The sequence below is a fragment of the Paraburkholderia sp. MM5496-R1 genome (assembly GCF_050436205.1).
In the GTDB taxonomy this organism is placed as follows: Bacteria; Pseudomonadota; Gammaproteobacteria; order Burkholderiales; family Burkholderiaceae; genus Paraburkholderia; species Paraburkholderia tuberum.
Genome location: NZ_JBNDLT010000002.1, coordinates 971,356 through 1,086,297, shown reverse-complemented (window position 1 = coordinate 1,086,297; position 114,942 = coordinate 971,356). Strand labels below are relative to the sequence as shown.

96 protein-coding genes and 9 pseudogenes (1 of these 105 only partly in view) are annotated in these 114,942 nt (G+C 64.1%); 64 read left to right on the top strand and 41 right to left on the bottom strand.

Annotation, left to right across the window (positions count from 1 at the left end; genetic code table 11):
* Positions 1-19: 19 nt before the first annotated feature.
* The 4 genes from OKW38_RS11965 to OKW38_RS11950 form a co-directional block, all read right to left on the bottom strand.
* Positions 20-1,588 (bottom strand): DHA2 family efflux MFS transporter permease subunit, encoded by a 1,569-nt coding sequence (locus OKW38_RS11965; RefSeq protein ID WP_429361624.1) that lies wholly within the window; start codon positions 1,586-1,588, stop codon positions 20-22.
* Between the two features lie 34 nt (positions 1,589-1,622).
* Complete coding sequence (locus tag OKW38_RS11960; protein ID WP_090804128.1) at positions 1,623-2,864, bottom strand: EmrA/EmrK family multidrug efflux transporter periplasmic adaptor subunit; 1,242 nt, start codon at positions 2,862-2,864, stop codon at positions 1,623-1,625.
* 83 nt (positions 2,865-2,947) lie between these two features.
* Positions 2,948-4,468, bottom strand: coding sequence for an efflux transporter outer membrane subunit (locus tag OKW38_RS11955; protein ID WP_429361622.1), 1,521 nt, complete (start codon positions 4,466-4,468; stop codon positions 2,948-2,950).
* Positions 4,469-4,520: 52 nt separating this feature from the next.
* Positions 4,521-5,036, bottom strand: a complete 516-nt coding sequence (locus OKW38_RS11950) for a MarR family winged helix-turn-helix transcriptional regulator (protein WP_090804131.1) — start codon at positions 5,034-5,036, stop codon at positions 4,521-4,523.
* Between the two features lie 326 nt (positions 5,037-5,362).
* On the opposite strand from OKW38_RS11950, the gene typA reads away from it, so the two are divergent.
* The 6 genes from typA (at position 5,363) to OKW38_RS11920 (ending at position 15,200) form a co-directional block, all read left to right on the top strand.
* A complete protein-coding gene (gene typA, locus OKW38_RS11945) occupies positions 5,363-7,192 on the top strand; it encodes a translational GTPase TypA (RefSeq protein WP_090804133.1) in 1,830 nt (609 codons plus the stop codon).
* A gap of 405 nt (positions 7,193-7,597) precedes the next feature.
* Positions 7,598-10,459 (top strand): 2-oxoglutarate dehydrogenase E1 component, encoded by a 2,862-nt coding sequence (locus tag OKW38_RS11940; RefSeq protein WP_429361620.1) that lies wholly within the window; start codon positions 7,598-7,600, stop codon positions 10,457-10,459.
* A 141-nt stretch (positions 10,460-10,600) separates the two neighbouring features.
* Positions 10,601-11,875: a 2-oxoglutarate dehydrogenase complex dihydrolipoyllysine-residue succinyltransferase gene (odhB, locus tag OKW38_RS11935; protein WP_184029896.1), complete on the top strand. Its 1,275-nt coding sequence runs from the start codon at positions 10,601-10,603 to the stop codon at positions 11,873-11,875.
* Positions 11,876-12,013: 138 nt separating this feature from the next.
* Positions 12,014-13,456 (top strand): dihydrolipoyl dehydrogenase, encoded by a 1,443-nt coding sequence (lpdA, locus tag OKW38_RS11930; RefSeq protein ID WP_090804138.1) that lies wholly within the window; start codon positions 12,014-12,016, stop codon positions 13,454-13,456.
* Between the two features lie 88 nt (positions 13,457-13,544).
* Positions 13,545-14,642, top strand: coding sequence for a cell division protein ZapE (gene zapE, locus OKW38_RS11925; RefSeq protein WP_429361618.1), 1,098 nt, complete (start codon positions 13,545-13,547; stop codon positions 14,640-14,642).
* A 99-nt stretch (positions 14,643-14,741) separates the two neighbouring features.
* Positions 14,742-15,200 (top strand): transposase, encoded by a 459-nt coding sequence (locus OKW38_RS11920; RefSeq protein ID WP_429336246.1) that lies wholly within the window; start codon positions 14,742-14,744, stop codon positions 15,198-15,200.
* Between the two features lie 159 nt (positions 15,201-15,359).
* Here OKW38_RS11920 and OKW38_RS11915 read toward each other — a convergent pair whose 3' ends face one another.
* Together OKW38_RS11915 and OKW38_RS11910 are read right to left on the bottom strand one after the other, a co-directional pair.
* Entirely contained in the window at positions 15,360-15,845 is a 486-nt protein-coding gene (locus tag OKW38_RS11915) for a DUF2147 domain-containing protein (RefSeq protein ID WP_090804143.1), read from the bottom strand.
* A 201-nt stretch (positions 15,846-16,046) separates the two neighbouring features.
* A pseudogene (locus OKW38_RS11910) lies at positions 16,047-16,244 on the bottom strand (ShlB/FhaC/HecB family hemolysin secretion/activation protein); the annotation flags it as partial.
* 294 nt (positions 16,245-16,538) lie between these two features.
* On the opposite strand from OKW38_RS11910, the gene OKW38_RS11905 reads away from it, so the two are divergent.
* Positions 16,539-17,255 (top strand): DUF2968 domain-containing protein, encoded by a 717-nt coding sequence (locus tag OKW38_RS11905; protein WP_429361616.1) that lies wholly within the window; start codon positions 16,539-16,541, stop codon positions 17,253-17,255.
* Between the two features lie 223 nt (positions 17,256-17,478).
* Here the strand turns inward: OKW38_RS11905 and OKW38_RS11900 are convergent, their stop codons facing one another.
* Entirely contained in the window at positions 17,479-17,670 is a 192-nt protein-coding gene (locus tag OKW38_RS11900) for a hypothetical protein (protein ID WP_090805694.1), read from the bottom strand.
* A 182-nt stretch (positions 17,671-17,852) separates the two neighbouring features.
* On the opposite strand from OKW38_RS11900, the gene OKW38_RS11895 reads away from it, so the two are divergent.
* Positions 17,853-18,080: a hypothetical protein gene (locus tag OKW38_RS11895; RefSeq protein ID WP_429361614.1), complete on the top strand. Its 228-nt coding sequence runs from the start codon at positions 17,853-17,855 to the stop codon at positions 18,078-18,080.
* A 30-nt stretch (positions 18,081-18,110) separates the two neighbouring features.
* Here the strand turns inward: OKW38_RS11895 and hfq are convergent, their stop codons facing one another.
* Positions 18,111-18,584 (bottom strand): RNA chaperone Hfq, encoded by a 474-nt coding sequence (gene hfq, locus OKW38_RS11890; RefSeq protein WP_090804149.1) that lies wholly within the window; start codon positions 18,582-18,584, stop codon positions 18,111-18,113.
* A gap of 439 nt (positions 18,585-19,023) precedes the next feature.
* Here hfq and OKW38_RS11885 point away from each other — a divergent pair, with 439 nt between their 5' ends.
* The 4 genes and pseudogenes from OKW38_RS11885 (at position 19,024) to OKW38_RS11870 (ending at position 21,518) form a co-directional block, all read left to right on the top strand.
* Positions 19,024-19,161 carry a hypothetical protein gene (locus OKW38_RS11885; RefSeq protein WP_167368637.1) on the top strand — a complete coding sequence of 46 codons (138 nt, stop codon included), beginning with the start codon at positions 19,024-19,026 and terminating at the stop codon, positions 19,159-19,161.
* Between the two features lie 47 nt (positions 19,162-19,208).
* A pseudogene (locus OKW38_RS11880) lies at positions 19,209-19,308 on the top strand (RNA polymerase sigma factor); the annotation flags it as partial.
* Positions 19,309-19,451: 143 nt separating this feature from the next.
* A complete protein-coding gene (locus OKW38_RS11875) occupies positions 19,452-21,029 on the top strand; it encodes an FAD-binding oxidoreductase (RefSeq protein ID WP_090804151.1) in 1,578 nt (525 codons plus the stop codon).
* Between the two features lie 60 nt (positions 21,030-21,089).
* Positions 21,090-21,518, top strand: coding sequence for a hypothetical protein (locus OKW38_RS11870; protein WP_429361612.1), 429 nt, complete (start codon positions 21,090-21,092; stop codon positions 21,516-21,518).
* On the opposite strand, the gene OKW38_RS11865 is transcribed toward OKW38_RS11870, so the two are convergent.
* From OKW38_RS11865 to OKW38_RS11830, 8 genes are all read right to left on the bottom strand, one after another.
* On the bottom strand, positions 21,515-22,453 hold the full coding sequence (locus tag OKW38_RS11865) for a DUF1571 domain-containing protein (RefSeq protein WP_429361610.1): 939 nt from the start codon (positions 22,451-22,453) through the stop codon (positions 21,515-21,517). The two genes, OKW38_RS11870 and OKW38_RS11865, sit on opposite strands and share 4 nt — an antisense overlap.
* Positions 22,454-22,550: 97 nt before the next feature.
* Positions 22,551-24,338 carry an AMP-binding protein gene (locus OKW38_RS11860; protein ID WP_429361608.1) on the bottom strand — a complete coding sequence of 596 codons (1,788 nt, stop codon included), beginning with the start codon at positions 24,336-24,338 and terminating at the stop codon, positions 22,551-22,553.
* A gap of 34 nt (positions 24,339-24,372) precedes the next feature.
* Entirely contained in the window at positions 24,373-25,674 is a 1,302-nt protein-coding gene (locus OKW38_RS11855; protein WP_429361606.1) for an acetyl-CoA C-acetyltransferase, read from the bottom strand.
* Positions 25,675-25,732: 58 nt separating this feature from the next.
* Positions 25,733-26,665 carry a MaoC/PaaZ C-terminal domain-containing protein gene (locus OKW38_RS11850; RefSeq protein ID WP_429361604.1) on the bottom strand — a complete coding sequence of 311 codons (933 nt, stop codon included), beginning with the start codon at positions 26,663-26,665 and terminating at the stop codon, positions 25,733-25,735.
* 14 nt (positions 26,666-26,679) lie between these two features.
* On the bottom strand, positions 26,680-28,104 hold the full coding sequence (locus OKW38_RS11845; protein WP_429361602.1) for a 3-oxoacyl-ACP reductase: 1,425 nt from the start codon (positions 28,102-28,104) through the stop codon (positions 26,680-26,682).
* A gap of 144 nt (positions 28,105-28,248) precedes the next feature.
* Positions 28,249-30,747, bottom strand: coding sequence for an acyl-CoA dehydrogenase (locus OKW38_RS11840; RefSeq protein WP_429361600.1), 2,499 nt, complete (start codon positions 30,745-30,747; stop codon positions 28,249-28,251).
* A gap of 213 nt (positions 30,748-30,960) precedes the next feature.
* Positions 30,961-31,824: a TetR/AcrR family transcriptional regulator gene (locus tag OKW38_RS11835; RefSeq protein WP_429361598.1), complete on the bottom strand. Its 864-nt coding sequence runs from the start codon at positions 31,822-31,824 to the stop codon at positions 30,961-30,963.
* Positions 31,825-32,155: 331 nt separating this feature from the next.
* Positions 32,156-33,406, bottom strand: a complete 1,251-nt coding sequence (locus tag OKW38_RS11830) for an MFS transporter (protein WP_429361596.1) — start codon at positions 33,404-33,406, stop codon at positions 32,156-32,158.
* A 372-nt stretch (positions 33,407-33,778) separates the two neighbouring features.
* Between OKW38_RS11830 and OKW38_RS11825 the strand changes: the two genes are divergently transcribed.
* Both OKW38_RS11825 and OKW38_RS11820 read left to right on the top strand, forming a co-directional pair.
* The gene (locus OKW38_RS11825) at positions 33,779-35,188 is read left to right on the top strand and encodes a 3-deoxy-D-arabino-heptulosonate 7-phosphate synthase (RefSeq protein ID WP_429336256.1); all 1,410 of its coding nucleotides are present in this window, start codon (positions 33,779-33,781) and stop codon (positions 35,186-35,188) included.
* A gap of 118 nt (positions 35,189-35,306) precedes the next feature.
* Complete coding sequence (locus OKW38_RS11820) at positions 35,307-35,552, top strand: hypothetical protein (protein WP_018418326.1); 246 nt, start codon at positions 35,307-35,309, stop codon at positions 35,550-35,552.
* Between the two features lie 35 nt (positions 35,553-35,587).
* On the opposite strand, the gene OKW38_RS11815 is transcribed toward OKW38_RS11820, so the two are convergent.
* Positions 35,588-35,989 carry a DUF6566 family protein gene (locus OKW38_RS11815; protein WP_429361594.1) on the bottom strand — a complete coding sequence of 134 codons (402 nt, stop codon included), beginning with the start codon at positions 35,987-35,989 and terminating at the stop codon, positions 35,588-35,590.
* A 224-nt stretch (positions 35,990-36,213) separates the two neighbouring features.
* Here OKW38_RS11815 and OKW38_RS11810 point away from each other — a divergent pair, with 224 nt between their 5' ends.
* From OKW38_RS11810 to OKW38_RS11800, 3 genes are all read left to right on the top strand, one after another.
* The gene (locus tag OKW38_RS11810; protein ID WP_429361592.1) at positions 36,214-36,588 is read left to right on the top strand and encodes a phage holin family protein; all 375 of its coding nucleotides are present in this window, start codon (positions 36,214-36,216) and stop codon (positions 36,586-36,588) included.
* Positions 36,585-36,887, top strand: a complete 303-nt coding sequence (locus OKW38_RS11805) for a hypothetical protein (protein ID WP_429361590.1) — start codon at positions 36,585-36,587, stop codon at positions 36,885-36,887. Before OKW38_RS11810 ends, OKW38_RS11805 begins: the two co-directional genes overlap by 4 nt.
* Positions 36,888-37,003: 116 nt before the next feature.
* On the top strand, positions 37,004-37,192 hold the full coding sequence (locus OKW38_RS11800; protein ID WP_090805701.1) for a hypothetical protein: 189 nt from the start codon (positions 37,004-37,006) through the stop codon (positions 37,190-37,192).
* 230 nt (positions 37,193-37,422) lie between these two features.
* Here the strand turns inward: OKW38_RS11800 and OKW38_RS11795 are convergent, their stop codons facing one another.
* On the bottom strand, positions 37,423-37,725 hold the full coding sequence (locus OKW38_RS11795; RefSeq protein ID WP_184029736.1) for a DUF4148 domain-containing protein: 303 nt from the start codon (positions 37,723-37,725) through the stop codon (positions 37,423-37,425).
* Between the two features lie 291 nt (positions 37,726-38,016).
* Positions 38,017-38,457: pseudogene (locus tag OKW38_RS11790) on the bottom strand (SDR family oxidoreductase); the annotation flags it as partial.
* On the opposite strand from OKW38_RS11790, the pseudogene OKW38_RS11785 reads away from it, so the two are divergent.
* The 3 genes and pseudogenes from OKW38_RS11785 to OKW38_RS11775 form a co-directional block, all read left to right on the top strand.
* A pseudogene (locus tag OKW38_RS11785) lies at positions 38,456-38,623 on the top strand (LysR family transcriptional regulator); the annotation flags it as partial. The pseudogenes OKW38_RS11790 and OKW38_RS11785 sit on opposite strands and share 2 nt — an antisense overlap.
* Before the next feature lie 292 nt (positions 38,624-38,915).
* A complete protein-coding gene (gene pstS / locus OKW38_RS11780) occupies positions 38,916-39,932 on the top strand; it encodes a phosphate ABC transporter substrate-binding protein PstS (protein ID WP_429363721.1) in 1,017 nt (338 codons plus the stop codon).
* A gap of 106 nt (positions 39,933-40,038) precedes the next feature.
* On the top strand, positions 40,039-40,467 hold the full coding sequence (locus OKW38_RS11775) for a YciI family protein (protein WP_184066858.1): 429 nt from the start codon (positions 40,039-40,041) through the stop codon (positions 40,465-40,467).
* 156 nt (positions 40,468-40,623) lie between these two features.
* Here the strand turns inward: OKW38_RS11775 and OKW38_RS11770 are convergent, their stop codons facing one another.
* Positions 40,624-41,529: a GlcG/HbpS family heme-binding protein gene (locus OKW38_RS11770; RefSeq protein WP_429361588.1), complete on the bottom strand. Its 906-nt coding sequence runs from the start codon at positions 41,527-41,529 to the stop codon at positions 40,624-40,626.
* A 181-nt stretch (positions 41,530-41,710) separates the two neighbouring features.
* Here OKW38_RS11770 and OKW38_RS11765 point away from each other — a divergent pair.
* The 9 genes and pseudogenes from OKW38_RS11765 to OKW38_RS11725 all read left to right on the top strand — a co-directional run.
* Positions 41,711-41,842 (top strand): annotated as a pseudogene (locus tag OKW38_RS11765) (tautomerase family protein); the annotation flags it as partial.
* A 132-nt stretch (positions 41,843-41,974) separates the two neighbouring features.
* Positions 41,975-42,907, top strand: coding sequence for a hypothetical protein (locus OKW38_RS11760; protein ID WP_090804177.1), 933 nt, complete (start codon positions 41,975-41,977; stop codon positions 42,905-42,907).
* Positions 42,908-43,091: 184 nt separating this feature from the next.
* Entirely contained in the window at positions 43,092-43,520 is a 429-nt protein-coding gene (locus tag OKW38_RS11755; RefSeq protein WP_429361586.1) for a YybH family protein, read from the top strand.
* A 93-nt stretch (positions 43,521-43,613) separates the two neighbouring features.
* A complete protein-coding gene (locus tag OKW38_RS11750; RefSeq protein WP_429361584.1) occupies positions 43,614-44,015 on the top strand; it encodes a GFA family protein in 402 nt (133 codons plus the stop codon).
* 447 nt (positions 44,016-44,462) lie between these two features.
* Positions 44,463-45,584, top strand: coding sequence for an AI-2E family transporter (locus tag OKW38_RS11745; RefSeq protein WP_429336263.1), 1,122 nt, complete (start codon positions 44,463-44,465; stop codon positions 45,582-45,584).
* Positions 45,585-45,613: 29 nt separating this feature from the next.
* Complete coding sequence (locus OKW38_RS11740) at positions 45,614-47,155, top strand: TolC family protein (protein ID WP_429336633.1); 1,542 nt, start codon at positions 45,614-45,616, stop codon at positions 47,153-47,155.
* Entirely contained in the window at positions 47,152-48,288 is a 1,137-nt protein-coding gene (locus OKW38_RS11735) for an HlyD family secretion protein (RefSeq protein ID WP_429361582.1), read from the top strand. The genes OKW38_RS11740 and OKW38_RS11735 overlap by 4 nt, the downstream gene beginning before the upstream one ends.
* 7 nt (positions 48,289-48,295) lie before the next feature.
* Positions 48,296-49,309, top strand: coding sequence for a DUF2955 domain-containing protein (locus OKW38_RS11730; RefSeq protein WP_429361580.1), 1,014 nt, complete (start codon positions 48,296-48,298; stop codon positions 49,307-49,309).
* A 52-nt stretch (positions 49,310-49,361) separates the two neighbouring features.
* Positions 49,362-49,742, top strand: coding sequence for a potassium channel family protein (locus OKW38_RS11725; RefSeq protein ID WP_090804188.1), 381 nt, complete (start codon positions 49,362-49,364; stop codon positions 49,740-49,742).
* 123 nt (positions 49,743-49,865) lie between these two features.
* On the opposite strand, the gene OKW38_RS11720 is transcribed toward OKW38_RS11725, so the two are convergent.
* From OKW38_RS11720 to imuA, 8 genes are all read right to left on the bottom strand, one after another.
* Positions 49,866-50,333, bottom strand: a complete 468-nt coding sequence (locus OKW38_RS11720) for a protein kinase (RefSeq protein WP_429361578.1) — start codon at positions 50,331-50,333, stop codon at positions 49,866-49,868.
* Between the two features lie 116 nt (positions 50,334-50,449).
* Positions 50,450-52,546 (bottom strand): glycogen debranching protein GlgX, encoded by a 2,097-nt coding sequence (gene glgX, locus OKW38_RS11715; RefSeq protein WP_429361576.1) that lies wholly within the window; start codon positions 52,544-52,546, stop codon positions 50,450-50,452.
* Complete coding sequence (locus OKW38_RS11710; protein ID WP_429361574.1) at positions 52,536-55,031, bottom strand: glycogen/starch/alpha-glucan phosphorylase; 2,496 nt, start codon at positions 55,029-55,031, stop codon at positions 52,536-52,538. The genes glgX and OKW38_RS11710 overlap by 11 nt, the downstream gene beginning before the upstream one ends.
* Positions 55,032-55,064: 33 nt before the next feature.
* Positions 55,065-57,461 (bottom strand): phosphoketolase family protein, encoded by a 2,397-nt coding sequence (locus OKW38_RS11705; RefSeq protein ID WP_429361572.1) that lies wholly within the window; start codon positions 57,459-57,461, stop codon positions 55,065-55,067.
* A gap of 232 nt (positions 57,462-57,693) precedes the next feature.
* Positions 57,694-58,653 (bottom strand): SOS response-associated peptidase family protein, encoded by a 960-nt coding sequence (locus OKW38_RS11700; RefSeq protein WP_429336270.1) that lies wholly within the window; start codon positions 58,651-58,653, stop codon positions 57,694-57,696.
* A 47-nt stretch (positions 58,654-58,700) separates the two neighbouring features.
* Positions 58,701-61,850 carry an error-prone DNA polymerase gene (locus OKW38_RS11695; protein ID WP_429361570.1) on the bottom strand — a complete coding sequence of 1,050 codons (3,150 nt, stop codon included), beginning with the start codon at positions 61,848-61,850 and terminating at the stop codon, positions 58,701-58,703.
* Between the two features lie 19 nt (positions 61,851-61,869).
* Positions 61,870-63,339: a Y-family DNA polymerase gene (locus tag OKW38_RS11690; protein ID WP_429361568.1), complete on the bottom strand. Its 1,470-nt coding sequence runs from the start codon at positions 63,337-63,339 to the stop codon at positions 61,870-61,872.
* Positions 63,269-63,976, bottom strand: a complete 708-nt coding sequence (gene imuA / locus OKW38_RS11685; RefSeq protein WP_184029676.1) for a translesion DNA synthesis-associated protein ImuA — start codon at positions 63,974-63,976, stop codon at positions 63,269-63,271. Before imuA ends, OKW38_RS11690 begins: the two co-directional genes overlap by 71 nt.
* Before the next feature lie 82 nt (positions 63,977-64,058).
* Between imuA and OKW38_RS11680 the strand changes: the two genes are divergently transcribed.
* Positions 64,059-64,343 (top strand): hypothetical protein, encoded by a 285-nt coding sequence (locus tag OKW38_RS11680; protein ID WP_090804206.1) that lies wholly within the window; start codon positions 64,059-64,061, stop codon positions 64,341-64,343.
* A 30-nt stretch (positions 64,344-64,373) separates the two neighbouring features.
* Positions 64,374-64,781, top strand: coding sequence for a GFA family protein (locus OKW38_RS11675; protein WP_184066905.1), 408 nt, complete (start codon positions 64,374-64,376; stop codon positions 64,779-64,781).
* A 9-nt stretch (positions 64,782-64,790) separates the two neighbouring features.
* Here OKW38_RS11675 and OKW38_RS11670 read toward each other — a convergent pair whose 3' ends face one another.
* The 4 genes from OKW38_RS11670 to OKW38_RS11655 form a co-directional block, all read right to left on the bottom strand.
* Positions 64,791-65,201: a GFA family protein gene (locus tag OKW38_RS11670; RefSeq protein ID WP_184066908.1), complete on the bottom strand. Its 411-nt coding sequence runs from the start codon at positions 65,199-65,201 to the stop codon at positions 64,791-64,793.
* A gap of 192 nt (positions 65,202-65,393) precedes the next feature.
* Positions 65,394-65,708 carry a high-potential iron-sulfur protein gene (locus tag OKW38_RS11665; RefSeq protein ID WP_429361566.1) on the bottom strand — a complete coding sequence of 105 codons (315 nt, stop codon included), beginning with the start codon at positions 65,706-65,708 and terminating at the stop codon, positions 65,394-65,396.
* An 86-nt stretch (positions 65,709-65,794) separates the two neighbouring features.
* Positions 65,795-67,066, bottom strand: coding sequence for a c-type cytochrome (locus tag OKW38_RS11660; RefSeq protein ID WP_429361564.1), 1,272 nt, complete (start codon positions 67,064-67,066; stop codon positions 65,795-65,797).
* Positions 67,067-67,182: 116 nt separating this feature from the next.
* Positions 67,183-68,910, bottom strand: a complete 1,728-nt coding sequence (locus tag OKW38_RS11655; protein WP_429361562.1) for a methanol/ethanol family PQQ-dependent dehydrogenase — start codon at positions 68,908-68,910, stop codon at positions 67,183-67,185.
* 369 nt (positions 68,911-69,279) lie between these two features.
* Here OKW38_RS11655 and OKW38_RS11650 point away from each other — a divergent pair, with 369 nt between their 5' ends.
* The 4 genes and pseudogenes from OKW38_RS11650 (at position 69,280) to pqqD (ending at position 72,084) form a co-directional block, all read left to right on the top strand.
* The gene (locus OKW38_RS11650) at positions 69,280-71,265 is read left to right on the top strand and encodes a sigma-54-dependent Fis family transcriptional regulator (protein ID WP_429361560.1); all 1,986 of its coding nucleotides are present in this window, start codon (positions 69,280-69,282) and stop codon (positions 71,263-71,265) included.
* A 302-nt stretch (positions 71,266-71,567) separates the two neighbouring features.
* A complete protein-coding gene (gene pqqA, locus OKW38_RS11645) occupies positions 71,568-71,642 on the top strand; it encodes a pyrroloquinoline quinone precursor peptide PqqA (RefSeq protein WP_090805708.1) in 75 nt (24 codons plus the stop codon).
* A 65-nt stretch (positions 71,643-71,707) separates the two neighbouring features.
* Positions 71,708-71,806: pseudogene (locus OKW38_RS11640) on the top strand (pyrroloquinoline-quinone synthase PqqC); the annotation flags it as partial.
* The gene (gene pqqD, locus OKW38_RS11635) at positions 71,803-72,084 is read left to right on the top strand and encodes a pyrroloquinoline quinone biosynthesis peptide chaperone PqqD (protein ID WP_184044028.1); all 282 of its coding nucleotides are present in this window, start codon (positions 71,803-71,805) and stop codon (positions 72,082-72,084) included. The pseudogene OKW38_RS11640 and the gene pqqD, both read left to right, overlap by 4 nt.
* 99 nt (positions 72,085-72,183) lie before the next feature.
* Here pqqD and OKW38_RS11630 read toward each other — a convergent pair.
* A pseudogene (locus OKW38_RS11630) lies at positions 72,184-72,334 on the bottom strand (glutathione S-transferase family protein); the annotation flags it as partial.
* Between the two features lie 285 nt (positions 72,335-72,619).
* Here OKW38_RS11630 and OKW38_RS11625 point away from each other — a divergent pair.
* The 5 genes from OKW38_RS11625 to OKW38_RS11605 all read left to right on the top strand — a co-directional run bounded on the left by OKW38_RS11625 (position 72,620) and on the right by OKW38_RS11605 (position 77,333).
* Complete coding sequence (locus OKW38_RS11625; protein ID WP_090804226.1) at positions 72,620-73,171, top strand: RNA polymerase sigma factor; 552 nt, start codon at positions 72,620-72,622, stop codon at positions 73,169-73,171.
* The gene (locus OKW38_RS11620) at positions 73,171-74,103 is read left to right on the top strand and encodes an anti-sigma factor (RefSeq protein WP_429336278.1); all 933 of its coding nucleotides are present in this window, start codon (positions 73,171-73,173) and stop codon (positions 74,101-74,103) included. Before OKW38_RS11625 ends, OKW38_RS11620 begins: the two co-directional genes overlap by 1 nt.
* Positions 74,087-75,151, top strand: coding sequence for a catalase family peroxidase (locus OKW38_RS11615; protein ID WP_429363719.1), 1,065 nt, complete (start codon positions 74,087-74,089; stop codon positions 75,149-75,151). The genes OKW38_RS11620 and OKW38_RS11615 overlap by 17 nt, the downstream gene beginning before the upstream one ends.
* 222 nt (positions 75,152-75,373) lie before the next feature.
* Positions 75,374-76,258: an anti-sigma factor family protein gene (locus OKW38_RS11610; protein WP_429361558.1), complete on the top strand. Its 885-nt coding sequence runs from the start codon at positions 75,374-75,376 to the stop codon at positions 76,256-76,258.
* 523 nt (positions 76,259-76,781) lie between these two features.
* Positions 76,782-77,333 carry an RNA polymerase sigma factor gene (locus OKW38_RS11605; protein ID WP_429361556.1) on the top strand — a complete coding sequence of 184 codons (552 nt, stop codon included), beginning with the start codon at positions 76,782-76,784 and terminating at the stop codon, positions 77,331-77,333.
* A 255-nt stretch (positions 77,334-77,588) separates the two neighbouring features.
* On the opposite strand, the gene OKW38_RS11600 is transcribed toward OKW38_RS11605, so the two are convergent.
* Genes OKW38_RS11600 through OKW38_RS11590 form a run of 3 tightly spaced genes read right to left on the bottom strand, consistent with a single transcriptional unit; the run spans position 77,589 to position 80,903 of the window.
* Positions 77,589-78,995 carry a serine/threonine-protein kinase gene (locus OKW38_RS11600; protein WP_429361554.1) on the bottom strand — a complete coding sequence of 469 codons (1,407 nt, stop codon included), beginning with the start codon at positions 78,993-78,995 and terminating at the stop codon, positions 77,589-77,591.
* 28 nt (positions 78,996-79,023) lie between these two features.
* On the bottom strand, positions 79,024-79,914 hold the full coding sequence (locus OKW38_RS11595) for a c-type heme family protein (protein ID WP_429361552.1): 891 nt from the start codon (positions 79,912-79,914) through the stop codon (positions 79,024-79,026).
* Positions 79,911-80,903 (bottom strand): hypothetical protein, encoded by a 993-nt coding sequence (locus tag OKW38_RS11590; protein ID WP_429361550.1) that lies wholly within the window; start codon positions 80,901-80,903, stop codon positions 79,911-79,913. Before OKW38_RS11590 ends, OKW38_RS11595 begins: the two co-directional genes overlap by 4 nt.
* 418 nt (positions 80,904-81,321) lie before the next feature.
* On the opposite strand from OKW38_RS11590, the gene tssB reads away from it, so the two are divergent.
* The 8 genes from tssB (at position 81,322) to tssH (ending at position 90,592) form a co-directional block, all read left to right on the top strand.
* A complete protein-coding gene (tssB, locus tag OKW38_RS11585) occupies positions 81,322-81,843 on the top strand; it encodes a type VI secretion system contractile sheath small subunit (protein ID WP_090804246.1) in 522 nt (173 codons plus the stop codon).
* Positions 81,844-81,851: 8 nt separating this feature from the next.
* The gene (gene tssC / locus OKW38_RS11580; protein ID WP_187610345.1) at positions 81,852-83,345 is read left to right on the top strand and encodes a type VI secretion system contractile sheath large subunit; all 1,494 of its coding nucleotides are present in this window, start codon (positions 81,852-81,854) and stop codon (positions 83,343-83,345) included.
* Between the two features lie 111 nt (positions 83,346-83,456).
* Positions 83,457-83,960 (top strand): Hcp family type VI secretion system effector, encoded by a 504-nt coding sequence (locus OKW38_RS11575; RefSeq protein ID WP_090804249.1) that lies wholly within the window; start codon positions 83,457-83,459, stop codon positions 83,958-83,960.
* A 57-nt stretch (positions 83,961-84,017) separates the two neighbouring features.
* A complete protein-coding gene (locus OKW38_RS11570; protein ID WP_429361548.1) occupies positions 84,018-84,830 on the top strand; it encodes a type VI secretion system accessory protein TagJ in 813 nt (270 codons plus the stop codon).
* Between the two features lie 13 nt (positions 84,831-84,843).
* Complete coding sequence (gene tssE / locus OKW38_RS11565; protein WP_429357088.1) at positions 84,844-85,347, top strand: type VI secretion system baseplate subunit TssE; 504 nt, start codon at positions 84,844-84,846, stop codon at positions 85,345-85,347.
* 5 nt (positions 85,348-85,352) lie between these two features.
* Positions 85,353-87,245 carry a type VI secretion system baseplate subunit TssF gene (tssF, locus tag OKW38_RS11560; protein WP_429361546.1) on the top strand — a complete coding sequence of 631 codons (1,893 nt, stop codon included), beginning with the start codon at positions 85,353-85,355 and terminating at the stop codon, positions 87,243-87,245.
* Complete coding sequence (gene tssG / locus OKW38_RS11555; protein ID WP_090804258.1) at positions 87,209-88,225, top strand: type VI secretion system baseplate subunit TssG; 1,017 nt, start codon at positions 87,209-87,211, stop codon at positions 88,223-88,225. Before tssF ends, tssG begins: the two co-directional genes overlap by 37 nt.
* A gap of 84 nt (positions 88,226-88,309) precedes the next feature.
* A complete protein-coding gene (gene tssH, locus OKW38_RS11550; protein WP_429361544.1) occupies positions 88,310-90,592 on the top strand; it encodes a type VI secretion system ATPase TssH in 2,283 nt (760 codons plus the stop codon).
* Positions 90,593-90,629: 37 nt separating this feature from the next.
* On the opposite strand, the gene OKW38_RS11545 is transcribed toward tssH, so the two are convergent.
* A protein-coding gene (locus tag OKW38_RS11545; RefSeq protein ID WP_429359704.1) for an IS3 family transposase occupies positions 90,630-91,813 on the bottom strand; the annotation gives its coding sequence in 2 pieces (ribosomal slippage) (positions 90,630-91,558 and positions 91,558-91,813; 1,185 coding nt in all).
* Positions 91,814-91,880: 67 nt separating this feature from the next.
* Between OKW38_RS11545 and OKW38_RS11540 the strand changes: the two are divergent.
* The 12 genes and pseudogenes from OKW38_RS11540 to OKW38_RS11485 form a co-directional block, all read left to right on the top strand.
* Positions 91,881-92,405, top strand: a pseudogene (locus tag OKW38_RS11540) (type VI secretion system ATPase TssH); the annotation flags it as partial.
* A 64-nt stretch (positions 92,406-92,469) separates the two neighbouring features.
* A complete protein-coding gene (locus tag OKW38_RS11535) occupies positions 92,470-93,474 on the top strand; it encodes a TcdA/TcdB catalytic glycosyltransferase domain-containing protein (RefSeq protein WP_429361542.1) in 1,005 nt (334 codons plus the stop codon).
* Between the two features lie 389 nt (positions 93,475-93,863).
* Positions 93,864-95,750 carry a type VI secretion system tip protein TssI/VgrG gene (gene tssI, locus OKW38_RS11530; RefSeq protein ID WP_429361540.1) on the top strand — a complete coding sequence of 629 codons (1,887 nt, stop codon included), beginning with the start codon at positions 93,864-93,866 and terminating at the stop codon, positions 95,748-95,750.
* Positions 95,747-96,301, top strand: coding sequence for a DUF6931 family protein (locus OKW38_RS11525; protein WP_429361538.1), 555 nt, complete (start codon positions 95,747-95,749; stop codon positions 96,299-96,301). Before tssI ends, OKW38_RS11525 begins: the two co-directional genes overlap by 4 nt.
* The gene (gene tagH / locus OKW38_RS11520; protein ID WP_429361536.1) at positions 96,298-97,761 is read left to right on the top strand and encodes a type VI secretion system-associated FHA domain protein TagH; all 1,464 of its coding nucleotides are present in this window, start codon (positions 96,298-96,300) and stop codon (positions 97,759-97,761) included. The genes OKW38_RS11525 and tagH overlap by 4 nt, the downstream gene beginning before the upstream one ends.
* Before the next feature lie 105 nt (positions 97,762-97,866).
* The gene (gene tssK / locus OKW38_RS11515; RefSeq protein ID WP_429361534.1) at positions 97,867-99,204 is read left to right on the top strand and encodes a type VI secretion system baseplate subunit TssK; all 1,338 of its coding nucleotides are present in this window, start codon (positions 97,867-97,869) and stop codon (positions 99,202-99,204) included.
* Entirely contained in the window at positions 99,201-100,601 is a 1,401-nt protein-coding gene (gene icmH, locus OKW38_RS11510; protein ID WP_429361533.1) for a type IVB secretion system protein IcmH/DotU, read from the top strand. The genes tssK and icmH overlap by 4 nt, the downstream gene beginning before the upstream one ends.
* Positions 100,602-100,605: 4 nt before the next feature.
* Positions 100,606-104,202: a type VI secretion system membrane subunit TssM gene (gene tssM / locus OKW38_RS11505; protein ID WP_429361532.1), complete on the top strand. Its 3,597-nt coding sequence runs from the start codon at positions 100,606-100,608 to the stop codon at positions 104,200-104,202.
* Positions 104,199-105,710, top strand: coding sequence for a type VI secretion system-associated protein TagF (gene tagF / locus OKW38_RS11500; protein WP_429361530.1), 1,512 nt, complete (start codon positions 104,199-104,201; stop codon positions 105,708-105,710). The genes tssM and tagF overlap by 4 nt, the downstream gene beginning before the upstream one ends.
* A complete protein-coding gene (locus OKW38_RS11495) occupies positions 105,707-106,426 on the top strand; it encodes a PP2C family protein-serine/threonine phosphatase (protein ID WP_187610332.1) in 720 nt (239 codons plus the stop codon). The genes tagF and OKW38_RS11495 overlap by 4 nt, the downstream gene beginning before the upstream one ends.
* Positions 106,427-106,436: 10 nt before the next feature.
* Entirely contained in the window at positions 106,437-106,745 is a 309-nt protein-coding gene (locus tag OKW38_RS11490) for a hypothetical protein (RefSeq protein ID WP_429361528.1), read from the top strand.
* Between the two features lie 2 nt (positions 106,746-106,747).
* Positions 106,748-107,095 carry a hypothetical protein gene (locus tag OKW38_RS11485; RefSeq protein WP_429361527.1) on the top strand — a complete coding sequence of 116 codons (348 nt, stop codon included), beginning with the start codon at positions 106,748-106,750 and terminating at the stop codon, positions 107,093-107,095.
* Between the two features lie 65 nt (positions 107,096-107,160).
* Here OKW38_RS11485 and tssA read toward each other — a convergent pair whose 3' ends face one another.
* Complete coding sequence (gene tssA / locus OKW38_RS11480; protein WP_429361525.1) at positions 107,161-108,204, bottom strand: type VI secretion system protein TssA; 1,044 nt, start codon at positions 108,202-108,204, stop codon at positions 107,161-107,163.
* 291 nt (positions 108,205-108,495) lie between these two features.
* Positions 108,496-109,177 (bottom strand): annotated as a pseudogene (locus OKW38_RS11475) (IS630 family transposase); the annotation flags it as partial.
* Between the two features lie 436 nt (positions 109,178-109,613).
* On the opposite strand from OKW38_RS11475, the gene OKW38_RS11470 reads away from it, so the two are divergent.
* Positions 109,614-110,735, top strand: a complete 1,122-nt coding sequence (locus tag OKW38_RS11470) for a type IV toxin-antitoxin system AbiEi family antitoxin (RefSeq protein WP_429361523.1) — start codon at positions 109,614-109,616, stop codon at positions 110,733-110,735.
* Positions 110,736-110,747: 12 nt separating this feature from the next.
* Here OKW38_RS11470 and OKW38_RS11465 read toward each other — a convergent pair whose 3' ends face one another.
* Together OKW38_RS11465 and OKW38_RS11460 are read right to left on the bottom strand one after the other, a co-directional pair.
* The gene (locus OKW38_RS11465; RefSeq protein WP_429361521.1) at positions 110,748-111,104 is read right to left on the bottom strand and encodes a hypothetical protein; all 357 of its coding nucleotides are present in this window, start codon (positions 111,102-111,104) and stop codon (positions 110,748-110,750) included.
* Between the two features lie 13 nt (positions 111,105-111,117).
* Positions 111,118-111,387: an ArsR/SmtB family transcription factor gene (locus tag OKW38_RS11460; RefSeq protein WP_176078880.1), complete on the bottom strand. Its 270-nt coding sequence runs from the start codon at positions 111,385-111,387 to the stop codon at positions 111,118-111,120.
* A gap of 809 nt (positions 111,388-112,196) precedes the next feature.
* On the opposite strand from OKW38_RS11460, the gene OKW38_RS11455 reads away from it, so the two are divergent.
* From OKW38_RS11455 to OKW38_RS11445, 3 genes are all read left to right on the top strand, one after another.
* The gene (locus OKW38_RS11455; protein ID WP_429361520.1) at positions 112,197-112,844 is read left to right on the top strand and encodes a DUF1826 domain-containing protein; all 648 of its coding nucleotides are present in this window, start codon (positions 112,197-112,199) and stop codon (positions 112,842-112,844) included.
* A 24-nt stretch (positions 112,845-112,868) separates the two neighbouring features.
* Positions 112,869-114,089, top strand: coding sequence for a zinc metallochaperone GTPase ZigA (zigA, locus tag OKW38_RS11450; protein ID WP_429361518.1), 1,221 nt, complete (start codon positions 112,869-112,871; stop codon positions 114,087-114,089).
* 140 nt (positions 114,090-114,229) lie between these two features.
* Positions 114,230-114,942, top strand: partial view of a CobW family GTP-binding protein gene (locus tag OKW38_RS11445; RefSeq protein ID WP_429361516.1) — the 5' portion only. 481 nt of this gene lie beyond the right edge of the window; only the first 713 of its 1,194 coding nucleotides appear in the window; its start codon is at positions 114,230-114,232; its stop codon lies beyond the right edge, outside the window.

Sequence of the window (114,942 nt, the reverse complement as noted above, 5' to 3'; positions counted from 1 at the left end):
AACACCACAAACACCCCCCTCAATGCGCCGTGGCCGCCGCCGCTCCCGCATCGCCGCCTGCCCGTTCCGGCCGCGTGATCCAGATCAGCGCGATCAGCGCGACAAAAATACCGGCCGAAATGAAGAACAGATCGTTTACGCCGAGCTGCGCGGCCTGCTGCGTGACCATGGTGTTGAAGAGACCATAGGTCTGCTGCTGATCCAGGCCCGCCGCGCCCATCTGATGAATCGATTGACCGAACGCTGGGTTGTAAGCATTCGCCTGTTCGGTCAGTTGCGCGTGATGCATGATCGTGCGGTGATCCCAGGCGGTCTGGAAGATCGACGTGCCGATACCGCCGCACATGATCCGCACGAAGTTCGACAGCCCCGAGGCCGCCGGAATCCGATGGCCCGGCAAGCCCGACAGCGTGATCGACACGAGCGGAATAAAGAAGCCGGCCATACCGATACCTTGAATCAGCGTGGGCAGCATCAGCGAGTACGTATCGACGCCCGTCGTATAACGCGAGCGCATCCAGAAACACAGCGCGAAAATCAGGAACGACAGCGTCGCGATATAGCGCGGATCGGTACGCGGCAGCACCTTGCCGGTCAGAGGCGACAACAGGATCGCGAACACACCGACGGGTGCCATCACGAGTCCGGCTTCTGTCGCCGTGTAGCCGATATCGGTCTGGAGCCACAGCGGCAACAGCACGAGATTGCCGAAGTAAAGCCCATAGCCGATCGACAGCGCGATCGTGCCGCCGGTGAAATTGCGCCGGCTGAACAGCGACAGATCAACCACCGGATGCTCGGCCGTCAACTCCCACACGATAAAAAACGCGAGCGCGATCACCGCGAGGAGCGCGAGCACGACGACCGTCGTCGACGAGAACCAGTCGAGGTCCTTGCCCTTGTCGAGCATCACCTGAAGCGAGCCGACCCAGACGATCAGAAGACCGAGGCCGACGCCGTCGATTGGCGCCTTCCTGATGACCGAATCGCGGTTACGGAAGATCATCCACGTCGCGGCGGCCGCGACCGCGCCGACGGGAATGTTGACGTAGAAGATCCACGGCCACGAGATGTTGTCGGAAATCCAGCCGCCGAGGATCGGACCGGCAACCGGTGCGATCAGCGTGGTCATCGCCCACATCGATAGCGCCATCGGCGCTTTCGCGCGCGGATAGCTCGCGAGCAGCAGCGTCTGCGACAGCGGGATCATTGGGCCGGCCACCGCGCCTTGCAGCACGCGCGACGCAAGCAGGAACGGCAGGTTCGGCGACAGCCCGCACATCCATGACGACAGCACGAACAGCACGATCGACGCCATGAACAGCCGCACCTGGCCGATGCGGTCGGTGAGCCAGCCGGTCAGCGGCACCGAGATCGCGTTGGCCACCGCGAACGACGTAATCACCCACGTGCCCTGGTCGGACGATACGCCGAGGTCGCCGGCAATCGACGGGATCGACACGTTCGCGATCGACGTGTCGAGCACGTTCATGAACACGGCGAGCGACACCGCGATGGTGCCGATCACCAGTTGCGCGCCCTCGAGCGGCGGGTGAGGGACCTGCGCCTGAGCCTGAGCCTGAGCCATTAAAAGAGCCTTCCATGAATCATCGGGCGGACCCTCAGCTCTTATGGGCCGCCGGTTTCGCGGCGGCCGCGGCGCTCGCCGCGGTCGACTTCTGCGCGCCGCCGTTCGCGTTCGTGCCGGCGTTTTCCGAGATGATGCGCGCGATTTCCGCATCGGCTTCAGCGCCGTACTTGTCGAAGACGTTGGTCTGGTAAACCGTGGACGGCGCCTGACCGAGCTGGCCGCCGGTGTCGTCCTTGATGTTCACGTCAGCTTGCATCGACAGACCGATACGCAGCGGATGCTTCTCCAGCTCCTGCGGATCGAGCGAAATACGCACCGGCAGACGCTGCACGACCTTGATCCAGTTGCCGGTCGCGTTCTGCGCGGGCAGCAGCGAGAACGCCGAACCCGTGCCGGCCGAGAAGCCGACCACCTTGCCGTGATACGGCACCGACGAGCCGTAGACGTCGGCCGTCAGTTCGACCGGCTGGCCGATGCGCATGTGCTTCAGTTGCACTTCCTTGAAGTTCGCCTCGACCCACACGTCATGCAGCGGCACGATCGCCATCAGCGGCGAGCCGGGCGATACGCGCTGGCCGACCTGCACGGAGCGTTTTGCGACATAGCCTGTGACCGGCGCCGGTAGAGTATTGCGAGCGTGGTTCAGGTATGCGTCGCGCAGCTTCGCGGCGGCGGCCTGCACGTTCGGGTGATCGGCGATCGTGGTGTTCGCGGTCAGCGCGCGGTTTGCCGCGAGTTGCTGTTTGGCGGCGTCGAGCGCGGCTTGCGCGCTCTTCACGGAGTCGCGTGCGTGCGAAATTTCTTCCAGCGATACCGCGCCGGTTTGCGCGACCGTCATACGGCGCTTCAGGTCGTCCTGGGCGCGCGACAGATCGGCCTGGCTCGCCGCGACCCGCGCTTCGTACTGGCTGTCGTCGGCGAACAGACCGCGCACCTGGCGCACCACCTGCGCAAGATTGGCCTCGGCCTGTTCGAGTGCGACGCGCGCGTCGGCCGGGTCGAGCACGACGAGCGGGTCGCCGGCCTTGACGACCTGGGTGTCGTCCGCGTTGACCGCGATCACGGTGCCCGTGACCTGCGGGGTGATCTGCACGACGTTGCCGCTCACGTAGGCATCGTCGGTGTCTTCATGGAAGCGCGCGACGAGGAAGTAGTACAGGCCGTACGCGACCGCGGCAATCAGGATCACGATGACGAGCAGCGTCATCATGCGCTTGCGTTTGCCGTTGTTCGCCGCTTGCGGTGGAGTGGCGGGCTGCTGGGGGGTGCTCATTGATGTGCTCCGGGTTCTTTTGAACGTCGTCGTTTATTCGGGTGTTCGTGTGTATGCGTGTGCGTCGGCGCGGGCGGGCTCGCTCAGTTCGCGGCGGTGCTCGTGGCGTGGTTCGCGGCGTTGGCCGATGCGGGAGCATCGGTCGGCACGACGAGACCGGTCTGGGTTGCGTCGAAGCCGCCGCCCAGTGCCTTGATCAGACCGATCTGCAGACTGCGGCGGCGCATCTGCAGACCCGTGACCGTCTGCTCCGCGGCAAGGCGGTTTTCGTCGGCGGTGAGCACCTGCAGCTGCGGCGACAGGCCGGCCTTGTAGCGGATTACGGCGAGCTGGTACGCCTTGCTCGACGCGTCGAGCGCGCGCTGGGCGTCACCCTCCTGGCGGTCGATCGAGCGGATCGACGACACCTGCGTCGAGACGTCCTGCAGCGCGTTGATCAGCGTCTGGTTGTAGTTCGCGACGTCGCCCTCGAAGTCGGCGTAGCGGCCCTTCAACTGCGCGCGCAACGCGCCGGCGTCGAAGATCGGCAGATGGATCGCCGGGCCGAACTGGATCTGACGGCTCGACGCGGTCAGGAAACGGCCCCAGCCGAACGCGTCGAAGCCGAAGCCGGCCGCGAGATTCACGTCCGGGTAGAACTCGGCTTTCGCTTCCTTCACGTCATGCATCGCGGCTTCGACCTGCCAGCGCGCGGCGACGATGTCCGCGCGACGCGCCACGAGGTCGGCCGGGATGTTGTCCGGCAGAGCGACCACGTCGCCGCCGGTGAGCACCGGCTTGTCGATCTGCAGGCCACGGTCCGGGCCTTTGCCGAGCAGCGCGCCCAACTGGTAGCGCACGACGGTGATCTGGCCGTCGAGGTCGGTCAGGTTCGACTGGCTCGTCGCGACGTTGCCGGCGGCGGTCTGCTTCTCGACGTTGGTGTCGAGGCCGGCCGTCACGCGGTCATTCGTGATACGGCCGACGTCCTGGCGGTTCGCGATTTCACGCGCGGCGATGTCGCGAAACGCATACAGCTGCGAGAGCTGGTTGTAGGTGCTCGCGACCGACGCGGCGAGCGTCACGCGCGCCTGCTGCATATCGGCCTCGGCGGCTTTCTGCTGCGACACGGCCTGGCCGAGCCGCTGACGGTTCTTGCCCCACAGGTCGAGATCCCACGACGCGCTCGCGAGCACGTTGTTCTCGCTATACCAGGTGCCGCCGAACGGAGGCGGGTAAAGGGAGTTTGCCGAGTACAGCTCGCGGGTCCATGAATAGCTCGCGCTGACCTTCGGGAACAGCGCTGCGCGCGAGCTTTCGATATACGAGGAAGCCTTTGCGAGCCGCGCTTGCGCCTGGGCGATCGACGGGCTGCCCTCGAGCGCTTCCGCGATCAGCTTCGGCAGTTGCGGGTCGCCGAACTGGTTGGCCCAGTCGAGCGATGGCCACTGGCCGCCCTCGTTGGGCAGACTTTGCGTCGACTCGTACTGCGTCGGCGACGCGATCTGCTTGTCGCTTTTGACGCCGAAGTAGTTCGCGCACCCCGTGAGGACGAGCGCCGTCACCGCTGCGGCGACAGCGGCCCGGCTCGACAGCGCGGGCGCGGACAGGGAAAGGGATTTCATCGCTCGACTCTTCTTTGAGTGGAATGTATTGATGGACGCAGCAAGCAAGCTATTACGATTTGCTATCGGGATGGCTTGCGGCGTCGCGGGAAAGTCCCGTGTGTTCGCCGGAATTGACGAGCACGCGACGCAGCATGCTCTTCAGGAAGCCCACTTCTTCCGGGGTGAACCCGTTCAGCAGGTTATCGAGCACGCCATTGAAAATAGCCGGCATGCGAGCCGCGATCGCATGGCCTTCCGGCGTCAACGCGAGGCGCACGACGCGCCGGTCTTCATTACTGCGCACCCGCGTGAGCAGGCCGCGCTTTTCGAGCCGGTCGATCAGGCGCGTGACGGCGCTTGCGTCGATTCCGTATTCACGCGCCAACTCAGCCGCGAGCAGGCATTTGCCGCTCGCCACCATGAACAGGATGCTGCCTTGCTGGCTGGTGATGCCGAGTTCGGCCATGCTGCGCTGTGTGATGAGGTTTGATAGCGTCGATCTCACCCGTGAGATGAGATAGCCGACGCTTTCGCCGAGCTGGTACTCGCTGAGATCCGGCGTGGATTCGTTGGACGGCTCCGTCATGATTCTCGTGCGAATGCAATGGTTGACTAGGCATTAGTATAGCTGGCTGTTGATTGACGCGACAAGCGTTAATACAGCTTAGGCAAGGATGATTTCGCGCTCAAGCAACAAACCGTACGGAATGACGTAGGGCGGGGCAAGGCGCGATTCGCGCAACTCGCGCAAGCGCGGAGAGCGGACGGTCTATCGGGGAATACCAGAAAAGGATCATCCGTGCGTGCTATAATTTTGGGTTCCCAAAAGTGCGCTTTGGGCTTGTTGTCGTGGTTTGGCTCCTCAACCAGCAGCATAAGCAAGCGGCGCACTCAACCGTCTTCAGGTTTCCTATGACCCGCGCCCTACGCAACATCGCCATCATTGCTCACGTCGACCACGGCAAGACCACGCTCGTCGACCAGCTCCTCCGTCAGACCGCCACGTTCCGCGAGAACCAGCAGATCGCCGAGCGCGTGATGGACTCGAACGACATCGAAAAAGAGCGCGGCATCACGATCCTGTCGAAGAACTGCGCGGTGGAGTACGAGGGCACGCACATCAATATCGTCGACACGCCGGGGCACGCCGACTTCGGCGGCGAAGTGGAGCGCGTGCTGTCGATGGTCGATTCGGTGCTGCTGCTCGTTGACGCGGTGGAAGGCCCGATGCCGCAAACCCGCTTCGTCACGAAGAAGGCGCTCGCACTGGGTTTGAAGCCGATCGTCGTGGTCAACAAGGTCGACCGTCCGGGCGCGCGGATCGACTGGGTGATCAATCAGACCTTCGACCTGTTCGACAAGCTCGGCGCCAGCGAAGAGCAGCTCGATTTTCCGATCGTCTACGCATCGGGCCTGAACGGCTACGCGGGTCTCACGCCTGATGTACGCGACGGCGACATGCGTCCTTTGTTCGAGGCAATCCTGCAGCACGTGCCGGTGCGCCCGGCCGACCCGGAAGGTCCGCTGCAACTGCAAATCACGTCGCTCGACTACTCGTCGTACGTTGGTCGTATCGGCATTGGCCGTATCACGCGCGGCCGCATCAAGCCGGGCATGGCCGTCGCGGTGCGATCGGGCCCGGAAGGCGAAATCCTCAATCGCAAGATCAACCAGGTGCTGTCGTTCAAGGGTCTCGATCGCGTGCAGGTCGACTCGGCCGAGGCGGGCGACATCGTGCTGATCAACGGTATCGAGGAGGTGGGCATCGGCGTGACGATCTGCTCGCCGGAACAGCCGGAAGCGCTGCCGATGATCACCGTCGACGAACCCACGCTGACGATGAACTTCCTCGTCAACTCGTCGCCGCTCGCGGGCCGTGAAGGCAAGTTCGTCACGAGCCGCCAGATTCGCGACCGCCTGATGAAGGAACTGAATCACAACGTCGCGCTGCGCGTGCGCGATACCGGCGACGAAACGACGTTCGAAGTGGCCGGCCGCGGTGAGCTGCACCTGACCATTCTGGTCGAAAACATGCGCCGCGAAGGCTACGAGCTGGCCGTGTCGCGTCCGCGCGTCGTGATGCAGGAAATCGACGGCGAGAAGCACGAGCCGTACGAAAATCTGACCGTCGACATGGAAGACCCCCACCAGGGCGGCGTGATGGAAGAACTTGGCCGCCGCAAGGGCGAAATGCTCGACATGGCATCGGACGGCCGGGGCCGCACGCGTCTCGAGTACCGTATTTCGGCGCGTGGTCTGATCGGCTTCCAGTCGGAATTCCTCACACTCACGCGCGGTACGGGTCTGATGAGCCACACGTTCGATTCTTACCAGCCGGTCAAGGAAGGCGCGGTCGGCGAACGTCGCAACGGCGTGCTGATCTCGCAGGACGACGGCGCGGCAGTCGCGTACGCACTGTGGAAGCTGCAGGACCGCGGCCGCATGTTCGTGGCGCCGGGAGAAGCGCTGTATGAAGGCATGATCATCGGCATCCACAGCCGCGACAACGATCTCGTCGTGAACCCGATCAAGGGCAAGCAGCTTACCAACGTGCGCGCGTCTGGCACCGACGAAGCCGTGCGTCTCGTGCCGCCGGTTCAGCTGTCGCTCGAATACGCGGTCGAGTTCATCGACGACGACGAGCTGGTCGAAGTCACGCCAAAGTCGATCCGTCTGCGCAAGCGCTACCTGAAGGAACACGAGCGCCGCAGCGCGAGCCGCAACAAGGTTGCCGGCGAATAAGCCGGACTCGAATATCCGTCTGGATAGCAGGAAGCGGAAGCCACCTTCGGGTGGCTTCCTTGTTTTTGGCGCATCAAAACGTTTGGCGCTGCATCATGCCTGCCACTTTCCGGGGCGGCACACATGTAGACACCCATCGCGCCGTTCGCCTTCATTTCTCACAGAACACTGTTGCGCGCTGTGAAAAGGCACCCCGTCACCCGCGAAACGCCCGCCATCACAGGCTTTGCGCCTGTGCCGTTCGCTATCTGGACTATTCGTTCTGTGCTATGCTCCCGGGTGCAAAGTTTTAGGTCCTTCCAAGCAAGACTTGATTCGCGCAATCCGCTAAACGGTCAGGCCGTGTCGCGGAAGGTTCGGTAACCCGCTATTTCTCGAGAAACTCGAAGAAAGGTGAGCGTAAAAATGATGAAGCAATTCCAGTCGAACTCTTATCTGTTCGGCGGCAATGCTCCGTACGTTGAAGAAATGTACGAAGCGTATCTCGATAATCCGGCGTCAGTGCCCGAGACCTGGCGCAGCTATTTCGATGCGTTGCAGAACGTGCCCGCATCGGACGGCAGCAACGCCAACGACGTGGCCCATGGCCCGATCGTCGAATCGTTTGCCCAGCGCGCCAAGGCCAATGCCTTCCTGCCGCGCGCAACGGCCGGCGGCGAAGATCTCGCAACCGCCCGCAAACAGGTTTACGTCCAGTCCCTCATCGGCGCATATCGCTTCCTCGGCTCGCAATGGGCCAATCTCGATCCTCTGAAGCGCCGCGAGCGTCCCGCGATCCCCGAACTTGAACCCGCGTTCTACGACTTCACCGAAGCCGACATGGACCAGGAGTTCAGCGCAACGAATCTGTACTTCGGGTTCGAGCGCGCGACGCTGCGCGAGATCGTCAAAGCCCTGCGCGACACGTACTGCGGCACGATCGGCGTCGAGTACATGTACATCAGCGATCCGGAGCAGAAGCGCTGGTGGAAGGAACGCCTCGAATCGATCCGTTCGACGCCGAGCTTCAACAACGACAAGAAGAAGCACATCCTGAATCGCCTGACGGCCGCCGAAGGCCTCGAGCGTTTCCTGCACACCAAGTACGTCGGCCAGAAGCGCTTCTCGCTCGAAGGCGGCGAGAGCTTCATCGCGGCGATGGACGAAGTCGTGCGTCACGGCGGTCTGCGCGGCGTTCAGGAAATCGTCATCGCGATGGCTCACCGTGGCCGTTTGAACGTGCTGGTCAATACGCTCGGCAAGATGCCGGCAGACCTGTTCGCCGAATTCGAAGGCAAGCACGTCGATGATCTGCCGGCTGGCGACGTGAAGTACCACAAGGGCTTCTCGTCGGACGTCGCGACGGAAGGCGGCCCGGTTCACCTGTCGCTCGCGTTCAACCCGTCGCACCTCGAAATCGTCAACCCGGTGGTCGAGGGCTCGGCGAAGGCGCGTATGGACCGTCGCGGCGACGAAAACGGCGTTCAGGTGCTGCCGGTGCAGATCCACGGCGACGCGGCTTTTGCCGGCCAGGGCGTCGTGATGGAAACGCTGAACCTCGCGCAAACGCGCGGTTATGGCACGCACGGCACGCTGCACATCGTCATCAACAACCAGATCGGCTTCACGACGTCGGACCCGCGCGACTCGCGCTCCACGTTGTACTGCTCGGACGTCGTCAAGATGATCGAAGCGCCGGTGCTGCACGTGAACGGTGACGATCCCGAAGCGGTCGTGCTGGCCACCCAGATGGCGATCGACTTCCGCATGCAGTTCCACAAGGACGTCGTCGTCGACATCGTCTGCTTCCGCAAGCTAGGCCACAACGAGCAGGACACCCCGGCGGTCACGCAGCCGCTGATGTACAAGACGATTTCGAAGCACCCCGGCACGCGTGCGTTGTACGCGGAAAAGCTCGTTCAGCAGGGCGTCATCAAGGCCGAGGATGGCGAGGAATTCGTCAAGGCTTATCGCAGGGCGATGGACGAGGGCCACCACACGGTCGACCCGGTGCTCTCGAACTACAAGAGCAAGTACGCGGTGGACTGGGTGCCGTTCCTGAACCGCAAGTGGACCGACGCGGCCGACACGGCCGTGCCGCTCGCGGAACTGAAGCGCCTCGCCGAACGCATTACCACGATTCCGGAAAACTTCAAGGTTCACCCGCTCGTCGAGCGCGTGATCAACGACCGTCGCGCCATGGGCCGCGGCGAAGCGAAGCTCGACTGGGGCATGGGCGAGCACCTCGCGTTCGCGTCGCTGGTCGCATCCGGTTATGCCGTGCGCCTGACCGGTCAGGATTCGGGCCGCGGCACGTTCACGCACCGTCACGCAGTGCTGCACGACCAGAACCGCGAGCGCTGGAACGACGGCACCTACGTGCCGCTGCAGAACATCGCCGAAGGTCAGGCGAAGTTCACGGTGATCGACTCGGTGCTGTCGGAAGAAGCGGTGCTCGGCTTCGAATACGGTTACTCGACCGCTGAACCGAACACGTTCGTCGCGTGGGAAGCGCAGTTCGGCGACTTCGTGAATGGCGCGCAAGTCGTGATCGACCAGTTCATCTCGTCGGGCGAAGTGAAGTGGGGCCGCGTGTCGGGCCTGACCATGCTGCTGCCGCACGGCTACGAAGGCCAGGGTCCGGAGCACTCGTCGGCGCGTATCGAGCGTTTCCTGCAACTGTGCGCAGACCACAACATGCAGGTCGTTCAGCCGACCACGCCGGCGCAGGTCTTCCACCTGCTGCGTCGCCAGATGATCCGCCTGTTCCGCAAGCCGCTGATCGTCGCGACGCCGAAGTCGTTGCTGCGTCACAAGGAAGCCGTGTCGGATCTGTCGGAACTCGCGAAGGGTTCGTTCCAGCCGGTCATCGGCGAAGTGGACGAAACCATCGACGCGAAGAAGGTCAAGCGCGTGCTGGCCTGCTCGGGCCGCGTGTACTACGACCTGGTCGCGCATCGCCGCGAAGCGAAGGTGAACGACATCGCGATCATCCGTATCGAACAGCTCTATCCGTTCGCGCACAAGCAGTTCGAAGCGGAAATGAAGAAGTACGACAACGCAACCGAAGTGGTGTGGGTGCAGGACGAGCCGCAGAATCAGGGCCCGTGGTTCTACATCGAGCACCATCTGAAGGAAGGCATGAAGGAAGGGCAGAAGCTGGCGTACAGCGGCCGTCCGGCTTCGGCTTCGCCTGCAGTCGGCTACTACGCGAAGCACTACGAGCAGCAGAAGGCGCTGATCGAAGGCGCTTTCGGCCGTCTCAAGAGCGCGTCGATCGCTAAATAAAGAAACAGACGAGCCGGGAAAGCGCAGTGCGCTTTCCCGCGCCGCGCCGAACGTTTCCCATGAGGTTCAGGCGCGGCGTTCACGGTTCGCAGGCGGTCGTGAAGAAGCGCCGTCACCCGATACGTATTCAGGATACTCATAATGGCTATTGTTGAAGTCAAGGTTCCCCAGCTTTCCGAGTCGGTCTCGGAGGCAACCATGCTGCAGTGGAAGAAGAAGCCCGGCGAGGCTGTCGCTCAGGACGAAATCCTCATCGAAATCGAGACCGACAAGGTCGTGCTCGAAGTGCCGGCACCGGCAGCAGGCGTGCTCGCGCAAGTCATTTCGAACGACGGCGACACGGTCACGGCTGAGCAGGTAATCGCGAAGATCGACACGGAAGGCACCGCAGGCGCCGCCGCTGTCGAAGCCGAAGTGAAGCCGGCTCCGGTCGCTGCCGCGGCTCCCGCACCGGCGGCTCAGGCCGCTGTCGCAACGGGGTCGAACACCGCTGCCTCGCCGGCTGCCGGCAAGCTGATGGCAGAGAAGGGTCTGGCTGCGGGCGACGTCGCCGGCACCGGCCGCGACGGCCGTATCACGAAGGGCGACGTGCTCGTCGCCGGCCAGGCTGCTCCGGCTGCCAAGGCTGCACCGGCTCCGGCTGCCGCACCGAAGGCTGCGAAGCCGTCGCTGCCGGACGTCAAGGCCCCGGCATCGGCCGATCAATGGCTGAAGGACCGTCCGGAACAGCGCGTGCCGATGTCGCGTCTGCGTGCTCGTATCGCCGAGCGTCTGCTCGAGTCGCAGCAAACCAACGCCATCCTCACGACGTTCAACGAAGTGAACATGGCGCCGGTCATGGAGCTGCGCAACAAGTACAAGGACAAGTTCGAGAAGGAACACGGCGTGAAGCTCGGCTTCATGTCGTTCTTCGTGAAGGCGGCTGTTCACGCGCTGAAGAAGTTCCCGCTCGTGAACGCGTCGATCGACGGTAACGACATCGTCTACCACGGCTACTTCGACATCGGTATCGCTGTCGGTTCGCCGCGCGGTCTGGTGGTGCCGATCCTGCGCAATGCAGATCAGCTGAGCCTCGCCGACATCGAGAAGAAGATCGCCGAATTTGGCCAGAAGGCGAAGGACGGCAAGCTGTCCATCGAAGAAATGACCGGCGGTACGTTCTCGATCTCGAACGGCGGCGTGTTCGGCTCGATGCTGTCCACCCCGATCATCAACCCGCCGCAGTCCGCGATTCTCGGCGTGCACGCCACCAAGGAACGCGCAGTGGTCGAAAACGGCCAGATCGTGATCCGCCCGATGAACTACCTCGCGCTGTCGTACGACCACCGTATCATCGACGGCCGCGAAGCAGTGCTGTCGCTGGTCGCGATGAAGGATGCGCTGGAAGATCCGGCTCGCCTGCTGCTCGACCTGTAAGCGCACGTTCCACCGACGCCGGCCCGTGGTTTGCGCGGGCCGGCGTCATCCGTAGCACGTCTTTAGCATTTCGCAGTACAGGAACGGCGCGCGCCACCTCGGGTGGCCCGGCGCCGTTCCGCCATCAAAGGGATTGTCATGTCCAAAGAATTTGACGTCGTCGTGATCGGCGCAGGCCCTGGCGGTTATATCGCCGCCATCCGCGCAGCGCAGCTCGGCAAGACCGTCGCATGTATCGAAAAGTGGAAGAACCCGGCCGGCACGCTGAAGCTCGGCGGCACCTGCCTGAACGTCGGCTGCATTCCGTCGAAGGCATTGCTCGCTTCGTCGGAAGAGTTCGAGAACGCGTCGCATCACCTTGCCGACCACGGCATCTCGGTGGAAAACGTTTCGGTCGATATCTCGAAGATGATGGGCCGCAAGGACGGCATCGTCGAGAAGATGACCAAGGGCATCGAATTCCTGTTCCGCAAGAACAAGATCACGTGGCTCAAGGGCCATGGCAAGTTCACCGGCAAGACGGACGCCGGCGTGCAGATCGAAGTGAGCGGCGAAGGCGAAGATGGTGCAAGCAGCGAAGTCGTCACGGCGAAGAACGTGATCATCGCAACGGGTTCGAAGGCGCGTCATTTGCCGGGCATTCCGGTCGACAACAAGCTGATCGCCGACAACGAAGGCGCACTCTCGTTCGACACGGCACCGAAGAAGCTCGCCGTGATCGGCGCAGGCGTGATCGGTCTGGAACTCGGCTCGGTGTGGCGCCGCCTCGGCGCGGACGTGACCGTGCTCGAAGCGCTGCCGGAATTCCTCGGCGTGGCTGACCAGGCGCTGTCGAAGGAAGCGGCCAAGCAGTTCAAGAAGCAAGGTCTCGACATCCACGTCGGCGTGAAGGTCGGCGAAGTGAAGACGAGCGCGAACGGCGTGACGATCGCCTACACGGACAAGGACGGCAACGCGCAGACGCTCGAAGCCGACCGCCTGGTCGTGTCGGTCGGCCGCGTGCCGAACACCGACAACCTCGGCCTCGAAGCGATCGGCCTGAAGGCCAACGAGCGCGGCTTCATCGACGTGGACGACCACTGCGCGACGGCCGTGCCGAACGTGTACGCGATCGGTGACGTGGTGCGTGGCCCGATGCTCGCGCACAAGGCTGAGGACGAAGGCGTGCTGGTTGCCGAAGTGATCGACGGTCAGAAGCCGCACATCGACTACAACTGCATTCCGTGGGTGATCTACACCGAACCGGAAATCGCATGGGTCGGCAAGACGGAGCAGCAACTGAAGGCGGAAGGCCGCGAGATCAAGACCGGCCAGTTCCCGTTCATGGCTAACGGCCGCGCGCTCGGCATCAACAAGGCGGACGGTTTCGTCAAGATGATCGCCGACGCGAAGACCGACGAACTGCTCGGCGTGCACATCATCTCGGCGAACGCATCGGACCTGATCGCGGAAGCCGTGGTGGCGATGGAGTTCAAGGCGGCGTCGGAAGACATCGGCCGTATTTGCCATCCGCACCCGTCGCTGTCGGAAGTCATGCGCGAAGCGGCACTCGCCGTCGACAAGCGCGCGCTGAACATGTAAGCACGCACGCCTGACCGAAACGCAACCTTGGCATCACCAAAGGCGGGCGGGGTTCAATCCCTCCCGCCTTTCTTTTTGCAGCAATACGATGAACGTCACCGAATACTACGAAAAAGAACTGCAGACGCGCGGTTATCAATCCGATCCGGCGCAGCGCGCGGCGGTCGACCGCCTGCAGCGGTGCTATGAAGAGTGGGTCGCATACAAGTCGCGCCGCTCGAACGCGTTCAGGAAGCTGATCATTCACCCCGATCTGCCGCGCGGCGTGTACATGTGGGGCGGCGTGGGCCGCGGCAAGAGCTTCCTGATGGACAGCTTCTACATGATCGTGCCGTTGCATCGCAAAACCCGTCTGCACTTCCACGAGTTCATGCGCGAAGTGCATCGCGAGCTTGAAGAACTCAAAGGCCGGGCCGATCCGCTCGACGAACTCGCGCGCCGCATTGCGAAGCGCTATCGGCTGATCTGTTTCGACGAATTCCACGTCTCGGATATCGCCGACGCAATGATCCTGTATCGCCTGCTCGACAAGCTGTTCGAGAACGGCGTGCAGTTCGTGATGACGTCAAACTACGCGCCCGACACGCTGTACCCGGACGGCCTGCATCGCGACCGCATGCTGCCCGCGATCGAACTGATCAAGCAGAAGCTCGACGTGATCAACGTCGATGCGGGGATCGATTATCGCCAGCGCACGCTCGCGCAGGTGGAGGTCTATCACACGCCACTGGACGCCGCCGCCGGCAAGGCGCTGCGCGACGCCTTCGCGCGCCTCGCCGCGGTGCCCGACGAAAGCCCGCTGCTGCATATCGAGAAGCGCGAGCTGAAGGCGCTGCGCCGCGCGGACGGCGTGGTCTGGTTCAACTTCGCGACGCTGTGCGGGGGCCCGCGCTCGCAGAACGACTACCTCGAACTCGCGACCCGCTTTCACGCGGTGATCCTGTCGGACGTGCCGCAGATGTCGGTGCGCATGGCGTCGGAAGCGCGCCGCTTCACGTGGCTCATCGACGTGTTCTACGACTACAAGGTCAAGCTGTTGATGTCGGCTGCGGTGCCACCGGAGCAGTTGTACGTCGACGGTCCGATGGCTAATGAATTCACGCGTACGGTGTCGCGCATCGTCGAGATGCAGTCGAAGGAGTATCTCGACACGCCGCGCCGGATCGTCGACACGTCCCTAACCTGAGCTACCGCGCACGACACATTTTCAGGTTTCGGAGTGGTCTGATATTCCGCGCACGGATGACTGGCTATCTTTTGTCGTTGTTCTGACAAAGGAGGAAGCATGAACCCGTATCGCGAAATCACCGATGAAGAATGGCAGCGCGTTGCGCCACTGCTGCCCGAACTCCGGCCGCGTACCGAAATGCGTGGCCGTCCACTTGCCGATACCCGCTCGGTGCTCAACGGCGTGCTTTGGGTCATGTATAGCGGCGCCACCTGGTCCAAAATGCCGCGCCGCTACCCGCCATATCAGACCTGTCATCGCCGCTTCAAGTCGTGGTACGAATCGGGCGTGCTCAAGCACGTCACGGAGCAACTGCTCGACACCGCGAGCGAAGATTTCTGCAGATTGATGGAAGCGCGTATGCGCACGCACGCGAGCGTGCAGCACAAGCGCGCCGCGTCCAAGCGCGTGCCCGCGGCGTTTCGTGTTCCGGCCGCCGTATACGATCCGGTACCGGCCACGTCGGTGCCGGCGTCGCCGATCGCTTACGCTGCACCGCTCAAGCAGGCAGCATGACCATCGCAAACAGCTTGCCCCAATGAAAACGGCCGCGCGATTCTTGATCGCCGGCCGTTTTTTATGTCGCACCTCCGGGTGCCGAGCGCGCATCGTTGCAGCATCATGCGCACATTCAGGCGACGTGTTTGGCGCCACGCATGCGCCGCACGTCGACCCTCATTGCTGCCGTATCCACGTTTGCGAGCGGCCAAGCAGCGCGACCCCAATGTAGCCACGCACCACGAGCTTGTTGCCGCCGTCCTCGAGATGCATCTTGCATTTGTAGACCTTGCCGTTTTCAGGATCGAGAATCTGGCCGTGATCCCACGCGTCGCCATCCTTCTTCATGCTGTTGATGATGGTCATGCCGAGGACCGGTTGATCCTTGCGCGCGTCGGTGCATTCGGTGCAACGGCGATCCGGCTGGTCGTTCGCGCCGAGACCCTTGATAACCTTGCCGTTCAGTTCGCCATTGCTGTCTTGTGCGATCTGCACGAGCGCCTTCGGCTGGCCCGTGTGATCGTCGATGGTTTGCCACGTGCCGATCGGTGTATCGGTCTGCGCCATCGCGGTCACGGCGCTGGCGAGCAGGGCGCCGGCGAGCGCGGCGTGACGGGCGGTGCGCAGCGCAAGCGCGCCGGCACGTCGAGTGAATTGCGTCATTGCCTTCCTCCTTGATATGAGACGGCGCGATCATGGTCGCGCGGCGTTATGGGCATCGTGGTCGGATGTGCGTTACCGGCCCTCGCGATGCGCAACGGTGCCAGCGGTGTGCCGTTTGCATCGTCAGCGCAGAATACGCGAAAGTGCATGCGTCGTTTGATAGTGGAGCTTCTAATCCGCTCGCGGCACTTCTGAAGCGTGTCAATTCAGCTGGTAGCAGAACCTCGCGTTGATGCGCGGACTGTGCGATGCGCTCTCCACCGGCGCATCACCGACCGCTTTTCCGACGGACACATCGAGGCTGTCGCAGTGCGCATATGTGAAGCCGAGCGTGATCGGCCGGTTGGCCTCGACCGTTGCGCCCCAGCCGGAATCGCCCGACGCATCGCCCGGCTCATGGCATGTCCTCGCCGACGAGCGGTGTGAAGCGTGGCGCGACTTCGTCGAACGAAATCGACTTCCCGCCGTCGACCTGCACGGTCAGGTTCGGACCGCGGTGGGGCGCCTCGATCAGCGGCAGGGAATCGAACGGATCGTCGTCTACCGCCGCGCCGGTGAGGCGGGACTACGCTTGTGCCTGTTATAGAAGCAAACGCGCAAGTACCATATTTTCGACGAAGAGCCCGAAACCCGCCAAAGTGAGTAATAATTCCCCGTTTTCTACTAAAACAAAATCTGTTCAACAGGTATCACATGGACCGAAAGTCGAAGCTACGAGAGATTGCTCTGGCCGCATGCATCGTATTGGGGGCCCTTCAGGGCGCGAATGCACAGGCTCTGCAGAACAGTGGTGCGAGCGATACGGTCGTGTCCCAGCCGGGTACGACGAGTGCGTTGCCCGACACCTCGCAGGCCGGCCAGGCGGAAACCACTGCACTGACGCCGGATGAAAACCGGCAATCCGCCACCGGGAACGTGGCTGAATTGCAGCAGATGATCCACGGCCCGGATCTGAGCGAATTGCGCACCACGTATAACGGCAGCTATGGCGCGAGCCTGCTGTTCTACGGCAAGGAGATGACCTACTACGTCGCGCTGTTCCAGCAGAAAAACTTCTGGCGCGTGATCAAGTCGCAGGACGCCGCGCGCGCGGAGCTGATCTACAAGGATTTCGCGCGGCAGACGATGCAACTGTCGGACATCGAGATCCGCCGTACGCAACTCGAAGCGCAGAAGGCGTTCACGCAGCGCATGGTCGCGCTGTCGCAGGAACGCGCGAGCCGGCTGCAGGCCGACCTCGACGTCGCGCGTCAGCAGCAAAGCATCGTCGCGAGCCAGCAGGAGCAGAAGCGCGCCGAGGCGACCGAACTGGCGCAGCAGAAGGCCGCCGCGCAGGATCAGTTGCGCGTCGCGCAGCGCCAGGTGCGCGACCTGCAGCGTCAGCTCAATAGCGGCTTGCCGATGCATTGAGCACGACGTGGCGGGACGGCGCGGAAATCGGTGCGCCGTCCGGCTCGTTCGCGGGCGTTACCGTGGTTATATTTGATCGGTGCTTTCCGCACCCCGCCAGCCCGCGCATCGCACTTTTACCGCCGGGCTTTCCGGCATTTGCACTCGGCATTTTTCGCGAGCCCTGACGGCTCGTTGCCGCGTCGTTGTGCGCCGCCGTCGTACGACGCAAGACGGCGCGACTTCAATGCCGCTTGCGCGTATCCGCTTGCGTTTTGCGCATCCGTTCGCGAGGCGGCTGCGTCACGTCGACGGCGATCGGATCGCTGGCGGGAAAGCTTTCCATCAGCGCTTCGTCGAGCCGCGTATCGGCGGACGTCGGGGGCGTCCGGCGCGTGCGCGCCGGTCGGGAGGCATGCTGGTTTTTGCTGGTCATGGCGTGCTCCATCGGTAGAGGGTCGATCATTCAGCATAGCGCATCGCGGCTATCGGCGAACGACCGCCAGATGGCGCAGGCGCGTCGTTTAAAGCCGGCCGGCATCGATTCGTTCTCCGAGTGTCCCGGCCGCGCCTGAGCCGCGAACGACACCTCCATCGATCCATCACACAGCGAACCAGATGAACGGGAAAAAGCCGGCGGGCTCGCGACGAGTGCTCGCAGCCCACGTCGTGGAAGCCGGACTGGAACACCTGGATTGGGAGACCCGGCAACCGGCGCTGCACCTGTTCGACGCCGGCTACTGGCGGCGCCGCGTGCTGGCGGTCAAGGGGAGATTCGAGCTGACCGAGCGTCAGCTGACCCAACTGGAGAAAATTCTGCGGCGCCTCGGTCCGTCCACGGAGTAGCGAGGCGCGGCCGCTACAGCTTCTTCGTATTTATTCCTGATTGCCGCCGGGGCTGCCGCCGCCGTGGTTGCCGCCATGATTGCCGCTTTCGCCGCCGTTGCCGAACAGACGCCGCCGCCGCGTGACGACCACCGGACCTTCGGAGTTGCCGCTGCGCTCGCTCGGCGCGCGTTCCGCCGACGGCGTGCCGTACGATTCACGCCCTTCGCGCGGCTCGCGATGTTCGCGCGAACCATGCGGACCGCGCGCGCCATGTTCGCCATGCGACGTTCGGCCGGTGCGCGGCGCGGGCCGCGTGCCGGTGTCGAGCTGGATCGTGGAGATCGCGCGCTTGTAGATGCCTTGCAGGCCAACCGGCGTGCGCAGCATCACCAGGTACTGATCGAACGACTCGATGCATCCGGTCAGGCGGATGCCGTTGACCAGATATATTTCGACGCGCTTTCGTTCCTTGCGCGCAGCGTTCATGAAGTCGTTTTGCGGATGCGATTCTGCGGAAGCCATGGACAATTCAGGTTAGGTAGACGGTGGTTCGCCGCGATTTTACCCTTTCTACCCTATGCGGGGGCAGAACGCGTCGACGGGGGCGAACTTTGTCCACTATAACGACTTGTGAGCACATAAGCATCCGATAACGCGGGACTGTAACGTTGAGTTACGAATCTGCTGGTCAATGTCGTCTACTTCCGGTCTCTCCAGGCATTGCCGGCATGGATGGCGGAAAAGGAAGAACATAGGGGCATGTTGCGCGACCACGGCGGCGGCGTCGAAGCGCCGCGAAAAAGCCCGGAGAAACAGCGCAGCGAAACAGCGCCACGACGGTGATGGAATAAACCACGCGATCGCGGCGTTAAGTCCAGTATGGCAGTACCGCATTCCGCGGCCTGCCGCCCGCCGCGCCGGTCGGTCGATCGCGTGCCGGGCATCTGCCAGGAGGCTCACCATGAAAGCATCCCGTATTCTGTCAGCGCTCTTCGTCCTGCTCGCGCTCGCGTGCGGCTCCCTCGCGCACGCGGCCGATACCGACAACGCCGCGTCGGGTTCGAGCAACAACAGCAACAGCAGCGGCGGCGGCTACTAACGCCGCGACCGGGCCTGGCACGCCGGGTGACATTCGAAGCGGAAGTGATCGCGTGGCTGCTGACGGATCCTGCGGCATCTGTACATCGACCAGCTGCGCGGGCGCCGCGAGATCGCCGTCGACGACGAAAGCGCGCCGTCGCGATCGACGTGTGCAGCGAGCTCGGTGGTAAGCCTGAGACGTGGCAGCAGTAGCGGGCGGTAGCGTGTCGTCAAGGCCGTTAGCGGCGACGCACGCATAGCTGCCCGCGCGACTGCACCCGCGGATTGCCCGACCGACAAGGAGACGCCTTGCCCCAGACGCTGCCGCCCAACCTGTCCGCCGCACAGTTCGACCGGGCGCTCGCCGGCTGGCGCGCGATCGTCGGTGAAGCGCACGTGCTGCGTTCCGACGCCGACCTCGCCGCCTATGGCGATCCGTTCGCGCCTGGTGAGCCGGGGGCGTTTGTCGCGAGCGCCGCGCTGCTGCCCGCGTCGGTCGATGAAATCCGCGCGGTGCTGCGCATCGCCAATCAGTACCGGATTCCGCTGTGGACCGTGTCGACCGGGCGCAACTTCGCGTACGGCGGCGCGGCGCCGCGTCTCAGCGGCTCGGTCGTGCTCGACTTGCAGCGCATGAACCGCATCCTCGAAGTCAACGAAACGCTCGCCTATGCGCTGGTCGAACCGGGCGTCAGCTATTTCGATCTGTACGCGCATCTGCGCGACAAGGGCTACAAGCTGTGGGTCGATCCACCGGCTGCCGGCTGGGGCAGCGTGGTCGGCAACACGCTGGAGCGCGGCTTCGGCTATACCGACTACGGCGATCACGCGGCGGCCCAATGCGGGATGGAGGTCGTGCTCGCCAACGGCGACGTGCTGCGCACCGGCATGGGCGGCGTCGAGATCGGCACTGCGTGGCAGCTGTATCAGCCGGGCTACGGGCCGTCGTTCGATGCGATGTTCATGCAGTCGAACTACGGCATCGTGACGAAGCTCGGCGTGTGGCTGATGCCCGCGCCGCCCGCGTATCTGCTCGGCGAAATCCAGTTTCGTCGCGAGGCCGATCTGGAGGAGATCGTCGAGATTCTGCGGCCGTTGCGGCTCGACGGCACGATCCGCAATCACGCGGTGATCGAGGGCGGATTGCGGCGCGCGGCGAGCCTGTCGCCACGCCGGCAGTGGTACGACGGCGCGGGCGCGATGCCCGGGAGCGCGGTGCAGGCGATGCTCGACAAACTCGGCGTCGGGCGTTGGAACCTGCATTTCGCGCTGTACGGCACGCCCGAGTTGATCGATGCGCGCTACGCGCTGATCGAGCGCGCGTTCGCGCGGGTGCCGGAGGCGCGGCTCACGGCGGCGCGCTATGCGGGCGATGCTCAGCCGACTGGCGGCGGCGATCGCAACATGGCCGGCATTCCCGCGATGACCGCGTTTCGCATGCTCGACTGGCGCGGCGGCGCGGGCGCGCACGTCGACTTCGCGCCGATCTGTCCGGCGACCGGGCGCGACGCGATGCGCCAGTACACGATGGTGAAAGCGCGCGCCGCCGAATACGGCTTCGACTACTACGGTGGCTTCACCGCGGGCGCGCGGCATCTGCATCATATTTTCGCGGCGATTTTCGATCGCGACGACGCGAATCAGGTGGAGCAGGCCGGCGCGCTGCTGCGCTCGCTGATGAGCGACGCGCGCGCGGCCGGCTACGGCGAATATCGCGCGCATCTCGCGTACATGGATTTCGCGGCCGCGCAATACAGCTTCAACGACGGTGCGTCGCTGCGCTTCGCCGAAACGCTGAAGGATGCGCTCGATCCGAACGGCATTCTCGCGCCGGGCAAGCAGGGCATCTGGCCGGCGGCATGGCGCGACCGGCGGGGGTACACGTGAACGACGCGTGCGGACACGCACGGCAGACCGAAGCGCAAACAGAACGGAACGTACACGCCAATGGATCGACGCACTTTCATGCTCACCGGTGCATGCCTCGCGACGGCCGCGGGCGGCGCATGGCCGTGGCTCGCGCAAGCCGCCGCCTGGGCTGACGATGCGCGCGCGTTCGCGATCGTCGACTCGACGCTCGAATGCGGCGCGTCGTTCGCACGCTATGCCGCGCATCTTCGGTTGCGGACCTTCGAAACCGGCGACGATGCGGGCGCGCTCTGGTTCACCACACTTGCGCCACTGCTCGACGTTGGGCGGACCCCGCACGCGATGCCCGCGCTGATCGGCTTCACGCGCGCGTCCGATTACTTCGTCCTGCAACACCTCGCGCTTCGCACGGGACGCTTCGTCGAGCATCGTCACGAAGCGCGCGAGGGACTGGATGCGCAACCCGCCCACGTGGCCTTCGCTCTGACGCCGCGCAGCGCGCGCTAGAACTTATAGTCCTTGTTCTTCGGATCGAAGGTCGAATCGTCGAATGTCCTCGGCGTGATGCTCTCGAACACGATCTGCTCGAAAATCTTGCCGTCGTTGTCGTAAGACTGGACGCTGCGAAAGAACGGATGACGCAGATCGAGCCCGAGCGTTTCCTTTTTCGCGTAGAACCGTGGCTGGCCGACCGGTGTTTCGAACGTGAACGCGACGACGCGCACACCGTCGATGGTCTTCACTTCGATCCGCACCGAACGCGGCAAGCCGGCCTCGGTGTATTTTTTTCCTTCACTCAGGTATTGATCGGCAACGTACTCGGTGCCGAGATCGCGCACGCTGTGATTCGATTGCGAGCGTGCGAGCGCGCCGGTCAGCGACGTCCACAACGGCATCACGTTCATGATGCCGCCGAGGTGGCCGTAGGTTTCATCGCTCCGTTTCGATTCGTCGTAGATGATTTCCTGGCCCGCGTGCGCGCCGTCGGCCAGCCACTTCGCGTAGATGCGCAGCGGGTCGTGCGCGACGCGCACCAGCATGTGATCGGGCTTGTCGGGCCATATGCCGCGAATGCGCTCGGAGCGCGACATCGTGAACTCGTAGGACGGGTAGTCGTTCGGTCCTTCCTTGATATAGCGCGGCAGCGCGAGCGGATCGAGCGACTGGAACAGCGCGACCAGTTGCGCGTCGTCGAGCTTTTCGAGCGTGCCGCTTTGCTGCGCGGCGCGCAGCCATTTGACCTGCTGGTCGAGCGTCAGCATGCCGACCTGCGCGGCCGGCGTGGTGGGCGGCTTGACGGCGCTCGCGGTGTTGAGCGGGGGCGGGCGGTCGTCGTTCTGCGCGAAGGCCGTCGGCACCGACAGCAGGCCGAGCGCGACGAGCAGCGCACCCAGCAAGCGCTGTCGCCGGCGATGCGAACGGGCGGACATGCGGTGCTTCATGAATTTCTCCAGAAAGTGACGCGACCGCTCATGCAACCTGCAAGGCAATAACGCGAAGCAACAAAGCAATATCGCTGTGAAGCAACGCTTATTCCCGTCAGGCGGACTTCTGTTTCGCGAGTTCCTCGTCGCGCAACGCACGGCGCAGAATTTTGCCGACGTTGGTTTGCGGCAGCTCGTCGCGGAATTCGACGAGCTTCGGCACCTTGTAGCCAGTCAGATTCTTGCGGCAGTACGCAATCACCTGCTCGGCGGTCAGTGTCGGCGTGCGGCGCACGATGAACACCTTCACGCGCTCGCCCTGCGCGGGGTCGGACACGCCGATCGCGGCGACTTCGCGCACGTCCGGATGCGCGGCGATCACGTCCTCGATTTCGTTCGGATACACGTTGAAGCCCGACACGAGGATCATGTCCTTCTTGCGATCGATCAGACGGATAAAGCCGCGCGAGTCCATCACGCCGATGTCGCCGGTCGCGAGCCAGCCGTCGTCGTCGATCACCTTCGCGGTTTCGTCGGGGCGGTTCCAGTAGCCCTTCATGACCTGCGGGCCCTTCACGCACAGCTCGCCCGCCTCGCCGATATTGGCCCAGCTGCCGTCGTCTTTCCTGAAGCGCACCTGCGTGGACGGCGCGGGCAAGCCGATCGAGCCCTCGAAGTCGCGCAGATTGGTCAGATCGACCGGATTCATCGAGACGATCGGCGAGCACTCGGTGAGTCCGTAGCCCTCGATGATCGGCTTGCCCGTCACCGCCTTGAAGCGCTCGGCGACGGCTTTCTGCGTCGCCATGCCGCCCGCCATCGCGAGCTTCAGGTCCGAGAAGTCGCGCCGACAGAATTCCTCGTTGTCGAGGAACGCGTTATAGAGCGTGTTGACCGCGGTCATGCCGGTGAATTTTTCGTGACGGATGATCATCATCACGCGCTTCATGTCGCGCGGATTCGCGATCAGGATGTTGCGCCCGCCGAGCCCCATGAAGATCAGCGCATTCACGGTCAGCGAGTAGATGTGATAAAGCGGCAGCGGCGTGAGCACCGTTTCGCCCTCGCCGGACAGCTGCCCCGCGGCCCACGCCTTCGCCTGCAACAGATTGGCGAGGATGTTCCGGTGCGTGAGCATCGCGCCTTTCGCGACGCCGGTCGTGCCGCCCGTGTATTGCAGGAACGCGATGTCTTCGTGGGTCGCGCGCACCGGTGTATGCGGCCGTGCATAACCGGCCGAAAGCGCTTTCAGGAGCGGCACCGCCTGCGGCAGCTTGTAAGGGGGCACCATCTTTTTCACGTGACGCAGCATGAAATTGAGCAGGTGTCCCTTCAGGTTCGCGCCGTCGGCGAGCAGATCGCCGAGCCCGGTCACGATCACGTTGCGCACCTTGGTGCCGGGCAATGCATCTTCGAGCGTCTTCGCGAAGTTCTCGATCACGACGATCGTCTGCGCGCCGCTGTCCTTTAGCTGGTGCGCGAGTTCGCGCACCGTGTAGAGCGGATTCACGTTGACGACCACCGCCCCCGCCTTGATCGTGCCGAACAGCGCGACCGGATACTGGAACGTGTTCGGCAGCATGATTGCGACGCGCTCGCCCGGCTCCACGCCGATGCTTTGCAGGTACGCCGCGAACGCGCTCGCCTTGCGGCCCAGTTCACCGTACGTCAGGTTCGCGCCGACGCTCACGTACGCGACGCGCTCGCGGAACTGTGCGATGCATTCGTCGAAGAACTGATCGATCGACTCGTATTGCGTGACGTCGATGTCGCGCGGCACGTCGTCCGGATAGGACGCGTACCAGATGCCGTCGGTGTTCGGAGCGGGGTGGGGCACCGGGTTTTGACGAGGCGTGCCGCCTGCGTCCGGCATGTGCAGCGGGGCTTGGGTGGGCTCGGTCATCGATTGCCTCCTGAAAATGTTGGTATGCGCTGCCCTAGCGTTCCAGAATCGCGACGACCCCCTGGCCGCCCGCCGCGCAGATCGAGATCAGCCCGCGTGCGCTGCCGGCCGGCTTGTCGAGTTGCGCCAGCATCTTCGCGAGCGCGGCGACGATACGTCCGCCCGTCGCCGCAAACGGATGGCCGGTCGCGAGCGAACCGCCGTTCACGTTGAGCCTGGTGCGGTCGATCGCACCGAGCGCGCCGGCGAGGCCAAGCTGCGTGCGGCAATATTCGTCATCCTGCCATGCCGCGAGCGTGCACAACACCTGAGCCGCGAACGCTTCGTGGATTTCGTAGAAATCGAAGTCCTGCAGCGTGAGGCCGGCGCGCGCGAGCATGCGCGGCACCGCGTAGGCGGGCGCCATCAGAAGGCCTTCCTGCTGGTCGAAAAAGTCGACCGCCGCGGTTTCCGACCAGCTCAGATACGCGAGCACGGGCAAGCCGCGCTCGGCCGCCCACGCTTCGCTCGCGAGCAGTACCGCGGATGCGCCATCGGTCAGCGGCGTCGAGTTGCCGGCGGTCAGCGTGCCCGCGTCGCGGTCGAATACGGGCTTCAGGTTCGCAAGCCTTTCGAGCGACAGGTCGGCGCGCAGGTTGTTGTCGCGCGCGAGGCCTTTGTACGGCGTCATCAGATCGTTGACGAAGCCGCGCGCGTACGCATCGGCGAGCTTGCGATGGCTCTCGTACGCGAGCACGTCCTGCGCCTCGCGCGAGATGTTCCAGCGCTTGGCCATCAGCTCGCAATGCTCGCCCATCGACAGCCCCGTGCGGGGCTCGCCGTTGCGCGGCAACAGCGGCTTGAACAACATGCCGGGCCGCAGCCTGCTGAGCGCGGCGAGACGCTGACCGGTACTCTTGCCGCGATTCGCTTCGAGCAGGATCTTGCGCATGCGCTCGTTGACGCCGATCGGCGCGTCGGACGTGGTGTCGACGCCGCCCGCGATGCCCGCGTCGATCTGCCCGAGCGCGATCTTGTTGGCGACGAGGATCGCGGCTTCGAGGCCGGTGCCGCAGGCCTGCTGCACGTCGTAGGCGGGCGTTTCCTTCGCGAGCGTGGTGGACATCACGGACTCGCGCGTCAGGTTGAAGTCGCGCGAATGCTTGATGACGGCGCCCGCCGCGACTTCGCCGAGACGCACGCCGTGCAGGTCATAGCGATCGATCAGCCCTTGCAGCGTGAAGCTCAGCATGTCCTGATTCGATGCGCTCGCGTACGCGGTGTTCGAGCGGGCAAACGGAATCCGGTTGCCCCCGATGACGGCGACGCGGCGCACGGCAGGTTGCGGGTGGGACATGCTCGGCTCCTTTGGGTCGTTCCAGATTATTGGTCGATGCGAACGGCGCGCTCGCGGTTCACAGCAGCCGCCACTGCATGCGCCCGCGCAAATGCGGCTTTTCCCCGGCGATATCGCGCACCTCGAGATCGCGCTCGATCAGCGAAGGCGATGCGCTCCACAGCGACGCTTCGCCCGGCAGCAGCATCGGCACCTTGAACTCGGCGCTGAGCGTTGCTTCGGCGAGCGGCTTCGGCGGCTGCAGCGACGACGCCGCGCGCGCGAGCGTCCACATGCCATGCGCGATCGCGCGCGGAAAGCCGAACGCCTTCGCCGACAGCGCGCTGATGTGGATCGGGTTGTAGTCGCCGGACGCGCTCGCGTAGTCGCGGCCCAGTTGCGGCGCGAGCTGCCAGCGCGCGATCCGTTGCAGCGCATCGGGGCCGAGCGTCAACGCTTCGAGCGGATGGCCGAGCGCCGGCACCGCGCGCTTCAGGTAGATGCTGTCGCCGTCCCACACCGCCTCGCCGCGCCGATAGATGCGCGTATGCACGACGAACGCCTGGCCCTTGTCGTGACGCAGCAGCGCGCCGAATTCGACCTCGATGCGCAGCAGGTCCTTGTAGGCGAGCGGGCGGCGCAGCCGCACGTGATTGGCCAGATGCACGAGACCGAGCGCGGGCCACGGAAACGCGGGGTCGGTCAGCATCAGCAGATGCAGCGGAAACGCGAGCAGGTGCGGGTAGGTGAGCGGCACGCCGTGCTCGGGAATGAAGCCGCACACGCGCGCATAGCGCCACACGGGGCCGGGCTCGAGCACGACGGCAGGGCGCACGAGCCGCAACGGCGGCAGCCGCGTGTCGCGGCCGCGCTTGACGATGCCCGTCAGCGCGCGCCCGTACAGCTTGGCCGGCGCGGGCAGCGTTTCGATGACGACGGTTTTCGGCCGCGCGCCGTCGCCCGGCGCGGGAGCGAGCTGACGGTTGCCGAACGGATCACGCGGTTCGTCCATACCCATGCTCCCGTTCAGGCGCCAATCAGGCTTTGACCGCACACGCGCACGACCTGGCCCGTCACGCCGGCCGAGCCCGGATGCGCGAGCCACGCGATGGTCTGCGCGACGTCGACGGGCTGGCCGCCCTGGCTCATCGAGTTCATGCGGCGGCCGGCCTCGCGGATCGCGAGAGGAATCTTCGCGGTCATCTGCGTTTCGATGAAGCCGGGCGCGACCGCGTTGATCGTGATGCCGCGCGCGCGCAGTGGCAGCGCCATGCTCTGCACCCGGCCGATCACGCCAGCCTTGGACGTGGCGTAGTTGGTCTGGCCGCGATTGCCCGCGATGCCGCCGATCGACGACACCGCGACGATGCGCCCGCCGTCGCGCAGGATGCCGCCCGCGAGCAGCGCGTCGTCGATGCGTTCCTGCGCGCTCAGGTTGATGTCGATTACGCTTTGCCAGACGGCGTCGGTCATCTTCGCGATGGTCTTGTCCTTCGTGATGCCGGCGTTGTGCACGACGATGTCGACGCCGAGCTCGTCGAGCGCGGCGGCGATCTGCGCGGGCGCTTCGGGCGCGGCGATGTCGAACGCGAGCGGGCTGCCGTTCAGCCGCCGCATCGTCGCATCGAGCGCGTCGCGCGCGGACGGAATGTCGAGGCCGATCACATGCGCGCCCTCGGCCGCGAGCACGCTCGCGATCGCCGCGCCGATGCCGCGTGCCGCGCCCGTGACCAGCGCACGCCGACCGGCGAGCGGCTGGCGCCAGTCGAGCCAGTCGAACGCGGGCGCGTCGTGCGGCGGCGCGCCATGTGCCGCGATCCGCACCACCTGACCGGACACATAGGCCGAGCGCGGCGACAGGAAAAAGCGCAGCGTCGCCTCGATGGCGTTTTCAGCGCCTTCCTCCACGTACACGAGATTCGCGGCGATGCCGCGCCGCGCTTCCTTACCGAGCGAGCGCACGAGCCCTTCGAGCGCGCGCTGGGCAGTCCACTGACGCGGGCTCGCGCAGGCCTCGGGCGGCCGGCCCAGCACGACGATGCGTCCACACTTGCCGAGCGAGCGCAGCGTGTCGTGGAAAAAGCCGTGCAGCGGTTCGAGCAGGCTGCTGTCGTCGATACCGCTCGCGTCGAACATCAACGCGGCAAGCTTGCCCGGCGCACCGGCTTCGGCCGGCTCGAAGCGGCCGGTCATCAGGCCGTGGCGATGGGCGAGCGGCACCCACAGCCCGGCGCTTTCGTGCGCGACGCTCGTCATGCCGAGGGTGGCGATCAGACTCGCGAGCGCGTCGAACAGGCGCGGCTCGCGGCCCGCGCCGATCGCGATCAGTCCGTCGAACTCGGGCCGGTCCGCGCGATAGCGCCGCAGCACCTCGGGCTTCGGCAGCCCGAGCGAGCGCGCGAGACGGCCGCCGAACGGCGAGTTGACGAACTTCAGGTAGGAGTCGTTCATGTTATCGGTTGCTCTGCTGGACGCGCCGCGGGCAGCCCCGTGATTTTCAGGGGCGCCGGACGTGTGTCAGTGTGCCTTGAGTTGCGTGACTCCGGTACGGTTTGCCGCGCTGGGTCGGTAGTTTTTTCTGCGTGAGCGCGCGCATCAGGCCAGCAGTTCCAGCGCCTTTTCGAGCGCCTGCTTGCGCTGTTGCAAGCTCGCGAGCAGGTCGAAGTCGGCCGGGAAATCGTCGACCTTGACGACCTGCGCGCCGTAGCGCGCGTAGTCGTCGAGCACGCGCCGCTCGTCCGCGTCGACGAGGCCCTGGCGTTGCGCCGCATCGGTCCATGCGGCGAACTGCGGCAGGCTTTGCGGCAGTGGTTCGAGCAGACCCTGCTTCACCGCCTCGCGCAGCTTCTGCTCGATTTGCGTGAACTGCGGATTGAGCGCGAACGCGAGTTCGCCATAGCCGAGCGCATCGACGTCGGGGTGCGGCACGTACGAGTCGGCGACGAGCCGCTCGCGCGCGGCGCCGGGCGTTTGCATCAGTTCGGCGATCTCGCTGCCGAGCCGGTCCGACGGCTCGCGATGCGGCAGGCCGAACGGGAATGCGAGCACACGCACGAGCGTCGCGGCGACCCGGTTCGGGTAGTTCGCGAGCACGCCGTCGAGCGCGTGCTGCGCCTTGTACAGCGCATCCTCGACGCCCCACCGCACGAGCGGCAAGTCGTCGTGCTGTCGGCCTTCGTCCTCGAAACGCTTCAGCGTCGCCGAGATCAGGAACAGTTGCGACAGCACGTCCCCGAGGCGTCCGGAGATGCGTTCGCGACGCTTCAGATCGCCGCCGAGCACCAACATCGACACGTCGGCGAGCAACGCGAACACGGCCGACAGACGCGTCGCCGCGCGATAGTACGCATGGAGCGGCGCATACGCGCGGCGCGGCTTCGCGATCAGCGCGCCGCCGCTCAGCCCATACACGGCACTGCGCACCACGTTCGACACCGTGAAATTCAGGTGGCCGAAGAACGCCGCGTCGAACTCGCGCAAGGCTTTCGCGCGATCGGGCTCGCGCGTCGCCGTCATTTCCTTCAACACGTACGGATGGCAGCGAATCGCGCCCTGGCCGAAGATGATCAGACAGCGCGTCAGAATGTTCGCGCCTTCGACGGTGATCGAGATCGGCATTTGCTGATACGCGCGCGCCAGAAAGTTCGACGGCCCCATGCAAATACCCTTGCCGGCGACGACGTCCATGCCGTCGTTGATGACCATGCGCGCGCGCTCGGTGATGTGATATTTGGCGATCGCCGAAATGACGGAGGGCTTTTCGCCGAGATCGACCGCCTGCGCGGACAGGCGGCGCGCGGCGTCCATCACGTACAGGTTGCCGCCCATGCGGCCGAGCGCTTCCTGCACGCCCTCGAACTTGCCGACGGCGGTGCGGAACTGGCGCCGAATCGCGGCATATGCGCCGGTGCCGCGCACGGCAATCTTCGCCATCCCGACGTTCGACGACGGCAGCGAGATCGCGCGGCCCGCCGCCAGACACTCCATCAGCATGCGCCAGCCGTTGCCGACCTGGGCGCGTCCGCCGATCACCCAGTCGAGCGGAACGAACACGTCCTTGCCCGAGTTCGGGCCGTTCTGGAACACCGCGTTCAACGGCCAGTGACGGCGGCCGATGTCGACGCCAGGGTGGTCGGTCGGAATCAGCGCGCAGGTGATGCCGGGTTCGTCGTTCGCGCCGAGCAGATGGTCGGGGTCGAGCGCGCGGAACGCGAGGCCGAGTACGGTCGCGATCGGCCCGAGCGTGATGTAGCGCTTGTCCCACGTGACGCGAAAGCCGAGCGTCTCGCGGCCTTCGTGCAGGCCCTGGCAGACGACGCCGACATCGGGAATCGCGGCGGCGTCGGACCCGGCATACGGGCTCGTCAGCGCGAAGCAGGGGATTTCCTCGCCGCGCGCGAGACGCGGCAGATAGTAGTTCTTTTGCGCGTCGGTGCCGTAGTGCATCAGCAACTCGGCCGGGCCGAGCGAGTTCGGCACCATCACCGACACGGCCGCGGCCGAGCAGCGCGTCGCGAGCTTCATGATCACCTGCGAATGCGCGTACGCGGAGAACTGCTTGCCGCCGTACTGCTTCGGAATGATCATGCCGAGAAAGCCGTGCTGCTTGATGAACTGCCACGTTGGCGGCGACAGGTCCTGCCAGACCATCGTGGTTTCCCAGTCGTTCGCGAGGTCGCACAGCTGCTCGCATTCGATGTCGAGGAACGTCTGCTCTTCGGCGCTGAGCATGGCCGGGCCATAGCCGAGCAGCGTGTCCCAGTGCGGGCGGCCCGAGAACAGCTCGGCGTCCCACCAGACCGTGCCCGCCTCGATCGCGTCGCGCTCGGTCGGCGACATCTGCGGCAGGATCTTGCGGAACGTGTCGAGCACCGGTTTCGCGAGCCATGCGCGGCGCAGCGGTTTGATCGTCAGCACGAGGGCGGGGAGTACGAACACGATCGCGAGCAGTGTCGTCAGCAGCGGGCCGGCCGCGCCGCTCACGAGCGCGGCCGCGACCCAGACGATCAGCGCCGCGAGCCACCATGAGGCGCGGGCCTGAACGTAGACGAGAGCGGATGCGGCGATGACGAGCGCCAGGATGAACCACGGCATGACGTTTCCTCCTCTGTGGTGACGCAATCGCCGGGCCAGCTGCGAGTCGCGCACTTGCGTCGGGCGTTACCGTGTCTTACCGATTCGACTGACGGGCACGGCGCAGCTGCGCAACGTAGATGTACTGCTTGTACTGCTCGGGTAAGCGAGCTCGATCGGGTTCCATGTACGACGTGTGGTGGTTACGTCGAGTGATGACGCCGTGAGACGTCGTCAGGCGGTGCCGTGCAGCCCATGCTGATAGCTTGCCGGCGCCGCTTCCATAGTGCCGCCGCGGCTGTTGCTGTCGAACGTGTCGCGTGCCACTGCGCACGCGGCCGCCTCGCCGCTGGTATGTTCTTGCGCACTGGCGAACGTGCCGTCCACGCCGCCGTCGGTCGCATCGCCGAGCACGGCGCCGAACGCGGCCAGTTGCGTGCCGTCCGGCAGCGGCGCCTTCAGCGCGGAGACCATCAGCGACGCCAGGCGCGCGATGGGCTGCACATCGTTCATCGACTTACCTTGCGAGAACTCGGCAATCAGGCTGTCGGTATCGGTGCCGGCGAGCACCCCCGACAGCGCGCCGATCGCGAAATGCAAGCGCCAGCCGAGCTCCTCGCGCGGCAGATGCGGCAGCGCGCGCTGGAACGCGTCGAAGAAGCGCATCGCCACCGCTTCGTAATGCGCGTTCAGAAAGTCGCGGATGAACGACGAGGGGTCGGTGTAGGCGCGCCCGAGCAGGCGCAGAAACGCTTTGCCGCCGACACGCGGATCGCGCGACAGACGCAGTGCCGGAATGAACATCGCGCCGAGCACGTGCTCGCAGGTCAGGCGCGCGCCGAGCATGACGTCGAAACGGTCGAGCAGCTTCACGCGCTCCCGGTTCAGCTGATCGAGCCGGCGCGACAGCATCGAGTGAATCAGCGATTCCTTGCTGCCGAAGTGATAGTTGACCGCCGCGAGATTGACTTCGGCGCGCGAAGTGATCTGGCGCAGCGACATCGCCTCATAGCCGGATTCGATGAACAGCGTCTCCGCGGCGTCGAGAATGCGTGACTTCGTATCGCCGGCATGCCGGCCGGGTGTGCGAACTGCCATGTTGCCGTCTCCCAGTTGCCGGGGCTGCCGGCTCGCAAACACGCGATTCAAATCGATATTTGAAACGACCGTTTTTTAGGATAAGAAAGGATGGTCGGTGCGATCAAGGGACGGGCTCGACGAACTCCTCTAGAAGACCTGTCGGGGAGCCATGCTGGCGAAGCGCGGCGCGTCATGCCGCGCGGAAAATAAAAAGACCGTTCCGAACGAATCGGAACGGCCTCGTGTCGTGTTGCGATGTAATCTGGCCTTGCGCTCGACGACCGGGTTGACCCGGCTCCCACGCGTTGACGCACATTGGCTAGCCGTCTGGTTCGAAAGCCTCAAGCTCTTAAACTTGTCCTCCGACCGCGCTACCCGTCGAGCCGGCGCCGACGACTTCACGCGCGGACTGCGTCATGTCGATGCCGCGGCGCTCGCGGCTGAACGGAATCAGCGCGCAGATCAGGATCGCGACGATGCCGACCACGATCGCCAGCACGAGCGCGTAGTTGTTGCCGTGCACTTCGGCGATTTTCGCTTGCAGCGGACCGTTGACCGACGCGATCAGATTGCCGAGCTGATACACGAGACCGGGGAAGGTCGCGCGGATTTCATCGGGCGAGATTTCGTTCAGGTGCACCGGAATCACGCCCCAGGCGCCTTGCACCGAGATCTGCATCAGGAACGCGCCGAGCGCGAGCAGGATCGGCGTGGTCGAGAAGGCCCACAGCGGCAGCACCGGCAGCGCGATCAACGCGGCGATGAAAATCGCGCGCTTGCGACCGATCTTCTCCGACGCCCAGCCGAAGAACAGACCCCCGCAGATCGCGCCGATGTTCAGCGTGATCGTGATCCACGACACCGTGTGCGCGTCGAACTGGCGCTGTACGCGCAGGAAGGTCGGATACAGATCCTGCGAGCCGTGCGAGAAGAAGTTGAAGGCGGTCATCAGGATGATCGCGTACATCGACAGACCGACGTTCAGCTTGAGCGTCGCGACGAGGCCAGGACGGACCTTCTTCTCGAGCGTCTTGAACGCGGGCGACTCCGGCACGTGCGCGCGAATGTACAGCACGAGCAGCGCGGGCAGCACGCCGACGAAGAACATGCCGCGCCAGCCGATGTATTGATAGAACAGGCCGAACACGATCGACGCGAGCAGGTAGCCGCTCGGATAACCGGCTTGCAGAAGACCCGACACGATACCGCGCGACTTCGTCGGCACGGTTTCCATGGTCAGCGCGCCGCCGACACCCCATTCGCCGCCCATCGCGATACCGAACAGCGCGCGCAGCACGAGCAGCGTCATCAGGTTCGGCGACAGACCGGACAGCAGTTCGAGCAGGGAGAAGCACGCGATGTTGATCATCAGTGTCGGACGGCGGCCGTATTTGTCGGCGAGCCAGCCGAAAATCAATGCGCCGAGCGGGCGCATCATCAAGGTCAGCATGATCGCGACTGTGACCGAAGGAATGTCCGTATTGAATTCCTGCGCGATATCTTTCAATACGAACACCATCAGAAAGAAATCGAATGCGTCGAGGGTCCAGCCTAGATAGGCGGCGATCGTGACGTTTCTCTGTTCCCGAGTCCAGCTCATTGATTGTTCTCCTCAGTCTCCACAAAACCGCGTTTTGATCGCGGACGGCACCGTAGCCCTTGCGCCTTATGGCAAGCGCTTCCCGGCGAGTGTACGCCGAGCATTAAACGTCTGCATGGTTGAAGCCGGTTTTCTCCGTGTTAATCCGGAGAGCAATATTCGTGCTGAATTCGTAGTGCATGTTCAATGTCGGAAAAATGTAATTGCCGGTTCGATCCATGTTTGTATTTTGTAATGTTTATCGGGATTTCCCAGCGCCCATTTTTTATGAAGTTTATGGCAATGGCGTTTTGACGGGGCGGCCCGTGCCGGTCCGCGCGCCGCATCGAACCTTCATGTACAGTTATTTCGCCAACTGATCGACATATCGCTATGTCCTTGACGCCATCGCCTTCGTTGCTCGACGAGATGCTCGACGCTGTCGCGCGTCGCTATCGCCTGCCGGCGCTTGCGGCCGTCTGCGCGCCGACGCAGCAAGCGAGACCCGCCACCGTGCTCGCGCTCGCGATCGAGCAGGCTCGCGAGGCGAGCGCGCGTGGCGAAGCGCCGGATGCGGCGAACCGGCGCTTCTTCGTCGAGGCGCTCGCGCGCATGATTCGGGAGGCGATGCGCGAGGAAGCCGGCGACCCGGTGTTTCAGGCGATGCTGCTACGGCATCGCAGCACGGTGGTGCGCGAGTACGCGTCGCTGGCCGCGCACGCGAGCGTCGATCGCCGGCTGATCTACGCGGCCGTCAATGCGATCGCACATCCGGCCAAACAGCAGCGGCTGCTACCCGGCCTGCAACGCGACGCGCTGGCGCGTCTGCACGCGCTGGCGTTCGCCGAAGCGTGGCCCGAACTGGCCGAAGCCGTGCAAGCTTGCATCGATACGCCGCAAATCGCGCACGACGCGGCGCTGCAACGCGGCCTCGCGCAATTGCTGGAGAGTGCCGCTTTGCAGCGCTTGCGCCGTCTTTACGCGCTCGCGTCCGACGAGCGCGTGCGTCAGTACCAGACGCTGTGGGATCGCCAGGGGCCGCGCCCGGGAAGCTCGACTGCCGTGGCACGAGGCTTGAGCTCGAAGCAGCGCGGCGCCGCGGTCGAGGCATCGGCCGCCGATGCGCTCGACGCGCTCGCGCGGCGCCTCAATGACGCGCACGGTGCGCTCGCCTCGTACCGTGTCGTGAACTCGATGCGCGTGCCGGCCGCGATACCCGCGAGCCACGAGCGCGCGAAAACCGAATGGGACGTGGTGCTGCTGCGGCAGGCACAGCCCCCGGCCGACGCGGCGGCGTGGGACGTCTGCCTGCTCGTCGAAGCGAAGGCATCGGTCGACGCGGCCACCACCGATCTGCCGCGGCTCGTGCGTGGACTGACGCTGCTTGCGCATGCGGACCCGCACACCGTCTACCCGTTTCGGACGCAGCAGGGGACGGTGGGCTTGAGCGGCGCGTCGCTCGCCGCGCTGACGAGCGACGGGGCCGGTCTTCGCAGGACCGTGCTCTATTGCTGCGACGCACCCGTCGAAGCGGCGCCGCGCGTGCTGGGCCCTGCGAGCCGGATGCAGCTGCTGTCGGCGCACGCCAGCCTCGATTTCGCGGCCGCACTGGCGGATGGGCGCGACACCGATTGCGCGGTGCTGGAACCGGTGTGGCATCAGTTGCTCGAATCGCCGAGATGGCGGACGGCGCTCGACCAGTACGCGACGCTGCGCGAGGTCCGCGAATTGATGGTTCATCCGGACGACTTGCGGGCCGCCGTCGGCATCGCCGACGCAAGACGGTTGAGCGCGGCGCGCTAGGCCTGCCAGGTCTGCGTAGGGCCAACGCAAGCGCTGTGCCGCAGTCGCGGCGCGATTGCATTGGAGGTGGCGCGCGCGTTGCTCGTAGCGATAGATCTTCGAGCAAAAAGGAGTGGTGATGGAAACGCCGTCGAAGCGACTTTCGGACACACAGGTGCAGGTTGCCAGCAAGATCTACGGATTTCGTTCGCCACAGGAGGCGGACCGTTTCGTGCAATGTCTGCGCGACGGCGACGCGAGCCGCTGCGTCGCGGACGTTCCGCCCGAGACAGCGACCGATGCCTATCCCCCCGGAACCCGCACCGGGTCGGGCGCCGGCATGACGATCGGGCCGCCGCCGGGCGGGCTCGATAGCGACGAGTAACGCGTTTGCGCCGCGCGCGTGTTGCGACGCCCGCGTCAGCGCACCGGCCCCAGCGACGCCGACAGAGGTGCGGAGCCGCCGCCCAGCGTCCGGTCGATCAGATAGCGGCCCTGTTCGATGCCGGCGCGCAACGCTTCCGCTTCGGTGAGCCATTCCGGCGTCACGGGCTCCACGTTGGCCAGATTGGCGGGTATCTCCAGCGGCCGGCCCTCGCGGGAAATCGACACGTCGGCGATCCAGGCGCCTCGCGAGTTCCGATGCGCGGTCACCGTGATCAGCGCGCCGCGGTGCGCGTCATACATCGCGTGGTGGGAGCCGGGCTCGGCGCGCGCGGCCGGCATCGCGCGTCCGTCCGCGCTAGCCATATCGGAGCCGGTCTCGCCGATGCTTGCGCCGGCGGTGCGGTCAGTGTGATCGGTTGGGGGGAGCGGGGTCATGCTGTCCTCGGCGAGCGAATGATCTGCCTGATTCGAGCAAGCGCTGTGCCGACAGGGCGAACGCGTGCAGGCATCCGTCCAGAAACGGGCACGCGGCGTGCGATCGCTCAGCGCGGGCCCGGCTCTTGCGCTGCGCTCAACGCTGGCGCCGCTTCGCTCTGTCGGCCGAGAGGCGAAGTCTTTGCTGATGGCGGCCGGCGCAAATGAATCGTAAGGAGGACGGAATGTCGATCCATGCGAAGGTCACGAGGTGGCGCAATGTCGGGCGATTCTGCGTCGAACGTGTAACCGACTATAGCGAACTGCTCGCGCTGGAAATCGAGGAGACGCGAAAGCGTCTGGTGCGCGAGTTGAGCGCACTCGTGGCGTTGGCAGTAGCGGGCCTGTTCACGCTGTCCTTCATTTGCATCGCGATCATCGCCACCGCGTGGCAGACGCCTTACTTCCTTGCGGTGGTCTGGGGCGTTGCCGCCGCGTGGCTGCTCGTGTGCATCGTGTCCTTGCTCGTCTTGCGGGCGCAGAAACCGGCGCAATCGCTTCACGTGCTCAAGGCCGAGATTCATTCCGATCTCGACGCTCTCAGGGAGTCGCTCAAATGAGTCAGCCACATCACGCAAATGAGCTTGCCCGGGTCACCATTCTGGAACGCATGGAGGCATCGCGAGCCGCATTGGTCGCGGCGAACCAGACTGCCGCGTTGCCGGCGGTGCGGGCAGCCTCGCGCTCCTCCGCCGGCAATGTGCTCGCGTCGCTCGCCGAGGCGCCGCATGTTGCGCTGCTTCTCGCGCTGGTGATCGGCGGCATCGTGCTGGGGCCGCGCCGCACGCTGTCGATCGCGGGCCGTTCCGGTCTTGCGGCGTGGATCGCCCGCAATGTGCGGCGGTCGATCGCGCAGTGACGCCCTGAGCGAATGCAGCGATCGGACCAGGCAAAGCAGAATCGCCTCAGCGAACCATGTGAAACCCTACCAGCCTGCTAGACTGGAAGTTCCCCATGCAAGCCATGGAGGGAGATATGACGACCGTCTACGTCGTGAAGACCGGCGAAAAGTTCCTCTGCACCGCAGAGGACGGCGATATCGGCATGGCACCGGAGATTAAGGAAGCCACGTCCTTTCGCTCGTACGAGGAAGCGAATAAAGTCGCGAACGAGCACGCCGACCCCGGATACGAAATCCTGACCATCGACGTTAAGAAACGCTGACGAGGTGTTAGCTGTTCGCGCCCAGGCGTTCAGCGAATGAACGCGGGCAATTCAACAGGCGCCATGCAATATGGCGCTCGACCGGGTGCGTCCGAAATCGTCGTCATGACGGCTTCGGGTATTCAGGCGGCAGCCGAAACCACTCTGCAAGCGCGCATAGCACGACACTCCACGCCGTCCCCGGCGGAGACGGCATGCTCTGCATCGTCGAGCTGGTCAGACGGGCAGGCTTACGATCCGCCAAAGAACACCGGCTTCATCCCACTCGTGCTGGCCGGATTACCCATCTGCTGCGTACCGCTGGTCGCGGGGCCATAGCCGCTGCTCTGGCCTGCGGCAGTGGCGTTGGTGGTCGGCATGTTGGTAGGAAAGTCGACGGTATTCGCATTGGCCGGATTGAAGCCGGCTTGCTCGAGCTGAGCGATTTCTGCCTGCACTTGCGCGTGCGTCAGCGCCCCGTCCGACTGCGCCAGCGATGCAACTGACACAGCCATGACCGCGACCGCGCAAGCTGTGTGGACTAACGTCTTCATGATGGCCCGCCTCCTTGTTGGTTACTCCGGCTGACTCGCGCTTTGCTTTTCGCGGTTCAACTGATCAAAGGTTAGGTGAGGAACCGTACAGTGGTCGTTTATTTTTCATGGTAGGGGGTTCGTCCATCAGCCGACGCTGGTCGACGCTCGCGCCCGAACGCTCCGATGTCGGCCGCGCATCCGGACCGTACCTCCGGACACGAGCCGACATCATCGAAGCGTGGGTCAAGCAGCCGTTCGCGGGTCGTCGTCGAACATCCGCATTCCCGCGGGTGCCGTCGTCAAGAAAGCTCAGGTGCGCGTAATCGAAGCCCCACCGTCCACCAACGAAGCGGTACCCGTCACGAAGGACGAATCGTCGGAAGCAAGGTAGAGCGCCGAGCGGGCAATCTCTTCCGGCTTTGCGACCCGCTTGAGCGCGTGCAGCCCGGTCACGAACGTCTGCGATTCGGCCGTATCGTTCATGCCGCGATACGTCTGCGTGTCCACCGCGCCCGGGAGGATCGCGTTGACGCGCACGCCTTGCGGGACGTATTCAGCCGCGAGCGCTTGCGTCAGTCCGACCAGCCCGGCTTTGCTCGCGGCATAGGCGGCGGTCCCCGGGAAGGCGAACGAGTAGCCGACGAACGTCGACGTGAAGATGATCGACCCACCGCCTTGCTTGATCATTTCAGGAATCTGATGCTTGGCGCCGACAAACGCGCTCGTCAGGTTGGTGGCCAGCGTCGCTGACCTACGCGCAGGCCGGCTCGTCCAGGTATTGCCTGAATACCGTTTGCCGGATATCGATGTGCTCGCGCTGTATCCGAGCCGTCGCCACGTGAGCGCAAAAGTTCGTGCGGCAATCGATTTCCTGGTCAACGCGTTCGCGGGCGTGCCACCGTGGGACGAGACGTGAAGGGATGTCTGATGTGTGTCGGCTATCCCGAAACCGGATGCCTGCAATTGGGGAAGAGGCCGCCGGGCACGGCGCGTTCGATAGCACGATTCAACTGGAATTCGGTCTGTCACCGTTCTTTAATGTGTCGTATGGCGTGTCATGCAGGAGACCTGACACACCCGATGAAAACTGCACATTGAATTACCGGCACGGTCGCCCTCCAACGAGCTCATGCGGTGGCAGGTCTGGATCAGCGATGTCCCGGAACAAGAACCGACGGGAGACATTCGTGAGAACATCCGACGCCATCATGGCCGGTCTGATCTGCTGTTCATGCGCAGCCGCGGCCTACGCCGCCGACATCAAGGGAGCCGGCAGCACGTTCGCCGCTCCCCTCTACACCCAATGGGCCGCCGACTACCAGAAGTCGGGTGGCAGCAGGGTGATCTATCAGGGCACGGGTTCGTCCGATGGGCTCAAGCAGGTCATCGCCCGGGAAGTCGACTTTGCGGGCTCGGACGCGCCACTGACCGACGATCAACTGACCCGCAACGGCTTGCGGCAATTTCCAACCGTAATCGGCGGCGTGGTACCCGTCGTGAACCTTCCGGGGCTCAAAGCCGGCGAGGTGATGTTGACGGGGCCGGTCGTCGCCGACATCTATCTCGGCAAGATTCAGTTCTGGGACGACCCGGCAATCGTGCGGTTGAACCCAAAGATCAAGATGCCTAATTACCCGATTGCCGTGGTGCGTCGCCAGGATGGCTCGGGCACGACGCTGATCTGGACTCACTACCTCGCGCAGGTCAGTCCGGAATGGAAGCGCAGGGTAGGCGAAGGCACTAGCGTGCGATGGCCGCTCGGCATCGGCGGCAAAGGCAACGAGGGCATTGCCACGTACGTCGGCTATCTGCCCGGCGCAATCGGCTATGTCGCATGGGATTTCACGAAACAGAACCGCTTGAAGTACGTTGCCATGACCAATGCGGCGGGTAATGTCGTTCAGCCCAGCGCCGCGACCTTCAGGGCAGCCGCGGCGAGCGCCGACTGGTCGGGCTCTCTCTCGCAATCGCTGACCAACCAGCCGGGCAAGGATGCCTGGCCGGTCATGGGCGCGACTTATGTGTTGCTTCCCGCGACGCCGAACAAGCCGGGCCACGACGAAGCCACCTTGAAGTTTTTCGAATGGGCGTTGAGTCATGGTGGGCCGACGGTCAACGCGCTGGATTACATACCGCTTCCGGAGCCGGTCGTGACGAAGATCCGCGCACAATGGCCCGCCGATACAGGCGAAAAGTCGGTGCACAACGCGTTCGCAGTGCCGTGACCAGCAATCGTGTCTGGCGCGTGTCGATTTCCCCTATGATCATTCGTCGTAGTCACTGGAGGCGCCGTTGCCTCAAGACACTTTCGTCTTCTAAGGGAAAACCCAAATGCGCGTCATGGTCATGATCAAGGCAACCCCCGAATCGGAAGCCGGGCAAATGCCGAGTACCGAACTCCTCACGGCGATGGGGCAGTACAACGAGCAATTGGTCAAGGCCGGCATCATGCAGGGCGGCGACGGGTTGAAGCCGAGTTCGGCCGGCGCTCGCGTGAGGTTCTCAGGGAAGGACCGCACCGTCATTGACGGCCCGTTTGCGGAAACCAAGGAATTGATCGCCGGGTACTGGCTCTGGCAGGTTCAATCGATGGACGAAGCGATTGAATGGGTAAAGCGCTGCCCGAATCCGATGGTCAGTGATTCAGAGATCGAGATTCGCCCGTTCTTTGAGCCTGCGGACTTTGGCGAAGCTTTTACGCCCGAGCTTCAAGACGAGGAAAATCGTCTGCGCAGGCAAATTGACGGGCAGATGCGTTGACGATTTTCACCGCATCAGTCTGCGGGTACGAACGCAATCCAGATCCGACTGTCCGAGACGCTACGCGGGCTTCCGATACGTTGTCCGGAAGCCCGATGCCACGGGTCGATGATTGCCGTCGTCAGTGGGTGTCGCCGGCCAACCGTTCGAAGCCGGTCAGTGCGAAGGTATCTGCTCGATCTTATCGGCGCTCAGGTCGCTCGGGAAGCAATGAGGATGCTCAAAGCCGATCGGAGATCCGCTCGTTGAATAGACGATGTTATCCGTGTTGTTCGGGCCTTGGCCGGCGGGTACAGTGCCGAGCCCCGCGAGCTTGCGCATGCGATAGGCGATCGCATGATCGGCGCAGGCGCTATCGCCGCTCACACCCAATCCTCCGATGACTTTCCCTGCTGCATAAAGCGCGACGCCGCCGCCGAAGGTAATGACGCCGCCAAGCGTGTGTCCGATGCCGCTGCCCTGTTCGAGGAAGCGCGCGTCAAAAGGATTCGAATTATTCAGGCCGTAAAGGGAGCCGCCCGGCTGGGCGGCCGCATAGAGATTTGCCGTCGATAGGGCGAGTGCGTCGTTGCTGAAACCGTTCGCGGTATAAGCCTTCGCGATTGCAATGGCCCGGCTACCGGGCCAGGCGTCGCCGGTCACGATCACCGAACACAGATGCCCCTGCCGATCGACAAGGGCCGCCCACATCCGGTTAGGCTTGAAGATCCCGCCGTTCGCATCGGGCAGGTTCACGACCGTATTCAACTGCTTTTCCACCAATGCGACCGTACCTTGCGGTAGCGTGCATCGGGCTTGTGGGACATCATCATCGCCAGAGGCACGACTTTCGTGCGAAAAGGACGCAATACAAAACGCTGCGACAGCGACGGTAAGCATCTTACGCATGACGATTCTCCTGACGATCGATTTGACAGCAGGCACGCTGTGGGCGAGAACGCGAACAAACAATAGGACAGCCAATGAAATAAACAACTCATCGCTGTTGAATGTCGGTGGCGAGCTCCCCGGCAGCGAACGTACCTCGTTGATCCGGGACTTCGTGTAAATAGTGAAGGCCATTATGCAAGGGCAATTGGCCAAAACAGAGTGCCCGTCAGCCATGCTTGCCTGGCGTTCGACACTGCTACGGACACGAGCGACGATCGGCTCGCCGGAGCGTGGTGCGGCGACGGTTTTGATCGATTGGATGGCGCGGCATATAGTTGGCGCGTGCGCAACACTCTCATTGGAGATCGACGCAATGCCTTATCTACAGCTTGATGTAAACGATCACTACTCTGTCGAGAGCAAAAGACTGCTCGCGGCGAAAATGAGTGAGACCTATGCTCGGATGATGTCGGTGGACGTCAGGCGAATCAGCGTAGGCGAGCGATGAGGGTCCGGGTTCCGCGGCCTGTATTTGCGCATGGCCGTATGACGTCGGCGATATGCCGGAACCACGCGGGCGCCAGGATCGGATCCGCCTCCGTTGCGCCACAACCTGAGCCAAAGTAGGAGGAGGACCATGAGCAGGCTTGCGACATCCCCGGCAGGTAATCGGCGGACGCGACCGTGGTGGATTGTCTTGATTACCACGGTGTTCTGTTTCTTATGCCAGAGCGTCGTCGCGCAAGCGGACGACGGCGCGGCTCGCCTGCACGCGAAATATCAAAGTCTGACGCAGCAACTCGCGCACAACCAGTTTCAGCGACCGCTGTACCTCGAATCGCAGGAGTTGCCGTCGGCGCTCAAGGGCGATATTTACGGGGTGCTCAACTATCCTTTCGCGGTGGTCAGCGGCGCGCTCAACGACCCGACTCAGGGCCCGGCCAACTGGTGCGACGTGCTGATCCTGCATCTGAACACCAAATACTGCCATGCGTCGACCAGCGACAGCGGTACGATCCTCACCGTGAACATCGGCAAGAAAACCGAGGAATCGCTTTCGTCGTCGTACCGCGTGCAATTCAACTTTCGTGCGGTAGCGAGCACCCCTGATTATTTTCGCGTCGAGCTCACTGCCGCCAAGGGTCCGCTGAGCACGAAAGACTACCGTATCGTGCTGGAAGCGATACCGGTGGGCGATAACCGCACCTTTATTCACCTGACCTACGCGTACGGATATGGCACGGCGGGACGGATTGCCATGAAAACCTACCTGGCGACGATCGGCAGCGACAAGGTCGGCTTTTCCGCTACGCCCGATTCGTCGACGAGCGAGCCGCAATACATCGGCGGCGTGCGCGGCCTGGTCGAACGCAATACGATGCGCTACTACCTCGCCATCGATGCCTATCTTGGCGCGCTTTCCAGCCCGCCCAACGCCCGCCTCGACAAACGCCTCGCTGACTGGTTCGATGCGACCGAGCAGTATCCGCGGCAATTGCACGAGGTCAGCCGCGCCGACTATATGCAAATGAAGCACGACGAGTATCAACGTCAGCAGATCGCCCAGTGATCCGCGCAGCGGGCGGGGATCTGATCAATGCAACGCAATATCGTGTTGAAGGTTTTTTTCGGGGGGATGTCGATGCGATGGTGCGTCGATCGTCGTTACCTGGTAAGACAATTGGCCAGGAACCTTGGATCCGCCGTTTTGCGCCAAGTCCGGCCGCCATCGTCATCCGAACTGGGAGCACACTGTGGACCGACTCGACAATCCGATCCTGCAAGTCCTGGAAGGCTACAAAGCCGCGATATTGGCAAAAGACGTGGACGCGTTCGTTGCGCTATACGACCGCGAGGCGGTGGTCTTCGACATGTGGGGGACATGGTCGTACCACGGCATCGCATCGTGGCGCGCCATGGTGGAGGGCTGGTTCGGTTCGCTGGGTACGGAACGTGTGATAGTCGATTTCAGCGAGGCGCAAACGATCGTCGCCGCGGACCTCGCCGTCGTTCACGCCTTCGCGACATATAAAGCCGTCGACGCCGACGGATTGGAACTGCGCTCGATGGACAATCGCCTGACCATGACGCTGAGGCAGCAGGCCGACGGATGGAAAATTGTCCACCAGCACACCTCCTCTCCGATCGAGGTCGGCACGGCGCAGGTCATTTTCAGGCGCTAGCGGTCTGGCGGTTCGACATCGCGCGTCGGCTCGCGAATAATCACGGCTGCGTGACTTTCCAATTTGCGACGTACCTTCTGTTTAAAAGCAGCCATGAAACGATTGCTTGCCGGCCGATGCCTTTGCGGTGCCGTCCATTACTCGGTAAGAGACGAATTCGTCTATGCGTTGAACTGCCACTGTTCAAACTGCCGGCGCGCGACCGGCTCGGCGTTCAAACCCTTCGCGGGAATCGAGCGCGACAAGCTGCGCATCACTCGGGGCGAAGACAGCCTGTTGATTTTCGGCGATGAACGAGCGGCGCATGATGTGCGCTGCACAATATGTGGAAGCCTGATGTTCTCAGTGGTTCGTCAGGGGCAATACGTTCACGTCACGCTGGGAACACTCACGGACTCGCCCGCCATGTCTCCCACTGGCCACATTTTCGTGGGTTCAAAGGCACCGTGGTATTCGATCACTGACCAATTGCCGCAACACGACGAATTCGGGTGAGTCTCCTTCCTATCGCAACATCGACTCGAAAGGCGCCGTACCAGCCGCCGCCGTGCGACAGCACGATCAGCGGCAGGTGATGGCCTGCTATCGGCGCGCCGGCCGCGACGGTCCGGGTGACGTCGCCCAAGGCGTGCGGCGTGGCCGGCGCATCGGTGGGATACCAGATTCCGGCCGTGAGCGGCGGCTCGGCGGCTGAGCTCCGGACGGCTCGAGGTCTATGAGACCAAAGTCCAATTGAATATTTCAGGCGCGGGTTCAATAGTAGTGAAACGCCGCGTTCTGTCGACGACAAAGCCGGCGCGATCCTCTTCCTAAAATGCCGGAATTGCAGGCAGGCCTTGGTATTGGCGTCAAGAACGTTCCAGTGGGTTTGAGTTTTCGCGATTGCAGGCCTATCACGGTGTCGCCGCCGAACTGCGACGGGACCTGGCGGGAGAACAACTTATGCTGCTCACACCGATTCCCCAACGGACTCCGTCCCGAGAGATGCTCGACGTCCTGATCCGCGCCGGACTCATCGCGGTCCTGGCCGTATTCTGTTTTCGGATCTTCGCGCCGTTTCTTAACCTGATGGCCTGGTCGGTGATTCTTGCGATCACGCTCTATCCGCTGCAGGTCCTGCTTCGCTCCATGCTCGGCGGTAAGGACGGCCTGATCGCCACGCTGATCGTCCTTGTCGCGCTTGTCGTGATTCTGGTGCCAACGTATGCGCTGGGTCTCGCGGTAGCCGATTCGGTCGAGAAATCGATAGCCATTGCCAGGAGCGGTAGCTTCCGGATTCCGCCTCCCGCGGACTCGGTGGCGAGTTGGCCGCTGGTCGGCCAGCGTGTGTACGACTTCTGGCAACAGGCATCGACGGACCTGACCGGTCTTGCGCATAAATTCGCCCCGCAGTTGAAGGAGGCCGGGCTCGCTGTGCTTGCAACGGTGACGGGTCTCGGTGCCGGCCTGGTGATATTTTTCGTCGCGCTGATCGTCGCAGGAATCCTGATGGCCCACGGTGAGAAGGGCTATCACAGCGCGGTGCAGATCGCCTCGCGCATCTCGGGCCCCGAGAACGGCGCTCAGATCGCCGACTTGTGCACGGCGACGATTCGCGCGGTGGCCCAGGGTGTAGTGGGCATCGCGTTTATCCAGATGCTGCTGATCGGCATCGGCTTCGTCGTGAAGGGGATACCCGGCGCGGGGTTGCTCGCGCTGGCCGTGCTGCTGCTCGGCATCATGCAATTGCCGGCCACGCTGATCACCATTCCGGTGATCGCCTTCGTGATCGTCACGGACGGCGTGAACACCGCAAACATCATCTTCTCGGTTTACGTGTTCGTCGCGGGCCTCGCCGACAACGTGCTCAAGCCATTGATGCTGGGCCGTGGCGTCGCGGTGCCGATGCCCGTCGTGCTGATCGGAGCGCTCGGCGGCATGGTGACGGGAGGCGTCATCGGGCTATTCGTTGGGCCCGTGATGCTGGCCGTCGGTTATCAGCTGTTCTGGCGCTGGGTCCGAGACCAGCCTCAACCCAGGCAACCCACGCAACCCACGCAGACCCACGAACAGAAGCAGACCTGAAGCTCGAGGATGGCTCCGTGTCACCGTTGATGCGTCCGTACGGGATCGCAGTGCTGTTCGGGGCGGCGGTTGGCCTGAGCGGATGCATGCGGGTGGGCCCGGACTTCAAGCCGCAGCATGAAGCGTGGAGCGAGCACTGGAGTAGCGAATCGATCACGCGGGTCACGCAACCGGGTGCACAGCCCGATGTGCGCCAGTGGTGGCTGATCTTCGACGATAGGAATCTCGAACGTCTGATCGCCGAAGCCGACGCGAACAACGGCGACCTGAAAATCGCCGGACTGCGCGTGCTCGAGGCGCGCGCACAGCTCGGCATCGCGCTCGCGGGACGCTATCCGCAGGTGCAGCAGGCGAGCGCCGATGTACTGGCTTCGGCGCGCAAGCGCTCGGATGGTTTCAATCCGCGCTCGGGCGCCTTCGTGCAGTACGGCGCGGGCTTCAGCATCGGCTGGGAACTCGATTTCTGGGGGCGTTTCAGCCGCGCGATCGAATCGGCCGACGCCGGGTTCTTCGCCGCGCAAGCCAACCGCGACGATGCGCTGGTTCTGTTGCACGCGCAGGTCGCGGATACGTATTTCACGCTGCGGGTCGCGCAGGCGCGGCTACGTATCGCTCGCGAGAACGCCCAGTTGCAAAAACGCAGCTACGACATCGCTCAAAAGCTCTTCAAGGCTGGCGAATCCGACGAACTCGACTTCCAGCAGGCGAAGACGCAGTACCTTGGGACGCTGAGCAGCATCCCCGATCTCGAAAGCCAGATCGTGCTTGCGCGTCATGCGCTGTCGGTGCTGATCGGGCGAGCGCCGGGTCCGCTGCCGGAACTCGACGTGCAGTCGGGCAAGGAAGGCGTGGTGCCGCTGGTGGATCATGCGGTGCTGCAGGACGTACCGGCCGATCTGCTGTTGCGCCGCCCTGACGTTCGCGCGGCCGAGTATCAGATGGCTTCGCAGTCGGCGCTCATCGGCGTGGCAAAAGCGGATCTGTACCCGTCGGTATCGTTGCTCGGCACGCTGACGTGGACCGCCAGTTCGCTCGCGGGCGCACCGAGCACACTGCTCTTTGCCGCGGGCCCGAGCGTGACGTGGAACGTGTTCGATTACGGCAGGATCACGAACAACGTGCGCGTCCAGGACGCGCGGCTGCAAGAGTTGACGCTCGCTTATCAGAACACGGTGCGGGAGGCGGCGCGCGAGGCCGACGATGCCGCGACGGCGCTGCTCGCCGCCTTGCAGCGCGACACCATTCTGAATGACGCGCAGGGCGCGGCGCGGCGCTCGCTGACGCTCGCCAATACGATCTATCGGGAAGGGTATTCGGACTTCCAGCGGGTCCTCGATGCGCAGCGCGCGCTGTTCGCGCAGCAGGACGCGTACGTGGTCAATCGCAGCAATGCGCTCGGCAGTGTGATCGCGCTTTACAAGGCGCTCGGAGGCGGCTGGGAAACCGAACAGCCGCTCGTCGACGCGGCGACGCGCGCGCAGATGCGGCAACGCACCGATTGGGGCGACCTGCTCGACCAAACGGCGCCGTCTTCCGGTACGCCGGGGCAAGCCGAAGGGGCGTCACGATGAGCGATACCCAGGATACCCGCGAGCCTCGAACCGCCGCCCCGCCGAAGTCGTCGACGCCTGCCGCCGACCCTTCGGGCAGGGCGGTCAAATGGGTCGTCTGTCTGATCGCGCTGAGCCTGATCTGGTATCTGCTCGCCGACCGTTTCACGCCGTATACGCAGCAGGCGCGGATTCAGGCCTATGTCGTGCCCGTCGCCGCCGAGGTGTCGGGACGCGTGACGCGGGTGTTCGTCCATAACAACCAGGATGTCAACGCGGGGGACGTGCTGTTCGAAGTCGATAGCGAGCCCTACCGCATTGCCGCTGACCGCGCGCGCGCCGATCTGGAGTCCACGCGCCGGCAGCTCGGTGCCAGCACGGCCGGCATCGAGTCGGCAGTCGCGGCGTTGCGGGCCGCCATCGCGAACGAGGTCAAGGCGCGCCAGGACAGCGACCGTCTCGAGCGACTCTATCGTGAAGACGAGGGCACCGTCTCCCTGCGACGCCTCGAGGTCGCGCGGGCGACGCATGAACAGGCGCTAAGCCAGGTCGACGGGGCCCGTGCCGAAGTCGAGCGGGCGCGGGAGCAGCAGGGCGGAAGCGAGGCGGAGAATGCGCAGTTGCGCAGCGCCGCTGGCGCGCTGGAGAAGGCCGAACTCGATCTCGCCAACGCGCGGATCAAAGCCCGCTCGAGCGGCGTCGTGACCGATCTGCGCACGGAAGTCGGTCAGTTCGCCGCGGCGGGCAATCCGGTCATGACGCTGATCGCGATCCGCGACGTGTGGATCAGCGCCGACATGACGGAGAACAATCTGGGCCATCTCAAACCCGGCACGCGCGTCGAGATCGCCTTGGACGTGCTGCCCGGCGAAGTGTTCGGCGGGCGGGTTCGCAGTATCGGCTATGGCGTGAGTGTGGGGCAGAGCACGCCGGCGGGCAGCCTGCCCACCGTGCAGAATAGCCGCGACTGGCTGCGTCCCGCGCAGCGTTTCCCGGTAATCGTCGAATTCGACGACAGCGAGCGCGCGCGTCTGCGCGATCTGCGGGTGGGCGGGCAGGCCGAAGTGATGGCGTTTCCGACCCAGGGCAATCCGCTCAACCCGCTGGGACACGCGTTCATCCGGCTGATGAGCTGGCTCTCCTACGTCTATTGAGAAGCCCATGCAGCCCGTGACCCAGCGCCTCGGTTATCGCGCGATACGTGTGGCCATCGGAACGGCGATCGCTCTTGCCGTCAGCTTTGGACTCGATTTCCCGATACCCGTCGTCGCGCCGGTATTCACGGTTTTTCTGCTGGCCACGCAGAATCGCCCGCTATCGTTGAAGGCCGGCGTGATTCTTTCGCTGGTGGTGGCGTCGACCACCGGCAGCGGCCTGCTCCTCGTTCCGTTGCTTCGTCACTATGCGTTGGCCGGCATCATGATCGTCGGCCTCATGCTGTTCTTCGCGTTTCGTTACGGGCTGCGTGGCGGCAACAATCTCGTCGCGACTTTTCTGGTCGCGGGACTGACGATGATTTCCGCCGCGGGCACGGCCGACTTCGAACTGGCCCTGACGGTCGTCGGCGCGCTGGCGAAGGGACTTCTGCTTGCCGTGCTGGCCTCGACGCTGGCGCACAGCTTGTTTCCTGAAAGCATGGGCGCGCGAGAACAGCCCGCTGCGGCAGCGATGGCGGAAGACGAGGCGGCCTATATCGCGCTGCGTGCCGCGCTCGTCGTCATGCCGGCCTATCTGCTCGCGATGACCGACCCGGCGAACTACATGCCGATCATCATGAAGTCCGTTAGCCTCGGCAGACAAACCTGCACGACCTCGGCCCGCGGCGCCGCACGCGATCTGATCGGCTCGACGCTGCTCGGCGGTCTGCTCGCCATCGCGTTCTGGTTTGCGCTGAGGCTGTTCGTGCATTTGTGGATGTTCTTTCTGTGGATGCTGTTGTTCGGCCTGCTGGTGGGACGCAAGCTGTACGGCCTGCAACCCACGCGTTGTTCGCCGGGCTTCTGGCTGAACAGTCTCGTGACGATGATCATTCTGCTCGGGCAATCGGTGCAGGACAGCGTGGCGGGCAAGGATGTCTACACCGCGTTTGCCGTGCGAATGGGGCTCTTTCTGGCCGTAACGGCCTATGCGTATTTGATGCTTCTGCTTTTCGAGCAGCACCGCCGTGCGGAGTGAGGCGGTGCGGCATGCTGCAAAGCCGAGCCGGTGATCGCAACAGGAGCGTGCGATGGGAAATGCGACAGGCGATGGCGCGGTCCGTCCTCGGGCCGGCGAGATCCTGAAGGAAATGGCGATAACCCTGTGGTATCTGAGAGCGATTCTGATCGGTCTGCTTCTACTGTTCGTCCTGCTGACGTTTGGCATGGACTACTGGGGCGCGCCCGTCGAGACAGCGAACCGGACACCGTCGCCGCTGGGTGAAACCGTGTACTTCTGCGCGATCACGGCGCTCACCATCGGGTACGGCGATGTCGTGCCCACTTCGGCGTTCGGCCGGATCGACGCCGCATGCCTCGGGCTGATCGGCGTGGTATTCACCGGCTTGATCGTGGCCGCGGCTGTACGAGGTGTGCAGGAGGCCGCGCATCGGGCGGAAAGGACGGGATAGCGAGGCGCGCAACAGAATGAGACGGACCGGACGGTATTGAAAGCGGCAGTCAAGGCTGGACGTATTCAGGTCATTCGTGAATGAGGTTCAAGTCCCAGCCTGACTTTTTCTAAACGACATCGGCTAATTGCCTTCCGGCATTTTCGACGAATGATGGCTGGTAATCAGCCACTTGTGCCCATTCCACGCGTAGGTGAACGTATAGCGCGCCTTGACGACCGAGCCGTCCGCGAACTTGAAGGTGTAGAGCCCCGAGTCGATCGCCGTGTTGCATTCGATCATGATGTCGCGGAAGTCGATCGTGCCGACCGGTTTGTTTTCGAGGAAGTGTTTGAAATAGTCGAGCTTTTCGTCGGCGGTCAAACGCGGCTTGTTCGAGACGGTCGGCAGCAGGATCGAGTTCGGCGCGTAGTTCGCCACGACCTTCCGCGGGTCGCCGGTTTTCAGCGAGTCGTTCCAGCGATCGAACAGTGCGGAAATCTGCTTTTCGGAGGTGGGATGGCAGGCTTCGGACCTCGCGAATGCGCTGCCATGGGCCACGACCGCAACCATCGCAAAGACGACGGACGGCCCGTCTACGCTGATTCTCATGATGCCCTCCGCGATCGTTGCCGGTGGATTGTTCCGCCAGTAAATCGAAATTGCACACGGCATATCCGCCACAGCATCGACGTTAGAGGACAAGAACCCGGGTTATTTGCGTCGGTTCAGCTCGCTTCTTCCAGAACCACGACACTGCGCGCCTCCACGCGCGACTGATCGCTTTCGATAGCGCCCTGTTGCGCCGCTTGCACGATGTCATGCGGACTGTCGCGCGCGGTATCGACGATACGCCGCCAGTGCCGCCCGTCGGGCGCCGGCAACTGGACCGTGCGGGCGCAATCGTCCATGTTGAACACCACGTGCAGTGCGGTCTCGCCAGGCGCTTCGCCGCCCAGCGTGACGGCGAGAAGCCGCGCGGCTGGATCGTGCCAGCCCGGCTCGTTCAGGCGCTCGCCGTGCCACGCCGCATCCGGCCGAGTCTGCCCCGGCGAGGGCCGGCCGGTCAGGAAATAGCGCCGCCGCAAACTTGCGTGGCGCTTGCGCATCACGATCAGCTCGCGCACGAAGCGCAACATGGCCGAGCCGGCTTCAGTGGGTGTCCAGTCGAACCAGCTGAGGGTGTTGTCCTGACAATAGGCGTTGTTGTTGCCGCGCTGGCTGCGCAGCACCTCGTCGCCGGCGAGCGTCATTGGCACACCCAGACTCAGGAACAGGATGGCCATCGCGTTGCGCGCCTGGCGGTGTCGCAGACCGAGAATCTGGGCGTCGCCGGTCTCGCCCTCGGCGCCACAGTTCCACGACAGGTTGTCGGAGCTGCCGTCGCGATTCTCGTCTCCGTTGGCTTCGTTGTGCTTCCATTCGTAGCTGACGAGATCGATCAGCGTGAAGCCGTCGTGGCACGTCACGAAGTTGACGCTGTTGTTGGGCAGCCTGCCGTCGTCCGCATAGAGGTCCGAGCTGCCCGCGATGCAGGTCGCGACCGCCCCGATGAGCCCCGGGTCGCCGCGCACGAAACGGCGAATCACGTCCCGATAGCGGCCGTTCCACTCGGCCCATGCCATGCCGGGAAAGGCGCCGACCTGATACATCCCGGCGGCGTCCCACGCCTCCGCGATCAATGGCACGCGCGACAGCACACGCGAAGACTCGATCGCCCAGGGCAGCGGTGGATCGACCATCAGCTCGCCGCGCTGATCGCGCGCGAAGACACTCGCCAGATCGAACCGGAAGCCGTCGACGCCGAGTTCTTCCACCCAGTATTCGAGGCAGCGCACGATGAACGTCGTCACCAGCGGATGGTTGCAATTGATCGTGTTGCCGCAGCCGGTGTAGTCCCGGTAGCGGCGCCGGTCGACCGCGTCGAGGTGGTAGAAGATATCGTTGACGAGGCCCTTGAAGTTGATGACGGGGCCCGTCTCGCCCGCTTCGGCCGTATGGTTGAACACGACGTCGAGCAGCACGGCGATGCCCGCGGCGTGCATGGCGTCGGTCAGCGCGCGAAACTCCTGGGGCGCGCGCGCGGGATCGCGGCAGTAGCGAGGATGCGGGCTGTAATAGCTATGCGTGCTGTAACCCCAGTAGTTGCTCAGGCCGAGGGCCGCCGTGGCGGGCGGAACGTCCTGTTCGTCGAAGGCCATCACCGGCAGCAACTCGACGTGGGTCACGCCAAGCTGCGTCAGGTACGGAATCTTTTCGATCAGGCCGGCGAAGGTACCGGGATGCTGCACGCCGCTCGACGGATCACGTGTAAAGCCGCCGACATGCAGCTCGTAGATGATCGCGTCGTCGAGTCCGCGCGAGATACGCCCAGGGGACGAGGGCAGGGGTTCCGTCACGATCGCGCGGTGGGTTTTGTGCCCGTCGGGATTCGGCTGGTCGACCGCAGGCCGCGTCCACAGCACGTCGCTGACCGCGCGGGCATACGGGTCGAGGAGTTCGCTGTCGGGGTCGAACGCGTGGCCGCTAGAGCGCGTATCGCGCGGACCGTCCGCCCGCCACGTGTAGTAGGTGCCGAACGGCAGCGCTTCGACCATCACGTGCCAGTAGTAGAAGGTGCGGTTGCAAGCGGCGGCGAGCGTGATGATCTGGAACGGCTCGGGGCTGTCAGCCGCGTCGTACAGCAACAGCTCGACGCGCGTCGCGTGACGGCAGAAGATGCAGAAATTGATGCCGCCGGGCACCGCCGACGCGCCCACGGGAAACCGCGACCCGGAGCGAACCGCATGAGCACGCACCGATCCCGTTTCAGGGTCATTGATCAAGGGTGATCCTCATCGGGCGGATCTTCCAGATCTTGTCGCAGTATTCGCCGATGGCGCGGTCGGAAGAGAACTTGCCCGAGCGCGCGGTGTTCAGGATCGACATCCGGGTCCAGCGCCGCGTGTCCTGCCAGGCGGCGCTCACGTCGTCCTGACGCGCCACGTAGGCGGTATAGTCAGCGAGCACGAGAAACGGGTCCGCGTGCGTCAGATTGTCGATCAGCGGGCGGAACATCTCGCGGTCTCCTCGCGAGAAATGACCGTCGGCGATCAGTTGCAGCACTTCGCTCAGTTCCGCGTCGTCCTTCACATAGTCCGCGGGGCGATAACCCGCGCGCTTCACACGTTCCACTTCGTCGGCGGTCAGGCCGAACAGGAAGAAGTTTTCGTCGCCGACCTCTTCGCGGATTTCGACGTTGGCGCCGTCGAGCGTGCCGATCGTCAACGCGCCGTTCATCATGAACTTCATGTTGCCGGTGCCCGATGCTTCCTTGCCGGCCGTCGAAATCTGCTCGGACAGGTCGGCGGCAGGGTAGATGAAGTGCGCGTTCTTCACATTGAAGTCCGGATAGAACACGACTTTCAGCCGCCCGTTCACCACCGGGTCGTTATTCACGACTTCGGCGATGCCGTTGATCAAACGGATGATCAGCTTGGCCGTTGCGTAGCCGGGCGCCGCCTTGCCGCCGAACACGAAACAGCGCGGTGTCAGCGCGAGCTGCGGATCACGCAGCAGGCGCCGGTACAGCGTGACGATCAGCAGCGCGTTCAGATGTTGCCGCTTGTATTCGTGGATGCGCTTGACCTGCACGTCGAACAGCGCGGCAGTGTCGACGCCGATGCCCGTGACGCTCCGGATATGCTCGGCGAGCACGGCCTTGTTCGCCTGCTTCACGCTACGCCAATGCTGCTGAAACGTGGCGTCATCGGCATAGGCTTCGAGCTTGCGCAGTCGCGCGAGATCAGTGACCCAGCCAGCGCCGATGGTCTCGTCGAGCAGCCGCGCGAGCGCCGGATTGCAAAGCAGCATGAAACGGCGCGGCGTGACGCCGTTCGTGACGTTGTGAAAGCGCTCGGGCCACAATTCGGCGAAGTCCCGCAGCACGGTCTGCTTGAGCAGCCCGGAATGCAGTTCGGCGACGCCGTTGATCGCGTGGCTGCCGACCGTCGCCAGATGCGCCATGCGCACGAGCTTGTCACCGCGCTCGTCGATCAGCGACATGCGTGCGATGCGCGCGTCGTCGCCTGGATAGCGCTGCCGGACCTCGTCGAGGAAGCGGCGGTTGATCTCGTAGATGATTTCGAGCAGGCGCGGCAGCAGGTTGCGCATCAGCGGCAGCCCCCAGGTTTCGAGCGCTTCGGGCAGCAGGGTGTGATTGGTGTACGCGAGCGCGCGCCGCGTGATGTCCCAGGCCTCGTCCCACGGCACCTGCCTGTCGTCCACCAGCAGACGCATCAGCTCGGCGACGGCGATCGACGGGTGCGTGTCGTTCAACTGCACGTTGAACAACTGCGCGAAGTGTCCGACCGGTTCGCCCCTGATTTCGAGCAGGCGCAGCATGTCCTGCAGCGAGCACGACACGAAGAAGTATTGCTGCGCGAGACGCAGGCGCTTGCCGATCTCGGGCTCGTCGTTCGGATACAGCACCTTCGACAGCGTCTCGGAGATGACCTTTTCGTTGACGGCCTCGTAATAGTCGCCGGCGTTGAAGTCCTGCAGGTCGAACGACTCGACCGCCTCGCTCTTCCACAGCCGCAAGGTGTTGCACGTGTTGACGTGATAGCCGGGCATCGGCGTGTCGCAAGCCACGCCCTTGACCTGCCGTGTGGGTATCCAGCGCACGCACAGGTGCCCGCGTGCATCGGTTTCGTCGTGGGTGCTGCCGCCGAACCCCACGTAGTACGCAACCTCCGGGCGCACGATCTCCCATGGATGGCCCTTTTGCAGCCACTTGTCGGTGGTTTCGACCTGCCAGCCGTCGCGAATCTGCTGGTCGAAGATGCCGAACTCGTAGCGGATGCCATAGCCGACGGCCGGTATTTCCAAAGTTGCGAGCGAATCCAGATAGCAGGCCGCGAGGCGGCCAAGTCCGCCATTGCCGAGCCCCGGCTCTTCCTCGAGTTCGAGCAGCATATCGAGGTCGACGCCGAGCGCGCGCAGCGCTTCGCGTGCGTTGGCCTCGATGCCGAGATTGACGAGGTTGTTGCCGAGTTGCGGGCCGATCAGGAACTCGGCGGACAGGTAGCAGGCGACCCGCACATCGCTTCCGGCGTAGGTCTGTACGGAGGTTGCCCAGCGGGCCAGCAGCCGGTCGCGCACGCTATACGCGAGCGCCATGTACCAGTCATGCGGGGAAGCGATCGCCGGATAGCGTCCCCGCAGGCACAGCAGATTGTCGAGCACGCCGCGTTGGAGCGCGGCGGCGCTCAGGCCGGTGCGCGCTGCATCCGCGCTTTGCTGCGAGGTCGTGGTGGGAGCGTCGGCCATGATGCTTTCCTCGGTGCATGCTGCGCGTGACGTTCAGAAGGGCCAGACCCAGTCGACGATCTCGGCGCGGTCCGTGCCATGCGTATGCGCATAGTTCAGGTTGCTGACGATCGCGTTCCTCATGTCTTCCCTGAGATGCGCGGATCTGCCCTGCAAGCGCGGCACGCGGTCGAGCACGTCGATCACCAGATTGAAGCGGTCCACCTGATTGAGAATCGCCAGTTCGAGCGGCGTGTTGATGTTGCCTTTCTCCTTGTAGCCCCGCACGTGCAGATTCTCGTGATTGCGAAAGCGATAGGCGAGCTTGTGGATCAGCCACGGGTAACCGTGGAAATTGAAGATCACCGGCTTATTGGTCGTAAACAGGCTGTCGAATTCGCGTTCGGTCGAGCCGTGCGGGTGCTCGCTCGCCGGCTGCATCCTGAACAGGTCGACCACGTTGACGAAACGCAGCTTCAGTTCGGGCAGACGTTCGCGCAGGATCGCCGTCGCCGCCAGCGCTTCCTGGGTGGCGACGTCGCCGCACGAGGCCATCACCACGTCCGGTTCGGCGTCCTCGTCGTTGCTCGCGCGCCGCCACACGCCGATGCCTTTGGCGCAGTGCACGACGGCTTCGTCGATGGTGGTGAATTGCAGGTGTTTCTGCTTGTCGGCGACGATCACGTTGATGCAGTCGGTGGTGCGCAGACAGTGGTCGACGACCACTAGCAGCGTGTTCGCGTCGGGCGGAAGATAGACGCGCGTGACCGAGGGGCTCTTGTTGGTGACGAGATCGATGAAGCCGGGGTCCTGATGCGAAAAGCCGTTGTGATCCTGCCGCCACACGGTCGACGACAGCAGAATGTTTTCCGCCGACACCCACGCGCGCCATGGCACGTGATTGCGGCTGATGTCGAGCCACTTCGCGTGCTGGTTGAACATCGAATCCACCACGTGCGCAAACGCTTCATAGGTATGGAAGAAGCCGTGGCGGCCCGTCAGCAGATAGCCTTCGAGCCATCCCATCAGCGTGTGTTCGGACAGCATCTCCATCACGCGGCCGTCGCGCGCCAGTTCGCCGCCGTCCTCGTCCTCGGGGAGCATCTCGGCCATCCACACCTTCTTGCTGACCTCGTAGATCGACTGCAGACGGTTCGAGGCCGTTTCGTCCGGGCCGAACACGCGGAAGGTGTTCATGTTCGCGCGCATCGTGTCGCGCAGAAATTCGCCGAGTGGCCGCGTGTTCTCCTGCAGCACCTTGCCCGCGTGCTGCACATCCACCGCGTACGCGCGGATGTCGGGCAGCTTCAGTTCGCGGCGCAGCACGCCGCCGTTCGCGTGCGGATTGGCGCTCATGCGCCGCGGGCCTTGGGGCGACAGCGCCTTGAGTTCGGGGATCAGCCGGCCCTCGGCATCGAAAAGTTCGGCGGGCCGGTAGCTGCGCATCCATTCTTCGAGCACTTCGAGATTCGCGGAGTTGTTGCGCACATCGGAAAAAGGCACCTGATGCGAGCGCCACGAGCCTTCGACCTTGTGCCCGTTGATCTGCTTCGGTCCGCTCCAGCCCTTGGGCGTGCGCAGCACGATCATCGGCCAGAGCGGCCGCTCGAGATTGCCGTTCGCGCGTGCCTGCTCATGGATTGCGCGAATTTCGCCGAGCACGGTATCGAGCGTGTGCGCCATCTTCCGATGCATTTCCGCGTGATCCGATCCTTCGACGAAATGCGGGGTGTAGCCGTAGCCGACAAAGAGCGCTTCCAGTTCTCTGCTGCTGATGCGCGACAGGATGGTCGGATTGGCGATCTTGTAGCCGTTCAGATTCAGGATCGGCAGCACGGTGCCGTCGCGGGCCGGGTTGATGAATTTATTCGAATGCCACGCGGTGGCGAGCGGCCCGGTCTCCGCTTCTCCATCGCCGACCACGCAGGCCACGATGAGGTCCGGGTTGTCGAGCACGGCGCCATACGCATGCGACAGGCTGTAGCCAAGCTCGCCGCCCTCATGGATGGACCCGGGCGTCTCCGGCGTCACATGCGAACCGATATGGCCGGGAAACGAGAATTGCTTGAAGAACTTCTGCATGCCCTCGGCATCCGCACTCTTGTCCGGATAGATCTCCGAGTAGGTGCCTTCCAGATAGGTGGGGCCGAGCACGCCCGGTGCGCCGTGTCCGGGACCGGCCATGAAGACGACGTCGAGATCGTCGCGTTTGATCACGCGGTTCAGATGCGCCCAGACGAACGATAACGCCGGGCTCGCGCCCCAGTGTCCGAGCAGGCGATACTTGACGTGTTCGACTTTCAGCGGCTCCCGCAGCAGCGGGTTGTCCAGCAGATAGATCATGCCGACCGAAAGATAATTGCATGCGCGCCACCACGCATCGATCAGCTGAAGTTCGTCGCTGCCGAGCGCGGTCTGCCGCGAAGCGTCCGCCGCGGGATGTTTGCCCATACCGACGTCTCCTGTGCTTGCAGCCGCAACCCGAGGGTGTGGATCGCGTCGGGTGCGCTGCGCAGGCGCTTCGATGATTGATGGGGTCCGAATCGCGCCTGTTGGCGGACCTCTACAACCGGGTATTCTTCGCCAGCCGATGAACATCCATAACGCAGAATATGTTACTGCGCGAAGATTGCAAGGATGATCCGACACCGTCTCGCGCGGCCTGCGAAACCGCGTTTTGTATTCAGGCCGCGATCCGATGTTCGTAGAACGGCCGGTCCCGATCATCGAGAATCGCGTACAACGCTGCCAGATCGCGCGGATCGGGATTCAACCACGCGTCGATATGCTCAGGCTTGATCGGAATGATGCAGCGATCATGGCCGGCAGCGGCCACCTCGGGTGGCGGATCATCGGTGATGGCCGCGAAGGACAATAGATCGGGCTCGCCTTTGCCGCTCCAGCGGGACCATAAGCATGCGACCAGCATGTCGTGAGGCGGATTGGGCCGGAACTCGAGCCGGACATTTTCATCTTTCTCGCCGGGCGCCGGTTCGCGGCCTTCCATTCGCGCACGCGAGACGTTCTCATAGAAAGAACTGGCCAGCACGAGTCCATGCGAATAGCCGAATAGCGCTTTCCAGAAACTTTCGAGACTGTCCCGACGAGCGTTGTACGTGCCGGGATAGCGCGTGTCGTACGATGCGGGCTTGCCGGCCAGGCGGCACTGATAGCGCATCGGTTTGACGACGCGCTGGCCGTTCTCCATCACCATCACCGGCGCGTAGTAGCCGGGAAAGATGCGCGAGTCGCTTGCTTTGGGAGCGGTTCGGCCGAGGTCGTCGAGTCGCTCGAGCGTGCGGTCGATCTTGTCTTTGGCGATCCGTTTGCTCTCGGTCGCCGCCCTGGTGACTTTGGTCTGCAAAGAGCGCTCGGCATCGGCGAAGCGGGTGCGCTGTTTGAACAGTTCCTGTTCGAGCTTCACGGTCTGCTGCGATCGGAAGCGCTCGATCAGCGCCCAGACTTCCCGTTGCGCGTCGGACTGCGGTTCCGAGAAGGCGTCTTCCATCGCTTTGGGAATCCTGGCCTGACCGTCCTCTGCGCGTTCGAAGAAAAGACGCGCGAATTCCTCGATGCTCATGTGCGCGCCGAACATGCGGACGTAGCGCCGGTAGTCCGCCAGAATCTGAGCCGAATAGCACATGGATGCCTCCGTTTGCTGTTCCGATGATACGCATTTGCGCGCTCGCGTCAGCAGAAGTCTCTGCTCGTCGTCTGCAACTCGCCCAGCAGATGAGACATGTCGACCAGCCGCTGCGCGACGAGGTGCTGTACTTCTCCCTGACACTGCCACGTGCCGTATACGGCGAGCAGCGCGGCGCCCAACGCTTCTTTGCGCTGTTTTTCGAGCAGACTCGGCCAGATGATCACATTGACGTTGCCGGTCTCGTCTTCGAGCGTGACGAACACGACGCCCTTGGCCGTGCCGGGACGCTGACGCACCGTCACCAGTCCGCAGCCGCGCGCGAGGCGGCCGTCGCGATAGGTCCGCAGCGTCGAGGCCGGCATCAGCCGGTTCGCGAGCAACTGCGGCCGGAGCAGTTCCAGCGGATGGCGGTTGAGCGTCAGGCCGAGCGAACGGTAGTCGGCGACGATGTCGTTCGCTTCGCTCGGTGCGCCCAGTTCGGGCGTTTCGTCCTGAGTCGCTGCGGCCGCGAGCATATCCTTGTCCGGCACCGCGACGACCGATTGCCACAGCGCTTCGCGGCGGTTTCCCGCGAGCGCTGCCAACGCATTCGCATCCGCGAGCGCATGCAGGTCTTTGCGGTCGAGCTGCGCGCGGCGCGCGAGATCGTTGACGCTCGCGAACGGGCGAACCGCGCGCGCGTTCTCGATCCGTTCGGCGGCGCCGTCCTTCATGCCGCGCAGCAGCGAAAGACCGAGACGCACGGCGGGGCGCGTCGCCCCCGCACGGTGTTCGAGCGAGGAGTCCCAACCGCTGATCGTCACATCGACCGGCAACACCGTGACGCCGTGCCGCTGCGCATCCTGAACCAGTTGCGACGGCGAATAGAAGCCCATCGGCTGGCTGTTCAGCATCGCGGCGAGAAAGGCTTCGGGTTCGTGACGCTTGAGCCAACTGCTCGCATAGACCAGCAGCGCGAAACTGGCCGCGTGACTTTCGGGGAAGCCATATTCGCCGAAGCCCTTGATCTGCTCGAAGATCGCCTCGGCGAAGGCCTGGTCGTAGCCGCGCTCCTGCATGCCGAGCACGATGCGGTCATAGTATTTTTCGAGTCCGCCCTTGCGTTTCCACGCGGCCATCGCGCGTCGCAGCTGGTCGGCTTCGCCGGCGGTGAAGCCGGCCGCGAGAATCGCCACCTGCATCACCTGCTCCTGGAAGATCGGCACGCCGAGTGTGCGGCCCAGCGCGGTCTTCAACGCGTCGCTCGGATAGGTCTCGGGCTCGAAGCCCTGACGGCGCTGCAGATAGGGATGCACGGCGCCGCCCTGAATCGGACCGGGCCGCACGATCGCGACTTCGATGACGAGGTCGTAGAACTTGCGCGGCTGCATGCGCGGCAGCATGCTCATCTGCGCGCGCGATTCGATCTGGAACACGCCGACCGTATCGGCGGCCGAAATCATCGCGTAGGTCGCCTCATCCTCGGCGGGGATGTCCTGCATTTCGAAGCGTTCTCCGCGCTGTTCCGAAACGAGGTCGAGCGTGCGCCGGATCGCCGACAGCATGCCGAGCGCGAGCACGTCGACCTTCAGCAAGCCCAATGATTCGAGGTCGTCCTTGTCCCACTCGATCACCGAGCGGTCGGCCATCGCCGCGTTTTCCACCGGCACGAGCCGGGTGAGCTTGCCGCGGCTGATCACGAAGCCGCCCGAATGCTGCGACAGGTGGCGCGGAAAATTCAGCAGTTGCGAGGCGAGCTTCGCCCAGGCCTGAATCAGGGGCTGGTTCGGATCGAGGCCGGATTCCGCGAAACGCGCGAGCAGATCCCGACTGGTATCGAACCAGTGATGCGACTTCGCGACCGCATCGACGATCTGCGGATCGACGCCGAGTGCCTTGCCCGTTTCCCGCAGCGCACCACGCGGACGATAGGTCGACACCGCCGCCGCGATCGCCGCCCGGTCGCGGCCGTACTTGCGATAGATGTACTGGATCACTTCTTCGCGCCGCTGGTGCTCGAAGTCGACGTCGATATCGGGCGGCTCGCCGCGCTCCTTGCTGATGAAGCGCTCGAACAGCATGTTGCCGCGCGCGGGGTCCACCTCGGTCACGCCGAGGCAATAGCAGACCGCCGAGTTCGCGGCCGACCCGCGCCCCTGACACAGAATGTGCTGGCTGCGCGCGAAGCGGACGATGTCGTAGACGGTCAGGAAATACGGCTCGTACTGCAGGTCCGCGATCAGTTCGAGTTCGTGCTCGATCTGCTGCTGCACGTGATGCGCAATCCCCGCGGGAAAACGCCGCTGCGCGCCGACATAGGTTTCCTGACGAAGATACGAGGCCGGCGTATGGCCGGCCGGCACCAGCTCGTCGGGATACTCGTAGCGCAGCTCGTCGAGCGAAAACGTGCAGCGGCTCATGATGTCGACCGTCGCGGCCAGCGCGTCTTGCGGGTACAGGTTGGCAAGCCGCAACCTCGAGCGTAGATGCTGCTCGGCGTTCGGCGCCAGATCATAGCCGCACTGATGGACCGGTTTGCCGACCCGGATCGCGGTCATCGTGTCTTGCAGCGGCTTGCGCGAGCGCACGTGCATCACGACTTCGCCGAGCGCGACGACGGGCACGTCGCGGCTGCGCGCGACGAATTCGACCGTGCCGCGATGCAGGTCGTCCATCGCGCGTTGATGGAGCACGAGGCTGACCCATGCGCGGCCGGTGAACGTTTCGTCGAGCCATTCGACCTGCGCATCGAGCGCGTCTTCGCTGGCCGGGAAATCCGGCACGAGAATCGCGAGGCAGTCGGGCATGCCGAGCAGGTGACGATATTCCTTCTCCGGCCGCGACAGATCCTGCGGCGTGAGCCGGTATTCGCCCTTGGGCGCGCGCATGCGCGCCAGCGTGATCAGCTCGGACAGATTGCCGTAGCCGTTGCGGTTGCGGGCGAGCAGGATCAGCCCGAACGCCGGCGAACCATCGGCGTTGACGAGCCGGAAATACGAACCGACGATGAACGGCAGCTTCGCTTCTTTCGCCGCGACATGCGCGCGCACGACTCCCGCGAGCGAGCATTCGTCGGTGATCGCGAGCGCGGAGTAGCCGAGTTGCGCGGCACGCTCGGCCAGTTCCTCAGCGTGCGACGCGCCCCGCAGAAACGTGAAGTTGGAAAAGCAGAACAGCTCGGCATACGCCGGCAGCATCGTGAAGGTGGTGTCCATGGCCGCTCATCCGCGCCTATCAGCCGAACAGGCCATGCAGGAACCAGCGTTGCTCTTCTTCCGCGTCGCGGCTGCTCACGCGCTCGCGGTAGATCCAGTAGCAGCTCTGGTCGTCCGCCTGCGCGACGAAGTAATCGCGCGTGACGAGCTCGCCGTCGAACCAGCCGCTCTCGATGCGCTCGCCCGGCGACACCATGCGCAACGGCGAGCCATAGAACGGGCGGTGCTGGCGCATCAGCAGACGCACGGGCGTGTCGAGCATCCACGTCGGGCGGGGCAGATTCTGCGGCAGCGGGCCGGGCTTGACCGGCTGCGACACCGGCAGCCAGCGGTTCGCGATCTCCGGACGATGATCGGCGCTCGGCGCGGGTTTCAGCACGTTCTCTTCGCCGAGCCGCGCGACCAGCAGTTCGAGCAGCCGCGCGTGATCCTCCTGCGAGCCGCCCGGTTCGGGAAACAGCGTGTCCGACGCGGGCGCGGCCGACTCGACGTTCGACGCGTCGAGCCGCAACGCGATCACGGGCGCGGCGAGCTCGATACGACGCAGCCGCTCCTTGAGCAGGCGCATCAGATGTTCTTCGCGCCAGGTCGGCTCGCCGAGTGCGACGTCGATCGTGGTCGGCTCGATCGCAGCGCGTCCGCGCTCGTGTTCGAGCGACAGGCGAATGCCGGTGAGCGCGAGCTGTTTTGCGCACAGCCATCCGCACAGTTGCACGATCAGGCGCTGCGCGCCGAACACCGCGCCATCCGCGTGTTCGAGCCGGTCCGGCATCTCGATGCGCGCCGAGAACGTGGGTGGCAGTTCGAGCCAGTCGAACAGTTCGGGCGCGGTCCCGAACGCGCGGTCGAGCGAGTCGAGCAGATGTTCGCCGCAGCGGCGCTGCAAGCCGGCGCGGGGCAGGCGGCGCAGATCGGCGATGCGCTCGCAACCGAGGCCCGTGAACCAGTCGGCGAACGGGCGGACTTCGGGCACGGCGAGCATCGGCAGGGCGGACAGGCGCTGGTCGAGCGACGCGAGCTTCAGCACGCGCCGGTTGCCGAACTTCGCGAGCAGCCACGCGCCCTGGCCGGTCGGCGCGGCACTGATGCGCGCGGTGAAGCCGAGCGCGTCGAGGATGGCTTTCGTATCGCGGCACAGCGCGAGCAGGCCGCCGAAGAGCCGCAAACTCGCGCCGATCTCGACGACGACCGTCGCCTCATCGAGCAGCGCGACTTCGGGCGAGAAGCGCATCAGCGCGATACCCACCTCGCGATGGGCTGCCGTTTCACGACCGCTATCGCGCTCATACATCTCGGTCTGCGGCGACAGCGTCAGCACGCCGCCGCGCTTCATGCCCGGACGCACGCCTGCCGAGCGCGCGGCGGGGTCGGCCATGACCACCTTGTCTTTCTCCAGCACCGCGCAGCCATGCGCGGGCTCAGGCGACCACTTCGGTCTGAAGACCTCGAGCGGCAACTTTGGCAGATGAACGGCGAGAAAGACGCGCATGTCGGGAAAGCAGAACGGGAGTGGGTTGAAGGGGAATCGACAGGGGCTCTGCGCGAGCGGGCCCTCGTCGTTTCACGATGTCGATGGTGAGACCTTCGGCCGATGGCCTGAGCGCGAGCCGCAGCAGCGCGGGGGATGCCTCCTGCGCGGTGGCGAGCGGCCGCACCATGATGAAAAGCGTCTCCGACGACTGCGCGGCCAGATGCAGACGGCGCAGCGACGACGCCTGCGCGTACTGCGCCCAGAAGATCAGCGCGCCGCAACTGCCGGCGCGCAGGATCTGCTCGGCGGACCACAGCGCGTCGGCGGTTTTCGGCGCATTGATCCGCAGCACCTGCTGCAGCGACAGGCCGATGTAGTTGAGCCCGAGGCCGTCCGGCGTATGCGGCGGTTGCACGAAGACGAGCGGACGCTCGCCGACGGCGCTGAGCGCCGGCTGCAACAGCCGCAGTTCGCCGACGCCGGCCTGCTGCACGAGCAGATCGACCAGCGCGCCGAGCGGCCAGCCACCGCCGGGCAACTCCGCCGACAGGGCCGGATAACCGGTATCGACGCTGCGGCCGCGGCCAGCGCCAAGCTGGGACGCCCGCCACAAGGACGGGTGAATGGCTTCCGGTGCTGGCAGGGCGGCTGTCATTTGCGAAAATACCTGTATGGATATACAGTATCCTACATGGTTTTATGAGATAGCGAACAGGCACTTTTTTGGGGGCGGGTTCATGGACATGCGAGTGCGCAAGCCAGCCGGGCATCCGATGCCGGAGATCGCGGCGTTCGTGGCCGAACTGAAAGCGGTGTTCGGCGAGCCGGACATCGATGAAGCGATTCGCCGCGGCAAGGCGGGCGAGCCGACCTTTCATGCGCGGGAAAACGGACGCTCGGCGGGGACGGCGGCGCCGGTTGCGGCGAACGTCTGGCGCGTGGATCGCGCGGTGCGCGACCGCCATTACTGCGAGGGTTGCGACGGCTCCTGCATTGGCAGCGCGAAGTCGTGCCGTCCATAATGGCAGCGGCCCTCAACCCCGGAGAACCCCATGTTGCGCACGTACCTCGGAAGTTGCCATTGCCAATTCGTGAAGTTCGAGGCTCGCATCGATTTCGACGAGGGCACGTCGAAGTGCAATTGCAGCTACTGCAGCAGGCTGCGATTCTGGCACGTGCAGGTTCGCCGGGAAGATTTTCGTCTTCTTTCGGATGAAGCCGCGCTCAGCGAATATCAGGGGCACAATGCGGTCGCGCATCACCCGTTCTGCACACGCTGCGGCGTCCACGTATTCGATCGCATCGATATGCCAAACGGCACAGGGTATCCGTATATCAACGTGAACATCATGTGCCTCGATGAACTCGATCTCGATGCGGCATTGAATGCGCCAGTCACCTATCGCGATGGGCTGCACGACGACTGGGGCAATCCGCCCGCGCAAACACGGCATCTTTGATTGCGCCGGTCAGGGCGCTCTTCGCGGATGGTGGGGAATGTCAGGCTGGTGGGCATCCAGTTGATGGCGTTCGGACGTGAACTGGGCGAACTCGGGCTTGAACCGCGCAGGATCATCGAGCGTGCCGGCATAGAGGGTCACGATGTCCGGCGCATGATGCGGCGTAGCGAATAGCAGGCTGCCGCAATGAGCGCAGAAGTTGCGCGTCGTGGGCATTCCGCTGCCGCCGATCTTCGTATAAGGCCTGACGTCGCCTTTGAACGAAAAGCCGGCGGCTCTCACTACGACGACCGGCAACCCCGCGGAACCTGAAGCGCGCTGACAATCGCGGCAATGGCAGATCAGTTGCGCGAGTGAATCACCGCGAGCTTCGTATTGCACCGCGCCGCACAGGCAGCGCCCCAGCCAGGGTGTCGACATCGATCTTCTCCGGTTCAAATGATCTCGCGGTTTGTTCGGGAGCCTAAGAATAGGTGCGGCGGACCGTAGCTTAGCAGAGCTCGAACGTCGTTCAGCTATCGCATCGAATCAGCGAGCGAAGGGTCCAGGGGCGACGTGTCTTCGCCTGCCGTCGTGGGTGCGCCGCTTTGCGGCGCACCCACGGACCAGCGCTCAAACGCGTTGCGCATAGACGTTGCACCAGCCGTCGGCGGCAACCGATTTGCCCGGGAACATCGGGCACGGTCCGGCGGAGTCGCCCGCTGCGCCAGTGTAGAAACGGCAGTTCGCGCAGGTCTGGCCCGCGTGGTACTTGGGGAACTTCGCGGCGTCGACGCTGCCCGCTTTCGCACGATAGCCGAGCGAGCTGGCCGCGGCGTCGTTTTCATCGACGGCGGGCGGCGCGGCTAACGCGAGCTCGGCGCTGGCGAGCGCGGCACACAGGCCCGCGGCCTGGAGAATGAAGTGTCTGCGGTTGTGAGAGACCATGATGATGCCCTGAGAAAAGAAATGGGTCGTCCATGCCGCATTCGATTGAAGCGGCGTGGCGTCGTAATGCGGTGCGAAGCAACGTGTTAGTGGCGCGGTCCGGCGTTCAGCGGGGTGGTCGAGGATTGCGCGGCTTGCGCGGTCAGCTTCGCGCTACCGGCGTCGTAGCCATTCGTATAGAGCAGGAAGGCCATCAGATCGGCGTACTCCTCGTCGCTCATCTTGCCGGGATGATCCGCGGGCATGTTGGTCGACATGTACTGGTAAATGCCGCCGATCGTCAGATGCGAGTTCGCCGCTGGCGCGAAGGCCGGTCCGATCAACGACGGCGCGGTGTTGCCTTCGAGCTTCTCGCCGTGGCATTTCGCACACGAATCGGCATACAGATGTTCACCGTGGGCGACCTGATCGTGATCGAACGACGGTGTCTCGGTTGTCGCCGCAACCTTGATGAAGCCGCCGGCGGCGGGCATGCCGCCCACGCGCCATAGGTCCGCACGCGGCGACGCCTGGGTCGGGCCGTCGAGATAGCGCGCGAGATTCGCGTGAGTGCTGGCCGCGGTCGCCAAACCGCTCGCGAGGGTGGTTGGCAGCGCCCAGTTGCGCGTGAGCGCTGCGAGCCGGCCATCGCTGCGCAGACGCGTGAGCGCGTCATCGATGCGCTTTTGCAGCGACTGCGTGTCGGGCCCCGACGCGAACACCAGATTCCAGTCGGCATAGGGCGACTCGGCGACGGCGACGTCGAAGTGCTGCTGCGGGTGCGCATGCCGATACGCCACCACGGCCGGGTACCAGACGATCGCGCGCTGGGCGCGCCCTTTCGCGAGGGCGTCGACGGTCAGCGCGGAGGTGGTTTCCAGATCGAAGCGCGCGTTCTTCTGCTGGACCGCGATCAGTTGCGATGGGCTCGACCAGGTGGCGGCAATGGTGATCTTGCCGTCCGGCGCCGCGACGGAGGTGTTGGCCGCATGGGCGCCGCGCAGCGTGACGCTGACGTAACCGGAGTGCAGATAGCTGTCGGAAAAGAGCAGGTGCGAGTCGGAGCCGTCGGCCACGCTCGAACGCGGAAAGCCCGCGATCACGTCGCAGTTGCGCTGCAGCGATGTCGAGAGCTCGCGAGCGGAGATGCCGTCGTCGCCGCCGTCGTCGTCGATGCCGCGCGGCGCGAATGTCGCGGTAATGCCCGCCGCGCTCAACACCGCGCGTGCAACGGACTTGTCCAGCTCGGCCGAAGGGCTGCCGGGCATCGTGCACACGCGGACGCTGGACGACGTCCGCGCGGCCGCCTGGGCGGCAACATGTGCGACGCCGGCGACGAGCGCGCCGGCGAGAGCAAGGTGAGTGAATCGAATGTTCATGATGGTGCGTTCCTGTAATGGCGGGAACACCGCGCCCGCATGGGCTGCGTGCGGGCGCGGAAAGATGCGGCTGCGAAGGCCGGATGGGCAGAACGATGCGGGTGCGGTGGCTGCGCCTAGCTGCGATCGAGCGCGAACACGTACAGCGTGCCGCCGCGCGGAACGTCCTTCGCGACGTCGGCCATCGGGCCGCCCCAGATCGGATTCGCACCGCCGTAGCCCGCGAGCACGGCCACGTATTCCTTGCCGTCGACTTCGAACACGGAAGGTTGCGCGACGATGCCGCTCGCGAGTTGCGGGCTCTCCCACAGCACCTTGCCCGTCGTCACGTCGAACGCGTACAGATGGCCGTCGAGCGAGCCGCTGAAGGCGAGGCCGCTGGCCGTGGTGGCGACGCCACCGTTCCAGGGCATCCTGGTCCAGTGACCCCACAGCTTCTTGCCCGTATTGACATCGATGGCCTGAAGCTCGCCATAACCCTGGCTGCCCGGTTCAGGCTGGATCTCGAAGCCTTCGCCGAGGTAGGGCAGACCCTCCATGTAGCTGACCGACTTGCCGGACAGGCTCATGCACGCATGCAGCGAGGGCACCACCGCGATGTGCCGCTCGGGATCGTAGGAAGTCGACCACCAGTTCTTGCCGCCGAGAAAGCTCGGACAGGTGTTGATCGTCGTGCCGGCCTTGGGAAACCGGCTGGCGTCCTGAACTGGTTTGCCGTCGGCGGTATAGCCCGTCACCGACAGCGCCTTGACGAACGGCTCCGCGTAGATCAGCTTGCCGGTCTTGCGGTCGATCGCGTGGAAGAAGCCGTTGCGGTCGGCATGGATGATGGCGTCATACTGCTTGCCCTTGTAGTTGATGTTGGCAAGAACCGGCGTGTTGACGCCGTCGTAGTCCCACGTGTCGTTACTCGTGTACTGATAGTGCCACTTCAGGTCGCCGTTCTTCGGATCGAGCGCGAGCAGGGAATCGGAGTACAGATTGTCGCCGGGACGCAGCGCGGCGAGCCACGGTCCCGGATTGCCGACGCCCCAGTACAGCGTCCGCGTGGCGGCGTCGTAGGTGCCGGTCAGCCACGCCGCGCCGCCGCCATGTTCCTGCATGCCGTCGGGCCACGTATCGCCGCCCTTGTCGCCGGCATTCGGGATCGTATAGCGCTTCCAGATGATTGAGCCGTCGTCGGGATCGAGTGCGGCGATATAGCCGCGAATCCCATACTCGCCGCCTGATGTACCGACCACGATCGCGCCGTCGAGCGCGAGCGGCGCGAGCGAGAACGCGTAGCCGAGACCCGGTTCGAACATCTGCTTCTTCCACACGACATTGCCGCTCTGCGCGTCGATCGCGGCTACCTCGCCGCTCAGCATGGCCACGTAGACGTTCTTGCCATACAGCGCGACGCCGCGATTCACTACGTCGCAGCATGCGGTCTTGAACGATTCCGCGCCGAGCTTCGGCTCGTATTTCCAGAGCTTCGTGCCGGTCTTGACATCGAATGCATAGACGTTGTCTTTCGGCGTGCTGACGAAAAGATAGCCGCCGTTGACGATCGGGGTTGCTTCGAAGCCTTGCTTGAGTTCCGCGGGGAACTGATAGCTCCAGGCCTCCTTGAGTCCGGCGACATTCGATGCATCGATCTGCTTCAGCGGCGAATGTGACTGGCCGCCATAGCTGCGGTAGTAGGTGAGCCAGCCTGGGTCGCTCTGTGCTTGAGCGAGGCGCTCGTAGGTCACGGCGGGGTAGTCCGGGGCGGCGTGCACCGGAGCCACGTTCAGTGCCATCGCGATCGCGATGCTCGCTCCAAGGACAGCCAGCCGGCCTGCGGCGGGCGAACGGTTCTTCATGGTCGTCTCCTGAGTGTTTGTCGATGCAGTGCCGGCAGAGGCGTCGCCCCTTTGTTCCGTGTCGATCCGGTTGCGGTGCCGTTACTGCAAGTCACATGCCATTTTTGTGGGCGAGTCCGAAAGGGCGGCACGCCTGAAACGTGCGGCGGCACATATCGCGCGTAGAGCGCTCCATGTGTTGCATCCCGGTACAACGCCGGGCGATGGAGTGTTGAGAAACAGGACAGTTGCAGCGCTAGCGCGCATCGCTCGGGTCGAGGGCGACGCCCGGATCGCGGGCGAAGCTGTCGCTGAAATGGATGGCCCGGAGCTTGCTTAAGAGTACGGAGAAAAGTCCGGCAAGGTACCAGGCTTTCCAGGAGGGAGACAATGCGCGATGACGTTCACCGGGCCGTGGCTCAGACTGCCATACGGTCCAACGACTTTCCCGTGCCGGCAATTCAGAAAGCGCACGAACGCTCCGAAACGTTTGGTCTGTGCGCGTCGGCGCGGCCGGAATACGAGGTTCTTTCGAACGCGGGTCTCGTGCTCAAACGCGAGCAGAACCGGGTGTTGTGCGCGCATGCGATGCCGGTGATGGAGTCGCTGCACGAGCAGATCGCCGACACGCAAAGCATGATCGTGCTGACCAATGCCGAAGGGCTGATCCTGCATTCGATCGGCGACGACGACTTCCTCGCGCGCGCGGAGAAAGTCGCGCTGCGGCCCGGCGCGAACTGGGCCGAGGACCGCCAAGGCACCAATGCGATCGGTACGGCGCTGGCCGAGCGCTGCGCGATGGTCGTGCACGGCGACCAGCACTACCTGGCGGCAAACCGCTTCCTGACCTGCTCGAGCGTGCCGATTCTCGATCCGTATGGCGACGCGATCGGGGTGCTCGACGTGACGGGCGACTACCGCAGCTATCATCAGCACACGATGGCGCTCGCCAAAATGTCGGTGCAGATGATCGAGAATCATCTCTTTACGACGACCTTTCACGAAACGCTGCAAGTGTCCTTCCATAGTCGTCCGGAGTTTCTGGGCACGCTGATGGAAGGCATCGTGGCGTTCACGAGCGACGGACGCTTTCTGTCGGCCAATCGCAGTGCCCAGTTCCAGCTCGGCATGTCGCTCGCCGGGCTGCGCGCGCATACGCTGTCGTCGCTGTTCCAGACCACGAGCGCGCAACTGATCGATCGCGCGCGCGTGAGCCTCGACCCGCACCTGATGCTCAACCTGAGCAGCGGCGCGCTCGTCTGCGCGCGCGTGCAGTTCAGGCGGGCGTCGCTGGCCGAGGGCAGCCGCCCGGTCGCCGTGCACGACGGCGCCCGCGCGCTCGCGCGCGAGGAGCCGCCGCAGGCGGCCGCCGGACTCTCGCGTCTGAGCTATCTCGACACGGGTGACCCGCAGGTCGCCGCGGTCATTGCGAAGGTCAGGAGGGTGATCGGCAAGGACATTCCGATCCTGATCAATGGGGAGACCGGCACGGGCAAGGAACTGCTCGCGCAGGCGATCCACAACGATTCGCCGCGCTGCGCCGGGCCGTTCGTGGCGCTCAACTGTGCTTCGATTCCCGAGACGCTGATCGAATCCGAGCTGTTCGGCTACGAGGAGGGCGCATTCACCGGGGCGCGGCGCAAAGGCGCGATCGGCAAGCTGCTGCAGGCAAACGGCGGCACGCTGTTTCTCGACGAGATCGGCGACATGCCGTACTCGCTGCAAGTGCGGCTGCTGCGCGTGCTGCAGGAACGTGTCATCAACCCGCTCGGCTCGACGAGGAGCATTGCGGTGGACGTCGCGATCATCTGCGCGACGCACCGGGACTTGCGCGAGATGATCGCGCAAAACCGCTTCCGCGAGGATCTCTACTACCGGCTCAATGGCCTCGTGGTGCGTCTGCCGCGGCTGCGCGACCGTGCCGACCTCGCGGTCGTGATCCAGAAGATGTTGCTGCGCGAATCGATTGCCAGCGCGAGCGGACGGCCGCTTCACGTCGCACCCGATGTCATGGCGATGTTCGAGCGCTGTCCATGGCCGGGCAACTTCAGGCAGCTTGGCAACCTGCTGCGCACCGCGGCGGCCATGGTCGACGCGGACGGCGAGATCCGGCGCGAGCATTTGCCCGATGACTTCTTCGATGATCTGCGCTGCGGCGTTTCGTCGAGCGGCGCGGCGGATACGCCGGGCTCGGGCAATGCGTTCGCGCCGGAGTGCGCGCGCCTGCAGGACGTGACCGTGTCGGTGATTGCCGCCGCGCTCGCGCGGCATGGCGGCAACGTTTCGGCGGCCGCGCGCGAGCTCGGCGTGTCGCGCAACACGATCTATCGCAAGATGCCCGCGGTCGAGCCGGATCGTGAGGTGGACGACTTCTGAACCCATCGCGCCGCTTTCATCAGCACTTCTGTTTCGCCCACGTGCTGTCACACCGTTGTTGCATCCCGCAGCAGTGGTGCTCCAAAAATCAACACTGCCCATCTCCCGAACGCATCGTATGGCGACGCGTTTGTCCCGCTTACGTCAGCGAATTGACGATGTCGGTGCCCATACCCAGGCGAAGGCTTGTGCGCGAGCCAAACGAGCCTCGCGTGGCGACATCGGCATGTCCTTTGCTTTGAAGGGAACGGCCGCGCATCGAGTGCGGTTCTTCCGTCCCATCGCAAACAAGGAGACATGCCATGCAATGGATCACTCCGTCGTACGCCGAGGTGCGTTTCGGCTTTGAAGTCACGATGTATATCGCCAATCGCTGAGCGGGCTGCGGCATGCCGCCCGCAGTGCCGTAGTGGCGCCGCGGGCGGCGCTCGCCACGCCGGGCACGCCCGAGGCGCAGCAGCGCGCGCTCGATATCCTGCGGTTCAAACTCGATATTCTCTGGTCGATCCTCGATGCGGTCGAAAAGGCCTGCCCCCTATGAACACGCGTGACGCGGATAGCGGCGTGCCACTGCGCCCCCGCCTGCGGAGCGTCTTCCGCCTGCAGTGGGAAGCGGCGCAGGACGCCTACGTGCTGCTCTATCCCGAAGGGATGGTGAAGCTCAACACCAGCGCCGGCGCGATCCTCGCGCGTTGCGACGGAGAACACGAGCTCGACGACATCATCGGCGAACTCGAACGGCTTTTCGGCACGTCTGAACTTGCACCCGACGTCTATCGCTTTCTCGATCACGCGCGGCTGCGCGGCTGGCTAGCCTGAGATGGCCCACGACCATCCCGGTCCTTCCGTGCGTGTGCGGCGGCTCCTCGTGCCACGCCAGCGTCTCGAATAGCGGCTCGACTGCTTCCTCGTACGCGCTTCGGGCACGGTGCCGGGCCCCTCAGCGAAGGTCCATCCGTGCTCGAGCATCAGCCAGTGGATCACCGACATACTGACCATCTCGTTCAAGCCCTCGAGCGCCCGCACGATCAACGCACGATGTGCCCCGGGGGCAAGCCAGGCTGACGTATGGCAATTTCCACAACACATTGGCGCCGGTGAGGACACCGGCGACCATGGATCATGAAGTAAGCGGAGGAAGGCGCGTCGAATGCCGACGCGACCGTCAAAGACGGCGCGCGTGCTTCGCCGATCTGACGCTCATTGCCCGCGGATGATGTTTGCGAGCCGATTGCCGCGCGTCGGCAAACATTTTGCGAACGTTGCACAATACGGCTTGGGGAAACCAGCCGGAATCGGCCAGTCGTTGGCCGCCACGCCCGGCCGCCATCAATCCGCCATTAGCCAGTCAATCATGCCAACAGCAGAGGTTGAGAGTCTGCCCAGTCAACTGCCGGGAATGCTGCCGCGATTATGGGCGTTCTCGCTGCGCCTGTGCGGCAACCAGCACGACGCCGAGGATCTCGTCCAGCGGGCCTGTGTCCGCGGACTCGAGCGCGCCCATCAATTGCAGCCAGGCACTTCTCCTCTGAGCTGGATGTTCTCGATCGTTCATTCCACCTGGATCAACGAGCTGAGAGCGCGCAACGTGCGCAACCGCTCGAGCATGGAATGGGACGACGATTTTCTGCAGACCGTTGCTGATCCCGATGCGCGCACGCCGGAAGAGAACCTGCTGAACGGCGAGATCATCGCGGCCGTCAACCGTCTGCCCGAGGCACAACGGATCGTCATGCTACTCGTGGCCGTCGAGGGCCTGAGTTACGCCGAGGCTGCCGAGGCGCTCGGCGTGCCGATCGGCACGATCATGAGTCGCCTGTCCCGCGCGCGGCAGACCATTGGGGCGCAATTCGGCAATCGTGAAGCCACGGCGGCGCGCTCATCCAGCAGCGAGCGAGAAGTGTGATGACGATCGACGACACCACCCTGTTAGCGTACGTCGACGGAGAATTACCGCCGGACGAACGCGCACATGTCGAGAGCGCGATCGGCAAGTCGGACGACGTGGCATCGCGCCTGTCGATACTGCGGGCCTCGCAATTGCCGTACGCGGAAGCGTTCAGCCAGCAGGCGTTGCCGCCGGTGCCAGAGACATTGCGCCGCAACGTCGACGAACTGATTCGACAGCATCTGGCAGGTGCGTCGGCACAAGGCGCGGTCAATGCCGCCGACGCAATCGATACCGCGACCAGCGGTGAGTCATCGATCCCGTCCGGTGGCAATGTGCATCGGCTGAAGCCGCGCGCATCATTGCCGTGGCTGGCGGCGGCGTTCGTCGCGGGCGTGTTCTCCTGCGGCATCGCGTTCCGTCTGTTGCCGCAACTGACCGGTGGCGGCGCCATCACGACGGCATCGAATGATCCGGGCGTGTCGCCGTGGATCGCTGCGGCGGCCGGCTATCAGCAGCTTTACACACGCGACACCGTCGCCTCGTTGCAACCCGACATGCGCGCGACCGCCGCCACCGCCGCCGATATTCGTCAATACGACAATCTGGCGTTGCAGATTCCCGACCTGCGCAGTCAAGGGCTCTCGTTCAAGCGCGTGCAGCGCCTGAGATTTCGTGGCAAACCGCTCGTGCAGATCGTCTACCTGCCGGAGCATGGCGGCCCCGTCGCGTTATGCGTGCTGAAAGAAGCGAAGGCCGACGCGGCGCCCGCGCGCGATCGCGTCGGCGGCATGGACGTGGTGGCGTGGCGGCGCGGCCAACTCGGTTATGCGCTGATCGGCGAGCACGGCGGCGTCGATCTCGAAGCACTCGGCAAACGCCTTTACGGCGGCGAGGTGTCGACCACCATCGGCCGCACGGACGCGCATGACGATGCCCGGTCGGGCTGATCACCAGCGAGGCCATGGCTTGCTGCTGCGCTGGCTCGCGGTTTTCGCGGCGCCTATGTTACTGCTGGCGCTGTTCGTCTGGTGCGCCGGATGGTTCCCGCCGCGCCTGACTTCGCAGCGGATCGTCGATGCATTCGAAGCGACGACGACGCCGCACCCGGGCTTCCGGCGCAACCACGCGAAGGGCATCTGCATCACCGGACACTTCGACAGCAACGGCAACGGCGCGTCGGTATCGCGCGCAAGCGTGTTCGAACGCGGCAGCTACGCCGTCGTCGGGCGACTGTCGAGGCCCGGCGGCAATCCGCAACAAGACGACGGCGAAGCCCTGGTGCGCAGCTTCGCGTTGCTGATCGCGCTGCCGCACGGCGAGCAATGGCGTCTCGCGATGAATTCGACGCCGATTTTCGCGGTGCGCACGCCGCAGGCGCTATTCGAACAGCTTCAGGCGGAAGCGCTGGATCCGCACACCGGTCAGGCGAACCCCGCAAAAATGCAGGCGTTTCTCGACGGCCATCCTGAGGCCCGCGCGTTTCTCGAATGGGTCCGCTTGCACCCGCCATCGTCCCGCTTCGACAACGCGGCCTATTTCGGTATCAGTTCGTTCCAGACCACCGATGCGCAGGGCGCGAAGCGTTTCGTGCGTTGGGAGGTGGTGCCGGACAGTCCCTGGCGTCCTGTCGAAGCACGCGCGCAAAGCGATCCAGATTTTCTGTCGCACGCTCTGATGACGCAACTCGCGAAGGGGCCATTGCGCTGGCATCTGGTGCTGAACGTCGCGATGCCCGGCGATCCGATCGACGACTCGACGCGGCAATGGGTCGACTCACCGCAACGCGAGCGGGTCGACGTGGGCACGATCGTCATCGATCGCGCGCAGGCGCAGATCGACGGTCCCTGTCGCGACATCACGTTCGATCCGACCATCCTGCCCGATGGCATCGCGCCATCCGCCGATCCGTTGCTGGCCGCGCGGTCGTCGACGTATAGCGTATCGTTCAATCGCCGAACTCGGGAGGAGGCCGTTGCCGGATCGAATGGTCATTGAATGTCGTCTCTACCGCGAGGTGTCGGGAGCGACGCCTGAGAAAACGGTTGGCAATAGCAAGTCCTGGCCGGTGATCCACGCTTCATCCGCGCGCTGCGTACGACCTGCGAACAACGCGCAACTACGGTTATCATGGGACTTTGATGACGAACGGGCGGTGCCCGCCCCGCGCGTTGCAGGCGAATGCTGATCGTGCTCAACTTCCTTTAAGCCTATCGTCCTATGAGACCCGACGACAGTAAATTGATCGCGTATGTCGATGGCGAACTTGACCCGTCCGAGGCGGCATCGATCGAAAAGGAACTCGCCGTTTCGCCTGAGTTGCAGGAAAGCGTCGATTTGCTGCGCGCGTCGCAGCTCCCTTATCGCGAGGCGTTTGCAACGCAGAAGCTACCGCCTTTACCGGGCGAATTGCAGCGCCGTATCGAAGCAATGGCGAGCGCCGCACGGCGCGACGAATCGAATCACGCATCCCATCAGCCGATACCCGCAAGAAAGCCGCAGGCGCGGCTGTGGCTTGCCGCGGCATTTGTCGCCGGCGCGTTTTGCGCGGGCCTCGCGATGCGGCTCGGACCTGCATGGCTGGGCGTGCCCGGCAGTGGCGGCGCAATTGTCGCGTCGAACGACGCGGCGTCGTGGATCCATGCAGCGGTGGGCTATCAACGGCTCTATACACGCGATACCGTTGCCGACATCACGCCCGACCTCGGCGCGTCGGCGAAGACCGTCACGGCGATCCGGTACGTCGACGGCATTGCATTGCGGGTACCGGATTTGCGGGAGGCGGGGCTGTCGTTCAAGGCAGTCGCGCGCCTGCGCTTCAACGACAAGCCGCTGGTCCAGATCGTCTATCTGCCCGACCACGGCGCGCCGGTTGCGCTGTGTGTGATGAAGGACGCGCGACCGGACCAGGCGATCGCGCAACAGCAGTTGAACGGCATGACCGTCGTATCGTGGCGGCAGAACGATCTTGCCTATGCGCTGATCGGCAAACCGGACTCAACCGATCTCCAGTCGATCGCACAGCGGATCTCGAACAGCAGCGTGGACGCGTTGTTCGCGCTTAACGATGCGCCCGATGCGAAGCCGAGGGATGCGCGTACATGAGCGCGGCGCGATCTGATCGCAGTGCGGGCCATTCCGCGTGACGGCGTCTGGAGTCAAGTTCTGCCGGTTTTTTGCGTGACGGGGTATGACAGGGGAGTCGTAGTGAAACGAAACGATGACCTCGCTGGTCGTTGTTTCGCTCTATTCAGTAAACGGCGACCCGTGAGCCGCGATTCGTAATCGAGGTCATAGCCACAAACGATTGGTCGCAACAGTGGTTTTTGGATAAAGATGCCCTGCGCACGCGTTCGGTCAAAATCGAAATGGAGCGGCGCTGCCTTTGGCAATTCTGCAAGTATCCGCGTTTAAGCCGTTGACGAACTCCATGCAACGGTCCGAGATAAAGAGGTGGCGTCAGATCCGCCAAACCTCTGCTCGGCGAAGAGACCAATCAACCGGTCCAGAGCAATTCTGTCTGGCCTTGTTCCTGATGTGATCGATGTTAGGCCCTGGTTCGACGTGACCCTCAAGCGGCACGTCGAGCCGTCGTTCAAGGGCTCTACTCGAAATTGGCCACTCAACCATGTCCACCACTGTCGTTGAGAGTTTGCCGGACCTTCTACCCGGAATGCTGCCCAGATTGTGGGCTTTCTCGTTGCGCCTGTCCGGCAATCGGCACGACGCCGAAGACCTGCTGCAACGTTCGTGCGTACGCGGACTCGAACGGGCGCATCAACTGCAGCCCGGCACGGCACCGCTCAGCTGGATGTTCTCGATCATCCATTCCACGTGGCTCAACGAATTGCGGGCACGCAGCGTACGAGGCCGGGCGAGTGTCGAGTGGGATGACGCATTGCTAGCCGTCTCCGATCCTGCCGCGCGTTCCCCCGAAGATGTGCTGCTGAGCCGTGAGATCATCGCCGCCGTCGGGCGCTTGCCCGAGGCTCAGCGCGTGGTGATGCTGCTCGTCGCGTTCGAAGGATTGAGTTACGCCGAAGCCGCGCACGTGCTCGATGTTCCGATCGGCACGATCATGAGCCGCCTGTCGCGCGCGCGGCAAAGCATTGGCGCGCGCTTCGACAGCGGCGCGGGACCGGCCGCACGTTCGGCTCCACCTCGGGTCGAAGTCGGGTGATGACGATCGACGACGCCGACCCGCTTGCTTATGTCGATCGTACGTTGGCTCACGCGCGCGTGGCCGACATAAAGCGAGCGATGCACGAGTCCGTCGATATTGCGAATCGCGTGATATGGCTGATGGCATCGAAGTTTCCATAACTGAGATCGTTGGCCGGCAAAGCTTGCCCGCATTGCCCGTAGCGCTGCGGTTACGGATCGATCGCCTGATCGCGGCCGCCTGACGATCGATCGGCGGCGCGAGCCGGGAGACTCAGGGTGGCGGGTCGTCGAAGGCACGCAAAAAAGCCTCGCGATCCACCGACGCCGGCAGTGCGTCGGCCAGTCGCGCACGGAAGGTCGCTGCGTCCGCGCCACGCGCGGCCCGCTCGGCGATCACGTGTGCGAACGGTCCGACGTGCGATGCGAGCCGCCGCGCAGCGGCCTCGACGTGCTCGGCATCGAGCGGCACGCACGCCGCGGATGTCGATTCGATGGGCAGCGTGCTGCGCTTCGAGTCATCGCCCGAAGCGATCACGTGCTGCTTGAGCAGCGTATCGAACTCACGACGAGCGGCGTCGTTGGACAAATGGCGCGCAAGCTGAGCCGCCAGTGTTTGCGAGTCGGTCGCATGCGACGCGGCGCGCCGCACGAGCAGCGAGGCAATGGGGCCGACGTGGCTGGCGAGCCGTTGCTCCAGCTGGGCCAGAAACTCGGGTGGCCAGTCTGGTCTGGCAGCCCCCGCCGGTGGCGCAAGCGTCTGACGGAACGGCTGCGCGCGCACGACGGTATGGTCGGGATCGAGCCGCGCCATGAATGAGTCGTGCAGCGTCGACAAGGCGTTGCGCCAGCTTTGCGCGGACGCATAGCGGTCGTCTGGCCGTTTGGCGAGCGCCTTCAGCACCATGGCATCGAGTTCGGCGGGCAGGCTTGTGACATGCGTCGATGGGGGCGGCGGCATCTCGTTCATCACCTGATGCATCACGGCGGCTGGCGCGCCGCTAAACGGGCATTGCCCGCTCAGCATCTCGTACAGAACGACGCCGGCGGAAAACAGGTCGCTGCGTGCGTCGATCTCCGCGCCTGCATACTGCTCCGGCGACATGTAGCTTGGCGTGCCGATCATCATGCCGGCCTGCGTCAGGCGTCCTGTATCGAGCTGTGCGATGCCGAAGTCGGTCACCTTGCATTCGCCGCGCGGCGCGATCAGCAGGTTGGCGGGCTTGATGTCGCGATGGATCACGCCGAGTTCGTGCGCATAAGCGAGTGCGTCGAGCAGTTGCGCGAACCACGTGAGCGCATCGAGCAAAGGCATCATGCTGCCATCGCGGGCGTGCTGCGCGAGCCGTTGCGCGAGGTTCTCGCCGCGTACGTATTCGAGCGCGATGAACGCGACGCCTTGCGCCTCGCCATAGTCGAACACGCCGACGATGTGCGGATGCACGAGACGGCCGGCAGCGCGCGCTTCGTTGAGAAAGCGTGCGGTCAGCTCCGCACCGGATGGCTCCGCCGTGCCTTGTCCGTCGTTCAGTGACGGTGTGCGAATCGTTTTCAGTGCTACCTCGCGCTGGATATGCGGATCGGTCGCGAGATAGACCGTGCCCATCGCGCCGCGACCGAGCACCCGTTCGACCCGATAGCGGCCGATCTGTCGCGGAGTCGCGCCGGTTTGGGAAGTCATGGAGTCGTCCACGATGTGTGCGGCACGCTTACTCGTGGCGCTCTTCGATCATCTCGAACGCTGCGACGAGGCTCGTGCGCATCCGTCCGAACGACACCGCGAGCGACGCTATTTCATCGCTGCCGCCGGCCGGCAGTTCGACGTCGCCGAGTTTGCCGAGACTCACTTCGTCCGCGGCGCGCGACAACATCTGCAAACGCCGCGTGACGAGGAAGTGCACCATCGCGTTCAGCACGACGAGCACCACCGCGAATACAGCGGTCAGTGAGACCATCAGGCTGCGCCATACCGCACGGCCGCGCGCGATCGACTCCGACATCGGCACCGACACGAACTCTGCGCCGATCACGTCGTTCATGGTCCAGCCGAAACCATTGGCCGGCCCGTACTTGTCGATCATCGTGCGCGGCGCCGCGGACGGCGTGCTGTGACATTGCATGCACGCGGCGTCGGTAATGCGGCTCGGATGGGCGAGAAACAGCAACTGCTCGCCGCCCGGCGTATGACGCTGTCCGGTGGCCTGTTTCAATTCCGGATGGTCGTGCAGATGGGCGATCACTTCGCTTTCCCAGTCGCTTGGCCGGTCGCGCGGGTTGGTCGGATTGAGCATCGCCGACTTGTACGAGAAGTTCGGAAACACGCTCTGCAACGAGTTCAGCATTTCGATCGCCGAGTACGCCGGCACCGACTCGGGCACGAACGAATATTTGATCTGTGTCGCGAGCAGCGGCGTGATGTGTTGCGCCGTGTAGTCCTGCATCGCGCTGGCGGCGTTCAGAAGCACGTCCGCATCGTGACGGGTTTCGTCGAGCGCCTGCTGTTGCAACACACGATCCGCGACGAATCCGATGGCGGTCAGTCCGATCGCGAAGATCGCGATGAACACGAGATTGAACTTGATGGCGAGTGACAGCTTCATGGGCGAACCGGGGCGGATGGGTAAGCGGAACGGTAAGCGGAACGGTAAGCGGAACCGTAGACGGAACCGGTCTGGATTGCGGGGCTCCGTATCACGGCACGCGGTGGCGGCGGAAAGACCAGCGCACGCCAGTCCGGCAAATCGCGAATGCGCTGCACGACTGCGCGGCGAAACGCGCGATCGGTCAGGCGCGCGCGAAAGCGCGAAGTGAAGCGCGTCGATGGATCCCTGCGCGCCGCGAGTTCGCTGTCGAGCCAGTCCGATACGTCGTCGTAAGCGACCGGTCGGATGCTGCCCGGCGGCTCGTTGCGTGGATGGGCCGGCATCGGCAGCACACGCAACGCGTCGCGGAATGTAACGGGCATCGCGGCGACGAAAGCGGGATCAGGGCCTGCTGTCACGGCAATCGTGTCGCTCGCGGCGGGATGCATGGCGAAGCGAGGCGCATCGAGCTTGAGCGGCGCAACATTGCCGTGCGAAGCGCCGATGCCGAGAATGCTGGCCGCGCCGCTCTCACAGAACACTGCGTCGGTGTCCTGGACGTTGGCGTTCCGCTCATTGCCACTCCGATAATTCGTAGCCGTTGCCGCGATGACCAGCACGGCATTGTCCGCGGGCGTGAATCGCGTGCGCGCGGTTTCGATCACAGGCGCGGCGCAATTCGCCGTGTTTGCGTCGCACGCGTGCAGCACCTTCAGCCAGCCGCCGAGCACCGCGATATGCGCGTCGCGCATCAGCATCACGCGAGTGCCATGACCCAGCGCGACGCTATTGCCCGCGTCGTCCTGGATCTGCACGCCTGCGCTCGTCGGCGTTTCGACCATATCGTCAAGCGCAAAGCGCTGCCCGACATCTGCCTGATAACGCCCCGTCTCATGAATGACGGTGACGGGCGCATCGGCCTGCACGAGCGTCCACGCCGCATTGGCATAGGGTGCGAGCAGCAGCAAGGCGAACGGTACAGACCGCTTGAAAAGTCCGAAGATCATTCAGATGAGCCTGGTTGAGCGTTTCAATTGGCGAAGCGCGGTGAAGACGGCGCGTTATATCGCGCGAGTATCAACAGAACAGCCGGCTCGCGGGTTTATTCCAGGGTTTCGATGATCACAAACCCGCCTTCGCGTGTCCCATATGGTGAGCCTGTCTCTGCGTGACGCACGCACGAAAAGATCCAGTCCACGACACAACGGAATATCTGCCCGGGTGGGCTGTTCTGATTTGCGCAGACAGCGGCGAGTGCGATCTGGAACATGAACGCAACAGCTTCGACAGACATGGAATAGATCGCGATGCTGCGCTGTTCTGGGTGCATGGGCGACGCGTCTGCAACGCGGCAAGTCGAGTGCAGGCTCGTGAGACGCATCGCCGGATTCACGAAACCCTACGGATACCAGAGGAAATCAGCGCATGGCAACGAGACAGAGCAGTCAGAAATTCATCGCGCGCAATCGCGCGCCACGCGTACAGATCGAGTACGACGTGGAGCTGTACGGCGCGCAGAAAAAAGTGCAGATCCCGTTCGTGATGGGTGTGATGTCGGATCTGTCAGGCGCCAATGCCGGCGATCTTCCGCCGCTCGAAGCGCGCAAGGCGGTGGAAGTGGACGTCGATAACTTCGACAGCCGCATGCAGTCGATGAGGCCGCGGGTGAACTTCAGCGTGCCCAACACGCTGACGGGCGAAGGCAATCTGGCGGTCGATATCACCTTCGAAGGCATGGACGATTTTTCGCCCGCCGAAGTGGCGCGCAAGGTCGACTCGCTCGCGAAGCTGCTCGAGGCGCGCACGCAGCTCGCCAACCTCGGCACTTATCTCGATGGCAAGTCGGGCGCGGAGAAGCTGATCGCGCAGGCGATCAAGGATCCCGCCTTGCTGCAATCGCTGGGCGCGGCGCCGAAAGCCGCCGACACCGAACCCGCACAGGAGTGAGCGCGATCATGGAAAGCCAGAATCAGATCGAGCAAGGCGTCGAGGACTCATTGAGCGGCGCCGATGATTTCGCCGCGCTGCTCAACAGGGAGTTCAAGCCGAAGAACGAGCGCGCGAAGCAGGAAGTCGAATCGGCCGTGCGCACGCTCGCTGCACAGGTGCTGCAGGATTCGCACATCGTTTCGGATGACGTGACGCAAACCATCAACGCGTATGTCGCCGAGATCGACCGCAAGCTCAGCGAGCAGTTGAACCAGATCATGCACCACGCGGACTTTCAGAAGCTGGAAGGCGCGTGGCGAGGGCTGCACCATCTCGTTACCAACACCGAAACGGATCCGATGCTGAAGATCCGGGTGCTGAACATATCGAAGAAGGAACTCGCAAAAAATCTCAAGCGCTTCAAGGGCGTTGCATGGGACCAGAGCCCTGTGTTCAAGCGCATCTATGAAGAAGAATATGGTCAGCTGGGCGGCGAACCGTATGGCTGCCTCATCGGCGATTACTACTTCGATCACGGTCCGCAGGATGTCGAACTGCTACGCGGCATTTCGCAGGTCGCCGCCGCCGCGCATGCGCCGTTCATCTCGGCGGCGGATTCGACGTTGCTCGGCATGGAAGGCTGGAACGAGCTGGCCAATCCGCGCGATCTGTCGATGATCTTCACGACGCCGGACTACGCGGGCTGGCGTTCGCTTCGCGAAATGGACGACGCCCGCTATCTCGCGCTGACGATGCCGCGCACGCTTGCACGCCTGCCGTACGGCGCGAAGACCGACCCAGTCGACGGGTTCGACTTCGAAGAAGACACCGAAGGCGCGGATTCATCGAAGTACACATGGCAGAACGCTGCGTATGCGATGGCGGTGAACATCAACCGTTCGTTCAAGTACTACGGATGGTGCACGCGGATTCGCGGCGTCGAGTCGGGAGGAGCGGTCGACAGTCTGCCGGTGCATACCTTCCCGAGCGACGACGGTGGCGTCGACATGAAGTGCCCGACCGAGATCGCGATCACCGATCGGCGCTCGGCCGAACTCGACAAGATGGGGTTGATGCCGCTCGTGCATCGCAAGAATTCGGACATCGCGGCATTCATCGGCGCGCAATCGGTCGCGAAGCCGGAAGAGTACGACGATCCGGCCGCCACGGCGAATTCGAATCTGTCGGCACGTTTGCCATACATGTTCGCGTGCTGCCGTTTCGCGCACTACCTCAAATGCATCGTGCGCGACAAGATCGGCTCATTCAGCACGCGCGAGCAGATGGAGAGCTGGCTGTCGAACTGGGTCATGAATTATGTCGATGGCGATCCGGTGAATTCCAGCGAGGAAACCAAGGCCCGCAAGCCGCTCGCTGCCGCGCAAGTCGTCGTCGAGGACGTCGAAGGCAATCCCGGCTACTACACGTCGAAGTTCTTCCTGAAGCCGCACTACCAGCTCGAAGGACTCACCGTATCGCTGCGGCTCGTATCGCGACTGCCTTCCGCGCAGGCGGCCTGAGGCTTCCGCTGCATCTCACCTTGCAGGTAATCGTCCGGAGCGGCAGCGTTCCGGTCCTGATCGTTCGTCGCTACGGCGAGCGCACTCTTTGGCTCACAAATAGAGGTCACTATGGCATTCGACATGCACCTGAAATTCGGCTCCGGAGCGGTCACGATCCAGGGCGCTTCCAATCACTCGAAGCACAAGAACCAGGTTCCGATCATCGCGTGGTCGTGGGGCGCCAGCAATACCGGCAATCTGCACACGGGTGCGGGCTATGCATCGGGCGGCAAGGCCAACATTCAGGACATCACCGTCACGAAGTACATCGACAGTTGCTCGAACGCGTTGCTAAACGCTTGCTGCACGGGCGCGCGCGTCGACAACGCCTATCTGTACGTCACCAACGCAACGGGTCAGCAGACCGACTTCCTGACCATCGAGCTGAGCGAAGGGGTGCTGGTCACGTCGGTATCCACGGGCGGCAGCGGTGGCGACGAACGACTCACCGAGAACATCACGTTGCATTTCGGGAAGTTCAAGTACTCGTTCCAGCCGCAGGACGATGAAGGCAAGGCAAACGGCGGCACCAAGGATTTCACATTCGATATCCAGCAGGTCACCAAGCAGTAAGCAGGCGGCGATACCGGTCTTTTCGCCCGCTTTCTTTCATTGAATGGAGCACATCCAGTGACACTTTCTTCAGTCGATGTCAAACCTGAAAAGCTGCTCGCGGACGGTCACTTGAACGACGCGTTGCAAGCGTTGGCCGCGAAAGTGAAAAACTCGCCGGCGGACGCGACGCTGCGCGTGTTTCTGTTTCAGTTGCTTGCGTTGCGGGGTGACTGGGAGCGTGCCGGAACCCAGTTGACCGCGGCGGGCGAACTGGAACGACAAAACGCGTTGATGGTCGCCGCCTACCGCGCGGCACTGGTCGGCGAACGCGAACGCGAAGCCGTGCTGGCCGCCCTGCGTAACCCGGCAACGGTCGGCGAGCGGTCGGAATGGGAGCGCTTGCTGTTGCAGTCGCTGCAACAACTGTGCGGCGGACGGATCGCCGAAGCGCTCGCATTGCGCGCGCGAGTCTTCGACGAAGCGGAAACCGTGCGCGGCAGCATCGACGGCGTGCCGTTCAAATGGATCGCCGACGCAGACCCGCGTTTCGGGCCGTGCCTCGAAGTGATCCTGAAGGACAGCTATGCGTGGGTGCCGTTCTCGCGCGTCGCTGCGCTGTCTTTCGATGCGCCCACTGATCTGCGTGACAAGATCTGGGCGCCGGTGCGAATCACCTGGAAGAGCGGTGATGAGGCGATCGGCTTCGTGCCTTGCCGCTATTGCGGCAGCGAGCGAGGTGAAGACGTCGCGCTCGCGCTGGCAAAGCGTACGGCGTGGACCGATCTCGGCGACGGCTGTTTCATCGGCGTTGGTCAGCGCATGCTGATCACCGACGTCGACGAATATCCTTTGCTCGACGTGCGCTCGATCACGTTCGAAACAGCTTGAGGGGGCGCACGTCATGGCAGAACTGATGCCCCAGGAGCGTCTGCAGCCGTCGCTGCTCGATCGTCTCACCGATTTCGATCCTGCGCAGCGCGAGGAGAGCCGGGAGCAGCGCGTCATTACGGCCGCGCGTTTGCGCGAATACGTGACACGCGATATCGCGTGGCTGCTCAACTGCACGCGGCACTGGAGCAGCGACGAGCTGACCGGATTCGCGCAGGTGGGTAATTCCGTACTGAATTTCGGTATCCCCGATCTTGCGGGTGCGGCATTGTCGGGTATCGATGCCGAGCTGTTGCAGGACCGGATCCGTTCGGCGCTGCTCGACTTCGAACCACGCCTGATCGCCAGCACTGTTCAGGTGAGCGTCGAGGTCGACGAAGCGCGCATGGGCAGCCGTTCGCTGCGTTTCCTGATCGAAGCCGACATGTGGGCGAACCCGATGCCGCTTTCTCTCTATCTTCGCACCGACGTCGATCTCGAGACCGGCGAGTTTCACGTGTCGCAACGCTTCGGCTGATCGTCATGGACCCACGACACTTGCGCTACTACAACCGTGAGCTGCAACACGTCCGCGAGATGGGAGCGGAGTTTGCGAGCGAGTATCCGAAGATCGCCGGCCGTCTCGGGATGGAAGGTCTCGATTGCGCCGACCCGTACGTCGAACGGTTGCTCGAAGGCTTCGCGTTTCTGGCGGCGCGCGTGCAAATGAAGCTTGATGCGCAGTATCCGGTGTTCACGCAGCATCTTCTGGAGATGATCTACCCGCATTACCTGACGCCGATTCCATCGATGGCGGTCGTGCAGTTGTATCCGGATCAAGCCGAAGACCTTCCTGCCACCGGACACGCGGTCGCGCGGCACACGGTGTTGCGCGGTCTCACCGGCTTCGGCGAGCGCACGGCGTGCGAATACCGCACCGCGCACGACGTGACGCTGTGGCCGCTCGCGATCACCGAGGCGAGATACCTGGACACACCCGCGGCGCTTGCCGCCGCTGACCTCGTGCCGCCGCCGTCGAAAGCAGGGCAGGTCCGCGCGGGTTTGCGCCTGAAGTTCGCAACGCTTTCCGGCGTGGCGGCGAACACGCTCGCGCTCGACAGCCTGCCGGTTTATCTCGCCGGCGCCGACGATCTGCCGCGATGGCTCTACGAGCAGCTGATGGCCAACCGCATCGGCTATACGGTGCGCGCAACCGCGCCGGATGGGCAAACCATCGAGACACAGCATGACGCGTCGGCGCTACGCGCCAAAGGCTTCGACGAAGAGGACGCGATACTGCCCTACGGTGGCCGTTCGTTCAGCGGTTACCGGCTGTTGCAGGAGTATTTCGCGTGTCCGGAGCGTTTCCTGTTTGCCGAGTTTACGGAGCTGCGCTCGCTGCTCGCACGTTCGCGGGGCAACGAGTTCGAGATCGTGGTGTGGCTCGAGCGCAGCGTGACGCGCCTGCACAACGCGATCGATGCAGGCAACTTCCGCCTGTTCTGCGCGCCGGCAATCAATCTGTTCGAGCGCCGCGCGGACCGTATTCATCTGCAGCAGGGCGACACCGAGTACCACGTGCTCGGCGACCACACCCGGCCGATGGATTTCGAGGTGCATAGCGTGCTGGAAGTGCAGGGCTACGGCGATCGCCAGGAGCCGGAGCAAAGCTTCCTGCCGTTCTATGACAGCACCGCTCGCACATGGCACGGCGGGCAGGCGGCCTTCTACACGCTGCGCCGCGAGCCGCGGCTGATCTCGAGCCGCCAGAAGCAACGTGGCGCACGCTCGAGCTACGTCGGCAGCGAAACGTTTATCGCACTCGTGGATGCCAACGACGCGCCCTATGCGACCACGCTGCGCCAGTTAGGACTGCGGCTGCTGTGCACGAATCGCGATTTGCCGCTGCATATGCCGGTGGGCAAGTCGTACACCGATTTCACGCTCGATACCGACGCGCCCGTGGCGTCGATCCGCTGCGTGGCTGGACCGACCCGGCCACGCGCGCCGACCGCGACCGGCGAATCCGCGTGGCGGCTCATCAGCCACCTGCAGTTGAACTATCTGTCACTGCTCGACGAGGAAGGCGAAACGGGCGCGGCGGCGCTGCGCGAAATGCTCGGCCTGTATCACGACGAGTTCGACGCCGCGACGCGACGGCAGATCGAAGGCATCAAGCATGTCGCGGCGAAGCCCATCACGCGTCGCGTGCCGGTGCCCGGGCCGATCACGTATGGCCGCGGGCTCGAGATCACGCTGAGCTGCGACGATGCCGCTTTTGAAGGCAGCGGCGCATTTCTGCTCGCGTCGGTATTGCAGCATTTCTTTGCGCGCTATGTCTCGCTGAATTCGTTCGCCGAGACGGTGTTGCGCACGCTCGAACGAAACGAGGTGGCCCGATGGCCCGCGAATCCCGGCAAGCGCCCGATCCTGTAGTGCTCGAAGCCGCGTTGCGCGCGAGCCCGGAAGATTTCGAGTTCTTCGAGGCAATGCGCCGTCTCGAATGCGCGTATCCGGAACGGCCGCGGTTCGGTCATTCGACCAGGCCGGCCGAAGATCCTGTGCGTCTCGCCCATGCCGCGGCACTGGAATTTCCGTCGCGCAGCATCGCGCGCTTCGAGGCGGGAAAGGCCGGCCGGCCGGCGCGGCTGGTTGGGCTGTTTCTCGGTTTGTTCGGACCGAACGGGCCGCTGCCGTTGCACCTCACCGAATACGCCGTCGATCGGGAGCGGAACGCGAAAGACCCGACGTTCGTCGCGTTTGCCGACGTGTTTCATCACCGGATGCTGAGCCTCTTCTATCGCGCGTGGGCCGATGCGCAGCCCACCGTGCAGCTGGACCGTCCGGAACAGGATCGGTTTCGCACCTATGTCGGCGCGCTGATCGGCATCGCCACGCCGCACCTCGACGGACGCGACGCACTGCCCGATCAGTACAAGCGCTTTTTCGCCGGGCGTCTGGTGCCGCAAGCGCGCAATGCCGAAGGACTCAGGCGTTTTCTCGAGCACTTCTTCGGTGTGCCGGTGCGTGTGCTCGAGTTCGTCGCCGGGTGGATGCAATTGCCTCGGGACGCGCGTTTGCATATCGGCAAGAGCATGGCCTCGATGGGCCGCGACGCATTGCTCGGCACGCATGTGCGCGGCGCGCAGCAGCGCTTCCGGCTGCGTGTCGGGCCGCTGACCCGCAACGAGTTCAACCGTTTTTTGCCGGGCGGCGACACGCTCCTGCAACTGGTGGCGGCGGTCAAGTTGTATGTGGGCGAAGAGAAGGGCTGGGACGTGCAGCTCGTGCTGAAGAAAGAAGAAGTGCCGCTGACGCATCTGGGTCAGGCGGCCCGCATGGGCTTCAACACGTGGATGGGCCGCTATCCGCAGCACAACGATGCCGACCAGGTCGTGTTGAGCCCGGCCGAGTGAAGTCCGGCGTACGCATGTCCGGGCATCTTTCAACTGAACTGGCGACTGCTTCGCGGCCGCCTCTGCTCATACAGGATTGGAATCATGGCTGAAATAAGTCGTGGCGCCTTGTTCGGCAAGCTCAACGCGCTGGCCTATCGGGGTATCGAAAGCGCTACCGTGTTCTGCAGGCTACGCGGCAACCCGTACGTCGAACTGGCGCACTGGATTCATCAGATCCTGCAGCTGCAGGATTCGGATCTGCATCGCATCGTCAGGCATTTCGGCCTGGATCCGTCGCACCTTGCACGCGACGTCACGGTCGCACTCGAACGTTTGCCGCGCGGCAGTACGAGCATCTCCGATCTGTCGGCCGAGGTGGAAGAAGCGGTCGAGCGCGGCTGGGTATTCGCTACGCTGCTGTTCGGCGAAGCCCAGGTGCGCACCGGCTATCTGATCGTCGGCCTTTTGCGTACGCGACACTTGCGCCACGCATTGCTCGATGTCTCGGGGGAATTCGACAAGCTACGCGCCGAGACGTTGGCCGACGACTTCGCCGGCATCGTCGAAGGCTCGCCGGAAGACGGCCAGCTTGCCACCGACGGGTTTCGTGCCGGCGCGGTTGCGTCCGGCGAGGTTGCGCCGGGCGAGAGCAGCGGTGCGATGGCGCCCGCGCAGATGGGCAGGCAACAGGCGTTGCAGCAGTTCACGGTCGATCTGACCGCGCAGGCGCGCGACGGCAAGATCGACCCGGTGGTGGGCCGCGACGCCGAGATTCGCCAATTGGTCGACGTACTGATGCGCCGGCGCCAGAACAACCCCATGCTGGTCGGCGAAGCGGGCGTCGGCAAGACGGCTGTGGTGGAGGGGTTCGCACTGCGCATTGCGCGTGCCGACGTGCCGCCGCCATTGCGCAACGTGCAGGTACGTGCGCTCGATATCGGCCTGTTGCAGGCCGGCGCGAGCATGAAGGGCGAGTTCGAAAACCGCCTGCGTCAGGTGATCAACGAAGTGCAGTCTTCGCGCAAGCCGATCGTCCTGTTCATCGACGAAGCGCATACGCTGGTGGGCGCGGGCGGTACGGCGGGCACCGGCGACGCGGCGAACCTGCTCAAGCCCGCGCTCGCGCGCGGCAATCTGCGCACGATCGGCGCGACCACCTGGGCCGAATACCGCAAGCACATCGAGAAGGATCCGGCGCTGACGCGACGTTTCCAGCCCGTGCAGGTGGACGAACCGAGCGAAGAGAAGACCATCCTGATGATGCGCGGTACCGCGAGCGTGATGGAGCAGCATCATCGTGTGCAGATTCTCGACGAAGCGCTCGAAGCAGCCGTCAAGTTGTCGCATCGCTATATTCCCGCGCGTCAGTTGCCGGACAAGGCCGTGAGCCTGCTCGATACGGCGTGCGCGCGTGTCGCGATCAGCCAGCACGCGGTGCCGGCGAAAATCGACGACACACTCAAGCGGATCGAGGCGCTGCAGACCGAGCAGACGATCATCGCGCGCGAGAAAAGCGTCGGCATGGAGGTGGAGGCTCGCGAGTCGCTGGCTTCAGCGACGCTCGAAGCGGAACGGCTGCGGTTGCAGCAGTTCGAAGCCGCGTGGGACAACGAGAAATCGCTGGTCCAGCAGATTCTGGCGTTGCGCGCGCGGCTAGGAGGCGAGGCCGCGCCGGGCGAGAGCGCCGGCAGTGCGCGGGAACCGACCGCGCACGGCGACGCGAAGTCCGACGCATCGACCAACTCGTTCGCGCCGCCGGCGCTCGACGATGACACGAGGGCAGAGGTGCTCGCCGAGTTGAAACAACTGCAGGCGCAGCTCGCCGAGCGGCAGGGCGAAAACCCGCTGATCCTGGCGAATGTCGACTACCAGGCGGTCGCGTCGGTCGTCGCTGACTGGACCGGCATTCCGGTCGGGCGCATGGTCCGTAGCGAACTGCGGACCGTGATGAATCTCGCCGACCTGATGTGCGAGCGCGTCGTCGGTCAGGACCACGCGATGGAGATGATCGCCAGGCGCATCCAGACATCGCGCGCCGGTCTCGACAACCCCAACCGTCCGATCGGCGTGTTCATGCTCGCCGGCACGTCGGGCGTCGGCAAGACCGAGACCGCGCTGGCGCTCGCCGAGGCGCTGTACGGTGGCGAGCACAACCTGATCACGATCAACATGAGCGAGTTTCAGGAAGCGCACACGGTTTCGACGCTGAAGGGCGCGCCGCCAGGCTATGTCGGTTATGGCGAAGGCGGAGTGCTGACCGAGGCCGTGCGGCGTAAGCCATATTCGGTGGTGCTGCTCGACGAAGTGGAGAAAGCGCATCCCGATGTCCACGAGATCTTCTTTCAGGTGTTCGACAAGGGTGTGATGGATGACGGTGAAGGCTGACCTTGCCCCTGTTTCGCGAATCCCATAGCTGAGAGATTTATGCGGCTCGCCCCTGTTGAGCGGCGAACCAGTTTTTCTCGAACGTCATGGGGCTGACGTAATCGAGCGTCGAGTGTAGCCGGCGCGAATTATAAAAGCCAAGCCAGTCGACGATTTCATCCATTGCCGCACGCCGGGTCGCAAAGTGCCGGCCATGCAGGCGTGCAACTTTCAACGAACCCCACAGGCTTTCGGTCGGTGCATTGTCCCAGCAGTCGCCGCGCCGACTCATCGACGAGCGCATGCCGTAGGCCTTCAGCGTGTCCTGGAACAGCCCGCTGCAATACTGGCTACCCCGGTCGCTATGGACGATGACGCCAGCCTCTGGACGGCGCCGGAACCACGCCATACGCAGCGCATCGGTGACCAGTTCCGCTTTCATGTGTGGCTGCATCGACCAGCCCACCACCTGCCTGCTGAACAGGTCAATGATGACCGCCAGATAAACCCAGCCTTCAGCCGTCGCACAGTACGTGATGTCGCTCGTCCAGACCTGGTTCGGCGCCGTTGCTGTGAAGTTACGCTCCAACAAGTTCGGCGCCACCGGCAGGTTGTGATTCGAGTTCGTCGTCGCGATGTACTTGCGCTTGTGTCGGGCACGGATGCCATGCTGCGCCATCAGCTTGCGAACACGCTCCTTGCCCACGCGCACGCCGCGCGCAACGAGCTCTTTCCACATGCGCGGCCAGCCATATTCGCCCTTGACCTGCACGTGAATTGCCTTGATGTGCGCGAGCAGGGCATCGTTGCTGATACGGCATCTGTGCGGCTTGTCATCACCGCTGCGCTGCTGACGCTGATGATATCCACTGGGACTGATTCCCAGTACTTCGCACAGCATCGAGACTGGCCAGTGGCGTCGATTCCGGTCGATGAACGCGCACTTCACATCAATTCCCTTGCGAAGTACGCCGCCGCTTTTTTTGTGATGTCGAGCTCCATCTTCAGGCGAGACACTTCCGCCCTCAACCGCGCCAGTTCCATCTGCTCGGGACTGACCGGCTTCGCCCCGGCTCCGACCAGTTTGCCTTCCCTGTCCGCCTTGACCCAGTTGTGAAGGGTCTGCTGCACCACGCCCAGCGTCGCCGACACCGCAGCCAAACTCTGGCCGTTCTTTACCAGTCGGACCGCTTCCAGTTTAAATTCGAGCGTGTACTGCGCCCGCTTTGCCTTGACCGTCATCGTTTCCTCTCCTTGCTTGAGCTTACACACTCAGCAAGGGATTCGTTTTTCGGGGGCAAGCTCAGACCGCTCGATCAATTTCAGGAACACCTTGATCCTGCTGACCACGAACGTCGGCACGGATCTGATCGCCGGCCTGTGCCAGGACCCGGAGCTGATGCCGGATGCGCAGGGCCTCGCCAAAGCGCTGCGCGAACCGTTGCTCGAGGTGTTTCCCCCCGCGCTGCTAGGCCGGCTCGTGCCGATCCCTTACTTCCCGCTCAGTGGCGCGATGCTCGCGAAGATCGTGAGACTGCAACTGGACCGCATCAAGCGGCGTATCGAGGATCGCTATCGCGTGCCGCTCGACTATGACGACGCCGTGGCGCAACTGGTCGTGAGTCGCTGCACGGAGAGCGAATCGGGTGGCCGGATGATCGATGCGATTCTGACCAACACGATGTTGCCTGCGATCAGCCGCGAGTTTCTCGCACGCATGATCGACGGCGTCGCGATCGAGCGGGTTGGCGTGAGCGTCGAGGACGGCGATTTTGCGTATCGCTTCGACGAGTGTGCGCCGCTCATCGCCGCGATTCCCGGCATTCCTGATTAGTGTGACCGGGGCGCCACGCGCCGAGGCGGTCGAAAGAAATTGACCTTTACGAGGAGTTCAAAACGTGAAAGCTATTCCAAAGATAATTCATATTATCTGGATTGGCGGCGATATCCCGCAACGAAACCGCGATTGCATCATAACGTTTCCAAGGTTGAACCCCGATTGGGAGGTGAATCTCTGGATTGACGCCAATCAGTTACTGACAGGCGAACGTCGCCGCCAGATCAGCGTACAACACAATGCCAGCACTACGCCGAACCAATGGGATGAGGTGGCTCAACGTCTGGGTCAGGACGGGGACGATTCGGCAACGATGAGATATCTGAATCAGTATCTGAACATGCGCGGCGAGGATTTGCGTGGAATGCGGGGCCGGCAGGTCAACTCGATCATAAACTTCTGCGAGCAGAACAGGCTCAAGCTGCGCGAGGTGCAGCATGATTTAAAGATGGGTAAGAACTCTACGATTTACCGACGCGAATTGGTCAATCGCGGAGCCAACTTCGGTTCGGCCAGCGATATTCTGCGAATCGAGATTCTTCTTCAGCATGGCGGTCTCTATGTCGATACCGACGTCAGCCGCGTCAGTCCCTTGGGGGAGATCATCTGCCACCAGTCTTACCCGCGATTCTCCGCCGTGCATCCCGCCTGGTATCAGGGAATAAGCGAGAGCGACTGGGTGAATCCAAACTGGTGGGAACAGCACGTCAGAGGCGACCAGACGCCATCGATCAGCAACTCGATCATTGCGAGTCACGCTGGCAGCGGTGGCTTGAAGTCCTACAAATCGCTCATACACAGCAACTTCAGATCGATCAAGACCAGCGATGATCTGCGAACAGAATATATGAATGACGTCCGGACGAGCACGATCAGAATGACGGGACCAACGGCAGCAGCGCAGAGTTCAGGCTTCAAAAAGGTCCGGGACAAAATGTTCGAGGAGCAAGTCCGCACTCAGACCTCGGATCAGAAACTGCAGAACAATCTTTTCATGCGAGATAACTGGTACTTCCCCATGCACAAGGTCACGGACAGTTACTTTCACGATTGGCTTGGCGTATGAGTTCTTCGAGCGAATCCGGGATCACGTCAATATCGGGTTGATCCATAACACGCAGGACGACCGTCCCGTGGTCGCGAACGACCCGGTGGACAATTCGCGGCAACTGGTCAATAAGGGTTCGGATCCGCTCACTCAGGAGACCTATAAGGAGACCTATATCAAATTCATTTGCGCCATGGCGAAGGAATAGATCGCGTGGGCCGGGTGTTCTGTTTGCCAAAGGGCGTACTAATCGCGCCGGGAGATGGAGCGATGCCAGCAGGCAAAAACCGTCAACCTGGAGGCGTCCGGTTCGCAACAGCGGCGCCGATACCGGTTCGATCACCGCGCTGCGGCTTTCCGTCCAGTACGACTTACCCGCAACGTAAAGAAGGTTCGCAGATCACGTCATGGCCCACGCAATCACACTCACTTCCAGTCTCGGCAGCAGTCTCCTGTTCGCAAACATGACCGCGACCGAGTCGCTCGGTCGGCTGTTTTCATATCGGCTCGAAGCGATCAGCAAGAACGCGGAAGTCGATCTGCGTTCGCTGCTAGGCACGCCGATGACGGTGAAGCTTGTCACGCCGCAAGGCTATACGCGCTACTTCAACGCGATTGTCCGCGAAGGCGAGCAAGGCGGCTTCGTCAACATCGACAACGTGCGCTATGCGGTCTACACGTTCACGCTCGTGCCGAAACCGTGGTTGGCGACGCGCAGACGCGACTGCCGCATCTATCGAAGCATGAGTGTGCCGCAGATCGTCCAGTCGGTACTTGGCGACATCGGCTATAGCGATCTGAAGGTGAGCCTCAGCGGTAGCTATCCGCCGCGCGACTATTGCGTGCAGTACCGCGAAAGCGACTTCGACTTCGTCAGCCGGCTGATGGAGCAGGAAGGCATCTACTACTTCTTCACGCATACGCAGAGCACGCACACGATGGTGCTCGCCGATGCGCTCGGCGCGCACTCGAGCGTGGCTGGCTTCGAGCAGATTCCCTATGCGCCGCCGATCGGGCGGGGCAAGCGCATGAAGGCGTCGATCAGCGACTGGGCGACCTCTCGCGCGGTCAACGCGACGAAGGTGCAGCTCGACGACTACGACTATCTGAAGCCGAAAGCATCGCTGCTTGCCACCGAAGAGCTGACCGACATGGAGGACGCGCACAACGTGAGCGGCCTCGACATCTACGACTATGCGTACGACTACGTTGGCTACGACGAGCGTCTGTCGGACGGCCAGCGCTACGCGCAGGTGCGCGCGGATGCGTTGAATGTGCCGCTCGCGATGAGCGCCGGCCACACCGACGCCTGTGGTCTCGCCACGGGTGCGCTGTTCAGGCTCAAGGACTTTCCGCTTGCCGACGCGAATCACGAATACCTCGTGATCGACGCGGTGACGCGCCTCGTCGAGCCGGACTACTCGGCGGGCGGCGGTGGAGACGATGGCGAGGCGCCGTTCAAGTGCGGCTTCAAGGCGATCCGCAGCCGCCAGCTATTTCGCACGATGCCGACGACGCCGCGTCCGGTGATCGCTGGCCTGCATACGGCGGTGGTGTACGGCGATACGCCCGAAGACATCGCCGTCGACAAATACGGCCGCGTGCAGGTCACGTTCTTCTGGAATCGTCAGGGCAAACCGAACGCGCGGAACTCGTGCCCGGTGCGGGTCGCGCAGATGTGGGCCGGCAAGCGCTGGGGCGCGCAGTTCATCCCGCGCGTCGGACAGGAAGTGGTGGTCAGCTTTCTCGACGGCAATCCGGACCGGCCGCTGATCATCGGCAGTGTCTACAACGCCGACAACATGCCGCCGTACAACCTGCCGGACAACAAGACCCAAAGCGGTGTGAAAAGCCGCAGCCACGAAGGTGGCGGTAGTGACGACTACAACGAGATCCGCTTCGAAGACCGGATGGGCCGCGAGCAGGTGCTGATTCACGCGCAAAAGGATCTGCGCGAAGAGTCGGAGCACGACCACGATGTACAGGTCGCGCGCAACTACACGCTGACGGCGGGCAACCAGATCAGGCTGGTCACCGGACTTGCCAGCATCACGATGAACAGCACCGGCGAGATCGCGATTCAAGGCACCAGCATCTCGCTTAACGGAGAGATGAACGTGACGATGGCATCGGGTCTTGCGATGGAGATCAACTCGAAAGCGAATCTGAACATGAGTTCGATCGCGGCGATGGAAATCCTGTCCGAGGCCGATTGCCTCGTGCAGTCCACCAACCTGCAGTTGATCGGGACCGCGACGGCGGTACTGGGCGGCGCGGCTCCGATGATCTTATGAGCACGCCGTCGATTGTCGAAGCAGCGCGCCAGATGCGGCTTTCCACGCGCGCGCAAGCGTGCCTGCGGCCGTCGATGGCGGCGCGTTCGGCGGTGCAGACATTGCTCGACGCCGGACATTCAGCCGATGCGTTGAGCCTGCTTGGTCGTCTGCTGCCGCGCCGTTATGCGGTGGCGTGGGCGTGCCAGTGCTGCCGCCGTCAGACGCTCGACGAACACGACCGCGCAGGTCTCGAACTCGCGGAAGCGTGGGTGCGCGATCCCATGGAAGCGCAACGCGCCGCGGCGCTAGCGTTCGCGAAGACGCATCGCTACCGGACGATCGGCGCATGGACGGCTGCCGCCGCAGGTTGGTCGGGCGGCAACCTGAATCCGGAGCACGAGCGGCCGACGCCGCCGCCGGAGCATCTGACGGCGATCGCGGCGACGGCCGCGGTGAGCTACATGGCCGCGCTGGTGCCCGCGCGGTTCGATGCACGCCGTGCCGCGTTCGTGCGCGATGCGCTGGGCCTGCTGAGTGTTCCTGAAGGTATCGATGGAGGTATGCAATGAGCGCCGCGCAGAGGCTGATTCTCTCGATAGAAGGCGAGGGGACTGGCGGCTTCGACGCAAGCCGCGAGCAGGTGTTCGACTGCCGCGATGGCAGCATCGGCCGTTCCGACGAGTGCGACTGGGTGCTGGGCACGGAAGGCGTGTCGCGTCTGCACGCGCTGGTGCGCTACCTGAACGGCATGTATTTCATCGAGGACCGCAGCACGAACGGCATGTCGCTGAACGGCGCGCCACTGCGAAAAGGCGATCCGGCCGCCCTGAAGCAAGGCGACCGCTTGCAGATCGACACGTTCGATGTCAGCGTGCGCTTGAGCGGCAACGGTGCGACCGAACCGGACCCGCGGGCCGGCTCGGTCGATCCGGGGCGCACCGCGTCTTTCGTTGCTGCCGCGCCGGCCCCTGCCTGCGCACCGGCGCCTGCGCCTGCGCAAAACAGGGGTCCGCTGGACCTGAGCCTGCTGCTCGCGCCACGGCGCGCCACCCCGGCGCAGGAGCATGCGGGCGAGGCCGAAGGCCTGATTCCGGGCGTCGCCGATGGATCGGCGCCGGGTGCGAGTCTCGATCCACTCGCGTTGTTCGATGTGCCATCGTCCTACGCCGACGAACCGCTGCCTCGCGTATCGTCCGCGCCCGGTTGGAACCACACGCCTGCGGCGGCCGACCGCTTCCGGCCGCCGCAGGCCGAGGCAGCACGGCTTGGCGGGCCCGTGCTCCCGGAAGACTGGGACGCGAGCGCGAGCCTGGTCGCCGCGCGTTCCGGGCAGGGGCGGTTCGAACCTTCTGAAGATGTGTCCATGACGACTGGCGGGATCCCGGCGCTTGTGCCCGCACCGTCGCCGGACACAACACCCGTCGTGATCGCTGCGGCAGTTGCAGCGCCGGCAGTGCCTGCGGTTCCGACCGCTCCGCTCGCCTCTGCCGCCCCGTCGCCCGCCGGCGAAGACGCTCCCGAATTGATGGAAATGTTCCACATCGCCGTCGACGCGATGATGGACGTGCTACGCGCGCGCGCCGAACTGAAGAACAGCTTCCGGCTGCCCGCGACGTTGATCCAGCGTTCTGAAAACAACCCGTTGAAGTTCGCGCCGACCGCGCAGGAAGCCGTCATGAGGCTGCTCGCGCCGCCCGATGGCGGCTTCCTCCGCGGCAACGCCGCGCTGAACGATGCCGCCGACGACATCCGCAATCACCAGATGGCGATGCTTGCTGGCGTGCGTTCCGCGTTTCAGTCGCTGCTCGCGCATTTCGATCCGGCGAAGATCGAACGGGAAGCCGAAGGGAGCGTGCGCCGTTTGCCGCTCGGTGGCCGGCCGCGTCACTGGGAGCGCTACAAGGAACAGTTTGAAGAAGTCACGAGCAATCCCGATGAATGCTTCAGGCGGCTTTTCGGCGATGAATTCGCGCGCGCCTACGAAGAACAGCTCGGACGCCTGAAAAGGCGGCGCAACGAGCCAACGTAACCAGCCAACGCGACCCGCCGGCGTAACGCGGTGCGGCGAGGCCCGAGGCCGTCGCGACCCGCACTCGTCGCGCGACGTGTGACAACCCCTATCCGGTTCACCGACATGACCCAGAGCAACAAGGTGGTATGGAGCGAAGGCCTGTTCCTCAGGCCGCAGCACATGCAGCAGCAGGAACGCTATTTCGAGCGTTACGTGGAGCTGCGCGCGGGCAATCTGCGTCCGCACGCATGGGGCTTTCACGAACTCGAACTGGAAAGCGATCTGCTCGCAATCGGCAAGCTCGGCATCAAGCGCGCACGCGGCGTGTTTCCCGACGGCACGCCGTTCGCAATGCCCGGCGATGATCCACTGCCGCCGCCGCTCGATATCGATGCGAACTGGCGCGACCAGATCGTTCATCTAACCTTGCCGCTGCGTTCGCCCACGCAGCCGGACAGCGCATGGCCCGGCGCCGGCAGCGATCAACTGTTCCGCTATCGCGTGCGCGAAGCCGAAGTGCGCGATGCGTCGGGCAGCATGGAAGGCGTCACCGCGCTCGAAGTTGCGGGCATGAGCACACGTCTGTTACCCGAATTGCAGCCGATGGAAGGCCTGATGCGGATTCCGTTGGCACGGGTCGTCGAATGCCGCGCCGATCGGCGGGTGATCCTCGACGATGGCTTCGTGCCGACCGCGCAGAGCACCGAAGCGGCCGGTCGGCTCGTCACCTTCCTGTCCGAGCTGCTAGGTCTGCTGCATCAGCGCGGCGAGGCGCTCGCAGGACGTGTGAGCGAGACCGATCGCGGCGGTGCCGCGGAAATCGCGGACTTTCTGCTGCTGCAGGTGATCAACCGCTATCAGCCGCTCGTCGCGCATCTTGCCGAGGCGCCGCTGCTGCACCCCGAAGCGCTTTACCGGCTGCTGCTCGAACTGGCCGGCGAGCTGGCTACATTCACGACGCCGGGCAAGCGCGCGCAGGCTTTTCCGCCGTATCGGCACGAACTGCTGCGCGAAAGCTTCGAGCCGGTGATCGCGGCGCTGCGCATCGCGTTGAGCGCGGTGCTCGAACAGAGTGCTGTCGCGATTCCGCTGCAGCAGCGCAAGTATGGCGTGTGGGTCGGCATGGTGCCCGATCTCACGCTGCTCGATACGGCGAGCTTCGTGCTCGCCGCGAAGGCCGACCTGAAGTCCGAAGACATGCGCCGGCAACTGCCGACTCAATCGAAGATCGGTCCTGTCGAAAAGATCCGCGATCTGGTGAACCTGCAACTGCCGGGCATCGGCGTATCGCCGATGGCGGTCGCGCCGCGCCAGTTGCCCTACATGTCGGGCTTCCTCTATTTCGAGTGCGACAGAAACTCGCCGATGTGGCGCATGTTGAAGACGTCCGGCGGCATCGCGATGCACTTCGGTAGCGGCTTCGCCGGTCTCGACCTGCAACTGTGGGCGGTACGCGCATGAATACCACCAACGACCGTTCCGCCGACGCAACCCGGCGCGGCGATGCGACGATGGTGCGCCCGCAGCGCGCCGTCAACACCGATCCCAACGCCGATCTCAACACCGACGCCGGCGAGCTCACGCGCATCGTGCGGCCGGCATCGCCCACTTCGCGCGTGATGCCGGCAAACCGGCCATCGCAGCCGCCTGGCCCGCCGCCGCTGCGCGCCGAGCTGGGCGACTTCCTGAGCGGTGTCGCCAATCCGCTCGTCCGTGCGGCCAATCCGCTGCTGCTGCTGACGGTGCAATTGCGGCACAGCGTTGCGCCGCCCGCCGACGTCGGCCGTCTGCGCGAACAGGCGGTCGCACAGGTGCGCAGCTTCGAGCGCTACGCACAGGGCGCGGGCATCGACACGCAAACCATCGTGGCAGCGCGCTACGTGCTATGCACGATGCTCGACGAGTCGGTGAATAACGCGCCGTGGGGCGACCTGAGCGGCTGGGCGCAAAAGACGCTGCTCGTGACATTCCACGGCGAGGCCTACGGTGGCGCGAAGTTCTTCCAGATTCTCGATCGCCTGAGCGTCGACTTCTCGCGCCATCTCGATCTGATCGAGCTGATGTACATCTGTCTCGCGCTGGGCTTCGGCGGACGCTATCTCGTGGAACCAGGCGGCCTCGCGCGCCTGGCCGACATTCAGGACGATCTCTATCGGCGCATTCGCGGGCTGCGCGAAGCGCCCGCTGCGGAACTGGCGCCGCATTGGCGCGGCGTCGAAGACCGCCGCAATCCGGTGATGCGGCATGTGCCGATGTGGGTCGCCGCGTCGGCTGCGGCCGTCGTGCTGCTGGGTGCATTCCTGGTGTTTTTCACGAAGCTCAACGCGCTCGCTGCGCCAGTCGGCGCACAGCTTGCCGCGATCGGCCTCGAGAACACGCCGCCGCCGCAAACCGTCGCGACGCCCGCGCCCACGGCCGCGCGCGTGACGCTCAAGCAACTGCTCGCGCCACAGGAACAGGCCGGCCAGTTGAGCGTCGACGAACAACCCGATGGCCGCGACACGGTGCGTCTCGCCGCCGCCGAACTGTTCCCGTCGGGCGGCGCCGACATCGCGCCCGACGTGGTGTCGCTCCTGCACCGGATCACGTCGGCGCTGAATCAGGTGAAGGGCAGGGTGATCGTCGTCGGCCACACCGACGACCAGCCCGTGCGTTCGCTGACTTTCAAGGACAACTTCGCGCTGTCGACGGCGCGCGCGCAGAACACGCAGCAGATTCTCGCGCAGGGGCTCGACGATCCGCATCGTCTCGAAGCGAGCGGCGCTGGCTCGTCGCAGCCGATCGCGACGCCGGCCGATCTGCCGGCGAACCGCACGCGCAACCGTCGCGTGGAAATCCTGTTTATCCCGGAGCACTGAACCCATGAACACGCTGAAAACCTGGGTGACGTCCCGGTGGTTCACCGTCGCGATCGGATTGCTATTGATCGCTGCGCTGATCTGGCTGGGCGCCCCCTATCTCGGGATCGGAGAACGGCAGCCGCTCGCGAGCGCCGCGGCCCGGCTGGCGCTGATCTTCGCGATTGTGCTCGGCTGGCTGCTGGTCGAACAGGTCATGCAATGGCGCGCGCGGCGCAAGACGTCGCAACTGTCCGGCGAGCTGGCTGGACAGGACGCGCAGCTTCCGCTCGACGAACCCGGCAGCGCCGAACGCGAGCAGTTGCAGCGTCGCTTTCGCGAAGCAATCGATATGTTGCGCAAGACCCGCAGCAATGGCAGCAATCTCTACGCGCTGCCGTGGTATGTGGTGATCGGTCCGCCGGGCTCGGGCAAGAGCACCCTGGTGCAGAATTCCGGGCTCGAGTTTCCGCTCTCGGAGCGCTTCGGCAAGGAGGCGCTGCGCGGCATCGGCGGCACGCGCAACTGCGACTGGTGGTTCACCGACGAAGCGGTGTTTCTCGACACCGCGGGCCGCTACACGACGCAGGACTCCGATGCGGCCGCCGACGCTTCCGCGTGGCAGGCGTTTCTGTCGCTGCTGCGCCGCTATCGGCGGCGCCGTCCGCTGAACGGCGTGATAGTGACCATGAGCGTGTCCGATCTGCTGACGTTCGACGAAGACACGCGTCAACAGCACATCCGCACCGTGCGCCGGCGCCTCGACGAACTCGCGCAGCACCTGAAGGTGGCGGTGCCCGTGTATCTCGTGTTCACCAAGTGCGATCTCGTGGCGGGCTTCACCGAGTTCTTCGACGATCTCGGGCCCGATCTGCGCAGTCAGGTCTGGGGCATGACGTTTCCCGTCGACGCGAGTATCGACGGCAGCGCCTGCGCGCGCTTCGCGGGCGAGTTCGACCTGTTGCTGGAGCGTCTGAATACGCGCGTGATCGAGCGTCTGCATGGGGAGCGCGATCGCAGCCGACGCGCCGCCGTGCTCAGCTTTCCGCAGCAGCTCGGCGCGTTTCGCGAAATTGCGCGGCAGTTCGTCGAAGGCGCGTTCGGGCGTCATCAGTACGGCGCAGCGCCGCTGTTGCGCGGCGCCTATCTGACCTCCGGCACCCAGCACGGCGCGCCGATCGACCGCATGCTGAGCGCCGTCGCGCGCACCTTCGGCGTCGACGTGGCGCGCGTGCAGGGCGGCGGCACGCAACGCCGGACCTTTTTCGTCGAACGGCTGCTGAAGGAAGTGCTGTTCCGCGAGTCGGGCCTCGCCGGCACCAATCCGCGGCTGGAACGGCAGAAGCTGCTGATGCAGGCCGCGATGTATATCGGCATCGCACTCGTCACGGCGCTGCTGATCACCGGCTTCGCCACCAGTTACACGCGCAACCGTCTCTACGTCGCGCAGGTGCAGGACACGCTGGAAGACCTGCCGCCAGCCAGCAGCCTCGCCGGCGCACCGGATCTCAAGACGTATTTCGCGCGTGCGCTCGCGCGCCTCGAAGTCATCTCGGGCGCGCAGGGCGTCGCGGGCCAGTATCAGGGCCACGTGCCCTGGCTGATGCGCTTCGGCCTGTTCCAGGGCCACGCGTTGTTCGAGCAGGTGCACGCCGCGTATCTGCGCGAACTCGACGGCACCTTGCTGCCCGGCGTCGGCGTGCGCTTTCGGGAAGGACTCAACGCCAGTGCCAACGCTCCGCAGGCACTCTACGACTACCTGAAGGGCTATCTGATGCTCGGCCAGCCGCAGCATCTCGATCCCGGCGAGCTGGCCGCGCTCGCGCGCATCGAATGGCAACGCATGTTCCCGCAGGACCCGGCGATCCAGAACGCGCTCGACAAACACTTTTCCGCGCTGGTCGACGATCCGGCGAGGCCGCGCGCGCTGACGCTCGACAACGCGCTGATCGATCAGGCGCGCGCGACGCTGAAGACCGCCGATCTCGCGACGCTGATCTACGGCAGCGTCCAGCTCGACGCCGGGCGTTCGGGGGCGCCGCCGGTGCGACTCGACCAGTCGCTCGGACTGCTTGGCAGCGTGTTTCGCCGCAAGAGTGGCGCGCCGCTTTCGCAACCGTTCCCCGCGCTGTTCACGAGGCCGGTTTTCGCCGCCGAGGTGAACGGCGGAATCGATCGATCGGTGGACGGCTTCGTGAAGGACTACTGGGTCTTCAACGCCAGCCGCATCGATCCGCTCGCGCGCTCGCGCTATGAACAGCAGGTGCTGGCGCTGTATGAGCAGGACTACATCAAGGCGTGGGACGCGCTGCTCGCCGATCTGCAACTTCAGCCGGTGTCTGACATCCAGGGCGCGAGTGCGCTGGCCGCGAAACTGTCGGGTCCGAGTTCGCCGCTGAAAGCGCTGCTGCATCTCGTGCGTGACAACACCAGCGACATGTTGCGCGGCGCCACGGCTGACGGTGCAACTTCGGCTTCATCGGTTTTGTCGGCTTCGGCGGTGGGCGCGCAGGCGGCGTCTGTAGGCGAGAACCTGGTCGCGAGACGCGCTGCGAACACGCGCCTTGCCGGCGAATTGCGCGATGCGGGCGCGACGTTGCCGGACGGCACCACGACCAACGGCACCGCAAGCACCAAACCGGGTTCGGGCGAAGCGCCGGCCAGCCAGCCGGGCGCCGCCATCGAGGCGCATTTCGCGCAGTTGAACCAGATGAGCGTCGGCACGCCGGGTTCGACGCCGCTCGATCAGATGTCCACCGTGCTCGACCAGCTCGGCAAGAACCTGTTGACGATGACTGACCTGAGCGCACCCGGCGCGCAGAACAATCCGGCCGTGCTCGCGGCGCGCCAGGAGAGCGACCAGTTGCCGCCGCAGGTGGCTTCGCTGATTTCCGGCCTCACCGGCAAGAGTGCGGATCTGGTCGCAAGCGGAAGCAGCGCCGCGCTCGCCAGCCAGTTTCGCGAGGCAGCGGGCAACGACTGCGCGAGCTTCGTCGATGGCCGCTATCCGTTTGCGTCGAACCGTGCATCGGACATCCCCGTGCAGAACTTCGCCGAGCTGTTCGGCAATGGCGGACGGTTCGACAGTTTCTTCAAGTCGACGCTCGCGAAATCAGTCGACACGAGTGGCCGCAACTGGCGCTGGAAGCCCGGCGCGCCAACCGGCCCCGACGCCGTGCTGAGCGAAGCGCAGAGTGCCGACGCGATCCGCCAGATCTATTTCCGCAACGGCGCGCAACTGCAGGTCGGCTTTACGCTGCTCGCGCCGCAGCTCGATCCGGCAATCGCGAAGCTGACCGTCGAAATCGACGGGCAGAAGTACGACTACGCGGCGAACGGCCCCGCGAGCATGACGATGACGTGGCCTGGACCGCAGCCCGGACACGTGGTCGTCAGTGCGTTCGATACGTCCGGCCAGCCGGTCGGCACGCCGCTGAAATTCAATGGCGACTGGGCGTTCTTCCACGCGCTCGATGCGGCCCGTCTGCAAAAGCAAAGCGACCTGCGCTATCTCGCGACCTTCGACTTCGGCGGCCATGCAGTGAAGCTGCCGATCGCGCCCGCGAGTCTGAAGAACCCGTTCCTCAACGACGAAGTCCGTCGTTTCAGGTGTCCGCGATGAACGGTGGAGTCGGCTTCTTCGGGAAGTTGCCCAGCGCGGGCGATTTTGTTCAGCGACGGCTGCCGTCCGTGTTCGTCGAAGGCTGGGACCGTGACTTCCAGCGCGCGGTCGAAACCGGGCGCCGCGAACTCGGAGCGCACTGGGACGCCGCATGGCGACAGGGCGCGGCGTGGCGCTTCGTGCTGCCCGCACCGGTGTGCGGCAACGTCGCGTGGTGCGGTCTGATCGGACCGGCCGTCGATCGGCTCGGCCGCGCCTTTCCGATGGTACTGGCTGCGCCCTGTGGCGGCGATGTCGCGACCGTGCTCGGCAATCACGCGTGGTTCGACGCGCTCGAGTGCGTCTATCGCAGTGCGCAGCACGAGGTCGTGAGCGTCGAAACCTTCGATGTGCGCGTGGCGGCGTTGCCCGGTCCGCTGACGCACGTGCGACCTGCGACCGACATGGCTGCGTTCTGGCGCGCGCTGCCGTGGGACGGCGGTCAATGGCGACTGGCGATGCCCGAAAGCGCGGCCGTTGGGATGGTGCTGGCCGAGGCATGGTCGCAACTCGGCAAGCGGCCGGGGCCGTGGTGCCTCTGGTGGACCGAACGTGCTGCGTGCCTGCTGGCGACGCGTGGTTTGCCGTTGAGCTACGCAGCGCTACTTGAGCCGGTGGTGTCGAGGGCGGGCGACGTGGGCGACGTGGGTGACGTGGGCGATGCGCTGCGCGAGTTCGGCTCGGCATCCGCTCGTCAGTGGGAGTCTGTTGCGTTGCCGGGCGATGAAGAGATCGCTGCCGGGCAATCCGGTCTGCACGCGGAGGATGGTCACGATGATCGAGTGTTGCCCGTCGGTTCGTCGGCAGCCGGTCACGCTGCAGATGCCAGCGATGCGCTGCTGCTACTCGACGACGGCCGCACGCTGGTGCTGAGTGCCGATGACGGCCCGTCTCACTCGCACCAACGTGCAGCGCGCGCCATCCGCGAGACGGCGCAGCGCAGTGCCGCGGATCTGCCCAGTCTGCGGACCGGCCTGCTGGCGCTGCACGCGCAACTGCGCGGCGCCCGGCACGATGCGCACGATGCGCACGATGCGCGTTACGCAGCGGCAGCAAACGGCGCTGCCCTCGTCGCGCGCTTTGACGCAGCGCAGGTGCGACTGCTGCGGATCGGCGCCGCAGCAGCCTGGCACTGGCGGCGCGGCCAGTTGCAACCACTGTTCGTCGAGCGGGCGGCAGGCGCGGGCGGCGAATTTGACGATCTGCTGTTCGGCGATGCATGGCTCGCGATGCCCGGCATCGGCGCCTCCGAAGAGCCGGATTGCGACGAAGCGTGCATCACGCTCGAGGATGACGATCGCCTGCTGTTGCTCGTCACCCGCGCGCTCATCCAGCTTCCGCACGCGTGTCTGTTCGAGGCGCTGGCATTGACCACGAACGAGGACGCCCGCCTGCATCTCGCGATGTGCGCGGGCCTCGGCACGCAGCCCGCGCAATGGCCGCTGGCCGTGATTGAAGCCGGCTCATGACAACGCATTGTTGCTCCGCCGGCCACACCGAGACAGGCAAGGTGCGCCGCCGCAATGAAGATGCGATTCTGGTTCGCGAGGACCTCGGACTGTGGGCTGTGGCCGACGGTCTGGGCGGCCATTCGGCTGGCGACTACGCGAGCACGCTGATCATCGAACGCCTTGGTGCGCTGACGCGCGAAGGCAGCGTCTTCGACTTCATTGCTGCGATCGAAGACAGCCTGCAGCAGGTGAACACCGAACTGCGCGAGGCCGCCGTCGCGCGACAAACCGACGTGATCGGTTCGACCGTCGCGCTGCTGGTGCATGACCAGCAGTTCGTGCTGTGCGGCTGGGTCGGCGATAGCCGCGTGTACGTTCAGGAAAACGGCGCACTGACGCAACTCACTCGCGACCACGTGCATGGTCAACCGGTCGACATCACGCATTTCGGACGACGCGCGCCGGCAGGCGTGGGCACTGGCGTGCTGACCCGGGCGGTCGGCGTCGACGAGACGCTCTACGTCGACTGGGCCATGGCCGGCAGCCGGCCCGGCATGCAGTTCCTGCTGTGCTCGGATGGCGTCAACAAGGAGCTGAGTGATGGCGAATTGACCGCCGCCTGTCGCGAGCAGCACAGTCCACGCCGGCAGATCGAGCGCCTGTTCGAGCTCGCCCTTGCGCGTCGCGCGCGCGACAACATTTCCGCCGTCATCGTGCGGCTCGAAGCATCGTGAAATTTCCGCCATGAACCATCCGGACCCCATCCCTTCCGCTTATCACGGGCGCACGCCGAAGCTGACCGCGCTATCCGACGCTTTCAGGACACGTTGGGAGCGTCAGATCGACGTTCTTCGCAGCGGGTTGGCACCCGCGAGAACTGGCGTGAGTTCCACCACTTCATCGTCCGCACAGATGGCCGGTGCGTTATCGGCATCCGTGCGCCGCAACCACGGCATGACTATCGTGCCGCCCGCGCTGTCGGTCCGCAGCGATCCGAACGGGCAGGATGTCGTGCAGTGCGAGTGGCTGCGACCGAGGAGGCAGCAGGCATGAGTGTGGACGAGCAGCAGGTCAACGACGCATTGCGCGCGCTCGACGAAGCCCATCGACTACAGCGGATTCAGCGCAACGAATACCGGTACCGCCGACGCATGTTGTTCGAATCGCTGGGGCGGGACACTGCGGGTACAGGCGACACCGTGCGGCGGGTCGTGCTGTCGGGCGTCATGCAACAGCCGGACGTGTCGGCGGAAGGTCACGATGCCGGAAGTGCGGCAAGTGCTGAAGGGGTGGCAGTGCGCACGGACCTCGACGCGCGACCGCTCGCCGCGTGGGCCGCCGTGCTGCTCGGCGTGGCCGCGGTGGGCGTCATGGTGTTTTGCTGGTTTGTCTTCGCATATTGAGCCGCGTTTTCGAAGCAGCCAGTCCGAGCGCAACAGCCGCTCAATGTTGCGCCGATCTGCAGGGATTATTCTTCGTCCGGCCCGGATAGCGTCTGCAGTTCTGCGAGGCCGCCGGGCGCGATGTTTTTAAGGACCTCCGCGAAGCGCTTGCCGACCAGACGTCTGGCTCGCTTGAGCAGGATCGGCAGCGGACTGGACGGTTCGTGACGTTCGTAGTAGTCGCAGATTTCGTCGATGCACAGGACGACGTCATCGGGTCCCTGGATTCGTCCGTTATCGCGCCGAGGGGCAGGGTTCGTGGGCGCGTCTTCGCCGGTCGACACCAATCCGGCGGCGAGCGCGTTGCCGCGCTCTGGAAAGCGCCGCGCCAACTGTGCATCGACGAACTTCTTCAACTCTTCGATATCGTCGGTCAGGTGGCCCAGATCGGGTCCAGCGGTACCCAGCTTTTCGCTCGCAATTGCATCAATGGCGCGCGCGTGCTCTAGCGCTATCGCGAGTGCTGCGGCCGCATCGGGCAACTGGTGTTCGGGGCAATCCATGCAGCACGCTTCGAGATCGATCAGCGTGGGCGCAGGCATGCCCTCCGCAGAGGGTGGCCGGGTGATTGCGCCCGTCGCGATACGCAGATCGCGCAACGAAAAGCGGCCGAGTCGCGGTGAGCTCACGAAGGGCGCGTTGCGGAAATAGGCGAGTACGCTCCGGGGATCGCCGAGCGGCATGATCGCGTTGGTGCGCGCGGTAGCGTCGTTGTCGTCGGCGGCGTCCAATTGCGGGTGCGCCGCTTCCCAGTAACGTTCCAGCAGACCGCGAACCAGGCCCAGACCGGCGCTCCAGCCTGCAATGCCATGAATGCGGGTCGAGGCGGCGGTCAGATGGATGGCCACACGCAGGTCGTTGGTACGATTGAACAAAGCCTCGGCGGCGGTTGCCACCTTATCCCAGTCCGGTTCTACGGCGGCCTTCAGGCTGTCGCCCATCGCCCGCTCGAATGTCGGTGTGGCGAGCCGCTCCAGCGCGATGAATTCCGGATCGTATTCGAGGTTCTCGCCTGTCGGCGTGCTGTCATCGATGGGGCGGAGCAGGTGATCTGGATCGAATGGCGTCATGATTGGCTGGCGAAAAAGGAAGGGCGCTGAGACTACAACGACAGGGCGCGTCCAACGAGCGCGCGGCATCAAACGGACAACAGCTAGTGCCCCGTAGTTATTCCGTCTCAACTGATCGTCAGCCTGGTACGCAGATCGAACGCTTTGCTACCGAGCGCCAGGCGCTTGCTCCCTTGCAAGACGTAGGACCTGGGTTCGAAAATCGCTGGCGCGCGTTTATTTGAGAGTTCCATAATTCATGACGTCACCACAGCGTAGCCTGCATCCAGCAAGCGGCAATGATCGAAGGCCGAGGAATTGGACGATCTCTTCCTTCTTGATGCTCCCCTCGTGCAGCCGGAACAAACAGTTGGTGCGCGTGAGCCCGGCGATGACAGAGACGTGATTCCAGTTGAAGTGAAACTGGATGATGGACGTCTGTCCCTTGGGCGCCCAGGTGCGGACTCTGGTCGGGCGCTCGCTGATGCCGGACTCGTGCACGAAGACAATCAGCCGCCCTTCTCGTCGGGCTTTTTTTAAGGGCCGGCCAGGTGCGGCGCTTCCAGTTGCGCACGGCATCCTCGTTGCGCTCGATGGCCCGCTTCTCGGGTTTTTGCGGGCTAAAGCCCAGTGAGCCCAGGATGCGCCAAACCTGCGTCTGGCCAAAGCGAACGCCGTGCATGCGTTCGATGACCGTGCCCACACGCTTGAGAGTCCACAGTTCAGTGCCAAATCCATGCTCGACGGGGCTTTGCAGCAGGGCGGCGCGAACAGCCGCCAACTGTTGCTCATCGAGTTGGGCCGGGCGCCCTCGCTCGCGCACCTCTCGCAGCGCATCGATGCCGCCTTCATCGAGCAGCCGCTTCCATGTGTACACCGTCTGCCGAGCGACACCCACCGCCAACGCCACCTCGGCGCAGCCCTTGCCCGCCAGCAGCAGCCGACCCGCCTTCAATCGCTTCTTTGCTGCTTCGCTCATTCGCCGTTGCGCCATGCCAACTCGTCTCCAGGACCGTCCTGAAAATATAACGCTTGAGACGCTCAACGGTTGTCATGATTTACGGAAAAATCAATAGTCGATCAATGTAGTCGGCCCAATCCTGCATGACCCTGCGACGATCGTCGTCAGACGTTGTTCTGTCGTAGGCCTTTACTCCGGCTTACGCCGGAAGAACTTGTGGTGCCCAGGAGAGGACTCGCATTTATCTTGTAGTGCATTGATTTTTAACGATTATTTTTAAAAGTCGCCCTTAAAGCGTACTTCTTTACGTACTCATTTTGCGGCTCGCTTGAAATTGTGACGCTTTTTGCGCAAACGCAATGCTGGGTCGACGATACAGTGATGGATGTTTCAGGTTACGGTTCCCCTGCGCCCACACGTGCCGCAGGGAAGTCAGGGGATGTTCAGATTTTTTATGCGTTCATAAAGTGTGAACCAGCTTATCAGCGACGCAACCCGGCGCAGCCGCGTTCCATTGAGTGTTATCGGCTTTCGTCCGGCTGGGCGAAGTGATGGTTTGACCAAGGAGGGGAAGCTGACGCTCGATGTGAGCGGCGCGGTCCAGCAATACACGCTCGCGGCCCGAGGCCGGATAAGATCGCGGGCGCAAGTGAGCGTCCTTGTGGCGAAGAACCGCACCGCGGCTTTTCCAGTCCTGCTGGCCACTGCCTATTTGACGCTTGCGTTGGCGGAGGAATGCGTCGAGCATGACCTGCAGCTCATCGATCTGGCCGGTAATCTGTACGTGCACGCGCCTGGCCAGTACAGACTTGTAACAGGCAGGCCCGCGAACTCCGAGATCAGGCGTTTGACATCGAAATCGGGGAAGCCCGCCATCTCCGCGAGCGCCTCTGCGCTCAGAATGATTTTTGTGCTGTTATCTGCTCCAGAGTTGCTTAACCGTCCATACCGGGAAATTGCGGCAGCGGCTGGTGTGGCGCTTGGCACAGTTGGCAGTGTGCTGGACGACCTGCGTGAGGGCGGCTTGCTGGCGGGCACGGACGACCGGCGATTGCTCGATCCTGCGGCGCTCAGGGAAGAGTGGGCGATCAACCATCTGCTTCGCCTGCTGCCGAAGCTCAACGTGCAACGGTTCGCAGTAGGCGATCCATCGTGGTGGCAGCATGCCGAGCTTCCTGCAGGGCAGGCGTGGTGGGGCGGGGAGGTTGCTGCCGCAAAACTGACAGGGCAGCTTCGGCCGGCCGCGCAAACGCTTTATGTCGAACCGTCGGCAAGACCGGATGTGACGATGGCACTCGCGAAGCGTTACCGCTTGCGTGCGGATCCCGCCCTACCAGCGCACCACGCAACTGATAACCGTTACCGGAAAGCGGTGACCACCATAAAGCGCCTCTTCGTTCTTTATCACGCGTTCTTACTCGGCCATCTCGCCAACGTGACACGCCTCGACCTGCGGCCTGCGCGTTGTGAGGAAAAGCTGCTGCGCCCGTCCAAGGGGCAGCCGGATGGGCTTGTTGGCCAGGCCGTCGCACCGGCAGCCCTGCATCGGACGCCGGCCGGTCAGACGAACGTCGGACATTCCGCCGGATAGCTCGATGCGAAGTTACTGAACGATGCTGACCGGTCCGTGATCGTCGCAGTGGTTGCCGTGCGGGTGGTGCAGATGTCCGTTGACGAGATAGTCGACATGATCGCCGTGCGGCACGGCCGGGTGGCCGCAGCTTGGGCCATGCACGTGGCCCGGCTCATGTCCGCCGCACTGATGATCGGGCGTGCAACGATCAGGGTTGGTGGTGTTCACCTCGAGGCGGTGTTCGTCAACGTGGTCGCCATGCGGGTGATGCAGATGACCGTCGTGCAGATAGTCGACGTGATCGCCATGCCGGATCGCCGTATGTCCGCAGTGCGGACCGTGCTGGTGGTCGTGGTGAGCGTGGTGCGGTTCGTTGCAGGGGGCCATGGTGTTTGCTCCGTCAGGATGATGCAGCTTCGGGGTGCTCGGCGGCGTGGGTCAGAACGCTCTGAAGAAGCGTCAGGACGTGCTCGTCCGCGAGGGCGTAGAAAACATGCTTAGCCTCCCGGCGGCGCTTCACCAGCCGGGCGGCATGCAGCACTTTCAGTCGGGCTGAAATGCTGCCCAGCTTGGCCTGCTCAAACCCTACAAGTTCGGTGACGCAACGCTCGCCCTGCGACAGCAGGACAAGCAGCCGCAAGCGTGCGGGATCGCGCAGCGCGTGAAACATCGCACCGGCCGCTTCGAGCTGGGCGGGCGAAGCGGCAACGGGTGGCCGGTCCGAACAGTTGTGAGTACAGGCAGGCGTCATATTTATCAATCTATAGTTCGTTAGAATGATAAAGGCTTCTGCGGGACTGTCAAGTGCTTTCGCCGGAAGTAGGGGCGCAACAGGTCCCGTTGCCAATGCGGGCTGGATGGCATGGCCGCAGTGGATCTGCGGGATTTGGCGGTTATGCACCAGTTCAAGGCAGTACGCCGGGCGCCACCATTGTGGCGGCAGCTGGCGTCTTGCCCCCAGATTTTCGCGAGCGCCCGAACTGTGTCGAATCAGCGGGCTTCCGGATGAACAGTCCTGTGGATCCCATGGTTGGCGTACCGATATCGACCTGAATATGTCCCTCGCGTGCATGTAGCACGCAGCCGGTCGCGCGGGCGCATGCCGGGCCCCAGTAGTCAGGCGGACGCCTGGGTGGCTTTGCCAACGCGACGGCTGCGTTGACAGTTCTAGCCTGGCCGCCGGACATGCATCGGCAGTAGGGGGCGGCGCATGTCACCCCCGTTTCAGGGCAACGTCGCCGCGGCCCCGGTCGGCACGGGATGTGCCACATGCCGTCATCCAGCCGGTGGCCATTCTGTTACGCGACGCGACGGATCGGTTCCTGCTGTCACCTCTCAATACGTGCGCATACGCGCAATCCGCACCATCCCGTCAACCTTCGCAAATGCAACATAGTTGCGTTTGTGTATAATTCGGGCGATGTGCCGGAGCGCATCGCAAGCCCGCTCCCTATGCAGTACCCGATTAAGGAAGCTGTGATGCATGCGCAAGAAGCCGACGTCTGCGATCAGGCGTACGAAAACCTGGCGGGCGAACTGTCGGCGATCCACGATCCGCTGCGTGAGATCGCATGGGCAGCGCGTTTACGCGACGCGCGCGTGAGCGGCTATCTGGATGCGGTCGTTCGTTCAGGTATTGATTCCGCACGCTGGATGGCGCAGTGGAAGAAGGGTGAGCCGCTGGTCGATGGCCCGTGGCCACGGCTGCAGGGGGGCGCGGTGTTCGGGCGCGAGTGGTCAACGCTTGCGGCGACGCTCTGCATACTGCTCGACAGTCGCAGTGCAAGGCTACGCATTGAGGTAACAAGGCAGACGACGTGTCCGCGCTTTCACGTGGACAACGTGCCGGCGCGGTTGCTATGCACGTGGCGGGGCCCCGGCACCGAATATCTTGAGGGCCGGTGTGCCGATCGCAGCCGGCTCGGGCCGGACAGCGGCGGCCTGCCGGACGGGGGCTCGGGCCTGATTCTCGACAGTGCGGGTGTTCACCGCATTCCCACCTTCACCGTTGCCGTCCTCAAGGGCGAGCGGTGGCCCGATGCGCGCTCGCACGGGGCGATTCACCGTTCGCCGGCAATGCCGCCCGACGCCAGCCCCCGCGTCATGGTTGCGATCGATATCCCCTGATACAGAAATACAAGGAGTCATTTCATGGATGCACGACTGCCGGTTACGGTCCTTTCAGGCTTTCTCGGCGCGGGCAAGACGACGCTGCTCAATCACATTCTGAACAACCGGGAAGGGCGGCGCGTCGCCGTCATTGTCAACGACATGAGCGAGGTGAACATCGATGCCGCGCTCGTACGTGACGGTGACGCGCAGCTCTCGCGCACCGACGAGAAGCTGATCGAGATGAGCAATGGCTGCATCTGCTGCACGCTGCGCGAGGACCTGCTGCTCGAAGTCAACCGCCTGGCGAAAGAGGGACGATTTGACCAGCTCGTGATCGAATCGACCGGGATCTCCGAGCCGCTGCCTGTGGCCGAGACCTTCACGTTTGCCGACGAGAGCGGTCAGAGCCTGTCCGATGTCGCACGCCTCGATACGATGGTCACCGTAGTCGACGCGTTCAACTTCCTGCGCGACTACAGCTCACAGGACAGTTTGCAGTCGCGCGGAGAATCGCTCGGCGATGAAGATGAGCGTACGGTCGTTGACCTGCTGATCGAGCAGATCGAGTTCTGTGATGTCATCGTGCTGAACAAGGCCGACCTGATCGGCGTTGCTGACCGTGAGCGACTGATGGCGATCCTGCACAGTCTGAATCCCCGGGCCCGCATCGAGATCTCGGAATTCGGTCGCGTGCCGCTCGCCCGCGTACTGGATACGAAGCTGTTCGACTTCGAGGAAGCGTCGAAGGCGCCGGGGTGGCTCAAGGAACTGCGCGGGGAGCACACGCCCGAGACGGAAGAATATGGCATCCGCAGCTTCGTGTGGCGCGCACGGCGTCCGCTGCATCCTGAGCGCTTCGGGGCGCTGGTCAACAGCGAATGGCCGGGCGTCGTGCGCTCAAAGGGGTTCTTCTGGCTCGCGAGCCGTCCCACGCACGCGGGCTCGTGGTCGCAGGCGGGCGCGGTGTGCCGCCACGGCATGGCGGGCCTCTGGTGGGCGGCAGTGCCGAAATCGCACTGGCCGACCGATCCCGAATCCCTCGAATTCATCAACCGCAACTGGGAGCCGGACGTCGGCGATGCGCGCCAGGAACTGGTACTGATCGGTGTCGACATGAACGAGCCGGCACTGCGCCAACGCCTGGATGCGTGCCTGCTGACCGACGCTGAAATGGCTGAAGGCCCGCAGGCATGGACGCAGTATGACGACCCGTTCCCTGCGTGGGGCGGCCGCGTGCCCGAGGAAGAAGGCGCCGTATGACCCCGCGAGCCGGCGCGACGACACGTCGTTCGCAGCGTGGTGGGCAACGCCCGACGCGGCGGGGGCGCGGGTCCCGTACGGGCACCCAGGCACAACCGCTAGATCTTGGAAAGCTGGACATACCACACGGGGAGTGCGCGATGGACCTGATTCCGGTAACGCTGCTGACGGGTTTTCTTGGCAGTGGCAAGACGACGGTACTGAACCGGCTGGTGCAGCAGCCGGAAATGGCCGATGCGCTGGTGCTCATCAACGAGTTTGGTGAGATCGGGCTCGATCACATGCTCATCGCCCACAGCCGTGAGGACATCGTGGTCGAGATGAGCAGCGGCTGCCTGTGCTGCACGATCCGGGGCGACCTGGTCCGCACGCTCAAGGATATCCACTGGCGGTTCTCGCGCGACGGTCGGCGGCAGTTCAGCCGGGTAGTGATCGAGACGACCGGGCTCGCGGACCCGGCGCCGATTGTGCATACACTGGCCACGCATCGCGACCTGCGCGAGCGCTACCGGCTCGATGGGCTGGTGACGACGATCGATGCGCGAAACGCGGAGGCGACGCTCGACGCGCACGCCGAGGCGGTCAAACAGGCCGCGATGGCAGACAGGCTGCTGCTGACCAAGACGGATCTCGTGGACGTGGAGACGCTGGAACGGCTCACCGATCGGCTGCATGCGATCAATCCGGCCGCGGGCATTATCCGCGTCAGTCACGGTGAGCTGGCGGCAAGCCGGATACTGGACCTGGGTCTTTTCACGGCAGACGGCAAGATTGCGGACGTCGAACGGTGGCTCGCCGAAGAGCAGTATGGTTCAGGCGACGATGGACATCACCACGGCCGGGCCCATCACGA

Excerpts from the sequence above, each read along its gene's own strand:
- OKW38_RS11965 (WP_429361624.1), bottom strand. The coding sequence starts at position 1,588 with ATGGCTCAGGCTCAGGCTCAGGCGCAGGTCCCTCACCCGCCGCTCGAG.
- OKW38_RS11960 (WP_090804128.1), bottom strand. The coding sequence starts at position 2,864 with ATGAGCACCCCCCAGCAGCCCGCCACTCCACCGCAAGCGGCGAACAAC.
- OKW38_RS11955 (WP_429361622.1), bottom strand. The coding sequence starts at position 4,468 with ATGAAATCCCTTTCCCTGTCCGCGCCCGCGCTGTCGAGCCGGGCCGCT.
- OKW38_RS11950 (WP_090804131.1), bottom strand. The coding sequence starts at position 5,036 with ATGACGGAGCCGTCCAACGAATCCACGCCGGATCTCAGCGAGTACCAG.
- typA (WP_090804133.1), top strand. The coding sequence starts at position 5,363 with ATGACCCGCGCCCTACGCAACATCGCCATCATTGCTCACGTCGACCAC.
- OKW38_RS11940 (WP_429361620.1), top strand. The coding sequence starts at position 7,598 with ATGATGAAGCAATTCCAGTCGAACTCTTATCTGTTCGGCGGCAATGCT.
- odhB (WP_184029896.1), top strand. The coding sequence starts at position 10,601 with ATGGCTATTGTTGAAGTCAAGGTTCCCCAGCTTTCCGAGTCGGTCTCG.
- lpdA (WP_090804138.1), top strand. The coding sequence starts at position 12,014 with ATGTCCAAAGAATTTGACGTCGTCGTGATCGGCGCAGGCCCTGGCGGT.
- zapE (WP_429361618.1), top strand. The coding sequence starts at position 13,545 with ATGAACGTCACCGAATACTACGAAAAAGAACTGCAGACGCGCGGTTAT.
- OKW38_RS11920 (WP_429336246.1), top strand. The coding sequence starts at position 14,742 with ATGAACCCGTATCGCGAAATCACCGATGAAGAATGGCAGCGCGTTGCG.
- OKW38_RS11915 (WP_090804143.1), bottom strand. The coding sequence starts at position 15,845 with ATGACGCAATTCACTCGACGTGCCGGCGCGCTTGCGCTGCGCACCGCC.
- OKW38_RS11905 (WP_429361616.1), top strand. The coding sequence starts at position 16,539 with ATGGACCGAAAGTCGAAGCTACGAGAGATTGCTCTGGCCGCATGCATC.
- OKW38_RS11900 (WP_090805694.1), bottom strand. The coding sequence starts at position 17,670 with ATGACCAGCAAAAACCAGCATGCCTCCCGACCGGCGCGCACGCGCCGG.
- OKW38_RS11895 (WP_429361614.1), top strand. The coding sequence starts at position 17,853 with ATGAACGGGAAAAAGCCGGCGGGCTCGCGACGAGTGCTCGCAGCCCAC.
- hfq (WP_090804149.1), bottom strand. The coding sequence starts at position 18,584 with ATGGCTTCCGCAGAATCGCATCCGCAAAACGACTTCATGAACGCTGCG.
- OKW38_RS11885 (WP_167368637.1), top strand. The coding sequence starts at position 19,024 with ATGAAAGCATCCCGTATTCTGTCAGCGCTCTTCGTCCTGCTCGCGCTC.
- OKW38_RS11870 (WP_429361612.1), top strand. The coding sequence starts at position 21,090 with ATGGATCGACGCACTTTCATGCTCACCGGTGCATGCCTCGCGACGGCC.
- OKW38_RS11865 (WP_429361610.1), bottom strand. The coding sequence starts at position 22,453 with ATGAAGCACCGCATGTCCGCCCGTTCGCATCGCCGGCGACAGCGCTTG.
- OKW38_RS11860 (WP_429361608.1), bottom strand. The coding sequence starts at position 24,338 with ATGACCGAGCCCACCCAAGCCCCGCTGCACATGCCGGACGCAGGCGGC.
- OKW38_RS11855 (WP_429361606.1), bottom strand. The coding sequence starts at position 25,674 with ATGTCCCACCCGCAACCTGCCGTGCGCCGCGTCGCCGTCATCGGGGGC.
- OKW38_RS11850 (WP_429361604.1), bottom strand. The coding sequence starts at position 26,665 with ATGGACGAACCGCGTGATCCGTTCGGCAACCGTCAGCTCGCTCCCGCG.
- OKW38_RS11845 (WP_429361602.1), bottom strand. The coding sequence starts at position 28,104 with ATGAACGACTCCTACCTGAAGTTCGTCAACTCGCCGTTCGGCGGCCGT.
- OKW38_RS11840 (WP_429361600.1), bottom strand. The coding sequence starts at position 30,747 with ATGCCGTGGTTCATCCTGGCGCTCGTCATCGCCGCATCCGCTCTCGTC.
- OKW38_RS11835 (WP_429361598.1), bottom strand. The coding sequence starts at position 31,824 with ATGGCAGTTCGCACACCCGGCCGGCATGCCGGCGATACGAAGTCACGC.
- OKW38_RS11830 (WP_429361596.1), bottom strand. The coding sequence starts at position 33,406 with ATGAGCTGGACTCGGGAACAGAGAAACGTCACGATCGCCGCCTATCTA.
- OKW38_RS11825 (WP_429336256.1), top strand. The coding sequence starts at position 33,779 with ATGTCCTTGACGCCATCGCCTTCGTTGCTCGACGAGATGCTCGACGCT.
- OKW38_RS11820 (WP_018418326.1), top strand. The coding sequence starts at position 35,307 with ATGGAAACGCCGTCGAAGCGACTTTCGGACACACAGGTGCAGGTTGCC.
- OKW38_RS11815 (WP_429361594.1), bottom strand. The coding sequence starts at position 35,989 with ATGACCCCGCTCCCCCCAACCGATCACACTGACCGCACCGCCGGCGCA.
- OKW38_RS11810 (WP_429361592.1), top strand. The coding sequence starts at position 36,214 with ATGTCGATCCATGCGAAGGTCACGAGGTGGCGCAATGTCGGGCGATTC.
- OKW38_RS11805 (WP_429361590.1), top strand. The coding sequence starts at position 36,585 with ATGAGTCAGCCACATCACGCAAATGAGCTTGCCCGGGTCACCATTCTG.
- OKW38_RS11800 (WP_090805701.1), top strand. The coding sequence starts at position 37,004 with ATGACGACCGTCTACGTCGTGAAGACCGGCGAAAAGTTCCTCTGCACC.
- OKW38_RS11795 (WP_184029736.1), bottom strand. The coding sequence starts at position 37,725 with ATGAAGACGTTAGTCCACACAGCTTGCGCGGTCGCGGTCATGGCTGTG.
- pstS (WP_429363721.1), top strand. The coding sequence starts at position 38,916 with ATGGCCGGTCTGATCTGCTGTTCATGCGCAGCCGCGGCCTACGCCGCC.
- OKW38_RS11775 (WP_184066858.1), top strand. The coding sequence starts at position 40,039 with ATGCGCGTCATGGTCATGATCAAGGCAACCCCCGAATCGGAAGCCGGG.
- OKW38_RS11770 (WP_429361588.1), bottom strand. The coding sequence starts at position 41,529 with ATGGCCTTCACTATTTACACGAAGTCCCGGATCAACGAGGTACGTTCG.
- OKW38_RS11760 (WP_090804177.1), top strand. The coding sequence starts at position 41,975 with ATGAGCAGGCTTGCGACATCCCCGGCAGGTAATCGGCGGACGCGACCG.
- OKW38_RS11750 (WP_429361584.1), top strand. The coding sequence starts at position 43,614 with ATGAAACGATTGCTTGCCGGCCGATGCCTTTGCGGTGCCGTCCATTAC.
- OKW38_RS11745 (WP_429336263.1), top strand. The coding sequence starts at position 44,463 with ATGCTGCTCACACCGATTCCCCAACGGACTCCGTCCCGAGAGATGCTC.
- OKW38_RS11740 (WP_429336633.1), top strand. The coding sequence starts at position 45,614 with ATGCGTCCGTACGGGATCGCAGTGCTGTTCGGGGCGGCGGTTGGCCTG.
- OKW38_RS11735 (WP_429361582.1), top strand. The coding sequence starts at position 47,152 with ATGAGCGATACCCAGGATACCCGCGAGCCTCGAACCGCCGCCCCGCCG.
- OKW38_RS11730 (WP_429361580.1), top strand. The coding sequence starts at position 48,296 with ATGCAGCCCGTGACCCAGCGCCTCGGTTATCGCGCGATACGTGTGGCC.
- OKW38_RS11725 (WP_090804188.1), top strand. The coding sequence starts at position 49,362 with ATGGGAAATGCGACAGGCGATGGCGCGGTCCGTCCTCGGGCCGGCGAG.
- OKW38_RS11720 (WP_429361578.1), bottom strand. The coding sequence starts at position 50,333 with ATGAGAATCAGCGTAGACGGGCCGTCCGTCGTCTTTGCGATGGTTGCG.
- OKW38_RS11710 (WP_429361574.1), bottom strand. The coding sequence starts at position 55,031 with ATGGCCGACGCTCCCACCACGACCTCGCAGCAAAGCGCGGATGCAGCG.
- OKW38_RS11705 (WP_429361572.1), bottom strand. The coding sequence starts at position 57,461 with ATGGGCAAACATCCCGCGGCGGACGCTTCGCGGCAGACCGCGCTCGGC.
- OKW38_RS11700 (WP_429336270.1), bottom strand. The coding sequence starts at position 58,653 with ATGTGCTATTCGGCTCAGATTCTGGCGGACTACCGGCGCTACGTCCGC.
- OKW38_RS11695 (WP_429361570.1), bottom strand. The coding sequence starts at position 61,850 with ATGGACACCACCTTCACGATGCTGCCGGCGTATGCCGAGCTGTTCTGC.
- OKW38_RS11690 (WP_429361568.1), bottom strand. The coding sequence starts at position 63,339 with ATGCGCGTCTTTCTCGCCGTTCATCTGCCAAAGTTGCCGCTCGAGGTC.
- imuA (WP_184029676.1), bottom strand. The coding sequence starts at position 63,976 with ATGACAGCCGCCCTGCCAGCACCGGAAGCCATTCACCCGTCCTTGTGG.
- OKW38_RS11680 (WP_090804206.1), top strand. The coding sequence starts at position 64,059 with ATGGACATGCGAGTGCGCAAGCCAGCCGGGCATCCGATGCCGGAGATC.
- OKW38_RS11675 (WP_184066905.1), top strand. The coding sequence starts at position 64,374 with ATGTTGCGCACGTACCTCGGAAGTTGCCATTGCCAATTCGTGAAGTTC.
- OKW38_RS11670 (WP_184066908.1), bottom strand. The coding sequence starts at position 65,201 with ATGTCGACACCCTGGCTGGGGCGCTGCCTGTGCGGCGCGGTGCAATAC.
- OKW38_RS11665 (WP_429361566.1), bottom strand. The coding sequence starts at position 65,708 with ATGGTCTCTCACAACCGCAGACACTTCATTCTCCAGGCCGCGGGCCTG.
- OKW38_RS11660 (WP_429361564.1), bottom strand. The coding sequence starts at position 67,066 with ATGAACATTCGATTCACTCACCTTGCTCTCGCCGGCGCGCTCGTCGCC.
- OKW38_RS11655 (WP_429361562.1), bottom strand. The coding sequence starts at position 68,910 with ATGAAGAACCGTTCGCCCGCCGCAGGCCGGCTGGCTGTCCTTGGAGCG.
- OKW38_RS11650 (WP_429361560.1), top strand. The coding sequence starts at position 69,280 with ATGCGCGATGACGTTCACCGGGCCGTGGCTCAGACTGCCATACGGTCC.
- pqqD (WP_184044028.1), top strand. The coding sequence starts at position 71,803 with ATGAACACGCGTGACGCGGATAGCGGCGTGCCACTGCGCCCCCGCCTG.
- OKW38_RS11625 (WP_090804226.1), top strand. The coding sequence starts at position 72,620 with ATGCCAACAGCAGAGGTTGAGAGTCTGCCCAGTCAACTGCCGGGAATG.
- OKW38_RS11620 (WP_429336278.1), top strand. The coding sequence starts at position 73,171 with ATGACGATCGACGACACCACCCTGTTAGCGTACGTCGACGGAGAATTA.
- OKW38_RS11615 (WP_429363719.1), top strand. The coding sequence starts at position 74,087 with ATGCCCGGTCGGGCTGATCACCAGCGAGGCCATGGCTTGCTGCTGCGC.
- OKW38_RS11610 (WP_429361558.1), top strand. The coding sequence starts at position 75,374 with ATGAGACCCGACGACAGTAAATTGATCGCGTATGTCGATGGCGAACTT.
- OKW38_RS11605 (WP_429361556.1), top strand. The coding sequence starts at position 76,782 with ATGTCCACCACTGTCGTTGAGAGTTTGCCGGACCTTCTACCCGGAATG.
- OKW38_RS11600 (WP_429361554.1), bottom strand. The coding sequence starts at position 78,995 with ATGACTTCCCAAACCGGCGCGACTCCGCGACAGATCGGCCGCTATCGG.
- OKW38_RS11595 (WP_429361552.1), bottom strand. The coding sequence starts at position 79,914 with ATGAAGCTGTCACTCGCCATCAAGTTCAATCTCGTGTTCATCGCGATC.
- OKW38_RS11590 (WP_429361550.1), bottom strand. The coding sequence starts at position 80,903 with ATGATCTTCGGACTTTTCAAGCGGTCTGTACCGTTCGCCTTGCTGCTG.
- tssB (WP_090804246.1), top strand. The coding sequence starts at position 81,322 with ATGGCAACGAGACAGAGCAGTCAGAAATTCATCGCGCGCAATCGCGCG.
- tssC (WP_187610345.1), top strand. The coding sequence starts at position 81,852 with ATGGAAAGCCAGAATCAGATCGAGCAAGGCGTCGAGGACTCATTGAGC.
- OKW38_RS11575 (WP_090804249.1), top strand. The coding sequence starts at position 83,457 with ATGGCATTCGACATGCACCTGAAATTCGGCTCCGGAGCGGTCACGATC.
- tssE (WP_429357088.1), top strand. The coding sequence starts at position 84,844 with ATGGCAGAACTGATGCCCCAGGAGCGTCTGCAGCCGTCGCTGCTCGAT.
- tssF (WP_429361546.1), top strand. The coding sequence starts at position 85,353 with ATGGACCCACGACACTTGCGCTACTACAACCGTGAGCTGCAACACGTC.
- tssG (WP_090804258.1), top strand. The coding sequence starts at position 87,209 with ATGGCCCGCGAATCCCGGCAAGCGCCCGATCCTGTAGTGCTCGAAGCC.
- tssH (WP_429361544.1), top strand. The coding sequence starts at position 88,310 with ATGGCTGAAATAAGTCGTGGCGCCTTGTTCGGCAAGCTCAACGCGCTG.
- tssI (WP_429361540.1), top strand. The coding sequence starts at position 93,864 with ATGGCCCACGCAATCACACTCACTTCCAGTCTCGGCAGCAGTCTCCTG.
- OKW38_RS11525 (WP_429361538.1), top strand. The coding sequence starts at position 95,747 with ATGAGCACGCCGTCGATTGTCGAAGCAGCGCGCCAGATGCGGCTTTCC.
- tagH (WP_429361536.1), top strand. The coding sequence starts at position 96,298 with ATGAGCGCCGCGCAGAGGCTGATTCTCTCGATAGAAGGCGAGGGGACT.
- tssK (WP_429361534.1), top strand. The coding sequence starts at position 97,867 with ATGACCCAGAGCAACAAGGTGGTATGGAGCGAAGGCCTGTTCCTCAGG.
- icmH (WP_429361533.1), top strand. The coding sequence starts at position 99,201 with ATGAATACCACCAACGACCGTTCCGCCGACGCAACCCGGCGCGGCGAT.
- tssM (WP_429361532.1), top strand. The coding sequence starts at position 100,606 with ATGAACACGCTGAAAACCTGGGTGACGTCCCGGTGGTTCACCGTCGCG.
- tagF (WP_429361530.1), top strand. The coding sequence starts at position 104,199 with ATGAACGGTGGAGTCGGCTTCTTCGGGAAGTTGCCCAGCGCGGGCGAT.
- OKW38_RS11495 (WP_187610332.1), top strand. The coding sequence starts at position 105,707 with ATGACAACGCATTGTTGCTCCGCCGGCCACACCGAGACAGGCAAGGTG.
- OKW38_RS11490 (WP_429361528.1), top strand. The coding sequence starts at position 106,437 with ATGAACCATCCGGACCCCATCCCTTCCGCTTATCACGGGCGCACGCCG.
- tssA (WP_429361525.1), bottom strand. The coding sequence starts at position 108,204 with ATGACGCCATTCGATCCAGATCACCTGCTCCGCCCCATCGATGACAGC.
- OKW38_RS11465 (WP_429361521.1), bottom strand. The coding sequence starts at position 111,104 with ATGGCCCCCTGCAACGAACCGCACCACGCTCACCACGACCACCAGCAC.
- OKW38_RS11460 (WP_176078880.1), bottom strand. The coding sequence starts at position 111,387 with ATGTTTCACGCGCTGCGCGATCCCGCACGCTTGCGGCTGCTTGTCCTG.
- OKW38_RS11455 (WP_429361520.1), top strand. The coding sequence starts at position 112,197 with ATGCATGCGCAAGAAGCCGACGTCTGCGATCAGGCGTACGAAAACCTG.
- zigA (WP_429361518.1), top strand. The coding sequence starts at position 112,869 with ATGGATGCACGACTGCCGGTTACGGTCCTTTCAGGCTTTCTCGGCGCG.